The sequence below is a fragment of the Acinetobacter lwoffii genome, from assembly GCF_029024105.1.
Lineage (GTDB): Bacteria > Pseudomonadota > Gammaproteobacteria > Pseudomonadales > Moraxellaceae > Acinetobacter > Acinetobacter lwoffii.
In genome coordinates this window covers 1,665,770-1,780,762 of the sequence record NZ_CP118963.1, presented here as the reverse complement: position 1 = coordinate 1,780,762, position 114,993 = coordinate 1,665,770, and the positions used below count along the sequence as shown (strand labels likewise).

Sequence of the window (114,993 nt, the reverse complement as noted above, 5' to 3'; positions counted from 1 at the left end):
GCATTCAAATTTCAGGGATTTGGATGTAAGGAGCGACATAGATGACCTCTATTGTTATTCTATTAGATGTAAATTAAATAAAGCAAAAAATAGGCCCGAATTGACATGGAAAGGGGCGCTTGACCCCTTTTATAGCATAAATTCCTTACAGTTTGGTGAAAATATCTTCAGCGGCAAGACGTGATTTAGGGAGTTTGGCATTGAAATCATTTTCACTGCGATAGCCTAAAGTCAGCAATACAGAAGGGATCAAACCCTGTTCTGCAAGTTGTAATTCTTCACTAATCATCTCTCCGTCAAAGCCGCCAATTGGTGTGGCATCAACCCCTTCAATTCCGGCAGCCAAGAGCATTTGACCGAGTGCAATGAAGGTCTGGTTTTCAGCCCAACGCTGAATATCACCTTTTTCATTACGATAATAATGAATATAACCTGCACGGGTATTTTTCTGACCTTCTTTGGCTGATTCATCTTTAAAACGGCCACTGAGATCATCGCGGTTCAATAAGTTTTCTAGATGCAACTCATTAATGTCGGCTTTGGTGCAGAATAAAATGGTATGTGAAGAATCCAGAACTTTGGGTGCATTGTAGGCATAAGTACCAACCAAGGCTTTGGCAATGCGCTGTTTGGCGGCATCATGATCGGCAATAAAAAAATGCCAAGGCTGAATATTGATCGAAGAGGGTGCCAGACGCAAAATTTCTAACAAGCGTTCAAACTGTTCTGCTGGGATTTTCTTGCTAGGATCATAGGCTTTAGTGGTATAGCGGGTCTGTGTGATCTTGAGTAAATCCATCAATGGACTCCAATCTTTTTAAATAAACAGCGAGTAGAAGTTTTAAATATATACATTTTTCACATCCCCTGATTATTACAATAAAAAAGCATCAGGCAAAGCCTGTTTTGAGATGATCTTGAGCTGGATTCAAGCAAAACTTAGAGTTAAATCAGATTAAAATCCAGTTTTTGTCTATTGGCACTTTTAAGCGAGAAGCGTTTAATAAGAGGCATCGCCAGCAACATGCAAATAGGTTAGCGGATGCAAGTGACCAATTACTTTAAACACAAACTGAAAACCCAGCAGCAAATCGGCTTATGGATTGGCAGATGCCTATGGAACCGAGATTGCGGCAAATGCAGGTTATGACTGGCTGCTGATTGATGGTGAGCATGCACCCAGTGATTTGAGAACGACTTTGTCGCAACTGCAAAGTATTGCTGCTTATCCCTCGCAAGCAGTAGTACGACCACCCATTGGTAGCGTACAACTGATCAAGCAACTCCTTGATATCGGTGCACAAACGCTGTTGATTCCGATGGTAGAAACCGTGGAACAGGCCGAACTCATGGTCAGGGCAGTCCGTTATCCGCCTGAAGGAATTCGTGGCGTTGGTGCTGCACTGGCACGTGCCACCCGCTGGAACAGCATTCCAAATTATTATCAGACGGCACATGAAGAAATCTGTTTATTAATCCAGATTGAATCGGTCACAGGACTTGAAAATCTGGATGCTATTCTTCAGATCGACGGGATTGATGGCGTGTTTATTGGCGCCGTTGATCTATCTGCCACTATGGGTTATCAAGGTGATCCGAATCATCCTGAAGTACAAAAAGCTGTAATTGATGCAATCCAGCGGATTCGTTCTGCAGGCAAAGCTGCAGGAATTCTGTCAACCCAGCATGAAGTGACGCAAAAATATATCGAACTTGGCACTGAGTTTGTAGCAGTGGGCGTAGATACCAGTATTTTGATGAATTCCTTGCGTGATCTATTGGGGAAATATAAAAAGGATATCAATGTGATTAATCCGACTAGCGGTTATTAATCAACAAGAGATTCTGAATGAATAGCTTGCTTAGATTTTTAGTTTATTTTTAACCGGAAATTCTTTAGATGAGCTATTCATTCAGCCATAAGAAAATCATAATGAACCTTCAAGATGCAGAACAATTTTTACAAGAACAGCAGAACATCTTAGAGAACCAACGTCAGCAAAAAACTAGACGAGTGCAACAAGCCTTTTTTATGATTCACGTACTGTTTGTAGCCTTAAATGCTATTCTCTTGATCCTAAATTATCAAAAGACGGGAGAGTGGAACTTGCTGTACCTCGGGCTGAGTTTCATGTCTCTAATATTGATTTTAAGGTATTTAAAGACAGGTTTTGTTTATCAACGGAAATGAAGTAACGTTAAAATGAATTTTAGATCATAAAAATCAAAAGCCTAATAATTAACAAAGCATGAAAAAAGTTCTTAAAAATCCCATTCTATTGTCATTACAATGTAATTTTGCTTTTGCTGGATAAATAGCTTACACTGGCTGCACTTCAAGCAAGTACTGTTCTTGCTTCTATTATTATTTTAAGCTGATTGTGATGTACTTTTTAGTTCAAGTATTTGAACTCAAATAAGATCTACTAACCATAGAACTATTATGTAAACTAGGTTGTTATTAATCTCTCTCCATATAGTCACAAAAAGCTCATATCGTGTGAGTAAATATTTTGATCAAAATCAATGAATGGCATATTGCCACTGCCGCTGATGGCAATGAAATTAACGTGAAACTGGTTCCATTAAAGCGCAAGCAAAATACAATGGACGGTTTTATCTGGGTTGAGGTCGGTAAAATGATTCAATTGCCAACGGGTGAGGAATTTCAGTTCAATCTCGATGGTAAAAGTTTCTATACTGGGGTAAACCAGCTTTATCGTCTGTGTTAAGCAGATCAATATCGTAAAAAGTGGCTGATTAATATCGCCACTTTTTTAGTTTCAGGGTATCAAAACTTTGATCTTCCTGAATTTCCAGAATCTCTGCACTGTCTTCTTTCCAGTCGCCTAGTACAATTCTTCTTTTCTGGGCTAACTGATGAATGGCTGCGCGATGCGTATGACCATGGATTAGTACATCTACATCCTGTAATGCCAGCTCAACTGCATGTGGGTTGACGTCCATCACTTCATAGCTTTTAAACTGTTGTGCCTGATGGCTTTGTTGACGAAAGCGGTTGGCTAGTCTGGTTCGAAATGAGAGAGGGGTTTTTCTTAAGAAGCCAAGTAGCCAGGGATGACGAATAATCTTTTTAAAACGCTGATAGGAGACGTCATCGGTACATAGGGCATCGCCATGTTCCAGGCGAAAATGTGTTCCGGCAATGATTAGCTGATCGATTTCGGGAAGAAGCTGCCCGCCAAATCGAGCTAAAAATTTACTTCCTAAGACAAAATCCCGGTTGCCGGCCTGAAAATAGACTTGATTCCCAGCCTGAGTAAACTGTTTTAATGCAGTGACAATTTCGTCCAGCCATGGAGAGGTATAGTCATCACCAATCCAGGCATTGAACCAGTCACCCAGAATATACAATTGGGTATTTTGATTTTGATATTCAGTTAATAAATCTAAAAACCCCCGAACAAGTCGAGGGTGATCAGGTGACAAATGTAAATCTGAGATAAACAGATAGGTCACGAATCTTTTCCTTTTATTCCTCTCTAGATCCCTCATTCATATGAGGGATTTTCCATTACACTGTTTTAAAGTGTTGCTTTAAAACTCATAAAAGAACGGAGAGGACGTTTTTTATTCAGAAATGATTTTTGCAGATTCGATTACTACGTTTTCTAGAGGAACGTCAGCGTGGTAGCCACGGTTGCCAGTACGTACGTTTTTGATTTCGTTCACAACGTCCATACCTTCAACGACTTTACCAAATACGGCATAACCCCAACCTTGAGCAGTTTTGCCAGAGTGGTTAAGGAATGAGTTGTTTTTCACGTTAATGAAGAACTGAGCAGAAGCAGAGTGCGGTGCCTGAGTACGCGCCATTGCAATCGTACCTTCGTCATTGGTCAAGCCGTTGTCTGCTTCGTTTTCGATTGCATCACGTGTTGCTTTTTCTTTGAAGTTTTCATCCATGCCGCCGCCTTGGATCATGAAACCATCAATAACACGGTGGAAAATTACGCCGTCATAAAAACCGTCACGTACGTATTCTAAAAAGTTAGCTACGGTTTTAGGTGCTTTTTCAGCATTGAGTTCTAGAACAATACGACCTTTATTGGTGTTTAATTCGACTTGAGGAAAACTCATTGTGTAATCTCCTGATCATGGACGAGTGCCATGGTTTTTTCTGAATGAGTGAAGCATAAGCAAACTACATTCGACAAGGCAAGTAAAAACATTATTTTCTTTGTTAAAAGCATAAAAATAATACCTTATTTATACGTTGATTTATCAAGGCATTTCAGATATTGCCCTATCAGGTACCCTATTTTGAATTGGCGTAAATTAATGATTTTACTGCTTGTACAAGCACTGATATTTTAGTTTCAGGCAACTCGCCGTATTTTCATTTTTTAAAATGGGTGAATTGAAATCAAATACCATAGTTAGCGGTTGAGAGATTATTCACCTCTAGTTAAACTAAGGAACTTTGATAATGAATATGCGTACAACCTGTGCGATTAAATATTCGTTAATCCCTTTTTAACTTTAGAAGTGAATGATTGATCATGAAGCCAAATGATGTTGTGACATCTCTGCCCGAGAACCTGACCCAAAAGAACAATGCAGTCGATTCAGTGCAGCAGCAAGAACAACAACCGGGCTTGGACTTTGTACGTCAGGTCATTACCGATGATTTAGCCGCTGGTCGTACTCAACAGGTGGTGACGCGTTTTCCGCCTGAGCCGAATGGCTATTTACATATTGGCCATGTGAAAGCAATTTGCTTGAACTTCGGAATTGCTGAAGAATTTAAAGGTGTGTGTAACCTGCGTTTTGACGATACCAACCCGGATGCCGAAGAGCAGGAATATGTGGATGGTATTGCCAATGATGTGAAATGGCTGGGTTTCCAATGGGAAGGCGAGCCGCGTTATGCATCAAGCTATTTCGATCAACTTTATACCTGGGCAGTTCAGCTGATTGAGCAGGGCGATGCCTATGTGGATTTGCAAAGCCCTGAAGAGATCCGTTTAAACCGCGGTAATTTCGTTGAGCCAGGCAAGAACTCGCCACAACGCGATGCAACGGTTGCAGAAAACCTGGAGCGTTTTGAGAAAATGCGCAGCGGTGAATATGCAGAAGGTCAGGCTGTATTACGTGCCAAGATTGATATGACTTCACCGAACGTGCATATGCGTGATCCGATTCTGTATCGTATCCTGCATTCTGAACACCATCAGACTGGCGATAAATGGAAAATTTATCCAATGTATGACTATGCGCATCCATTGTCTGATGCGATTGAAGGCATTACGCATTCACTCTGTACCCTGGAATTCCAGGATCATCGTCCGTTCTATGATTGGGTAGTGGCAAAAGTTAAATCACCATCCGTGCCACGTCAGTATGAATCGAGCCGTTTGAATGTGGACTATACCATCACCTCGAAACGTAAATTACGTAAACTGGTGGAAGGTAGCTATGTTCAGGGCTGGGATGACCCACGTATGCCAACTGTAGTCGGTATGCGTCGTCGTGGTTTCACACCTGAAGGTCTACGTGATTTCTGTCAACGTGTCGGTGTATCGAAAGTTGATGGAAGTATTGTCGATGTAGCTATGCTGGAATACTGTATTCGCCAGTCTCTGGAAAATACTGCCGCTCGTGGTATGGCTGTGTTAAATCCATTAAAAGTGACTTTAACCAACTTGCCAGCCGATATGGACCTGACCCATTCACGTCATCCGAATGTCGATATGGGCGAGCGCGTTATTCCATTGACGACTGAGCTGTATATTGACCGTAAAGACTTTGAAGAAGAGCCACCAAAAGGCTTTAAACGTCTGATTCCAGGAGGTGAAGTTCGTTTACGTCATGCCTATGTCATCAAATGTGACGAAGTCATTAAAGATGAAAATGGTGAAGTGGTTGAGCTGAAATGTTCGATTGATCCTGAAACTTTAGGTAAAAATCCTGAAGGTCGTAAGGTGAAAGGCGTGATTCACTGGGTATCTGCGACAAAAGGCGTTCCTGCGGAAGTGCGTATTTACGACCGTCTGTTTACTGAATCTGATCCTGAGGTGGGCGATGACTTCTTGGCAAACCTGAACCCTGAATCATTGAAGGTAGTTCAGGCCGTGATTGAGCCTGCTTTGGCACAAGCACAACCGGAAGACCGTTTCCAGTTTGAGCGTGAAGGCTATTTTGTGGCTGATCAATATGATCATTCCAGCGAAAAACCGGTATTCAACCGTATTCTGGATCTTAAGGACAGCTTTAAACCAGGCAAATAAGCTGGTTTAAGTCAGAATGTAAAAAGCCCAACTCTGGTTGGGCTTTTTCAATACAGCAGGGAAAATTGCATGATTGTGCGTGATAAGAATAATAGTTTGGGCTTACTGTTTGCCTGGCAGGGAACGATTCTGCCCAAGGTGCTGCCCGCATTGGTTTTGGTGGTTTTTATTTCCGCTTTACTAGTGTATTTGAGTCAGGCGCATTTCGTGAGCCTTCCTGCTGTCCCGGCAATTGGCTTTACCATTTTTGGTGTCATTCTTTCGATCTTTCTGAGTTTTAGAAATACGGCCTGCTATGATCGCTGGTGGGAAGGGCGCAAGCTTTGGGGTGCGTTGATTGCAACCACGCGTCATTTATGCCGTGACAGCCATGTGCTAGATGATCAAATCCGTGAAGTTTTGCTATATCGCATGATGCTGTTTACCCATCTATTACGTGATCGGCTGAGACAGCAAACGCCCAGTATTCAGGCTTATGAAGCCACTGCCGGTTTTGAACCCAAGTCATTTGAGCAATTGCCCATGCAAATCAATCCATCCCAATGGGTGCTGGAACAGATGCAAAAAGAGCTGGTGCAGCAATATAAGCAGGGCAAGATCAGCGATATTATTTATAATAACCTGAATCAGCACACTGTGGCTTTGGGAGATATTCAGGCTGGTTGTGACCGGATTTTGTCCACGCCATTACCATTTTCTTATTCGGTATTGTTACATCGTGCGGTTTATTCTTTTTGCTTTATCCTGCCTTTCAGTTTGCAGGCAAATTTAGGCCTGTGGACACCAATTCTGGTTGGATTGATTGCCTATATGCTACTCGGGCTGGATGAACTCAGTGCGGAACTGGAAGAGCCCTTTGGCTTGCAGGACAACGATCTGCCGCTAGATTCAATTGTGCGACTGGTCGAGCGGGAAACCCTAAGTTCTTTAGGTAAAGCACTACCTGAGGCAATTCAAGCCAGAAAAGGCTATTTGACTTGATTCCTTATCAACATCATCAAAATGTAAAACACGAACTTAAAATTTCTTGCTCACAAAAAATCATCGGCAGGCTGAGCTTTAAATTAACGATGTTTAAGATTGGTCAGGTCTGACACTTTGGTTTTAGCCTGATCTTGCAATTCACGGTATTGTTGCAAACGCAGATTGGCTTTATCTCTGAGTTTTTTCTTGATGTACAGCGCCAATGCGAAACTGGTCGTGGTCAGGGTCAGGAACATGCTGTTCATAAAACTCATCATCGAGCTGATATAACCAATCGTGGTCAGGCGATTCATCATATAAATTACTTGCGGGCTACTTTCCACACCGGTAATCGCCCAGGTACACAAATGTTCGCAATTATTAATAATCAGATGATAGTTGTTTTCATGCATTCTGGACCGCATGCGGCGCACCACTTTACGACCTTTATATTTTGCCGAGTCATAATGTTGCATATGAATTGGTTTGCCATGACTGAATTTTTCAATAGAAGTTATTTCAATCGGGCGTTTCTTGAATAAATGCGCAAAGCCGGAATAATGAATGACACGACCACGTCCGGCGTAAATCCCATGATGGGTATAACCGAAATGTTTAACCATAAGATGTGCGCCTATGGGAAACCGTTTAGTCTGTTGCATATCAGAATTAAGCCATTTAAAAAAGCATTGTCGTTTAATAGGAAGTGTACTGTGTTTTGCTAAATTAATCGATGCCTTGCCTGAGTTTCAGATCAGAATTGAAGAGTTATTAAGCCAAGTTTTAAAGGAGCTAGAAGAGAGCAGAATTTAGAACATATTCTTCTGATAAAGGTTTTAAATAGCCTAAGCAAGTACTAAAATTTCTGCAAAATCACAAGCATGGATCAAGGAAGTCATTCAACATTTTCTGCCTGATCCCTGAAGCTTTTAAAGTTGAAGTTAATAAACTATGCTGAAATAGAGAAGACCAAACCCTTAAACTAAACTTTCAAGCATAAAAAAAGCACCTGACTACGCAAGTGCTTTCTTTATACGACTGTAACCTTGGCCGATTACTGCAATGGCAAGTGCTGAAGTTCATTCAGTTCTTTGCGGCTATAGCCGCGAGATACAAGAACCTTTTTAATTCCGATGATGATTTCTTCATCAGTAGCTTTAGAAAGTGCTTCAAGAAGCTGTTCATTTGTCTTGCAAGAGCAATCATTTTCAACACAAGCAATTTGATTCTTGTGTTCATTGTGTTGTTCATGAGAAAACAACTTTTGCCAAAAACTCATAGAGCCTTCATACAACAACCTAACATAGAGTGAAATATAGCCAATTAAATAAATAAAGCAATAGGACCTATGTGATAAAAGCAGCAGTCAGGCTAGAAAATTTCCGATTGAAGCCTAAAGGTCTAACGATATTTCTTGCTGTACAAGTCAATATTTATTAGGGTCTGTTGACATTTCAAGTATAGAATTTACCCGATAAAGGTAGCCAAATAAATATACAAGCTAATGCAACTGCCCCCTCATAGCTACACTTTAGCTTATCATATCGTGTTGCTATTCCTCTGAACTGCTTTAACCTACAAAATGCATTCTCAACTAAGTGTCTGATTTTATATAAATACCAATCCATATGATCATTATTTGACTGAGTATTTGATTTTCTTGGAATATTCGCTTTAGTTTTTTTCGCAGATATTTGTTCTCTTAATGATTCAGAGTCATATCCTTTGTCTGCACAACATACTTCCGTTTCACTCAAATCAAGTTTTTCAATCATTTTGGGAGCAATCTTGACATCATGTATCGTTCCATCGGAGATAATAATTTCGATTGGATTGCCATCCGCATCAACAGCTAAGTGTATTTTAGAACTATTTCCACCAATGCTTTTAGAAATATCCTGATCTTTTATTCCAGCAGAATGTTGGTGTGCCCGAACATGACTACCATCAATAAAAACCCATTCCATATCAGCACTTGAAGAAATTAATTTAAATATTTTCATTAACTTATCATTTTTACACCAACGATTATATTTTTTAAAGATTGAGTTATACGAACCAAATTCTTTAGGCAAATCACGCCATGGGCAGCCTGTTCTTATTCTATAAAGTATTGCTTCGACAAAATTTCTCAAATTAGATTTGAAATAGATATCAAAATTTCGGAAAATAGAAAGTAACTTAGACCAGTGTTGATCATTCAGCATTGTACGAGGCATAGCGAGAAGTAAATTTAGTTTGGCGATTAAATTTTACTTTCTCGCTATTTTTTTGAACAGTAAATGTCAACAGACCCTATTAAATACATGATTTATAGTATAAAAAATGGAGCTTCAAAAAGCTCCATTTTTGTAACAATATAATAAATTGAAACAAATTCTTTATACTTTTTCCAACAATACACCCGTTTCAACATGATGTGTATACGGGAACTGGTCAAACATGGCGAACTTGCTGATTCTATGCGTTTGAGACAACTGTTTCAGATTGTCATATAAGGTATCTGGATTACAAGAAATGTAAATAATACGCTGGAAACGCTGTAACAGTTTCAGCGTTTCATCATCAATACCAGCACGCGGTGGATCGACAAATACCGTATCAAAATCATAAGTCGAAATGTCAATTTGTGCTTCCTGCAAACGACGGAAAACACGTTCGCCATTATAGGCTTGAGTGAATTCTTCGGCAGACAGACGCGCAACCTGAATATTTTCAATCTGGTTCTGCTCAATATTCCACTCAGCTGCATAAACTGAAGATTTGGCTAATTCAGTGGCCAAAACACGGCGGAATTTGGTCGAAAGCGGCAGGGTAAAGTTCCCATTGCCACAGTAGAGTTCCAGCAAATCTTTATCTGATTGTTCCGCTGCATCACATGCCCATTCCAGCATTTTTTGACAAACTTGTGCATTGGGCTGGGTGAAGCTGCTTTCGATCTGCTTATATTTATAGTGACGATCAAAAACAGACAGTTCTTCCACCACATATTCATCAGTCAGGACGAATTTCTGGCCACGGCTTCGGCCAATCAGTTTAATATTCAGTTTTTCCGCCAGTGCTTTTGCTGCAGGTTCCCAGCTTTCATCCAGCTTGCGGTGATAAATCAGGGAAACTAGGACTTGGCCACTTAAAGTCGCCAGAAAATGGACTTCAAATAGACGATGACCCAGATTGGCATCTGCCTTGAATGCTTCAAGTAATTGTGGCATCAAGTCATTAATGCTGCGGTCTGCAATTGGAAATTCATCAATACGAATGACTTTTTTATTGTTGTTCTCGTCACGTTCGAACATGGCATAAAACAGATCATCTTCAGTATGCCAGATCCGGAATTCAGCACGCATGCGGAAATATTTTTCAGGAGACTGGAATACTTCTAAAGCAGGTGGTTGATATTCGGCAAACTGAGCGCTGATGCGTTCAATTTTGGCTTCAAGTTGTTGCTGATAAGATGAAGTCATATGCAGTAAGAAATCGCAAATATTTTAAAGCGCAAATGGTAGCAAAAAATTGCCGATCTGCCTAAGCCTATTGTAGTCAAGCCGCTTTAAAAGCTGCATAAAAAAGACCAAACCTTCTGAGGAGAGAGGTTTGGCCATAAAGAGGAAAGATTTAAGCTAAAAATGCTGAGATGATTGGACTGATTTAGAGATTATCCATCGTCATCAAGCTGGCATTGCCGCCTGCCGCCGCCGTATTGATACTGATCGCGCGTTCAATCACAAATCGCTCGACCGGAATATCATAGTTGCCCGAACTTAAATGGGTGATACCAATAATTGGACCTTGGCGTGTTGCAATGCGTTTCTGCAAGTCAATCAGTTCAGTAGTGTCACCATGATGCAGGACGGCCTCAAATACACCTGTTTCAATATCCCGGACCACTTTAAATTGCTTGCTAACCGCGGCTGGCATGGTTGGTAAATATTTCAGAATAAAAGTATTGTTTGCCAGTACCGCAGGACGACTGCCAACCGATAAAATCGCCAGAATTTGCTGAATCTGGTCTTGATCCCTATGTGCTAACGAGAGAACGCTTTCACGTGGCAAGATCATGTATTGATTTTCCTCGCCAGTTGGGCCTTGCAGGCTAAAGCTTTGACCAGTCGCAATTTGCATAGGCGCTTTTAAAGATAAAGTTGGGAAAGTTTTAGCTACCCAGGCTTTAAACTCCTGAACAAGTTTATGTTCAACAAGTGCTGGCTCAGCTTGAGCTGCATAAGGCTGAGCCAGTTTTTTCTCGGATACTTGATGCATTAAACGATAGATATACAACGGGCCACCCGCTTTCGGGCCGGTGCCGGACAGACCTTCACCACCAAAAGGCTGGACGCCCACGACCGCACCAACGATATTGCGGTTGATATACAGGTTGCCGACTTCCGCTCGTGCAATCACGGTTTGCATGGTTTCATCAATACGCGTGTGCAAGCCCATGGTCAGGCCATAACCCTTGCTGTTGATCTGATCTAACAACTGTTCCAGTTCGCCATATTTATAGCTGATCAGATGCAGTACCGGGCCAAACACTTCACGTTCCAGATCATCCAGATTTGGAAGTTCAATCAGGGTTGGTGCAATGAATGTTCCTGGAGTTAATTCAGTCTGGTCCTGATTAAACATCAACTGATGAACTGTATGACCTTTGCTGCGCATCTGCTCGATATGCTTTTGGATATTTTGCTGGGCTTCTGCATCAATCACTGGACCAATATCGGTTTTCAGCAAGACCGGATTGCCAACGCGCAACTGTTGCATCGCACCTTTGAGCATGCTGCGTACGGCCTCCAGATTATCTTCCTGAACACAGAGGACACGCAGGGCAGAACAGCGCTGACCGGCACTGTCATAGGCAGAGCTCACAACATCCAACACCACCTGTTCAGTCAATGCAGATGAATCCACAATCATGGCATTTTGACCACCAGTTTCAGCAATCAGGGTGACGCTTTCTCCAAACTGGTTTATTCGTTCTGCCACGGTTTTTTGTAGAATTTGGGCGACCTCGGTGGAACCGGTAAACATGATGCCCTGAATACGTGGATCTGCACTGAGCTGTGCACCAATGGTTTCACCACGGCCCGGCAATAGCTGTAACACATCCTGCGGAATGCCGGCTTCCCATAAAATCTGTACGGCTTGTGCTGCAATGAGCGGTGTTTGTTCAGCCGGTTTGGCAATCACGGTATTGCCAGCGACCAGCGCTGCTGAAATCTGACCGGTAAAAATCGCCAGCGGGAAGTTCCATGGACTGATACATAGTACAGTACCTAAAGGCTGGATCTGTACATTGTCACTGAGATCCAAAACTTGAGCTGCATAGTAACGCAAGAAATCTACCGCCTCACGTACTTCGGCAATCGCATTGGCATAGGTTTTACCTGCTTCGCGAGAAAGAAGAACCATGAGCGGAAGCAAACGCTGTTCCATCAGTTCTGCGGCTTTATTCAGGCAGGCAGCACGCTCATTTTTTGGCAGATTGGCCCAGAAACTTTGTGCATTAACTGCTTGAGTGAGTGCAATTTCAGCCTGTTCAGAAGTTGCTTCATAGACTGTGCCGACCACATCCTGATGGTGTGCTGGATTGATCACTGGAACTGCATGGGGCGTATCCACGCTGCTAAATGCCGTTCCCATAGCAGCTGACTGAAATTGCGTATTTGCCAGACTGGATGCGACTTCATTTAAAATACTGAGTTCAGCATCATTGGCCAAATCGAGTCCTGAAGAGTTCAATCGTTCATCGGCATAAAGATCTTGCGGATAGGGAATATGCGGATGCTTGGCACCCAATACGCTTTCCTGTTTTGACGCCTTTAAAATGGTTTGCTGTGGATTTTCAATCAAATCTTCAATTTTCAAGGTTTTGTCAGCAATACGATTGACGAAGGAGGTATTGGCACCATTTTCCAGTAAGCGGCGCACCAGATAAGCCAGCAAGGTTTCATGATTGCCGACTGGCGCATAGATCCGGCATGGTACACCGAGTTTATTTTTCGATGGATCGCCCACGACATTTTCATACAGTGGTTCGCCCATGCCATGCAGACATTGGAACTCATATTGGCCGGCATAATACTGCTCAGGTTGTGCCAGCTGATAGATCGTCGCTACCGTTTGTGCATTGTGAGTGGCAAATTGTGGGTAGATATAATCCGGTTCAGCCAACAGCTTACGCGCACAAGCAATATAAGACAGATCCGTATGCACCTTACGAGTAAATACCGGATAATCTGACATTCCATCAATTTGGGCTTTCTTGATTTCGCTGTCCCAATATGCGCCTTTGACCAGACGAATCATCAAGCGTTTCTGGCTGCGCTTCGCCAGATCAATGATGTAATCCACTACATAGAAGCAGCGTTTCTGATAGGCCTGAATCACAAAGCCAATGCCTTTCCAGTCCTGTAATTGTGGTTCAAAACACAGGCGTTCTAACAGTTCAAGTGAAATCTCAAGGCGATCACTTTCTTCAGCATCGATATTTAAACCAATATTGTATTGCTTGGCCAAGACCGCGAGTTTCAGTACTTTTGCATAGAGCTCATCATGCACGCGATCCATTTGCGAACGCTGATAACGGGGGTGCAGCGCAGAGAGTTTGATAGAAATGCCAGGCCCGTCATAAACATCCTTATCCTGCGAAGATTGACCAATGGCATGAATGGCTTGCTGATAATCCTGATAATAACGTTCAGCATCCGGATCGGTCAGTGCTGCTTCACCCAGCATGTCATAGGAATAGCGAAAGCCTTTTTCTTCCAACGGTTCGGCATTTTTCAGGGCTTCATCAATGGTTTCACCCGTGACAAACTGCTCGCCCATCATGCGCATGGCAACATCGACAGCCTTACGGATAATCCCGCGGCCACTGCGTGCCAAAAGACCGGTCAATAAGCTAGACAGGCTTTTTTGCTGTGGGGTTTCCATCAGCTTGCCGGTCAGCATCAGTCCCCAGGCTGCTGCATTCACAAACATCAATTGGCTCTGGCCCAAATGTTCTTTCCAGTTACCTTGATTGATTTTGTCACGGATCAGCAAGTCACGTGTGGCTTTGTCCGGAATCCGCAGTAAGGCTTCTGCCAGACACATCAGGGCAATGCCTTCCTGAGAAGATAAAGAAAATTCCTGCAATAAGCCTTGGACAATACCGGCTTTCCCAGTGGAACTTTTGCGTTCACGTAAGGAATGTGCGAGATCAAAGGCAAGCGCCTGAATCTTGTCACTCATCTCGGAAGAAATTTCACTATGGGCCAATAACTCTTCGACGCATTCAGTTTCTGCACGACGCCATACCGTATTAATACGTTCTTCGTATTGGTTTTTGTGTTTAAATTCAGCAATATAATTTGAGTGCTGGGCTGAATCTAAAATTGAATCTGGGCGGAGAGTGGTTGGCATAGTGACTTCCTGTACTGCGTCAATCAGTTCTTTGAGGTGAATGAGTTTTAATCTATAATCACAGAATATTTGACGAATATCTCACTATAGTTTTCGCTTTTTTTAGAGAATAATTCTAATGCCAAGTCCTTATTTGAACCTTGACCGTATAGATATTCGTATACTGGGTTTATTGCAATCCGATGCCAAGCTATCCAATATCAAACTGGCTGAACTGGTCAATTTGTCGCCTACAGCAGCCTTGGCGCGTGTACAAAAGCTGACCCGGGAAGGTTTTATTGTGGGCTATGAAGCGCGCCTCAATCCAGTCATGTTGAATAATGGTTTTGTGGTCTTTGTTGAAATTTTATTGGATAAAACCACGCCGAATGTTTTAGATGAATTTTCCCATGCTGTGCGGCAGATTCCTGAAATTATCGAGTGTCATATGATCAGTGGCGGGTTTGATTTCGTGGTAAAAATCCGCTGTGCCAATATGGATGAGTTCCGGAAAATCTCTGGTCAGATCTTGTGGCAATTGCCCGGAATTAAAGAAACGCGCAGTTATCCGGTGATGGAAGTGATTAAAGAAAGTCAGCAGATCCATCTGAAAATGCCGGGAAAAGCCAAGTAATTTTCAAGAACTTCATTTGTGAATCTAAGAAACATAAAAGGGACGATTAAGTCCCTTTTATGTGCAAGAAAAAAGGTGATTATTTTTTCATTTCTGCCATTTCTTTTTGATACTCGGCTTTAGCCATTTCAAAGCGTTTGACCACATCAGCACTCGGTGCTTTATCCAGCAGGCTGACGATGATAATGCTGAGGGTGGCCAGAATAAAGCCTGGAATGATCTCATACAGACCGGTATCACCCATATAATTTTTCCAGACAATTACAGTCATGGCACCAACCACCATACCCACAATTGCGCCGTTGAGGGTCATTCGTTTCCAGAATAGCGACAAGATAATCAGCGGGCCAAATGCAGCACCAAAGCCCGCCCAGGCATAAGCCACCAGACCCAAAACCTTACTGTTCGGATTAATCGCCAGTGAAATGGCAATTAGGGCAATCACCAAGACCATGCCGCGACCGACCCAGATCAGTTCTTTTTGTGAAGCATTTTTACGCAGGAAACTCTTATATAAATCTTCGGTCAGGGTGGTTGAGCAGACCAGAAGCTGACAGCTCAAGGTGCTCATAATTGCCGCCAAGATAGCAGCCAGAATGATTCCGGCAATCCATGGATTAAACAGGATTTTGGTCAACTCCATAAATACCGTTTCAGGGTTTTGATTCACCACCGAAGCCAATGCGGGATTGACACTGAAGTAGGCAATACCGATATAACCGGCAGCCACTGCACCGCCTAGGCATAGAATCATCCAGGTCATGCCAATACGGCGTGCAGCAGGAATGGTTTTGACCGAATCTGCTGCCATAAAACGCACCAGAATATGCGGCTGACCAAAATAACCCAAGCCCCAAGCCAGACTGGAAATAATCGCAACGGTGCTTAAACCTTCAAGCATGCTTGAAGCATGTGGGCGAGCCGATTCAAGGATGACACTCACTTGCTGGCTGTTGTCGCCCAGAGCCAAGAAGGTAATGATCGGAGTCAGCAATAAGGCAAAAATCATCAAACCGGCTTGGAATGTATCTGTCCAGCTGATCGCCAAAAAGCCACCAATACAAACATAAAGAATCGTCGCCATCGCACCAATCACAAGCGCTGTGGTGTAATCCCAGCCAAACAGGCTTTCAAACAGTCGTGCACCTGCGACCATGCCTGAGGCACAATAAATTGCAAAGAACACCAGAATCACCAAGGCAGACAAGACCCGTAAAATACGTTTACGATCGGAAAAACGGCTAGTGAAATAATCCGGCAAGGTTAGAGCATTGTTCTGATATTCAGTATGGGCGCGCAGTCGACCTGCCACGAGTAACCAGTTCAGCCATGCACCGATAATCAAACCGATCGCAATCCAGACTTCTGACAGACCAGACAAGTAAATGGCTCCTGGAAGACCCATCAACAGCCAGCCACTCATATCCGATGCGCCCGCCGAAAGTGCAGTGACGACACTGCCCAGACTCCGTCCACCTAGAATATATTCGTCAAAATTGGAGGTGGCACGATAAGCATATAAACCGATTGCAATCATGGCGATAATATAAAACATGAAAGTAATCAGGGTGGGGTTTAAAGAAGTCATGGGCAGGTCATCCTGTAAATATGGAAATCATCGTCCAAGATGATTTTTGTACTGAGATTGCAAGGAGGTGATTCAAGCATGGTTTAAAAATTACACTCTGTAACAATTACACAGCTTTTATGTATACCTATTGTAAATAGAGTAGTAATTCACTGAAATTGAATTAGGAATAACTTGAGCGGATAAAAGGCAATACGACGTCGAATTCAGGGGAAAAGTGGAAATTTTGAATAAATAATGAAAATATTTGAATCTTAGCCAATTGCTTACACAATCTTACAAAACTCACAGCTTTAGCGTATTGGTAATAAATCGTAGCAAATCTAGGTTAAAGTCTTCCTATTAGGCCTGTATTTGTTTGCTCATATTAATGTCACACCAAATACGGTGCATCGCCAAGAGTATTTTTTAGTGGACAATATGCTTCAAATCGAACCGACCCGCATTGAACGTGATTTATTGGGGGAAAAACAAATCCCGTTGCATAGCTATTATGGGATTCATACCTTACGTGCCATCGAAAATTTTAAGATTTCTGGATTGGCGGTGGGGCAACAAACGCACTTTATTCGTGCTTTGGCCCAAGTGAAAAAAGCTTCGGCACAAGCCAATCTGCACTTTCAAAAATTGTCCGAGCAGACCAGTACTGCCATTCAGAAAGCTTGTGATGAATTGATTCAGCATCCGGAAGCGTGGCAAACGGCATTTCCACTCGATCCTTATCAGGGCGGTGCCGGAACCTCCATCAATATGAATACCAATGAGGTGATTGCCAATATTGCCCTAGAAATGTCGGGCCATCAGAAAGGTGATTATCACATTCTGCATCCGAATGATCACGTCAATACCTCGCAATCGACCAATGATGTCTATCCAACGGCTTTGCGTCTGGCGACCTATAGCAGTCTGGATGAGTTATTGAGCGTGCTTAAAGCATTGATTGACTGTATCGATCATAAAGCTGCCGAATTTGAATATGTCATCAAGATGGGACGTACCCAGTTACAAGATGCCGTGCCGATGACCATGGAACAGGAATTCCGGGCATTTGCCACCTTATTAAAAGAAGACCTGAAGCTGATTGGACAGATGCGACAGTTATTGCTGGAAGTCAATTTAGGCGCCACCGCCATTGGGACCGGGGTGAATACACCGCCGGGCTATGCCAAGCGGGTGGTGGAAATCTTGGCGCACCTGACAGGTTTACCTTTAAAAGGTGCAGCAGATTATGTCGAGGCGACCAGCGATTGTGGCGTCTTTATTATCTTGTCGAGCAGTTTAAAACGTCTGGCAGTGAAATTGTCCAAAATCTGTAATGACTTGCGCTTGCTCAGCTCGGGGCCGCGTACAGGGTTAGCTGAAATTCGCTTACCTGAGTTACAGGCAGGTTCTTCGATCATGCCGGCAAAAATCAATCCGGTAATTCCAGAAGTTGTGAATCAGATTGCATTCCGGGTGATTGGTAATGACTTAACCATTACTATGGCTGCGGAAGCCGGGCAGTTACAATTGAATGTCATGGAACCTGTGATTGCCGTGGCGATGAATGAATCAATTCAATTATTGACCCAAGGCATGCAAACCCTGAATCAGAAATGTATTGCTGGTATTCAGGCCAATGAACAGATTTGCTTAAGTTCCGTCATGCGCAGTGTCGGGATTGTGACCTTGCTTGAACCGATTCTGGGACATGCCAAGTGTGATGAAATCGGCAAACAATGTATGTGGGAAAATAAAACCGTGCCACAGGTGGTATTAGAGTTAGGCTTATTGAGTGAAGCGCAATTAGAAGAGATTTTTGCATTTGAAAATCTGGTGTCTGAAATACCTGTAGCAGAGAGTCAGCTCGAACAGGTTTCTTGATAGCATAAATTGTCTTGAAACAGCTCAAATCAACTGATCGTTGTGATTTTGACAATTTGCCTCAAGTTCGATATGTGGATTTGAGGCATTTTCATCTAGACTAGGGTCTGAACTTTATTTGGCTGGGTAAATGGCGATGTTTGATAAAATCAGTGCATTATTTAAAACTAATAAACCGACTGCTGCACAGCTATATTTAGACGAGCAGAATATCCAGCATGTCGAAGGCACAGGTTATATCGTGGATGGCATTGATTTAAATCAGGAACTGACCACACGCTTAGAATATTTGTCCAATCGCCGTCTAAAACAGTTTGATGATTTAAAAGCTTTATACGACACCGCGATGCTGATCAATGAAAAGATTGATCTGGAAATTGCCCATCAGCGTTTTAATGTGACTTTGGGAAATACCGAAGAGAACCTGCTGCAATTTAAAATGATCCTCAAGAAGTTAAATGATTATTATCGTAACTTTCTGCGAGAGAAAAAATAAGTGTTAAAAGTGGCTTGAAATCGAAGCGTATGGATGTGGCAAGACTGCATAAAAATAACAAAATATCCTGAGATCATCGTGCTAGTATAAGCCTCAGGTTATTTAGACTTTAAAGCTATATCCATGTTCCAACAAGAAATTTCCCAACTCAATTTACCACAACTCAAAGCAGGCGAGAAACGCTGGTTAGGCAATCTGCAAGGTTCCTCGACGGCATTGTTGCTCAAAGAAATCGTGCAGCAGCAATCGCGTTTATTTATCGTGATTGCACGTAATAATCAGCATTTGGGTCAACTGGAAAGTGAACTGGAATTTTATGGGGTTAAACCCACGATTTTTCCAGATTGGGAAATCTTGCCTTATGACCGTCTCTCCCCCCATCAGGATATTGTCTCGGAACGTCTGGCAATCTTATCCAATATGCCAAAAACTGGCGTACTGTTGCTGTCCGCCTCAACTTTGGCACAACGTGTGGCGCCGACCTCATGGATTCTGGGTGAGCATTTCGATATTCATGTCGGTCAGAAATTTGATCTGGAACAACAAAAGAAAAAGTTGATTCAGGCCGGTTATCATCTGGTCGATACCGTCTATGATCCAGGTGAATTCGCGGTACGCGGCAGTATCATGGATATCTACGCATCGGGACAGGAAGCACCGATTCGGATTGACCTGTTTGATGATGAAATTGAAAGCCTGAAATTTTTCGATGCCGAAACTCAGCGCACCACGCAAAGTTTGCAGCAGTTTACCGTATTGCCGGCACAGGAATTTCCGCTCAAGGAAGGTCGTGCCACTTTCCGTGACCGCTATGCCGAATTTTTCCCGACCGCGAATCCAAAGAAAAACCCGATCTATCAGGATGTGATGGATGGCATAGTCTCGCCGGGAATCGAGTTTTATTTGCCCTTGTTTTTCAGCGCGGAAGCCATGCAAGGCCAAAGTTCACTGATTTCGTACCTACCGAAGAATGGCATTGTCATTACAGATAAGGCTCTGGACGAAAGTCTCAGCCAGTTTTGGCAAGATGTGGTGCGCCGTTATGAAGATCGTCGCCACAATGTCGACCAACCGATCATGCCGCCTGAAAGCCTGTTTTTTCAGACCAATCAGGTGCTGGAGCAGCTGAACCAGTTTGCACGCATCATTGCCGCACAAACATCTTTTGATCAAAAAGCTGGGGTATTGAATCTTGATACCCAGTTGCCACCGCGTCTGCCCGTAGATCCGAAACGTGAAAAACCGTTTCATGAAATCAAAAAATATATTGATCAGGCTAATCATCCGGTATTGCTAGTGGCTGAAAGTGCTGGACGCCGGGAAAGTCTTAAAGATGCCTTAAGGCCAAGTCTGGGTGATATCCCCACGGTTGAAAATTTTGATAGTTTTATTCAATCTCTGTATGCAATTGCCATTACCAATGCGCCTTTAGAGCGTGGTCTGGTATTGACCGATCGTGTCAGCGTAATTTCTGAAAATCAGCTGTATGAACATCGCGTGGTACAGCGCCGTCGCAAACGTCAACAGGAAGTTTCCGAAGAGTTTCTGATCCGAAGTCTAACTGAGCTGACCATGGGCGCGCCTGTGGTACATATCGATTATGGGGTCGGACGTTATGCCGGTCTGGTCACCCTAAGTATTGATGATCAGGATCACGAATTTTTGCAGCTGGATTATGCGGATGCCGCCAAAGTCTATGTGCCGGTGACCAATCTACACTTAATCAGCCGGTACAGTGGTGGTGATCCGGATCTGGCACCTTTGCATAAACTGGGTACGGACGCATGGAATAAAGCCAAACGTAAAGCGCTGGAACAGATTCACGATGTCGCGGCCGAATTGCTGCATATTCAGGCACGGCGTTCTTCCAAGCCCGGGATCAGTTTTGAAATCGATCAAAGCCTGTATATGCAATTTGCCAGTGGCTTTGCCTATGAAGAAACACTGGATCAGGCCAATGCGATTGAAGCGACGTTGCATGACATGCAGCAGGCCAAGCCGATGGATCGTCTGGTGTGTGGTGATGTCGGGTTTGGTAAAACAGAAGTCGCAATGCGTGCCGCATTTGTTGCAGTACAGAATAACCGGCAGGTGGCGATTCTGGTACCGACCACTTTGCTGGCACAGCAGCATTATGATTCATTCAAAGACCGCTTCGCCGACTGGCCAGTCCGGATTGAAGTGCTGTCACGTTTCGGCTCTTCCAAAGCACATACCAAGACCATTGACGACCTGATTGAAGGTAAAGTCGATATTGTGATTGGTACACATAAGATTTTGCAGGAAAATGTTCAGTTTAAGAATCTTGGCTTGATGATTGTCGATGAAGAGCATCGTTTCGGGGTGCGCGACAAGGAACGAATCAAGGCGATGCGTGCCGATGTCGACATGCTGACACTGACTGCAACTCCAATTCCACGGACACTGAATATGGCCTTTAGTGGCATGCGTGATCTGTCGATTATCGCCACACCGCCGGCACGCCGTCTTGCGGTGAAAACCTTTGTGCAGGAACATACCGATGACACCATTAAAGAAGCGATTCTGCGTGAATTGCTGCGCGGTGGTCAGGTTTATTTTCTGCATAATGAAGTTGATACAATCGATCGTGCCGCCGAGCATATCCGTAAACTGGTGCCGGAAGCGCGGGTGATTGTGGCCCACGGGCAGATGCGTGAACGTGAACTGGAGCAGGTGATGCAGCAGTTCTATCACAAGGAATACAATGTTCTGGTATGTTCGACCATTATTGAAACCGGGATTGATGTTCCGAATGCCAATACCATTCTGATTGAACGTGCTGACAAGCTGGGCCTGGCACAATTACATCAGCTACGCGGACGTGTAGGACGCTCACACCATCAGGCTTATGCCTACTTAATGGTGCCGTCTTTAAAAGCCTTAAAAGGTGATGCAGAAAAACGTCTGGATGCCATTCAGCGTGCTTCGACCTTGGGTGCCGGTTTTATGCTGGCAACCGAAGATCTGGAAATTCGCGGCGCAGGTGAGTTACTAGGTGAGCAGCAGAGTGGTTCGATGCAGGCTATTGGTTATAGCCTGTATATGGAAATGCTGGAAAAAGCCACCAAAGCCATTCAAAAAGGCAAAACGCCAAACTTCGATGCACCATTGTCATTGACTGCCGAAATTACCCTGCATATGCCAGCGTTGATTCCAGATGAATATCTGGGTGATGTGCATCAACGTCTGTTGTTCTATAAACGCATCAGTAATACTGATACCCAGGAAAAACTGGACAATATCCGGATGGAATTGATCGATCGTTTTGGTATACCGCCGCAACCGGTCAAACAGCTCTTTGCTGTACATCAGATTCGATTGAAAGCCGAGCAGCTTGGTATTACTAAAATTGATATCAGCAGTCAGGGTGGGCATATTGAATTTGCACCGGATACTCCGGTTCAAGCCATGACGATTATCCAGATGATGCAGAAACATCCGACCTATTTCCGGATGGATGGCGGTCAACGTCTAAAAGTCATGGTCATGCTGGAAGACTATCAAAAGCGGATTCAGTTTATACAGGATTTACTGGACAGTCTGCTTAAAGAATTGCACTGATTTTATTCGATTAAATCAGCCTGAAAATTCAGTTTGGATTTCATTTTCCAATGAAGTTTGCAGGAACAACAGGCTTGATTTTTTCAATGAATTGTTTACAGTAATTGTTGTGATGTGCTTCGCAACAAATCATGAGAATTTGTCTTTAAACACATTGCTTTCAATATTCAGCTTCAGTTGGATATGTTAGTATTAGCCATCATTCTAATTTTGCATCATTTATAAAGATATGTTTAGTTTGCATCCACAACTTGCTCAAGATACGTTTTTTGTAGGCGACTTTCCTTTGTCAACATGTCGTTTGATGAATGATATGCAATTTCCCTGGCTCATTCTGATTCCACGTGTGCCGGGTGTCTCTGAATTATATGAATTGAGTCAAGCTGACCAAGAGCAGTTTTTAAGAGAGTCAAGCTGGTTATCAAGCCAGCTGGCACGTGTTTTCCGTGCAGATAAAATGAATGTAGCAGCGCTGGGTAATATGGTGCCGCAATTGCATTTTCATCATGTAGTTCGTTATCAGAACGACGTTGCATGGCCGAAGCCTGTTTGGGGTACACCTGCTGTTCCTTATAGCAGTGAAGTATTGGCACATATGCGTCAAACCTTAATGCTGGCTTTACGTGGTCAGGGCGACATGCCATTTGACTGGCGCATGGACTAATCAGCCAAGGCATTCCGAGAACCATGAACAGTTGCGGACTTCAGGGAGGGAGTGAGTGCAATTAGACGACTGGATTCAAAAAGAACCCCATCAGTTTGAGTATTTCCATCGCATGATGGGATACATCATGCTGTCTGTGGTTCTGGTCGTCTTTCATTACACTGAACCAGATACCCAGTATCAGCTTTTTGTTCCATTTTTTTTGTTTCTGGTTTTGCTAATTACACCGAAACTATCTCGCTGGCTGATCTATCGTCATGATTATCACATCCGGCGTAATATTCTTTTCCTGATTGATGTCATTGTCATTTCGGTGGTTTTGGCGGCCGTGCATCTGGACTTGGTCTTGTCCTTGCTGGGTCTGGTCGCAGTGCTCTATACCGCGATCAGCAATAAAATTTCATTTATGATGGCATCTCTAGCCAGCCTGATCGGGATTACGCTTTTTTATCTGGCCAATATTCTGGTCTTTGGGTTTAATAATTATTTCGAACCGACCAGCAGTGAGTTGACCGTTTTAGGCTTTATCTGTCTGATTACCTATTTTGGTGTCGGAAGTTTTTATCAAAGTGGTCGTGTGCAATACATGACCCAGAAAAAAGACCATTATTTCGAACAGATGAACCGTTATATGGAATTTGCCAATCAGCTGAGTCGCTATGCGCCCGTGCAGTTATGGCAATCCATTATGAAAGGTGAATCTGAAGCCAAAATTGAATATAAACGTAAAAAGTTGACGATCTTTTTCTCTGATATTCAAGGCTTTACAGAGCTATCTGAAACTCTGATTCCAGATGATTTAGCATTCCTGTTGAATGACTATCTTCGGCATATGACCGAAATCGCTAAAAATTATGAAGCGACTGTCGATAAATTCATGGGTGATGCCATCCTGATTTTCTTTGGTGATCCGAACTCCGAAGGTGTGGAACAGGATGCTAAGAACTGTATGGAAATGGCATTGGCGATGCGTCAGCAAATGAAATTGCTGCGGGAACGCTGGATTAAAATGGGTTATCCGCCACTGCATATCCGCATGGGGATTTCAACCGGTTATTGCCACGTAGGGAATTATGGGGCTACGCATCGTATGGCTTATACCATTGTAGGACGTGATGCCAATCTGGCAGCGCGTTTGCAAAGTGCAGCGGAAGTCGATGAAATCCTGATTTCGGAAGATACTCATAATCTGATCAAAGATGATTATCTTTGTGCACCGAAAAAGCCGATATTCTTGAAAGGCATTAAAGCACATGTAAGAACCTGGCAGGTCATGGAAAAATATGCGTCTCAGAAAGTCGAGTATCAGCGCTGGTTCGATTATGAATATAAGGGCTTTCATTTATTGCTGAATCTGGATGAAGTGCAAAACTTTGAATATCCTGAGCTGATTCATGTACTAGAAAAAATGATTAAACGCATTGAAACTCAGCAGAAAATGACCAATTCACAAGGTATTGTCAAATTGAAGCTTGAGGATGAAGTAATTGAACACATTTAAAGTTCATGTAAATTTACTTTAATTGTTTCTTATAAAGAGAAAAAACCACGCATGAGCGTGGTTTTTTATTTTAGCCTGCAACGAAAATCTTAGTGATTTTCTGACGCATGGTTAATGGTGTATTTTGGAATTTCAATTTCCAGATCTTCATCGTCCAGTTTAACCTGACAAGAAAGACGTGAATCAGGTTCTAAACCCCAGGCACGATCGAGTAAGTCAGCTTCAACATCATCCATTTCTTCCAGGCTGTCAAAACCTTTGCGTACCACTACATGGCAGGTGGTACACGCTGCTGACATATCGCAAGCATGTTCGATTTTAATGCCATTTTTTAGCAGGCTTTCGCAAAGATTGGCATTTTGTTCGACTTCAAACTCAGCACCTTCGGGGCAAATCTGCGCATGTGGAAGAACTTTAATACGTGGCATAGTCGTTACCTTAAATTAGTTTGAGTTTGACCAGTCGTCGAGTTTAGTGCCCTTAAGAGCTGCATCAATATGTTGATTCATACGTGCTGCTGCAAAAGCATCACTATGTATTTTAAGCTGTTCAACGGCAGATTCAATCGCTTTGATATCTGAACCCTGAAGCTGAGTTTCAAGTTGTGCTTGCGCAGTTTGCAGTGCTGCAAGTTGATCTTCAGTCAACAGACCGGCATCCGCTTGGAGTGCCTGAACCAGTGCTTCCAGCTCACGCTGTGCTTCCACTTTGGTTTCATTCAAATGACGAAGATTCTTATCTTCTTCAGCGAACTTATAACCGTCTAGCAACAGACGTTCAGTATCTTCACCCGATAAACCATAAGATGGTTTGATATCGATTTGAGCCGTCACGCCAGAGGTGGTTTCTTTGGCAGATACAGTCAGCAAGCCATCTGCATCGACCTGGAACGTCACTTCAATACGTGCCTGACCGGCAGTCATTGGTGGAATGCCATGCAGGACAAAACGCCCTAAACTACGGCAATGCTCAACCAGATCACGTTCACCTTGAACCACATGAATCAACATGGCAGTCTGGCCATCTTGATAAGTCGTAAATTCCTGACGACGAGCGACTGGAATCGCAGTATTACGCGAAATTAATCGTTCAACCAGTCCGCCCATGGTTTCAAGACCAAGAGACAGAGGCGTCACGTCTAATAGTAATGAGCCATCAGTTGAGTTGCCAATCAATTGGTTCGCAGTAATTGATGCGCCAATCGCAACCACTTCATCCGGATTAATAGTGCATAGTGGTTCTTGATTGAATACTTCACGCACGGCTTTTTGTACTGCATAAGAACGGGTTGAGCCACCGACCAAAACGACATTTTGAATGTCATCCAGTTCAAGCTTGGCATCACGCATCACACGCTTACATACGCTGATGGTCTTATCCAAAGCAACTTTAATGATCTCTTCAAATGTCGGACGGTCAAGCGTCAATACCTGATCAAGCAATTTGAGTTGAACTGAATCTGCATCAGACAAAGCTTCTTTGGCTTTACGTGCTGCAACCACAAAATGTGCATATTCTGCATCATTCAAGGTGTCAATATTCAGTTGTTTCTTGGCCCATTTCAGGATCAAACGATCTAGGTCATCACCACCGAGGGCAGTGTGGCCACCGGTTGCCAGAACTTCAAACACACCTTGACTAAAACGCAGAATCGAAACGTCAAAGGTACCACCACCCAAGTCGTAGATCACATAGTTGCGATCTGTACTTAGATTGCTTTCCTGATCGAGACCATAAGCAACAGCAGCAGCGGTTGGCTCATTCAACAAACGTAAAACATTCAAGCCAGCAAGTTGAGCAGCATCACGGGTTGCCTGACGCTGTGCTTCATCAAAGTAGGCCGGAACAGTAATAACGGCACCATTGACCGGATTTTGCAGACTGGCTTCAGCGCGGTCTTTCAACTGCTTTAAAATTTCTGCAGAAATCTCAACCGGCGTCTTACGGCCTTGTGCGGTTTCAAAAGCCGGCATTTCATTCGCTTCACCAACCAACGCATAAGGATGCTGGAATTTGATGTCAGCTTTCGAGCGACCCATAAAACGTTTTACAGAAACGATGGTGTTTTTAGGGTCAGTAGTAATGAAAGGCGCAGCTTCATTGCCGTATTGAGTCTGTTGTTCTGCATAATGCACGATAGAAGGAAGTAGCACACGACCTTGTTCGTCATTAAGTACTTTGGCTTTACCTGAAAGAACCGTGGCAACCAAAGAGTGGGTGGTGCCTAAATCGATACCAATCGCAATGCGGTGTTCATGTGGTGCACTTGATTGACCTGGTTCTGCAATTTGCAAGAGAGCCATAGTGTTACATCCTTTGCACGTTAAATATTAAATACTAAAAATTAGAAATCATCATCAAGATCAAAGCTGTCATCGTCCAGGAAGCGGTCTTCCGCTTTGTCGATATCGGCCATGACTTTAACGAAGAAGCGTAGTTTGCGCACTGTATCGCGTGCTTCGGCCCAGTCTTCATCCGCATAATCAATTTTGAACTCGCGAACCAAGCCCTCAATCCATTGCTGGACTTCGACTTTCAGTGAAGTTAAATCTTCAGCAGAAGTTGCATCGTCAAGTTGTTCACGAATTTCCAGAGCGTCCTGCAAGAATTCAAAATCACTGATCGACTGATCTAAGTGATAATCCTGTTTCTTGAGAGACAGTAAATACGCTGCACGGCTATCGACCGCTGACAAGGTTTTAAATGCCTGATTGATATCACTTGATTTAATCAGAGCCTGATCTTTGTCTTCAGCTTTATCTGGGTGATATTGTTGCTGCAACTTTAAAAATTCAGTCTTTAAAGCCGCTAAATCAATATCGAGTGCTACAGGAAGGTTGAACAACTCAAAATGATTCATGGGAGATGGGATCCGCGATTAATGTGCAAAAGTAACTGTATAAATGCAATTAAAACAGTGTGAAACACACTGTTTTAATGTCAAAAAGAGAATAACTGCCGGGTTTATACAGTGAAGGATTCACCACAACCGCATTCGCCTTTTTTGTTGGGGTTGTTAAATTCGAAGCCTTCGTTCAAGCCGTTTTTAACATAGTCCATCTCCATACCTTCAAGATAAACCAGGCTTTTCGGGTCAACGAATACTTTAACCCCAAACTGCTCAAAGGCTTGGTCATGTGTATCGACTTCATCGACGAACTCGAGCACATAGGCCAGACCAGAACAGCCTGAAGTTTTCACACCAACGCGAATGCCTTCACCCTTACCGCGATTTTTTAAATAATTGCTGATATGAGTTGCAGCATTTTCAGTTAAATGGATCATGAAAACTCCGTTAAAATTTCAAAACGTGGAACAATTAAGCTTTAACTTTCTTGCTACGGTAGTCTTCTACAGCTGCTTTGATTGCATCTTCAGCAAGAACAGAGCAGTGTACTTTTACTGGTGGAAGTGCAAGTTCAGTTGCAATATCAATGTTCTTGATCGCTTGAGCTTGATCCAAAGTTTTACCTTTGAGCCATTCGGTCACAAGTGAACTTGATGCAATGGCAGAACCACAACCATAAGTTTTGAAACGTGCTTCTTCAATCACGCCTTCATCGTTTACCTGAATCTGTAAACGCATCACGTCACCACATGCTGGCGCACCAACCATACCAGTACCAACGTTTTCAGCATTTTTATCTAAAACGCCAACATTACGAGGGTTTTCGTAATGATCAATTACTTTTTCGCTATAAGCCATGTTGCTTCTCCAAACCTCGGGGTCAGCCTCAGTATTAAATATGGGGGTAAAAAAACTTTTCTCAATGAGATAGCAACGGATTTGTCACTATCTCAGAATGAAAATTAGTGCTCAGCCCACTCAACTTTAGAAAGGTCAATACCTTCCTTATACATATCCCAAAGCGGAGAAAGTTCACGTAACTTCTCAACAGCAGCTTTAGTGATAGTCAATACGTGATCGATATCTTCTTCAGTGGTGTATTTACCGAAGCTGAAGCGGATCGAACTGTGTGCAAGTTCGTCTGAAAGACCCAATGCACGAAGTACATAAGATGGTTCAAGTGTTGCAGATGTACATGCCGAACCTGAAGATACCGCAGCATCTTTCAATGCCATCATCAATGATTCGCCTTCAACGAAGTTGAAGCTAATATTCAGGTAGTTCGCTACGTTTTGTGTTGGATGGCCGTTCAGGAACACTTGTTCAAGACCTTGTAAACCATTCCACAGCTTGTCGCGAAGTACACGTAAACGAGTCTGTTCAGCTTCCAAGTTTTTGCCTGCAAGTTCAAACGCTTCACCCATACCTACAATCTGGTGAGTCGCAAGGGTACCTGAACGCATACCACGTTCATGGCCGCCACCATGCATTTCAGCTTTAAGGCGTACACGCGGGCTACGACGTACAAACAGTGCGCCAATACCTTTAGGGCCATAGATCTTATGCGCAGAGAAGCTCATCAAATCTACTTTTAAAGTTGAAAGATCAATTTCAACTTTACCCGCTGCCTGAGCTGCATCGACATGGAAGAAAATCTTGTTGGCGCGAGTGATTTCACCAATCGCTGCAACATCAGTCACAGTACCGATTTCATTGTTTACCATCATCAGGGAAACAAGAATTGTGTCTGGACGGATCGCTGCCTGTACCATTTCAGGCGTAATTAAACCGGTTTGAGGTTGAGGCTCAATATAGGTAATTTCAAAACCTTCAGACTCAAGCTCACGACAGGTATCTAAAACTGCCTTATGTTCGATTTTAGAGGTAACGATATGTTTACCTTTAGATGCATAGAAATGAGCCACACCTTTAAGCGCAAGGTTGTCTGACTCGGTTGCACCTGAAGTCCATACGATTTCACGTGGATCAGCTTTAATTAAATTCGCAACTTGTTCACGTGCATATTCAACTTTTTCTTCTGCTTGCCAACCATACGCGTGTGAACGAGATGCCGCATTACCAAAGGTACCATCGAATGTTAAGCATTCCATCATACGTTCAGCAACCTGAGGATCTACAGGAGTTGTAGCTGCATAATCAAGATAAATCGGACGTTTCATGTCAAATACCTGTAACCGATAAAAGGGCTGAATCTAAAGGTGCTGATTTTTGGCGTAATGACACAGTCTGGACGTTGTCACGTGCAACCAGATCAGCAAGCGAGATTTTTTCTAAATAATCGGCGATGTGATGGGAGAGTTCCTGCCATAAATCATGAGTCAAGCACATCGCGCCATTCTGGCAATTGCCTTTATGGTCACAGCGAGTCGCATCAACTGTTTCGTTTACAGCTTCAATAATTGCTAACACAGTAATTTCATCTGCATTACGTGCTAAATGGTAACCACCATTTGCGCCACGAACACTAGAAACTAAACCATGACGCTTGAGCTTCGCAAATAACTGCTCAAGATAAGCAACAGAAATAGTTTGACGTGCTGCAATTTCAGCGAGCGTTATCGTTTTTTCAGAAGGCTGCAAAGCTAGATCAAGTAGAGCAGTCACAGCGTAGCGACCGCGAGTGGTTAGGCGCATGATTCGATACACATGGTTAGACTAGATGTGTAGATTTTATGAATCCCGACTAAATTAGTCAAGTTATTTTTAGTAGACCTTAGTGGGATTTAATTTTTGGAGAATGAAAGATTTACATGCTCAGCCAATTATACACTAATAACATAATCAAAAGTACGCTGCTCAGGCCAAAAATGATATTAATACGCTTTTGACGGCGTTCGATCCGTTTCAGGCGGTTTTTATACTGTTTGACTTCCACTTGCAGGGTATTGATCTTGGAGCGCTGTTCTTCAATTTTCTTTAAAAGCGGTGCAATACGCTTTTTAGAAGCAATAATTTCCGCTTCATCCGTCGGCGCATCAGACAGCCAGTGTTTCCAGTCGGCTAGTACTTTTGGCAAGCTGAATACGGTTAACAGATCACGAAACTCATCTTTTAAAACCTGATTGCCATCAATGCGCATGCTGCGAATGCTACGACGATTGCCAAAAATGAAAATTTTAATCAGATCGGGAAGTGTAGTGCGCACATCCAGGTCGACAATGCGGCCCGGTGCTTTGTGGTCAAATAATAGTCCATTGGGGGTGAATTGCACATAAAAGTCGAAATATGGAATATAGCTATTGATTTTAATCGAGATGTTTTTATCTACAAACTTTTTGGCCTGTAATGCAACGACACGATCATGCTTGAGAATGAAAGTAAATATTGTCTCTAAAACAATTAACGTCATCGTAAGCAACAAATGCGGTTGATTTTGACTTTGTTGCGATTCGCTCATATACAACCAATCCTTACCTGAAATATAAAGTGAAAAAGCTTCCTGCTTGTGAAGAGATTTCAGGGTTAAATCAAATTAGACTTGAAATAAATTGCTTTGTAGAACAGTTTATCAAATCTATCAAGTACTAAATTTGCTATTATGCAGTGGTTTTGTAGAATAATTTATAATAATTGCGCAGAAAACAAACAGGAGCCGTGCACATGGACAAGTCAAAAACAGCACAAGACTCAGCTGAAGCTTCGAATGAGAAAATGCTGAAACCCAAGTCTAAATCTGCCTCGGAGCGCAAATCGGTTCTTGATTTTCGTAAATACACCAAACAGATCTGGTTGGCTGGACTTGGGGCATTTTCACGTGCAGAAGAGGAAGGCAATAAACTGTTTGACTCGCTGGTCAAGGTCGGGGAAGAACTTGAATCTAAAACTGCAGATATTGCCGATCAAACTGTAGAGAAGGTTTCAGAAAAAGCCAAAGAGTCGGTCACAGACACCAAAGACAAAGTGGAAAAATTAATCGACAACTCTGTTCATCACTCATTGAATCGTATAGGATTAGTCACACTGAAGGATGTACAGTATTTGGAACGTTTAATTCTCCAGTTGCATGCCAAGGTTGATCAGTTGACTGCGGAACAAGAAAAAATGAAAGAAGAATTGCCGAAAAAACTTAAATAAAATGACTTTATTTATTATTCAATGTTTTTTTCGCATATTTTTTGAAAAAAAAGAGGTTCTTAAGTATTGCGTTTATACCTAAAGCATTGCTATAAAGGCGTTATGGCATGTTAAACCAATTCTTGAACCTTAAATAAACGATATTAAGAGGACGTAATCTTCATGAATAAATCAGAATTAATTGATGCAATTGCAGAAAAAGGGGGATTATCTAAGGCTGACGCAGGTAAAGCTTTAGATGCTACAATTGCTTCTGTTACTGAAGCTTTAAAATCGGGTGATACAGTAACTTTAGTGGGTTTTGGTACTTTCGGTGTGAAAGAACGCGCTGCACGTACTGGCCGTAACCCACAAACTGGTGCTACTCTTGAGATCAAAGCAAGCAAAGTACCTAGCTTCAAAGCAGGTAAAGGCTTAAAAGACGCTGTAGCTTAAGCTTACCCAGCGACGAAACGCGCCTTCTTTGGCGCGTTTTTTATTGATAAATTTAATTGTGATGATTAACACATTCATTCAATGGGTATTTTCGGTTAAAATCCTTTGCAAATAAAATATTGGAATACTTATGGAAGCTTTTCGTAAAGTTATTAAGGGTTGGTTGGGCAAAGTCTTGCTCGTTCTGTTTTTGACCCCGTTAGCACTTGTAGGTATTGAAGGATATTTTAGCAGCGGAAACTCTGATGCGGCAAAATCAGTGAACGGGACTGAAATATCTCAAAAAGAATTAGAGTCACTGACCAAATCATTTAAAGAACAATATCTCAGTTATGCCAATGGGGATGAAACTTTACTGAATCAAAGCTTCATTGACCAGAAAGCCATGGATACTCTGGTTGCACGTACTTTATTGCTGCAACAGGCTGAAGAATTAGGGATCAGTCTGAGTGACCAGCAAATTGAACAGATGATTGCTCAGCAGCCTACTTTCCAGCAAGATGGCAAGTTCTCGAATGCTTTATATGAAAATTATCTAAAATCAATTGGCATGACCAATCGCGCTTTGATTGAAAGTTTACGTAAAGATCATGCGCTGAAGATGCTGTCATCGACTTTCCTGGATTATCCACTGGTAAGCCCAGTCGAAATGCAGCAGATTGCCGATTTACAAACTGAACAACGTCATATTCATATTTCCAGCATTAATCTGGACAGCTATAAAAAAGATGTCAAAGTGACGGATGCAGATATTGCTGCTTATTATGAAAAACACAAAACGCTATTTAAACAGCCGACCAGTGTAGATGTCGACTATGTGGTGTTAAAGCCAAGCGATATTCAGGTGGAGAGTTTAGCGGTTACAGAGGCTGAGCTTCAGGAAGCCTATACCGCCTTTGTTGCAACACAAAAACAGACAGTTAAACCAGATGTGAAGCATATTTTAATTACGGCGGACAGTCGTAGTGATGCTGAAGCAAAAAAACTGGCGACCGATATTGCAGCCAAAATTAAAGCCGGTACTACTTTTGCTCAGGCAGCAGCACAATATTCTGAAGACCCTGAATCTAAGTCTAAAGGTGGCGCGCTTGCCGTTTATGAAGAAGGTGTATTTGGTACTGCATTTGATCAGACGGTTAGTTCTTTAAAATCGGGTCAGGTGTCTGCACCAGTGAAAACAGATTATGGTTACCACATCATTTCTGTGCAAACGCCAGATGTTGCAGTTCCTTCTTTTGAATCACAAAAAGCACGTTTGTCTGAAGAAGCCTTGGCTGCTAAAAAATCCAATGCATTCTCTGATACGGTCAATACGCTAAATGATATGGTGGTAGGAAGTGATTCTCTGGATGTCGTTACACAGGAAGTTAAAGGTGTACAAGTCCAGAAAGCCCAAGGTGTAACACTTTCGACCCGTGATCCTGTGCTGAGCGATGCTAACCTCAAAGTCAAATTGTTTAATGACGATGTTAAAAATGGTGATCGTAATGCTTCATCAAGCATTCAGTTAGCCAATGGTGATGTAGCCTGGATAAAGGTGCGTAATTATCATGCAGCCGGCGAACAAACATTGGCAGAAGCAAAACCCCGTGTTAAGGCTCAGTTGATTGAAGACAAGGCAGCTGCTTTGGCAAAAGCAAAAATTCAGAAAGCTTTGGATGAGTTCAAAACCAAACCGGCTGCAGCAGTGGCGAAAGGTGATTTGATCTTTGAAGATGCTGGCGTTTACACACGTGCTGAAGGTTTACTAAAACGTGATGTACAGCGTGCGGCCTTTAGTCTGCCGACACCAAAAGCAGGCCATTGGTCAGTGACCACAGCGAAAATGCCGAATGAACTGGTTGTGGTTGCGGTATCAGAAGTGAAGAAAAATCCGGTGGATGTATTAAGTGCAGAACAGCGTAGTGAGTTGGTGAAGTTATATCAGCAACTTCGTGGTCAGCAGGAATTTGATGACTATACGCGTTACCTGAAATCTCAGGCAAAAATCAAATAAAATTGTTGTATAAAAAAACCAGCCTGCGGGCTGGTTTTTTGTTTTCTAGGCAAATAATGGTTTAAGCACGAATAATCAGTTGATAACCGGTATATTTGCGCATATTAATCACGCCAGTATCCAGAATTAAATACTGGCCCTTGATGCCTTGTAATTTGCCACGAATCACAGGAGTTTTATCCAGATTATGCGATTTAATCTTTTCCGGATATTGTTCTACCGGATAAATAAACTCTCGTGCGAATTCATCTTCCAATACTTCAATATTTTCATTAAATTCTAGATTCTGATTAAATTCTTCGCGAATGCTTTGAATTTTAGGCGCAAATTCTTCCAGCAGTTGTTCACGCACTTCAATCAGGTTCAATGGTTCTGCTTCACCTTTCAGTAGCTTGCGCCAGTCAGTTTTATCAGCAACCTGCGTACCAAACATGACCTCAAGCTTTCCGGAAAGACGACGTGAGCCCACTTTCATAATCGGCAGGGCTTGGGAGGCACCCTGATCAAGCCAGCGAGTCGGCATTTGGCTGGTACGGGTAATGCCGACCTTTAATGCACTGGAATTGGCCAGATAGACAATATGTGGTTGGAAGCAGACATTCTGTGCAAATTCATCTTCGCGGCAAGTGCCCAAATGATAATGGCACGTCTCTGGCTTCATGATGCACATATCACATGAAGCATTGGTTTTAAAACATTTAAAACAGTGACCTTGCGAAAATGATTTGGAAGTTTTGTTGCCACAAGACACGCAGTAAATATTACCGGTCCATTCAATCTCGATTTCTTGGCCTAAATTAAACGGAAGATCAATTTCTGCACGATCTAAAATTAATTTATATTCAACATTTGCCCGCTGTATCTGTTGATCAGTTACACTAAGGTCCTTGAGGCCGACGTGCATTTTATGACAAATGCCCTGAAGTTCCATAAAAATTACTCACTTAAATCATAAGGATGCAGTTATGGCTGAGCAGAATGTCATTACTTCAATGCTAGACGATTTCGCACAGGAACAGCCAATTCATACTGCTATTTGTATTGGGCAGGACTTGAGCCAAGTCCAGTTTCAGCCAGCTATTCAATGGTCCTATTTTAGCGTATCTGACTTTTTAAATCTGCCTTTTCAGCAACGTTATGACTTGGCTGTGGTGATGCTGGATACTGCAGAAACAGAACATTTGTCTGAACAGATCATGAGTCAAATTCTGGTGAAATTACGTGATTTGTTTGCCAAACGGCTAGTGGTGATCAGCCGGCTGCAAAATGAAAAGTTATTGAGAGCTTTAGGATTTACCCAGCTGATTGACAAGACCACACATGAGGCCGATTTTGCGCTGTGGCAGTTTAATATTTTAACCTATAAGCACGTGCCAGACTGGTTTAACTCCAAATTTTGGGCTAAGCCGGAAAACTGGGATAAATTTCGCTGGTAAACCGAAAACCTGCTTAACCAAGATTGCAAATATTAACACAATCTTGCCTAGACAATATGAGGGCAGGCCGTATTCTGTAATTAAGATGCACATAGGATATAGGACATGACAAACCTGAGTAGTATTGTGGAAATATTAGCAAAGCAGGCATTGGGTGGTGGGCAGTCGCAGCAAAAGTCCTCACAACAAGGTGGCTTGGCAGATATCCTGGGGTCTGTGCTAGGGCATTTAAACCAGTCAAATTCTCAGCAAAATCAAAATACTCAAAACCAGCAAAATCAAACCGGCCAGCAGACTCGACAAAATGGTCTGGGGGCAATTTTAGGTTCAGTAATAAGTCAGTTCGGTGGTAGTGGTACTCAAGGTACTGCTCAGCCTCGTTCAGGATTGGGTGGTTCTACTGGTAAAACCTTATTGATTGCAGTACTGCCTTTAGTGCTGGCCTGGATTCAAAAACAGGGCGGTTTACAGGGTGCATTAGACAAGCTAAAAGGACAGGGGCTCAATAGCCAGGTCGATGATTGGGTGTCGACCGGCCCCGGTGAAAATGCCAATGTCGATCCGCAGCAGGTGCAAAACCTGTTTGATGATCAGGAAGTTGAAGCAGTTGCACAACAAACCCATGCACCGAAGCAGGATGTGTATAGTGCGATTTCACAGGTCTTGCCGCAGATTATTGATTCGCTTACTCCACAAGGTGAGCAAACCAGCAAGCAGGAAGCCAATAATGATATTCAAAATGTATTGAATATGGTTTCAGGACTTCTTAAAAAATAAATATAGACATTAAAAAATCCCGATATCTGTCGGGATTTTTTAATAACTATCAAATGATTTAGAATTTAATCTAGATTCATGCTGAACAGCTGATTAGATTTACAAATTTTCTTGGCAACATAATGAGATTTTCTCATGCGAATCAGGATAATCTGCGACTGAAAACCGAGTTCACCAAACTCAGGTTCTACCTGTACATAATGCAGTTGCCCATACTCATCTCGCACCCGCGCTTGAGCAGAAAAACCGGGTCGGGCATTGCCACTGGAAATTGTCGCCAAACGGCCAAGTAAATTGACATTGTTCTTTTTATATTTAGGTGGAATGACCTGATCCAGACAGTGAATCATAAAAATAGTAAAAAAAGTCGCAATGATTAAAGCCGGAATAATCAGGTAATAAGCAGGCAGAAATTTAAATTCCTGAGAATAGATCAGGAACTGTAAAACATAGCCGGCAAAACTAAAATTCATCAGGAAGAAAAACACAATCAAGGTTTTGGAGAATTTGACGTTTAGTAGATCCATCTGCTGAAAGTCATAAGGTGAAATTTTTTGCAGAAACTTGCTGGGTCTGAGTCCAAAATAGAAACCAATGGTTTTCACCACACCGAACAGAATAATCGCCAATAAACTCAGATGAAAAGGCATCAGGTTATAGTCTAGAAAAAATGCAGGCATGGTGAAGTCCGTTTTAGTCTTATTCTGAGAGGTAAATTCCACCATCAGAATGCACGGTAATCTCTACTTTTTCAAGTGCTTGACCTTGGCAAGGCCCAGAAATGCATTCACCGCTTTCTACCAGAAACAAGGCGCCATGCGTGGAGCATTCAATAAATTCCTGATCGCGATCCAGAAACTGGTTTTCCAGAAATTCCAGTTCGACCTGCAAATGCGGACACAGGTTTTGATAGGCATAGAAGGCACCGTCACGCTGTGTGATAAAGATATTATCTCCATCGGGAAGCTCAAAAGAGCGTGCTTCGCGTTCTGGAACGTCTTCGGTCATGCAAATTTTAAACATTAAGCACATTCCTTTTGAAAGTCTTGTAATAATGCCGCATAGTCTTCAACTGCCAGGCGTGGACCAAATTGTGAAACCACCTGGCTCGAAATGAGAATCGCCAGTTCAGCCGCAGCTTGAAGACCCAAATTAGCATTCAATCCGTACAGGAAAGCCCCGGCAAAAGCATCACCGGCACCGTTGGCATCTACTGCAGGCACTTTACGGCCAGGAACAGTAAATGTATTTTGATAATCCGAAATCAGTGCGCCTTCAGCTGACAATGTAATGACAACGTGCTGACTGATTGTTTTTAATTTAAGCAGGGCTGCCTCAAGATTATCTGTTTCTGTATACATCAGCGCTTCTTGCTGGTTACATAACAGCAAGTCTACACCATCTGCAATCATTTCATCCAAACCGGCACGCGCGTATTGCACCATGGCAGGATCAGATAAAGTTAGGGCAATTTTAACGCCATTGGCACGGGCAATATCACGTGCTTGTTGTACCGCATGACGTGCTGTGTCAGAAGTTGATAAATAACCTTCGAGATATAGCCATTTCGCGCTATTTAGTGCGCTGAAATCAATTTGTTGATCAGTCAGTTCGGCCGTAATACCCAGATAGGTATGCATGGTACGTTCAGAATCAGGGCTGACCAGAACCATACATGTCCCTGTTACGCCTTCACTGATCGATTGGGTGGTGGTCTTAATACCTGCATCATTCAAACCCTTCAGGTAGATGTGCCCCAGTTCGTCATTTCCGACACGACAGCCATAAAATGCAGAACCACCGAGCGCAGAAAATGCCACGGTAGTGTTGGCTGCTGAACCGCCTGAAGCCTGACCCTTATACACTTGAGTCGCTTGAAGATTTTGATAAAGAGTGGCCTGAGTCTCACCATCTGCAAGTTGCATGGTGCCTTTTTGCAAGTGATGTGCAGTTAAAAAGTCATCAGAAACTTTAAATTCTTGGTCAATCAGCGCATTACCAATCGCAAAAAGATCAACAGTTGCCATGTTCAAATATCACATTAAAAATGAAAGTCCTAAGTTTACACGATTGCTTGGGATTGCTGTAGTTTGCTGAATCATTTTCAAATATTTTTCAAAAATGCTGTATTTTGTTCAGCAGCTATCTTTGGTCTAAAAACTGACTTATTTTTGTGCACTGGTGTGCTGCAGCATTGATTTAAGGATCACATTTTATTTATAAAGAGATATCGCTCCTGGCATGATACTTTAAGTCGCTTGGCAACAGTGATTCTTCACAACAATTTCAAATAGTGTGCGTATATGAATATTAAAATTGTAACAGCCGAACAACTCCCGGATCAGATCGAAACACTGGCAACTCTGGCACGTAAAGAAGGCTATAATTTGGTAGATAAGTTAATAGAAGAATATCGCACCGGGAAAAACTGCTTTAGCCACGCCAATGAATATTTGGTGGTGGCGCATGATGGCAAGAAACTGGTTGGCTGTGGTGGCTTAAACCAGCAATGGGGAGATAACGGCATTGAAGACCGCATTGGTCGTGTACGCCGTTTTTATGTGCATCCGAAATATCGTCAGCATGGCGTAGGCAAACAGCTTTTGGCTTACCTAGAGCAATTGGCACGTCCGCATTATTCGGCTTTATGCTTACAAACAGATACCCGACTGGCCGCCAGTTTTTATCAAAAGCAGAATTATGTATTTGTAGAAAATAATCCAAGCTATAACTATTTTAAATATCTGATTTCTTAAGCTTGTAAATACTCATCTAGATGCAGGAAGTAAATTTGATGATTTAATTTTCAAATGATCAAGTTTACTTAATTCGATCAAAATCCTCGGTTTTCAACGTGAATAATTCAAACAACTAAAGCTATAATGCGCTTAGTTATTTTAATTAAAGCATTAGGAGATCGCATGACTGTAGATGTCACTGAAACCATTTCTCAAACTGTACATCCTGCGTTTCAGTTGGTACGTCAACAACATGTTGAAGCTTTAGACATTTTCGTGTCTGAATATAAACATAAAGTGACTGGCGCCACGCATTATCATCTGGCGACCAATCACGACGAAAATGTCTTTCTGGTGGCGTTTCGTACCCAGCCGATGGATTCTAAAGGCGAAGCCCATATTCTGGAACATACTGCGCTGTGTGGTTCAGAAAAATTCCCGGTGCGTGATCCATTCTTCCTGATGATTCGCCGTTCATTGAATACTTTCATGAATGCCTTTACTGCGGCTGACTGGACTGCGTATCCATTTGCGACCCAAAATAGTAAAGATTTCCAGAACCTGCTCGAAGTGTATATGGATGCAGCATTTGCTGCGAACCTGAATCCATTGGATTTTGCCCAGGAAGGCATTCGCATTGAGCTGGAAAATGGCGAGCCTGTCTATAAAGGCGTAGTTTTTAATGAAATGAAAGGTGCGATGAGTTCGCCTTCAGACCAGCTGTATCACACGCTGGCGCATCATTTATATCCGCATACCACCTATCATTATAATTCTGGTGGTGATCCTAAAGATATTCCTGACCTGACTTACCAAGAGTTAGTAGATTTCTATAAGTCACATTACCATCCAAGTAATGCAGTCTTCATGACCTTTGGCAATAAAACAGCATTTGAATTGCAAGAGCAGTTTGAACATCTGGCATTATCCAAATTTGAAAAAGGTCAGACGCTGTATCCAACACCTGAAACCCGTTTGACTGCACCATTGACGGTTACCGACAGCTATGCGGTCGATGCCGAAGATCTACAGGACAAGACCTATCATGTGCTGTCATGGTTATTGCCGGAAGCTAGTGACATTAAACTGCGTTTGGGCATGCGTTTAGTTGAAGGGATTCTGCTTGAAGATTCAGCATCACCACTGCGTCATTATCTGGAAACGTGTGGTTATGCAGATGCAACAGGTCCATTCATGGGCGTGGATGATTCTAATTTTGAAATGACTTTCTACTGTGCGGTGCAGGGTTCAAATCCTGAACATGCAGAAGAATTTAAAAATGGTGTGTTTAAGGTTCTAGAAGATGTTGCCTCTAAACCGGTTGATCAGAACATGGTCGATGCGATCCTGCATCAAATTGAATTGCATCAGCGTGAAATCAATGGTGATGGTACGCCGTATGGTTTGAGCCTGATTCTGAGCGGTCTGGGCAGCGCGATTCATCACCGTGATCCGGTTGAAGTTTGGGATGTGGATTCTGCGATTGCCGCAGTTAAGGAAGAGCTGCAAGATCCGATGTGGCTTTCCAATCTGATCAAAGAGCATCTGCTGGATAACCCACATCGTGTCCAACTGACACTGGTTCCCGATGCGACCAAATCTGCCAAAGAAGCGGCTGATGAAAAAGCGCGTCTAGCCGAAATTGGAAAGAATCTGACTGAAGAACAAAAAGCTGAAATTATTGCCCAGACTGAAGCATTGAATGTTCGTCAGGACACGCCGGATGACTTGAACTTATTGCCGAAAGTCGGTCTGGAAGATGTCCCTGCGGAATTGCAAATTGTTCAAGGCCAGTTGCGTGAGATTATCTGTAACCGTGTTGATACGCCGTTGAACCTGTATCATGCCGGCACCAATGGGATTTATTATCAACAGGTTCTGGTCAATATTCCGGATGAAGTGGTGCAGTCGCCTTACTTTAACCTGCTGTCGATCCTGATGGGTGAAGTTGGTGCGGGTGAGTATGATTATCTTGAGTTCCAGCAACTGCAAACAGCGGTAAGTGGCGGTCTGGGCATGGGCGCATCTTTGCGTTCTAAAGTCGATGACAAAAACAAAATTACTGCCTGGTTGACGTTGACCACCAAATCTTTGGTGAATCATCTGGATGCAATTCGTCTGTTAAAGATCGGTTTTGAACAGCTTCGTTTTGATGAGAAAGACCGTATTGTTGAACTGTTACAACAGCGTAAAACGCGCTGGCAGTCACGTATTTCTGGTTCTGGACATAGCTATGCAATGCAAACGGCTTCACGTCAGCATAGTGCATTGGCTTTGCGTGATTATCACAATACCGGTTTGGGTGCATTGAACTGGCTGATCGAGCTGGTGTCTAAGATCGAAAAAGATCCGGCTGAATATGATCTGCTGATTGATGAATTAAAACGGATTCATCGGGTCTTGTTGCAAGCACCAAAGCAATTCCTGTTAGTCTGTGAAGAGCCGCAGTCTGAGCATCTGATCGAAGAAATTCAGAATGTCTGGGACAAACTTGCTGTTGATCCAGCACCGGTTGCATTGACTCAAGTCGAAAAAGTAACCCATGATCAGCACGAAGCCTGGTTGATTCAAGCCAATGTCCAATTCTGTGCGGCTGCTTATCCGGCAGTTGAAGTCTCACACCCTGATGCTGCTGCCTTGATGGTACTAGCGGGTTATTTGCGTAATGGCTTCCTGCACAGCGCCATTCGTGAAAAAGGCGGTGCCTATGGTGGTGGTGCGAGCTATGACGGCAATGCCTGTTCGTTCCGTTTCTACAGCTACCGTGACCCACGTCTGGCAGAAACCTTCCAGGATTTTGATGCGAGTATTCAGTGGTTACTCAATGCACCACAACAGCCGCATCAACTGGAAGAAGCCATTCTGGGGCTGATTGCCAGTATGGATAAACCAGGCTCACCGGCAGGCGAAGCCATTACTGCATGTTATTCCTACTTGCATCAACGTACGCCAGCGTTCCGTAAAAAATTACGTGAACGTTTATTGAATGTCACACTGGATGATTTGCAGCGTGTTGCACAGACCTATCTGGTCGAGCAGCAGGCGACGAAAGCCGTTGTGGCACCAGTGGCAAAACGTGAAATGCTGGAGCAGCTTGGTTTTGTAATTCAACAAGTTCTATAAATAAAAAAAAGAGGATAAGGGATGGCGCTTAATTCGTTTAAGCGCTCAACTCTACAGCTGAGCGTGTTGCTGGGCTGTGCAGTTGGGACGCAAGTGAATGCGGAAGAAACAGTAGTCAACAGTCCCACGCCGGCAACGGCTGAAGCCTGTGCTGCACTGGAAATTAGTGCAGAGCGTCTGGCCTGTTATGATACTTTATTTAAAATTCCGGTTACTGATAAGCCTGCAATCGTTTCTGAACGTCGTGCAGCAGCAGAAATTGCGCCTGAACCCGACAATTTAAAAGCGAAAATTGGTCAGACTGTTTCCAATATTTACGCTTCTGAAGGATCAAAGCTGACGCCGAATCTGTCTTTGCTGGATAGCCGCTGGGAACTCTCTCCGGAAAGTAAATTAGGCACCTGGAACATTCGTTCTTATCAGCCGGTGTATTTGATGCCAGGTTTCTGGACATCAAACAAGAATGAATTACCCGAGAGTGAAAATCCCAACAATATAGAGACAGAGAAACAGAATCTCACCTCAACTGAAGCTAAGTTTCAACTGTCTTTAAAGACCAAGGCGGTTGAAAATATCTTGGGAGATAATGGCGATCTCTGGCTTGGTTATACTCAGTCTTCGCGTTGGCAGGTGTATAACTCGGAAGAATCACGTCCGTTTCGTGAGACCAACTATGAACCCGAAGCCAGTTTGATTTTCCGTACCAATTATGATCTTTTGGGTCTGAATTGGCGTATGTTGGGATTGACCATCAATCATCAGTCCAATGGTCGTTCTGATCCGTTATCACGTAGCTGGAATCGGGTGATGCTGAATCTTGGTTTTGAAAAAGACAATTTTGCCTTGATGGTTCGTCCTTGGTATCGCTTTGAAGAGAAGCGAGAAGACGATAACAATCCAGAGATCAAGAACTATATTGGCCGTGGAGACATGACCGCATTTTATCGTTATAAGGAGCATGATTTTTCATTGATGCTACGACATACCTTAAAAGGTGGAGATGAAAACCGTGGAGCGGTACAGTTCGACTGGTCATTCCCGATCAGTGGGCGTTTGCGTGGCCAATTCCAGCTTTTTGATGGTTACGGAGAAAGCCTGATTGATTATAACCATCGTGCCACGTATGTCGGTTTAGGTGTTTCCTTGATGAACTGGTTCTAGGATTCCAACTTTAAACATCTTGGAATGAAAATAAAAAACCATGCCGCTGCATGGTTTTTTTATAGATAGATTAGCCAATCTGGATTTCTGAAGGCGGATGTTTGAGACGACTCTTTTTCGGAGTCGCAATAAAATAAGCAAGCGTCAGTGGCCCTAGACGCCCTGCGAACATTAACAGCATTAGAATAATCAAACTGGCAGGTTGTAGTTCCTCTGTTACCCCTCGGGACAAACCGACGGTACAGGCCGCAGACACGGCTTCAAACAACAGATCCAGAAAATCCTGCTCAGGTTCCAGGATTAATAAGCTCATAAAACCCATCATGATCAATGCTGCAGTAATACACACGACGGCCAATGCTTTAAACGTAGTTTTTTCAGGAATAGAGTGATTAAACAGCCGGATCTCATCTTCGCGTCTTAAAAAACTGATTACGCTGATGACCACAATAATAAACGTACCGACCTTAATGCCGCCCGCCGTACTTAAGGAGCCGCCCCCGATAAACATGAGCAGCATGGTAACGAGACTGGATGCATCGCTCATTTGTTCCATTGGCAAGCTATTAAAACCTGAAGAGCGGGGAACGGTGGCATGGAACCAGGCATTCACGGCCTGATCGCCCAAACTCATGAGACCCAAGGTGTGTGGATTGGAAGCCTCTAGTAGCCAAAGTACGATAAAAGCACTTAGGTTCAGACCCAGAATCGTTGAGAGGATTAGCTTGCTGTTGGTACTCAACTTACGCCAGCGCTTATGTTCTTTGACGTCCATCAGCACCAGAAAACCGATACCGCCAATGATATACAACATACTGATGGTAAAGGTAATCAGATATTGCCCTGAAAAACTCATCAAGCTATTTGGAAATAGTGAAAATCCACCATTATTAAAAGCGGAGACACTATAAAAGGCTGCATAAAATAATGCATCAGTGAATTGATATTCTTTAAGCCAGGACAAGGTCAGAATCAGCGTGCCGATCGCTTCAAAGAATAGAGAATATAAAAACACGGCTTTAATGGTAAAACTGACTTTTTTCAGACTAGTTTGTCCAATGGACTCCTGTGCCATGACTTGTTGTTTTAGCCCCAGTTGCGGTGCCAGACTCATCACTGCCAGAATGGCAAAGGTCATAAAACCCAAGCCGCCGCATTGCAACAAAAACATAATCACGATTTGACCAAATACGGTATAGGCTTCACCGACATTCACCACCGATAGCCCGGTAATGGTCACAGCAGAAGTTGCTGTAAAAATCGCCTCCAGCCAGCTGATTTCTCCATGATGTGCAATAGGCAGCATCAATAGCAGTGAGCCGATCAGAATTAATCCGAGAAAACCCAAAGCCAGTAAGCTCGGAGGACTGAGGTTAATCGTCCTGTGTTGCTTTAAATCAGAACTTTTCATAAATGTTTAAAATATTTAGCAAGACGGCGCAAAGGTTCCAGCAATCCTTCAACCAGTAAAATGTCGCCTTCTTGAAGAATCTGATTGGCATCTACGTGGTATTGCAGCGTAGATCCGCGTTTATGTAATAAGGTGGTAATTTCAGGTATATGCTTCATCAACTGATTCAACGGTGTACCATGATGATCTGCATGAATCTCGATCTTGACAATATAGTGATCATCTTCAAGTGACATATAACGGCTAACCATCGGGTAGCTGAGTGATTGTGCCACACGGACGCCCATATCTTCTTCTGGGTGAATAATTTTTTCGACGTTCAGATGGGTCAAAATCATATGGTGGGCTTTGGATTTGGCTTTGGCCCAAATTTTCTTTACACCCATATTTTTCAGATGCAGTACACACAGAATGCTGGCTTCAATATCTTCACCAATTGCGACTACGACCGCTTCACAGCGCTGGATATCCAGTTCATCCAGGACATGCTCATCGGTTGCATCGGCAATGACCGCATGGGTGAGCTGATCGGAAATATTTTCCACATATTTTTTATCGAGATCGATTCCAATCACATCATGTTTCAGGCTGATCAGTTGAGTCGCCACTGTTGCACCGAAGCTGCCCAGCCCAATGACTGCAAATAATGCCATGCATATTTCCTTAAATCTTTTTATTTCAAATCAGTTCATGTCTAAGTATGTATCTTAAAGATTTTTATAGTTTTCAGCTATCTGGCCTTACATAAATACTTCATACATTTTCATTCAGCCGGACATAAAAAAACCGCCTCGAAAGGCGGTTTATGTTTGAAAGAATTACTTCAAGAAACGTTGATAACCCAGATTATTGGTAATTTCCTGATATGGATAGGTAATGGTTTCGAGAGTTTCGATCAAGCCATCCGGATTCTGTTGTGCATCGGTTGCTTCAAGACCCACCAGAACACGTCCTTCAGCAGCGCCGTGGTTCCGGTAGTGGAACAGGGTGATATTATGGGTTGGGCCAAGACGTTCCAGGAACATCAGTAAAGCGCCAGGACGCTCCGGGAATTCCACGCGGAACAGGCGCTCATTTTCAATATCGGCATGACCACCGATCAGGTAACGGATATGCAGTTTGGCCACTTCGTCATCAGACAGATCGTCAACGTCATACTGGAACTTTAAGGTTTCATAAATTTCCTGACGTTCTTTCTCGCCATTTTTCAGACTGATGCCGACAAAGACTTGCGCAGCAGAAGCATCGCTGGCACGGTAGTTAAATTCAGTAATATTACGGCCTTGTAATGCACGGCAGAAACTCAGGAATGAACCTTTCTGTTCCGGAATGGTCACGGCAAAAATCGCTTCTTTGCGTTCACCCAGTTCGGTACGTTCAGCGATATAACGTAAACGGTCGAAGTTCATGTTGGCGCCGCAGACAATCGACACCATGTTCTTCCCTTCGATGCCATGTTCAGCCACGTATTTTTTAATACCTGCCAGAGCCATTGCACCAGATGGTTCTACAATGCTACGGCATTCGTCATAAGTGTCTTTAATCGCTGCACAGACTTCATCCGTATTCACCAGCACCACATTCGGTTCCACGATTGGGCCAGAATTGTCCGATTTTTGCAGACGAATCACATCAAATGGTTTTTCACCAATTTGGGCTACCGCTGTACCATCAGCAAACAAGCCCACAGATGGGAGAATCACACGTTCATTTGCTTCTAAAGCAGCTTTTAAACAGGCAGATTCGTCGTATTCCACTGGAATGACTTTAACGTGGGGTGCGACATCACCTAAATACGCTGCAACACCTGCGATCAGGCCACCACCGCCAACTGCGACAAACACGTAATCCACATCGCGCCATTGACGCAGGATTTCATTAGCAATCGTACCTTGGCCAGCAATCACCAGTTCATCATCATAAGGCGGAATGAAGGTCATGCCATCTTCCTGGGCACGTTGAATCGCATACTTGTTGGCGACATCAAATGAATCACCATGCAAAACCACTTCGCCACCAAGACGCTTAACCGCCTGTACCTTGATATCAGGTGTGGTTTTAGGCATCACAATAATCGCGCGAATACCCAGCTTTTTCCCTGAGAGTGCCACGCCCTGTGCATGGTTACCCGCTGAAGCAGTAATAACGCCACGTTCCATTTGTGATTTCGGTAATTGACTAATACGGTTATAGGCACCGCGTAGCTTGAATGAAAAAACCGGTTGTAAATCTTCACGTTTAAAGCGGATATTATTATTGAGTCGTTCGCTAATTCGTGGCGCTGCTTCGAGTGGAGTTTCGATTGCAACATCGTAGACCGTTGCTTGTAAAATTTGTCGAACCAAACGAGACAGCATGTTAATTTTCCATCTAACAGTTTAAAATAGGGGCTTATTGTAACAAACCACACGGCTTTGCGGTTTAAAAAAGCTGCAAAAGTCCAAAATAGTTGAGTGAAGCCATGAGTCTATATGCAACCCAAGATGAGAAAAAACAAGCAGCAGCCAAAGCCGCTTTAAAACACTTGCCAAAAGGGGGCATTTTAGGCGTAGGTACAGGCAGTACTGTAAACTTTTTAATTGACTTATTGCCTGAGCTGCAATTGGAAGCTGCGGTAGCCAGTTCAGAAGCAACTGCACAACGCTTGAAAAAACTCGGCATTGAAGTGGTAGATATGAACTCTGTCAGTGGTCTGGATGCTTATGTTGATGGTGCAGATGAAATTGATCGTCATATGCATATGATCAAAGGTGGCGGTGCAGCGCTGACACGTGAAAAGATTGTTGCCTCTATTGCGAAAAAATTTGTGTGTATCGTGGATGATTCTAAATGGGTTGGACAATTAGGGCGTGAGTTCCCGCTTCCTGTAGAAGTGATTCCAATGGCGCGTTCTGCAGTCGCGCGTAAAATCGTATCTTTAGGTGGCGATCCTGCGTACCGTGAAGGTGTGGTCACTGACAACGGTAATGTGATTTTAGATGTGTACAACCTGAATATTCTAAATGCACTTGAACTGGAAAAAACCTTAAACGATATTCCGGGCGTGGTATGTAACGGTATCTTTGCGATCAACAAAGCAGATATCGCCATTGTCGCGACTGATAACGGAATTGAAGAGCGTACAGCGGTTTAATTAAACTTTCTAGAAAAAATCCCTCTAAATCTCCCTGAGCGAAGTTTTGAAGCACTGCTTTAAAACAAGTGCAAGAAGGGAGACTTTTAAAAGCCCCTCTTTGAAAAAGAGGGGGTTAGGGAGATTAAAAAAACTATAATGACCTTATCCGATCTACCCGAAATCCAAATCACCCGAAATGTCCGTTCAACCCGGTTACGTTTGCGTGTCGATGCGACCCAGATTCGCCTCACAGCCCCGGTTTTTTGCAGCAAAAAACAGATACGGCATTTTATTGAACAATCTGAAAGCTGGCTGATTAAAACCTGGCAATCCCAGCAAGAAAAAATCGAAAATATTGACCGGACGTTACCGATTGAGCTGCGGTTATTTAATCTAAAAGAACCTGTACAAATTTCTTATCAAAGCCAGAAGAGCAACTTCATTTTTGATCATAAAAATTTACAGCTTTGCATCAGTGACCGACATCCTGAAGAATATTTAAAAACTTTCGTGATTGCCTACGCAAAAGAACAGCTTCCTTCATATTTAAATCTTGTCTCACAGCAATGTCATTTGCCTTTTAAAAACTGCAGTATTCGACAACCTAAAACCCGGTGGGGCAGTTGTTCGGCCAAACATGACATTATGCTGAATAGTGCGCTAGTATTATTTCCTGAAGAGGTCACGCATTATGTCGCTGTCCATGAACTGGTACACACAAAGCATTTTGATCATAGTCCACGCTTTTGGGCAGAAGTTGCTAAGCATGATCAGCATTTCCAGCAGCATCGTATAACGCTGAAAAATACGCCGTTGCCATATTGGTGGGGTGCCTAAAACCATAATTAATAAGTCCATATAACTCTATTGAAATAGCCTAAGCAAATTAAAAGTTTCATGATCAAAATCGGACTTATCCTACTGATCAATTAAAAAACCAGCAAACCCCAGTGAAATGGTTTAGAAAACCTCAACTTCCTGTCATACTAGGCTGTATAAAGGAAACATTTATTTGAGGTAATCATCGTGATTTCAGTGGGTATTGTGGGTGGTACGGGTTATACAGGCGTTGAACTTTTGCGTCTTTTGCTACGACATCCAGATGTAAATGTAACAGCACTGACATCACGTACTGAAGCAGGTCGTCGTGTAGATGACATGTTCCCAAGCTTGCGCGGGCATACCAATCTTAAATTTTCTGATTTGAGTCTGGGTTTATTAAAATCATGCGATGTGGTGTTCTTTGCAACGCCGCATGGTGTCGCAATGAAACATGCCGAAGAGCTGGTTGCTGCAAATACCAAAGTGATCGACTTGGCGGCAGATTTTCGTTTACAAGATCTTGAACAGTTTGAAAAATGGTATGGCATGCAACATGCATGTCCAGAACTGTTAAAAGATTCTGTTTATGGTTTATCTGAGCTAAATCGTGAAGAAATTAAAAAGGCCAGTGTGATCGGGAATCCGGGGTGTTATCCAACTACAGTTCAGTTGGGTCTGGCGCCGGTCTTAAAAGCGGCTGAAGCATTGGTGAAACCTGAAAGCATTATTATCGATGCCAAATCTGGTGTATCAGGTGCAGGTCGTAAAGCCAGTCTGGGCATGATTTATTCTGAAAATTCCGATAATTTTAAGGCCTATGGTGTAGCGGGTCATCGTCATCACCCTGAAATTGTCGAAGCATTGGAAAAAATTTCAGGTCAAAAAAATGTGTTTGATCATATTTTATTTGTACCGCATTTGGTGCCGATGATTCGTGGTATGTTGTCGACCATCTATATCGATTTAACTGAAGCAGGCCAATCAGCAGATTTACAAGCGCTATATGAGCAGTTCTATGCCAATGAAGCATTTGTCGATGTTATGCCGGCGGGTAGCTCACCCGAAACCCGTTCAGTGCGTGGAGCGAATCAGTTGCGTATTGCCTTGTATAAGCCACAACCAACGAAACTGGTTGTACTGGTTGCACAAGACAATCTGGTAAAAGGGGCAGCAGGTCAGGCTGTACAAAACATGAACCTGATGTTTGGTTTTGCTGAAGACGCTGGCTTAAATAATATTGGTTTATTACCATAAAAAACGTATTAGAACTTCACACACATTTAGATTTGCATTTAAATGTGTGTCTTGATTAAAGCAAACAAGAGATCAAAATGCCGAATAACGAGTCAAATACGACGCTTCCTCAGGAACCCGGGACTAAGAAACCATTCATGAAAGGTAATACGCCCTTGGCCATTGGTGCGGCTGTATTGATCTTAAGCAGTGGCGTACTCGGATATACCGTAGGACATCGTCAGGGTTTGACTGCGGCGGGTTATGATGCAGATGCAGAGCAACTGGTCGATGTGGTACAGACTCAGAAAGCCAGTCTTGAAACACTGAACAAGACGCTGAATACTGCGGTTCAGGAGCGTGATCTAGCTGTCAGCAACGCCAATGATCTGTATCTGGCCATGACCAAGGCACGTGATGAACAGGTGCAGGCTGAAAGTGTAGGAACCATTTATCGCGAAATTTTGCGTCAACGTGGTGGTTTGGCATTGGCGGTTCAAAACCTGTCGATTAAACCATTACCCGAAAATGCCTTTGAATACCAGATTGATCTGGTTCAGGTCAGTCCAGGCAAAAGTCGTGCTTCAGGTAGTGTGGAACTGCGCCTGATTAAAGGGACTGAAATTCTGGTGGTACCACTGGAAGATAAAAACTTTAATTTTGAAAATTATGAGCGACTCACTGGCCGCTGGACCATGCCGAAAGGCTTTAAACCAGAATTTATTGAAGTGCGTCTTACTGGTGCCAAGCCTGTGATTCGTCGTTTTAGTTGGGAACAGGGCAAAGCAGTCGAAAATCAGTCTGCCACCTTGTCAGAAATTCCGAAAACCGAAGCAAATGCAAATTAAGTGTGAAATATAAATCTTATGCCAAGCAATAAACGTCAAATGTGTTTAAGTGATATTAAAAATTCTTTTAATGAGTCTGGAATCGTTGATTGGCATATCAGCCCACGTTTAGCAAATGAACCCTCTGAAGACGGTGATTCTGACTTAGCTGTACAGACTGCACCGCCAGAACTGAAACGTCCACCGTTGTATGCGGTTGTTTTATTAAATGACGACTATACGCCGATGGAGTTTGTAATTGAAATTTTACAACAATACTTTGCAATGAATCTTGACCAAGCTACACAAGTAATGCTAACTGTACATTATGAAGGAAAGGGTGTAGCTGGGGTTTATCCTCGAGACATTGCGGAGACCAAAGCGAACCAAGTCAATAATTATGCTCGATCACAAGGTCATCCGTTAATTTGCCAAATAGAGCCTAAAGATTAAGGGGGTTACATGCTCAGTCGTCAATTAGAAGTATCACTACGTTTGGCTGTCAGCATGGCTCGTCAAAAGAGACATGAGTTCCTGACCGTAGAACATTTATTGTTAGCCTTGCTCGACAATGATTCAGCCGTGAATGCTCTCAAAGCATGTGGTGCGGACATCATCGTGTTGCGTAAGGAATTAGAAGAGTACGTAGAACAACATACCCCTAAACTTGGTGAAAATAGTGATCAGGCACCACACCCGACAGAAAGCTTCGACCGGATCTTGCAACGCGCGATTTTTCACGTGCAGTCAAGCGGCGGCGATCGTACTGTAGAAGGTGCTGATATTCTGGTTGCCATGTATTCTGAGCGTGACTCATTTGCAGTCTATCTGCTGAAACGTCATCAAATTAACCGTCTGACCCTGACTCAGTACCTGTCTCATGGTACCCGTAAAGAAGATGTACAGTCTGAAGAAGAAATCGAAGATCTAGATGGCGAATCAGCATCTTCAGCAAGTTCAGGTCCACTTGAACTTTATACCACTAACCTGAATGTTGAAGCACAAAAAGGTAAGACCGATCCACTGATTGGTCGTGAAAAAGAAATCGAGCGTGCCGCGCAAATTCTTTGCCGCCGTCGTAAAAATAACCCACTCCTTGTCGGTGATCCAGGTGTCGGTAAAACCTCGATTGCTGAAGGGCTGGCTTGGTTAATTGTCAATGGTAAAGCGCCAAAACCACTGGAAAATGCTGAAATTTTCAGTCTGGACATTGGTGCTTTGGTGGCAGGAACCAAATACCGTGGCGACTTTGAAAAACGCTTGAAACAGCTTTTAAATGCGTTGAAAAAGAAACCTGAAGCAGTGCTGTTTATTGATGAAATTCACATGATTATTGGTGCAGGCTCGAGTATGGGCAGTACCATGGATGCATCGAATCTGATCAAACCGGCGCTGGCAAATGGTTCTTTACGCTGCATCGGGTCAACCACATTCCAGGAATACCGTCAGGTCTTTGAGAAAGATCATGCTTTATCGCGTCGTTTCCAGAAAATTGATGTGAATGAGCCATCTATTTCTGAAACTATTGATATCCTACGTGGTCTGAAATCGAAGTTTGAAGATTTCCATCATGTGGAATATGAAGATCAAGCCTTAGTGTCTGCGGTAGAACTTTCTGCGAAATTTATCAACGACCGTTTCTTGCCAGATAAGGCGATTGATGTCATTGATGAAGCCGGTGCTCAGCGCCGTCTCAAAGCAGAACAAGATGACAGTTTAATCACCGTAGAAAATATTGAAGACATCGTTTCTAAAATTGCGCGTATTCCTCCGAAAACTGTCTCTAAAGATGACAAGAGTGTGCTGGAAAATCTTGAGCGTGATTTAAAACGTGTGGTCTTTGGTCAGGATGAAGCGATTGAGGCCTTGGCTTCTGCAATTAAACTGTCACGTGCCGGTTTGAAGTCTCCAGATAAGCCTGTAGGTAGTTTTGTCTTTGCGGGTCCTACAGGTGTTGGTAAAACCGAAGTGACCAAGCAGCTCGCGAAACAGATGGGTGTGGAACTGGTTCGTTTTGATATGTCGGAATACATGGAACGTCATGCAGTGTCACGTTTGATCGGTGCACCTCCGGGCTATGTCGGTTTTGATCAGGGTGGCTTGCTCACCGATGCGATTCACAAAAATCCGCATTGTGTGCTGTTGCTAGACGAGATCGAAAAAGCGCATCCAGATGTGTTTAACCTCTTATTGCAGATTATGGATCATGGTTCATTGACTGATAATAACGGGCGTAAATCTGATTTCCGTAACGTGGTCTTGGTACTCACCACCAATATTGGTGCTGAAAGTATTTCACGTGTCAGCATTGGTTTTATGGAACAGGACAATAGTAACGATAATCAGGAAGCGATGAAGAAAGTTTTCTCGCCAGAATTCCGTAACCGTCTCGATGGCGTGATTCAGTTCAAGGCATTACCAAGCAGCATTATTGAAAATGTTGTAGATAAATTCCTGACTGAACTTCAAGCACAACTAGATGACAAAAAAGTCATGTTGGAAGTGGATCAGAGTGCACGTGAATGGATGTCAGAACATGGCTATGACCGTTTAATGGGCGCACGTCCAATGCAACGTTTGATTCAGGAACACCTGAAAAAACCGCTGGCTGAGATGATCCTGTTTGGTGAGCTGGCTGAAAATGGCGGCAATGTTGCAGTATCTGTGAAAAAAGAAAATGGTAAAGCGGTTGGCTTAAAACTTGAAGTTTTTGAAGACCAGACTGCTGAACCAGCTTAATTAATAAGAAGGATCAAACCCGTGCTTGCACGGGTTTTTTCATGGACTCATATTTTAAATTATCAAATTCATATCATTTAAAAGATAAATTATGGATATTCAAGTTACCAAGCTGTTCACGACATTTTTACTGTTTTTAGTCACGGCATTGATGGAAATTTTAGGTTGTTATTTTCCCTATCTGATTTTAAATCAGGGGAGAAGCCACTGGTTATGGATTCCGACAGCTCTGGCTTTGGCGGCTTTTGTCTGGCTGTTAACCTTGCATCCAGCTGCTTCAGGACGGATCTATGCCGCTTATGGCGGTATCTATATTTTTTCAGCACTGATGTGGTTGCGCTTCGTTGATCAAGTGACTCTATCGCGTTGGGATCTACTTGGTGGCATGGTGGTAATACTGGGCGCGTTGATTATTATTTTGCAGCCGCAAGGCTTGGTGCGTTAGCAAGATATAACAGTAAACCTTATTAAAAAAGGTAGCCACGGCTACCTTTTGTTTTCAGGATTCTTGAATCCTGAATCGAAATAAATGTCTTATGTGTTTAGATTATTTTAATTTGCAATCTTTCTGGGAAATATCCGTTTTATATGTTTGTGTCTGCGAGTTCAGGCTGAGTTCAACCTTGTAAGGGTTCTCAATCTGATAGCGATGCTCAAAGAAAATTTCACAATTATTGAGCAGATTATTGCGAATGACTTTCATCACTTCTTTGCGCCCCAAGTCTTTTTCAAACTGGCTAAAATCGGGCGTGATGATCATGCCTTTCAGTGTGGTTTTATTGGCACTTAACTGTAATTGTTCAATAATCGTATTTTGATCAATCTGCAATGGTAAAGTTCTGGAATCCTCTGCACTGAGCACTGCGAGCAATTCATTCAGCTCAGCTTTTTTCTGAATTTTAAATTTGCTGTCAATAATATTTTTTTCTTGAAGATATTGGTCAAATTCAGAAGCATGCACCGGTAAGGCGACACTGCTAAAACCAGTCAAGAGTGCCAAAGCCCAATATTTTTTTTGCATTGTATAAAATCACTTTTTATTCCATTTCAACAATGATTATAAGAGCTGAGACAAAAAAAGCACCAGAGATTGGTGCTTAATTTGTGAAGATTCATCTTAAAAAATTAGTCTTTTTTCAGATTTTCATTAATCAGGAATTCAACCAAAGCTTTTTGCGCGTGCAAGCGGTTTTCAGCTTCATCCCAAACTACGGCATTTTTATGGTCAAGCAGATTTTCTGAAATCTCTTCGCCACGATGCGCAGGCAAGCAGTGCATAAACAAGCAATCCGGATGTGCAAGATCCATCAGGCGTTCATTCACCTGATAATCTGCAAAGGCTTTTTCACGGATCTTCTGCTCTTCTTCCTGACCCATGCTTGCCCAAACATCAGTCACGATCAGGTCAGCATTCACCGCTGCATCTTCAGCAGAAGGAACCAGTTCCACACAATGCGCGAATTCAGACAGGAATTTTTCTTGTGGCTCATAGCCTTTTGGCGCTGCAATTTTCAGATTAAAGCCCCACATATGTGCAGCTTCAATATAAGAGTTACACATATTGTTGCCATCACCAATCCAGGCAACAGTTTTACCTTCAATTGAGCCACGTTGCTCTACATAAGTCTGCATGTCAGCAAGTAGCTGGCAAGGATGGTGGTCATCTGTCAACGCATTAATCACTGGAACTTTTGAATAAGATGCAAAACGCTCCACGATATCATGGCCGAAAGTACGGATCATCACGATATCCAGCATGCTTGAAATCACACGTGCAGAATCTTCAATCGGTTCACCACGACCTAACTGGGTATCGCGTGAAGACAGGAAAATCGCGCTACCACCAAATTGGCTCATGCCAGCTTCAAACGAAACACGCGTACGGGTACTCGATTTCTCAAAAATCATGCCCATCACTTTACCAACAAATGGTTGGAACACTTCATTGTTATGCTGTTTGCGCTTAAGCTCAATTGCGCGTTGCAAAATCTGGTTAAGTTCTAAAGTTGATAAATCGCGTAAGGTGAGAAAGTGACGGAGAGCCATTCGTTACTCCACAATAATTGCCGAAAAACTCGATCAACAATCAGTTGTTGGTTAGTTTAAGAAAAAAATACGGAATCGGCTAATATACTATAAGCAATGAAAAATGCAAAAAAACTAGACTTTTTGATGACCGTCTAAAAAGCGATCCACACAATAACTGATGTATTTGTCGATTTCCTGATCATCTTCCTGTACCGGAATTCCCATCAGAATACGCCATTCCAGATTGCGCAAAATACCAAAATACAACTGTGCCGAATATTGCGGATTCTCGCAATGCAATAAACCTTGCGCATCTGCCTGTTCTAAAGCCGTAGCAATGGCACTTTGTACATGCACCGGGCCTCGCTCATGAATATGCTGGGCAAGTTCTGGATTGCGCTGACTCTGTTCCAGCACCAGACGCATAAAGGCCGAGTTTTCAGGTTGCATGATCTGGTGATAAAAATTGAGTAGCGTGTGTACTAAATAACTACGAAAATCCAGTGCCATCAATTCGATCGGAATACTGATATCTTCAAAAAACTTGATACGACGATAATCGCAGATGGCTTTAAACAAGCCTTCTTTATTGCCAAAGTATTTATAGATCGAAGCTTTGGAGCCTCCGGCATGCTGGACGATATCATCCAGAGAGACAGCGTCATAACCCCGTTCCAGAAATAGCTCGGTTGCACTGATCAGCAGCGCAATACAACGCTCATGACCACGTTTGGTCTGTGGCAGATCTTTGGCGAGCGGTTCTAGGGCAAGGTCTTGCATAGGAGATCGTACATCAACATGACAATAAAGATTGAAACGCCATCATAGCAAATATATGCACATATTTCATAATTGCGCCAGATAAGTGCGCTATTTGCTAATTAGGTAAAGCAAAACTTAAAAATTTGACTAAAGTTTTAGAGTATTTGTTCTATCGGGTTATGGAATGAGCAAGCCAAATGAGTATACTCGAATTTCAATAATTATAGCCAAGACTGTGGAAAAGGAAGATGACAGAACAAATGTCTGCAGGTTTAAGATTTAGACAAGCGCTTGAAGTCGAGAAACCATTGCAAATTATGGGCACGGTAAATGCCTATGCTGCCATGATGGCCAAACAGGTCGGTTATAAAGCCATTTATTTATCAGGTGCGGGTGTCGCGAATTATTCTTATGGTTTGCCTGACCTGGGCATGACCAGCCTGGATAATGTTCTTGAAGATGTACGCCGGATCACTGAACGTGTGGATACACCTTTACTGGTTGATATTGATACCGGTTGGGGCGGCGCATTAAATATTGCCCGAACGATCAAACAGATGATTGCAGCAGGAGCCGCTGCGGTTCATATTGAAGATCAGGTTGCACAGAAGCGTTGTGGTCATCGTCCAAATAAAGAAATCGTATCGCAACAGGAAATGGTCGATCGTATCAAAGCTGCTGTAGATGCGAAAACCGATTCAAACTTCGTGGTGATGGCGCGTACCGATGCGCTACAAAAAGAAGGCCTGCAAGCCGTGATTGACCGTGCTTCTGCCTGTGTTGAAGCGGGCGCAGATGCGATTTTTGCTGAAGCGATGACTGATATCACCATGTACCGTACAGTATGTGATGCGGTCGGTGTGCCAGTCCTGGCGAATATTACCGAATTTGGTGATACGCCGTATTATACGGTAGATGAATTGGCTGAGCAGGGCATTGGCATGGTGCTGTATCCATTGTCAGCGACACGTGCAATGCAAAAAGCCGCACTTGAAGTGATGCGTTCGGTGCGCGAACATGGTACTCAGGTAAATGTGCTGGATATCATGCAACAACGAAAAGAACTCTACGAATTTTTAGATTATCACAGCTTCGAAGACACATTAGATAAACTGTTTAAACAGGAGAATTAAAAAAATGGCTGAAGGAAAAGTACTCACTGGCGCAGGATTGCGCGGACAAGTGGCAGGTAAAACCTCACTTTCAACAGTAGGCAAAAGTGGCGCAGGCCTGACCTATCGCGGTTATGACGTACAGGATCTGGCTGAACATTGCCAGTTTGAAGAAGTCGCTTACCTGATTTTCTTCGGAGAATTGCCGACATCAGAGCAATTGGCAGCCTACAAAGCCAAACTGAAATCCTTACGCACTTTACCTCAGGCATTAAAAGAAGTCCTTGAGCGTATTCCTGCCGACTCACATCCAATGGATGTGATGCGTACTGGCGTTTCCATGCTGGGCAATCTTGAAACTGAGCAATCTTTTGAGCAGCAACAGGATATCGCAGACCGTATTTTGGCAACTTTGCCGGCAATGATCTGTTACTGGTATCGTTATAGCCATGACGGCGTGCGTATTGAAGAAAATACCGATGATGATTCAATCGGTGCGCAGTTCCTGAATCTACTGCATGGCGAAAAGCCAAATGAATTACATGAACAGGTGATGAATGTTTCCTTGATTCTGTATGCAGAGCATGAATTCAACGCTTCAACTTTTACCGCTCGTGTGTGTGCATCAACGCTGTCCGATATGCACTCTTGTATTACCGGTGCAATCGGTTCCTTGCGTGGCCCTCTACATGGCGGTGCCAACGAAGCTGCGATGGACATGATTGAAAACTGGAAGTCGCCTGAAGAAGCTGAACGTGAAATGCTGGGCATGCTGGAACGTAAAGAAAAAATCATGGGCTTCGGTCATGCGATCTATAAGGACAATGATCCGCGTAATGGCATTATTAAAGTCTGGTCTGAGCGTTTGGCCAAAGATGTCGGTGATACGGTACTTTATCCAGTCTCGGTACGCTGTGAAGAAGTCATGTGGCGTGAGAAGAAATTATTCTGTAATGCGGATTTCTTCCATGCATCTGCCTATCATTTTATGGGCATTCCAACCAAGCTGTTTACCCCGATCTTTGTTATGTCGCGTGTGACAGGCTGGGCCGCACATGTGATGGAACAACGTGCAGACAATCGTATTATCCGTCCAAGCGCGGATTACACTGGGCCAGAGTTGCGTAAAGTAGTGCCAATCGCTGAGCGTTCTACTGCGGCTTAATCTGTTTCTGTAGTAAAAATAAAAAAAATAAGGTCTCAATTGAGACCTTATTTTTTATCGGTTTCGTTATCGGCTTAACAGTGCCGGATCTTCAATGCTATAACCTGTTTCAAAAGGAATACCCAGATACTTTACTATTACCAGAGTTTTATTTTGTCTCGGAACTTTATAGGCCTGGCTAATTTTCAAGCCTTGCTGATAACTAACCGCTTGCTGAACCGCGCTTTTTTGTAAGCCAGATTTCACTTGATATTGATAGGTCCATTTTGGCACTTTTTCCTGAGGGTCATGCCAGGCAGGCGCGCTACCTTTTTTTGTCTTTAACACCTTAAGCTGTGGTTTTGATTTTTGAATTGGATTTAATGGAACTAAACGTTTTTTGATTTTGGCAATGTCCTGATCAAACTTGCGACTGTCTTGATCATAATCGATGCGCTTGGTTTTAGGATTGATATATAAGGAATTGACCTGAACCAGTTGATTTGGTTTTTGGGATTTAAAATTATAATAATATAGTTGAGGCAAGCGTCCACGACCATCAAGATAGTGACGCATGATATAAAGCTTCTGTTCTTTGACTTCATAGCCTAGAACTTCAATATTTTGTGGACCGCCTACGGTAGCGAAAGCCAGAGTGGGCAAGCTCAGAGGGAGCAGGAGCAGTGCAGTTTTAATATTCATGGTCATTCCACCCTCAAAAAAATAGATTGGCATCTGATCATGCCAATCTATCTTAAAATACGGTAGAAATAATGAAGCTTATTCAGGCTATACAGTAACTTTGAAAGCTTAGCTGTTATTCAACAGATTGATCATGTCATGTGCAACCACAGCGGACAGTTTGTTGAGGCGTTCAAGTGGCGAGCCTTTGAGATAATACTGGAACTGATGGATTTGCGTGCCATCATTAATGGCCACAAAAAAAGTCCCTTCCGGTTTCTCTGGTGTCGCGCTACCACCTGGTTTAAGCAATCCTGTACAGGCAATAATCCAGTCAGCATCACGGAACATTTTTTTACCTGCTTCCGCCAGAGCAACCGTTACCGGCATAGATTCCGCAGTATGACTATTGATCAGATTCTTGGAAATGCCCAATACTGAAGTCTTGACACTTACATCGTAGCAGATCAAACCACCAATCAGAATTTCGGCACCTTCTCCTTTACAAATGGAGAACTGGCTACTGAGATATCCAGAACTTGCGCTTTCGATAAAGGCAATTTTTATGTTTTTCTCTTCGAGTAAGCCGCAACAGGTTTTTATCATAGTCTCTATATTTTCTTTGTGGGAGTGATTTTAGATCAATCTAGGCAGATTTTTTCCTGTCGATCAACTCCAAGTATATTTATATTTTTATGAAAGTTAAAATTTTTTTCATAGATCAGTGTAATTTCATGTTGACCTGATCGCAAATCTGAGTGGTTAAAGTTTGGGCTATTTTCAAAAATAGAGGTTTCTTCTCAGGCGGAACAGTGGTAAAAATAAAAATAAAGTGCTTAGTGAAAGTAGGGTGTTGGAATGAAAACCACAGTAAAATATGTAGTCTTAAAAAGTCTTGACTATCAATTGGGTACACCATTATTTCAGGAAGAAATTGACGCTGATGGTCAATATTTTGATCAGATACCAAGCACAATTTCTTATCAGAATTTGCAGTTCAAAGTGAAAAGCAAAGAGCTTAAACGTTTGTATCTGGCCGAAGAGCAGGAAGATACTCAAACGATTATCGTCAAAGTAGTCAATATCTAATAAAAACTGAATAGAATAAGCCTCTTTTAAAGGGGCTTATTTATTATAAATAGATTAATAAATATAATTACAAACAATGATTTGATCTAAGTTTATACCAAAATAATAAGTAAAAATATTTGAATTAAAGTCAAGGTAAATTCGAAACAGCTTAAGTTTTATTGGTGAGGTCATGTTAAGTATCGTATTTCTTCACAGTTAATAATATTCAAAAAGAATTGTATTTTTAATGTTTTATTTAATTTTTTAAAAATATAGAAGATTTAGATTTATTTGTATATATTTATAAATATCAATAGTATAGTTATTAAGTGGTTCTGTTTAATAACGCTTTTTAAATTTTATTAAAAATTTTCCTATATATGAAATAGGACTTAAGTTATTCCTTTTATTGGATAATAAATTTTTGACCTATAAAGTCTTTCATTATGTTTCTGTTGCATTATATCAGGTAATTTATGTTGCGCATTAATCTCCACTTCAAGTACTTATCTTACTATTTTTTACATTGAATTAATCTGTAACAGGTTAAAGGTTGGCGAAATCTGAAAAATGCGTAGAGTAGATATTAAGTCGAAACCTATCGGCTTTTAATTTAAAGCAAATAGTAAGGAATACCACCATGGCTAATAATCAACAGCAAGACCAACAGAAACAGCAGCAACAACAGCAACAGCAAAATCAACAACGCAATCAAGATCAGCAGCGTCAACAAAACAACCAGCAAAACCCAAATCAGCAACAAAATAACCAGCAACAACAGCAGCCGCAGCGCAATCAGCAACAAAACCAGCAAGGCCAACAGCAACAACAGCCACAGCAAAACAGTAACCAACAGCAACAAGATCAGTGAAAACCGCAGTGTTAATTCTGTTTAAGACTTACGCTCTTCATAAAAAAACCGCCTGAATCAGGCGGTTTTTTATATTTCATTGCACGATTAGACTAAGTATTTATTAACACTGAATATTGGCTTTTAGCTTGTAGAAATTCAAGGCATTGTCTAGGTCGGTGAGCAACTCTTTTTCTGTATATTCCTTGGGTGCAAGTTTTAGCAAGGCAGGCATATAGTTATTTTTATATTCTTTAGGATATTGTTCACACAGGATACGTGTTCTTTCTTCCAGACTAATTGTTGAAGAGTCAAGTTTGTCCAGATAAGCACTCAGTTGATTATCTGATTGTTCAAACTGCACTTTAATGTTTGCATCAGCTTCTGCTGCACTCTCTGCTTGCTGTTTTTGGCAGCCGCTTATTGCCAGACTCATCAATAAAGTAATTAGTATGCGATTTTTCATGCTGCCAAAATATTGTTATTGCTCATATGAAAAATTATAGAGAGAAATGACTAAAAAGAAAGCAGGGATCTATAAACTTTATGAGACATTGAACATTCATAACATCCGATATTGACTGAAATAAGGAATTTTCTCCTACAAATCTGAATTAACCTATTCTCATTTATAGGTTTAGCAATTCTTTTTGGGTTTTGGTTATTTAATCGTCTTATTTGCCCATTAAAAAGATTTTTGGATAAATTACAGTCATTTAATTAACAAAAGTAATGGTTTTTTCATATTTTGAAACATTGCATCTATATATCCTACACAGATTGGCTGCATGGCTAGTGATATCTTGGCGTCATTCTAAGAACTTAATGAAAATAATTAAAAATCAGCACATTATAGGGCCTGTTTAATTTAGGAGAGTTAAACAGGCTTTTTCTTTTCCGTCTTAAATCTGGTTTTTTCTTTGCTGATTGTATTTTTTGCTCATTCTCTTTCACATAAGTTTTCATACACAACATAAAGCCTGAAAATTCCCTCAGGAGAGATACATGAATAGATGTTATTTATATATCTCTTTTCACGAAAAGACAGGACAAAGCTATGATGAGATGTATATGCGCATTTGGCATGGGCGTAATGGTTGGCTGTTGTTTTAAATCTTGCAAAGAGAAAATGTGTCAGATGATGAGCAGCAAGCATTGTAAAAGTGATCATTGTAAAAAAGATCAGGCGACTCAAGCTGAAGAGCCTGTACAAACTTAGCCCAAAAGCTTCAATTTTACTGAAAGGCTAAACAACAGAGCTGAGTACTGAAGTTGTTCTAGATCGCTGATCCAATCATTTTATATTGAATCATTCTATATTTAAAGCAATAAAGCTTGATCCTAGATTGAGCTTTTTACACTTAGGAGAAAAACATGATGCAATTTATATTTTGTTTATTTGGTCTTCATGGTGCGACTGAAATTAACTACACGTGTGACCATGATGAGGTCAAACAGTGTCGTGATTGCTTGAAAAATATTGAATAATGTGCCAAATCATCAGACATCTTAATGAAGATCAATCCCCGTTCAATCATCAGTTGGCGGGGTTTTTCTTTACTGATGAAATTTTTGGATCTAAACATAATTTCTCACAAGGAATACTTTATAAAAGAATCATTTCAATAGGATTACGTTTTGATAAATTCTTAGCTGCTTAGAACTGGAATACAATAAAATTTATGCGTGTGATCACCCATGCTCGAATTCTTGAAGCAATTCAAAAGAGGCCACAGGCTGAAACTGCATTAGCTGGTTGGCATCGAATGATTAAGGCCAATCATCCTAAAGATTTTACTGAAATGAAAAGACTTTTTCCGGCAGTGGATAAGCTTAGAAAATTTCATGTATTCGATATCGGCTCGCACGCGAATTCATATTCTTTGCTGTACCATCTACGATCAGGCTGAACAGCTTATTTGCTCAGATGGACTTTAGGGTTTGTGAAATGTAAAAGAATACTTCAAGGAAAATTTGTCTTTTTAGAAAACTGAATGTGCAACATAAATAACATTGATGTTTAGCAGTAGATGTCATATTTATCTCTTAATAGATATATGAAGGAGATGCATATGACAAATAAGCCAGAGCAAGAGCAAGAATCAAATCCGCATAAAGAATCGAATGACGACAAGGGTAATCAGGCATCTTATAAGCATGTCAAACCAGAGAAAAAACCCAATGCAGAACCCGAAAATCCATTGAGAGAGCAAAAATAGCTTTTTCACATGGACGAAGCCCTAACTTGGTTTAGGGCTTTTTAATTTCCCGATAAACCTTGATCTCTAGGCTTTGCAATAAACTCATCTTTCATTTCAAAGAAAAATTCATGGGCTTGTTCATGATCGCAGTGCAACCAGTCATGTCGTGATTCTTCCGGAATCACAATAATCGAGCGTTTTTCGTCATTCGGGTCATGAAACTGTTTCATAAAGGGATGTTGATCTGAATTTATGGTCAGCATCGAAAATGATCTGATTTTCTCACCATCAATGTGTGCGTCATCATAAATCGCCGCCACGGTAAAAGGATTGCCATCTTCACGTGAAATGCCAAACCAGTGCGATTTACCGTCTATATATTTAGGTTCATAGAATGTATCGACGGGTACCAAAGCAAACTGGTTGTTTTTCCAGGCATGTCGGAAACTCGGTTTGGATGCCACTGTTTCAGTCCGTGCATTATAGGTATGCCGGCCATATTTCAATTCTTTCGCCCAGGCTGGAATCAGTCCGAAACGTGCGATATCCAGCTCAAAATCATCAGCACCGCGCATAATGATTGGGGCTGGCGCTAAAGGATAAACATGTGTTTTCATGCCCAGTTCGAGTTGCTCTTCATGAATATCTAATAAGGAAAGACGTTTTTTTGAGGGAAATTCATAGTTCGAGCACATAAATAACCTCTTTCATTCTAATTATTATTTGCTAAAGAATTAAAGTATAAAAATGATGGGCTCAAAACAATTCGAAATCGTAAGTATAGTTATAACAGAAAGTAAGAATACGGATTAATATTAGTTTATCCTCTTTATAGAATAGTGCTCCTTTAAAGGACTATTCTATAAATATGAAGATTAAAATATTTGAGTTTTTAATGATTAAATACAAAAGCTCACCGGGTTATTTTGTAGGGCAGGTGTTCAAAGCTTTCCCTTGTTCAACTGAATGGATAAAGTTTCCAATTAGAAATTCACTCTGTCTTAAGGAATCACGATGATCTCCATTTTTGACTAGATGGAAGGCGATAGATTTCTGCTTCGTACATACCTGCTGATAGTAAGCATAAGTACCACGATCATCGACCAGTTGATCTTTCTCACCTTGTACCAGCAGAACCGGCACAGTCGGTGTCATATTCTCAATAGACTGTTCTTTTAAATAATGTGTCAAAGGTGCCAGATTTACATTTGATTTAAAGACAGTCTTAGGTGCTTGTTTTAGGTCAGATTGTAATTCTGACAAACAGCGACTGCGTGCATGATTAAGAATTTCTCCCATTTCTGGGCTCACTAAATTTGCTGGAGCAAGCAGCGGATCTGCAGCCTCTGCTCCTAAAAGCACAATTGGAAAAAATGCGGCGACATTAGTCGTGATTTGCGAATTGCTGGCAACATATTCAGCGATTCCTTCATATTGATAACCGCCTGGCGCCAGTGCAATTGCCCCGCGAAGATCAAATTCAGGCGCATCTTTTTGACCGGACGCTGCAACTTTAAGAGATGCTGCACCTCCTTGACTATGACCCATAACATACCAATTTTTACTAAAGTTATAAGGCTTTAAATGGTGGATCGCTCGTAGAGCATCAACGACAGTATGCAACTGGCTTCGCGCATTCATATAAGGATGACCGCCCGGAGTGCCTAAACCTTGATAATCAGGTGCAACAACTGCATAGCCGCGAGCGAGCCAGGCATTCAATGCCTTAGCAGCGATTTGCTGATAGACATGGACTGGCCCACCCACATAATCGCCAGAGGGTGCACATGTATCAGCAACGCCAGTTGTACCATGCGCCCAAGCCAGAACAGGCCATCCATCTTTAGGGACTTTGCCTTTAGGTAACAAGATATAGCCTGAAGTGACGATGGGCTCGGATTTTGTGCCACGACTGCGATAATTGATTAAGAAACGTTGTGAGGCATTCGTAAACAGATCAGTATTTTGTTCTTGTATAGATAATATTGTACCCGGTATTTTTTCCGAAATATGAGATGCTTGGATTTTGCTGCTATCGGGAAGTGGAGGAGATGCTATTGCATATGTTGAACCTAAACATAAACAACTCATGATCAATTTAATAATAGGAGATTTAATTTTCATCGCTGAAACCATTTTCCTTTTTATAATGTCATTTTTAATGTAGCAGCTTTATTTATGTTTCTAAATTAACTCTGCACAAAGTTTGTAAACTAAAGCTTTTAAGTTAAGGCGAATGAGCAGTACAACAGGTTATTTTAGGTTAGCTGATAACTTCAAATAAGCACTTATATTTTAATGTGGTTCTGATCTGTTAATAGAATTCATATCATGTCTAACCTCACTAATACGATCATAAATCACCTTTCGCATTCGGTTTATTACTCCCAGAGGTTTGTGTTCCGGTAGGGTATGCCATGGTGTAAAGGAAAGGTTTTCACAAAACTTGTTTTGGTCAGGCGTATCAAAAACTTGTGGAGGAATGCGGATAGTTGCGACCTTGTAGAAAGGTGCCTCACTTTCTTGCCATTCAGTCATGGAATCTTCGACCGACATGGTGTTTGATGTTCTAGGCTGTACCAAAAACTCCATACATGCTTCACTTTTTTGCAAATATTGGCGCAGTTTTTCTCTTAGAAAATTATGATGCGGAGCATGTGGAAGAGGATCTGTCACTGTCGAACATGCTTGAGCTGAATACTTTATAGCTTGACGATCAGTGCCTATTCCTAATTGATAGGGCACCATAGACCAATATCTAGTTTGCAAAGGATTAGAAATTTTATTTCTCGTATTTAAGGCAATCCAGGTTCCTTTAGCTCCTAATGCAAAAGGAATATGCAACTTATTGAAAAATCTATCGCTATTTATATCTTGCATAAATGACATATATCGGACTGGATCATTCACAAAAAAGACAGGATGATTGATCATAATGAAATCTTGAGTAGAGGTTTCATCATCTAAAAGCTTTTCTCCCGGTACAGCCAGAAGTTTTATCGCCATGCCACGGGCATCTTTTTTAATATCTGCTTGTTGGGCATCTTTAGAACCATTAGAGAAACGAATCCAGGCTTGATATGTTTTTCCCGGAATAAAAACACCTTGAACCAAGTTTTTAGGAAGAACTTCATCTACTTTGAATTCTGCACGTACACAACCATGTGCTTTGGGATGGGCATCACGTAGCGCGATACCTGTGGAATATTCTTTCCGAATCAATATCTCAATTATATCTGCGATTTTTTCAGTTATGTTTGCTTCATCAGGATAAAGACTTTCACTTAAATGATGATCTATATTGGGATGAATATTATCTTTTGGAGAGTTAGATGCTATAGGGGAAGTGTTAGCATATGCAGCACTACAAATACTTATTGCCATTAGAGGGAGGAAGACTAGACCCGAGCATATAGGTTTTATAAAGTTAGGCATTGATTTTCTCCTTGCTATAAAGCTAGAGTTAGTTTTAATTTTTTAGCCTATGATCTGAAAATTCTTTGGACATACTTTAGCCATAAAATAATGAGAATGTCTGTGTAATTATTGATCTTCAGATTTAAAGTCCACCCATACTCCTTTCTAAAATATTTCCACTCTTTATCGTGTGCTCAATATAGAAGCCGATTTATGTTCTTACTTTAATTTAACTCCACACAGAGTTTTTTACTTTAGCAAAATTTATCCATAAACTTATGAAAATTTATTTTTAGACTAATGCGAGATGCTCGTAGCAAAATCAAGAGTCGTCGAATACAGTGCTATAGAAATCTATTTAGTTTAACATTCTGAAAATATTAGGATATATAAATCAATGCCAGTTCTAGCAATCCAGCATAGACTCAGTGGATTTTACTTTTTTTACTATGCGATTGTTGGGGCGTTCATGCCTTTTTGGAGTCTGTATCTAGAAGATCAGGGCTTCAATTATCAGGAAATTGGCATTTTATCTTCTATTGCAATCGTCACCCGCTTTTTTGCTCCCTTAATTTGGGGCTGGATTGCAGACAAGTCTGGTAAACGCATGCTGCTGGTACGTATTGCCACCTGGATGGAAGCCTGTATCTGGTTCATGATTTTTATCATTCCCAATAGCTTTCAGTCCGTAGCTTTACTGATGCTGATTTTCAGTTTCTTTCAGAATGCTATTTTGGCACAGTTTGAAGGCGTGACTTTGTTTTGGCTCGGGGAAAAAAGAGCAGAACTCTATGGCAAAGTACGAAAATGGGGATCTGTCGGTTTTATAATTGGTGTATTCGGCTTGGGCGCCGTCTTTGAAATTATGAGCATCAGTATGTTGCCAGTGTTGTTGCTGTGTATTTCATTTCTGGCCTTTCTCTGGTCATTTACCATTAAAGAGCCCACGATGGCGCCTATCGCCCAGAAACAGCTCGAACCCTTATGGCCGATATTTAAACGCCCAGTGGTGTATAGTTTTTTCCTGATTGAATTGATTCTGCTATTTTCACACGCGCCGTTTTATAGTTTTTATAGCAATTATCTCAGTCAGGCGGGATTTAGCACCAGCCAGATTGGGCTGCTCTGGTCAGTCGGGGTCATTGCGGAAATCATCATGTTTGCCTATGCGACGTTCTTTCTGACACGCTGGTCATGGCGCCATCTGGTCACGTTATGCTTATTGATGACCGGATTAAGATGGTTCATCGTCGGGGTCTTTCCTGCTTCATTCATGGCACAGTTTTTTGCTCAAACGATTCACGCTTTAAGTTTTGGTTTATTTCATATGATTGCGATGCGAGTGATTTTCCAGAATTTTTCTGCAGGGCAGCAAGGACGTGGACAAGCGCTATATAGCACGATGTGGGGCGTTGGCGTGGCGAGTGGCAGTATTCTGGCTGGGCATTATTGGGATCAAGTCGGCGGCACATCTATTTTTATCGCTGCTGCAGTATCGACTTTGCTTGGCTTGTTACTGATTTTCGGATTGCCAAATAAAGTCGAACTGCAAAAACAGGCTTGAAAATATCATCTCAGTATTAAATACGGATTTTGGCGTATTGCCCAAACCACGGTTGTGCCTGTTCCAATTGGGCTGCCAGTTGTAATAGCAGATCCTCACGGGCAAACGGCGCAATAAACTGTGAACCGAGCGGCAGGTTTTGTTCATTCCAGTACAGTGGTACAGACATCGCTGGGAGTCCGGTAATATTGGCCAACTGGGTAAAAGGCACCCATTTTAGATTTTCTTTCACAATCTGGTCGACCAGTTTACCTTGCGCCAGCAAATGTGCTTTATTTAGTTTCAATAAAGCTTTAAGAATCGGTTTCTGCCAGTTTGGTGTTTTGACCTCACCATTTTTTGGCGCCACTGTCGCCGTTGCAGGCGTCAGGTACAGATCATAATTATCAAAGAAATGATTCATCTGGGTCACGTACTGGCCCCAGTTATTCAGGTTCTGGATATAATCAATCGCGCTGGTTTTGGCCCCAAAAGCCGCCAGCGCTAAAGAGTCCAGTTCAAAATCATTCGATTTGGACGGATAGCCTTTCTGGATTTCATCCAGCATAAATGAAAACTGGCTAAACCAGGTGGTAATAAAATCCTTGGCCAGTTGCATTCCATCAATGGCTGGACGGTCTTCGACCACCTCATGGCCCAAAGATTCTAGCAATTTGGCTGTTTTTTCAATGGCTTTAATGGCATCCTGGGAAACAGGTGTGCCAATCGTAGAATAAGTGCTAAACGCAATTTTCAGTTTTTTTGGCGGTTGCTGAATCACATCCAGATAATGATGCTGTGGACGCTGAATCTTAAACAGTGAACTATGATCTTCACCATGGGTGGCATCCAGCATTGCAGCACTATCCCGTACCGTTTTGGTCAGTACATGCTGAATCGCGGCGCCATGCATGGCTTCACTCATTTGTGGTCCCCAAGGCGTGCGGCCACGACTCGGTTTCAGGCCAAACAGGCCGCAATAGGAAGCGGGGATACGTATCGAGCCGCCACCATCACCAGCACCCGCAATTGGTACAATTCCGGCAGCCACGGCAGAAGCGGAACCACCGGACGAGCCGCCGCTATTATGCTGTAAATTCCACGGATTTTTACAGCTGCCCCAAGCATCTGGTTCAGTAATACCTTTAATCCCAAATTCAGGAGTATTGGTACGTCCAAAAGTCACAATCCCGGCTTTTTCCCAGCGATTGACAATCTCGGCATTGGTCTCGGCGATATAACCAATCCGTTTTAAGCCCTGACAACCATAAGAAGTTGGATAACCGGCATATTCCTGAAACAGGTCTTTAACCAGAAAAGGCACACCGGCAAAAGGTCCGGACAGATTTTGCTGGCTCCGTTTCAATGCATGCTCATGCATCGGAATAATAATTGCATTTAGCTCGGGATTGGCAATTGAACTACGCTCTAGTGCAGCAGATAAAAGTTCACTTGAATGTACTTGTTTATTGGCGACCAGATCAGCCAGTCCTAAACCGTCATATTGCAGATATTCTTCAAATTTCATTGCCATTCCCTAGTGTTGCTGCTTCAAGGTTGTAGATCATTTAGGCTCAAGATGCAAGCACCACCTGATTTCGCCCACGATGTTTGGCCTGATACAAGGCTTGATCTGCAATATTGATCAGGTTTTGCAGGTCTTGGGCCTGCGGTTCATTTTGATGAGTGATGCCCACACTCACGGTAATATACAGGGCGAGCCATCTGATTGATAAATCGGGGTTTTTTCCACCAGATCACGAATCCGTTCTGCAATAAGACGTGCTTCTGATGGTTCGGTATTCCAGAGTAACAGCACAAATTCTTCCCCACCAATTCGTGCAAACAGATCTTCAGCACGTAAATTGCAGCGAATGATTTCCGCAAAATGTTGCAGCACCTTGTCACCGACATGATGGCCAAAATCATCGTTCAGACGTTTGAAATGATCAATATCCAGCATGATGACCGAAAATTCCATTCTGTTGGCATATTGCAGTAAATATTCACCTTTCTGAAAGAAAAAATGACGGTTCATGGTGCGGGTCAGACTGTCATGATTGGCCAGATAGAGAACCCGTTTAAACAGCTCATTGCGGTTTTGACTAATAATACAAAGAATAAGCGGCGATAAGGCCAGCATAAACAGCCCGATCCGGAGCGAAATATAAATCGTAGAATCTGCCAAGGTGTCATGCGTTGTGGCATAAAACCGCGTCAGGCTGTAATAGGTTAAAATAGTCACAAACGCATTAATCAGTGTCATGCTAAACAGGCGATAGGTTAATGCGGCCCAGATCAGCGCAGCCAAAGGATAGAGCAGGGTGCCCGGACCTGAAAAAATATTGGTGATGATGACACAGAGTACGACTGTAGCTGCGGGCAGAAAATAACTGAAATGATGACGCTTTTGACGGCGGTTTTTAAACAGATACTGCATATCCTTGATTCTGGGAAAGGCCAGAAGCAAAGGTAATACCACGATATAATTGACCATCTCGCCCGTCCACCATAGACCAAAATCAATCCATAAGTTTTCTTTGGTCATGAATGTATTGGGTAAGTTTGGCAGGGTGGCAACTGCAAAAGCAGCGCTGGCCAGACAGCCGGCAAAAGCGAAGATGCCAAATAAATGAACGAATGTATAACCAGTATTATAGTATTTGTAATTAATCTTGAAATATCGAATAAAAAATATCGAGACAATAGTGCTGATCAGATTAGACAGGGTAAGAAACAGGCTTTGTAATAGGCTGTTTCCGGTGACGAGATCTGCAAACATAAAAGCACTGAATGCACCAAGCCAACCTCCCACATTATTTAAATGTGGAAAGCGTAAGAACAGGGCTAACAAGGCAGCATTGGCCGGCCACAATAAGGCCAGGTACTCAATCGGTCTGGTTGCGATCCCAATAAAACAACAGACTAAAACAGCGAAAACAATGACAAAATAAGCATATGTTTCATGATTTAATTGTTGTTCTGTTATTCGAGCTAATTGCAAATTTAAAATCCTATTCAAATTTCTAAGTGTGAATGATCACTTTGTTCAGCAACTAAGTTTGACCTAAAATATAATTTTATTGTTTGATTAAGCTGTTATTAATACGAACTATTAAGATTCTTATATACGAAATATATACAAAAACAGTCAGAAAGGAAATCCATGTTTTTAAACAATGTGATAAATAATTTCTGACTCTGTATTGAAATTGCGTTAGAGCGGGACACGATCCCAAAAAATATGATAATTTAGAATCAATTGTTAACAAGATGCCGGTAAATATGAAAAAAATATGTCTTAGCCTTATCTTACTCATGAGCTCACCTTGGCTAATGGCGACAGAAAATAAAAAACCAGCGAATGCTCCTGCTAAAGCTGCTGAAATCCCAAATACATTTACTGTGAAAACCCGTCCGGAAATTGTCGGATTGTGGGGAATGGAAATCCCGAATAATAAAAAATGTATCGAATATTATAATTTTAAAGGCAATAATAATGTGGTGATTAAAAGTGGCGATGAGTGGACGTCGGGGCTATATGACTATCAGCCGGCACAGGATCCTTCGAAGCAGATTCCAGCGCTGATTCTGCAAGTAAAATATGACAATAATGAAAAAGACTGTTCAGGCAATCAGGTGGATCAGTCTGGTGAAATTTCGCAATATTTTGTGAAATGGCAAAACCCTTATACCATTAACTTCTGCGCCAATGAAAAAGCCGAACAATGTTTTGCTGTGCTCAGACGCGTATTGCCTTAAATTGCAAACCATAAAAAAACCGCTGAATGACAGCGGTTTTTTTATGAGCTTTGATTTAAGCTTTGTCTTCAGCACCTTCAAGCTGCTTTAACAAATGCTTCTCTAGGTAATGAATATCCATTGCCTGTTTGCAGAAGTTTTTATCCTGAAGGATTAAATCTTTATGCAAAGGAATATTGGTTTTAACGCCAGTCAAAATCATTTCTTCCAAAGCATTTCTCATTCGAGAAATAGATGTCTCACGATCCTTACCATGCGAAATCAGTTTGGCAATCATCGAATCATAATACGGTGGAATGCTGTAGCCTGGATAAACATGCGAATCTAAACGGATACCTGCGCCGCCTGGTGCATAGAAGTTGTCAATCTTGCCTGGTGAAGGCAGGAAGGTCGATGGATCTTCTGCGTTAATACGGCATTCAATCGCATGTCCTAAAACTTTGACGTCTTCTTGCTGAATATCGAGACCTAAGCCGCCAGCAATACGCAATTGCTGTTCGATAATATCGATACCCGTTACCATTTCAGTTACCGGATGTTCAACCTGAACACGCGTATTCATTTCAATGAAGAAGAACTCATCATCTTCAAACAGGAATTCGAATGTACCTGCACCACGATATTGCATCAATTTACAGGCATTGACACAGGCTTCTAGAATATCAGCACGTGCTTGCTCTGGTAAGTTCGGTGCTGGCGCTTCTTCCAGTACTTTTTGATGGCGACGCTGTAGTGAACAATCACGATCATACAGATGAATCGCATGGCCATTACCATCAGCCAGTACTTGCACTTCGACATGACGTGGCTTTTGCAGGAAACGTTCCATATACACCGTATCATCACCAAACCACATTTCCGCATCACGCTGTGCAGCCTGAACAGATTCAAGCAGGGTATCGACATTTTCTACGATACGCATACCACGACCACCACCACCAGAAGCAGCTTTTACAATCAGTGGAAAACCGATCTCTTTCGCTTCAGCCATGGCATTGTGAATCGTTACGGCATGGTCGCAGCCTGGTACTGTTGGTACACCAGCTTTTTTCATGGCAATAATGGCAGAAACCTTGTTCCCCATTAAACGAATATGTTCCGGACGTGGACCAATAAAGATAAAACCAGAATTTTCCACGATTTCTGCAAATTCTGCATTTTCAGCGAGGAATCCATAACCAGGATGGATTGCATCTGCGCCGGTAATTTCAGCAGCTGTAATAATCGCAGGAATATTCAGGTAGCTGTCACTGCTCGCACCAGGGCCGATACACACTGCTTCATCACAGAAACGTAAATGCATCAGGTCCTTGTCTGCGTCAGAATAGACACCTACAGTTTTGATCCCTAAAGTTCTGCAAGCACGGGTGATGCGTAACGCAATTTCACCACGGTTTGCAATTAAAACTTTTTGCAACATTATAAATCCCCGGGGTGATTAAGCGCGGTAGCGGAAAAGTGGTTGACCGAATTGAATCACTTCACCATTTTTCACCAGAATTTCTTCAATCACACCGCTTTGAGTAGCTTCAATCGGGTTCATGATTTTCATTGCCTCGATAATACCCAGCGTATCGCCTGCAGAAACGGTCTGGCCAACTTTAACAAATGTCGGTTCACCTGGGCTTGGTGCTGCATAGAACACGCCGACCATTGGTGAAGTTTCAACTGCGCCACGAGGAGATTTTACTGCTGGCGCTTCGGCTGCTGGTGCAGGCATAGCAGGAACAGCTGCTGCAACCACTGGATTACGACGAGTTAATGCAATCGACTGATCGCCTTCTTTAACTTCGATCGCCTGTAAGTCAGATTCAATCATCAAGTCGATGAGTTTCTTGATTTTACGGATATCCATGAGACAGTATTCCTAATTAAGATTGTGTAGAAGGTTGTATTTTTTCAATGATATAGTCGAGGGCAGCAGCATAGCCTTTTGCACCTAGACCACAAATCACGCCGATGGCTTTATCGGACAAGTACGAATGATGTCGGAATGCCTCACGTGCATGCACATTAGACAGATGGACTTCAATGAAAGGAATGGCAACGCCAAGAAGGGCATCGCGAACCGCAACAGAGGTATGAGTCAATGCTGCCGGATTAATAATTATATATTGAACGCCGTCTTGCTGAGCTTGATGAATTCGGTCAACAATGGCACCTTCCCAGTTGCTTTGGAACGTTTCGAGTTGTAATGTGGCCTTTTGAGCCTGAGTAATCAGTTGCTGGTTAATATCGTCAAGACTAAGGTGACCATAAACTTCCGGTTCGCGCTTCCCAAGCAAGTTTAAATTCGGTCCATGAATAACCAAAATGGTCGAACTCATCCAGCATGCTCCAATTAAAAAGTATCGGGGTTTGTTTGCAAGATGTCTGCAAACTCTGCTTATTATTGCATGATTTTCTACATTACTATTTATAATTTCTTTGAATTAACGTAGAAAGCATATAGCAAACAGTGGCGCTATAATGAAAACTTTGCAGAGATTTGGCAATGTTAAAAAATTACAATTCGCTGGGTATTCAGATTATTTTCATTGTAAACCCAATTGGCAAAAACAGTTAATATCCTTTATGTAACTGTATCTTCATGTTAACGCTAAATTCTTCCTTTTAGTGATATTTTTAGTTTTGAGCAAGAGTTGTCTGGCTGATTTTACCGCAATGTTCGACTTCTAGAGCATAGAAAACTCTTTACATTCTGACTTTAGAGTTGTGCTGATTATCCTCTTTATATATAAGCTATCGACCGCTTCTTAAAACGTGATGAAAATTTAAAAATATAAGATAAGACAATATGTTAATGATATTTTCTCTTATTGTCCTTGGATTTTCCTAGGTCTATTCTTCCAATAGATTGGAATTAATTACATTACTTTAACTTCAAGCATCCATGATAAGTGCTGTGCAAAAATGTACTTCATCTTCTAGATATAAGGGTTGAATCTCAGCAGGTTTAAGATAAAACGCTCGACTTATATGCTTCGTGTGTATAGATCTGTGAGGTGACGAATGTGTTCATCTTCAAGTCTTCTACGCAGTAAAGATATGATTCACCTAACGCATAGACAGTGGCAAAAACACATACATTTGTTGATATTTTGCTCGTCATCATCTTTGCAGAAGAGTTTAAAAGTATTGAAGAGCGTAAAGATTGAACCAAATAGGTCTGATTGAAGCGGAATACGGACTTAAAGCAAAATTTGCTCTGTAGTTGCCTCATCTACATTAACTTCTTGAGCTAATCTTTATATAATCATGCGATACCTCTCAAACAAGACTTTCTATGACACCTGCATGCAAACTATTAAAAGCCAATAAAATCGAATACAGCATTCATGAATATGAACATGATGCCAATGCCAAAAGTTTCGGGTTAGAAGCTGCTGAGAAATTGGGGCTTTCGGTGGAAGAAGTCTTTAAAACTTTATTAGTCACGGATGAAAAGCAATATTTTGTGGCAGTATTACCTGTTCATCATCAGCTTAATCTTAAAAAAGTAGCTGCTGCATTCGGTTGTAAAAAATTGCAGATGGCAGATCCTAAACAGGCAGAACGATTAACCGGATATCTGGTGGGTGGAATCAGCCCATTGGGACAAAAGAAACGTTTAAAAACAGTTATTTGTAGTAGTGCAAGCCAGCTTGAAAAGATGTATGTAAGTGGTGGAAAAAGGGGTCTGGATATCGGGTTAAATCCGCAAGATTTAGCGCGAATTTTAGGTGCAGAATTTGCCGATATTGTGGATGAATAATTAAGTTTTAAAACTTGATATTTTGCTCTTAGTTCTAAGAGTTACTCACAATGATACTCACAAAATGAAACGCCTAAAAAAGATAAAGTCGCTCTAGGCGACTTTATCTTTTAACTCTATATCAAGAATGACAGATTGAACATAGGAACTTAACCAGAAACTCTTTCTTCCATCCTTATGCGGTTTCATGTAGCGACCGTCTCGAATTCTGGAATCCAGTGTTTCAGGTTCGATATTAAGCAATTTAGCAAACTCAATTCGACCAATCCGGCGTTCACTACTCGCCTTAAGTGCTTTTCTAAGTTCCTGCATCTCGCTATGTATTGCCTGGAGCAACTCATATTCAGTATTAGTTTTCATAACACCTCACTTGAATCCACAAATTGAACAAAACACGTCACAATGAACCGTGAACTTTTTACAGATGAAACAGTATTCAGTCACTGTTGTCCTCCTTGAGTCTTTAGATATTCCGCTTTAGCAGCTGCCCAATGATCCGCATCATATGGATTTAAACCTTTTTTCTCACACCAGGTAGTACACCACAGAAATTGGGCATCATCGTATGGTGTAGGTTGAACAATTTGAATGCTCACTCAGTCACCTCAATACTTTTAAATAACGACTTCATCAGATCGTAAGTTTTAGGGGCAAAACGCTGTTTAACTTCTTCATTCAATAGAGTCTCAATTTCATCCCAGTGATCAACCAGAACAGCCCAATGTTTAGAGACTGTTTTCATTTGGCCAAGACGTTCACGAAATTCCGGTACTGCATTAAGTAATCCTACGCAGCGCTCAAAGTCGGCCGGATCATGTGGGTGGAAATTGGTTTCCCATGCTTTGCCCGCCACTGGACCATTATTAAGCAGTGTTGCCATCAGACACTTACTCGACATGCCTGTATTCGCATTAAGTAGCCAGTGCATAGATTTTTGAACTTCAGTCATTGGCTGGCTCCTTATGCTCAGTGTGAATATCAACACCACAGAAAGGGCAGTGATTCAAAACCACACGGTTCTTCTTAAACCGACCTGCAACAATTTGAAGTCTGGCTGAATTTATTTCACGGTGGCTCATGCGCTGTGCTTGGATATCACCATATTCATTGCGAGTGACTTCGCTTAAGACATCACACATCTGGATCCAGTTGCCAGTATTTACACACCGCTCTCTCTTAATTTCCATCACGCTACCTGTTTTAATTTTTGATACCGAGCACGGGCATAAGCGCGGCATGCTGATATACATTGAGGGCACCGGCAGCCAGTGTTATACATGCTCATCGTGCCGTGTTTACGTTGTCTTCTTTCAACCAGTCCGCATTCATACAACTTCTTCCAGTTAGTGTTCGCTGCACGACATTCATCGCAGCGACACCCGTGGTTTGTATATGTAGAGATTGTCCCGTGCTTCAACGAACCACCTCCATTTTGAGTTCCACCACATATGGATCTGGCAGTGGAGTCAGGAAGGTGACATTGTCCATTTTGAATACATGCTTCAGCACTTGTTCCAGCTGGTTTTCGGTAAGCTTTACGGTTTTAGTTTCAACCACACGATGCTCGACCCAGTTATCGAATGGAGACTTGGCATTTTTTTCCTTTTTAGAAGTAGAGACTTTACTCATGCGGGGTTCAGCACGTACACGAGGGATATCTTTTACATAGAAAAATGTACGTTCATCACCTGAATTTTCTGAGCGTAAGCAGCCAAGGTTTTCAAGTGAATAACAAGAATTACGCACCTGACGGGCAGTAAGACCTAAGGCAGTAGCGACTGTTGCAGGCTTGGCACCGTGACTTGCTGATTTAATACACTCAATAATCCGTGCACGAATAGGTTTGCTTTCATCTTGAGGAGTTTCAGGTAGAGGTTGTTCTATCTTGAAAGGTGTTCCTGGAATAATGTTAAGCAAATTGGTAGGTGTGATTTTGGCATCGAAGCCTTCTACACCAACGACCTGAGGTGCTGGAGGAGTAGGGTCATTAATTTTGGTCTGGTCTTTAACTACTTCCTGAACAGCACCAGTCTTTGCACTCACCACCAATAGATTTTCTTTTTGAACTACTGGCTCAGCATGTACTTGATCGGTTGTCTGTGTGGTGTGATAGACACCTAACTCATCCAGGTGAATTTTTTCCTCTTGCAACAACACAGCAAGGCAGTTTTTAACTGTTTTCAGCGACATCTTAGAATTGTTCGCAATTTGCGCAGCTGATAAACCAAACGGATCATTGGCCAATGTGTCGACCACCTTGCCTAGGTTTTTATCCATTTTTAAGCTGTTAAGATCTTTAATATTTGTCATGAGCAAAGTCCCGAATAGTAAAATTAGTGCATCATGCCGTGATGTTTTAATTTTTTACGCAGTGTTCCCCGGTTCAAACCTAGAGTCTCTGCTGTAAGCGTTTGATTCCCCCGGCACTTAACAATTGCTATTTGCAGCAAATGTACTTCCAGTTGTTCAACTGCAGCGCGGAATGCATCCCCTTTACTGATTTCAACGATGTGCTCAAGTTCTTCCTTGCTGATCGTCAATAAATTTTTCTCAACCATGCTGTATTTCCCCTTAAGACGTTTGAATGACGCGAATCTGTGAATTCAATTTTTTGATAAAGGCCGAGCCTTGTTTGAAATAAACTTTAAAAAATACCTGGTAACGCTTTTTCCCTTCCGCATTGAGGTGCTCTGAAGAAGTGATCGTGACTTGGCCACGGGTAGGGTGTACCAGAGTCACCATATTTTTCTTTTTACAGACGCTTAAAATGCGGTACTGATCATTGAGTAAGAATGCAAAGAATGCCTTTCTCATGGTCAGGTCAATCGACCCCACCGGCTTGGTGGGATCTGGTAAATGATTGAAGTAGGTCATACCTTTTTGTTCAATTTGTACGTCTTGCATTGTTTGTTCTCAGCCAGTGAATTCGTAGCCCAGTTGATCCGCACGTGCTTTACATGTTTTTAGGATCGTTGGATAAAATTCAGAGTTTCGGAAAGTTTCTAGAGCACCACTTAAAACATGAATGTCTTCAACCTGAGGTAATGTTTTCAGTGCCTCATTGAAACGACTTTTCAAGTCATCTATAGGTGTGCCTTGTGTGCTTTGCTGTTGTGCAGCGGCTTGACTAGACTTCTGGGCAATGATTCCCCGGATACCTTCACAGGTTTCTTCAAATTTTTGTTGCTGAACGTCATGCAGACTGTTCAATCCACGTTTGGCGCAGTACTTCTCAATATCAATGCCTGCCTGTTGCATGAGATATTGAAGTTCTAAAAACTGATTACCGTCGATACATGCATCAGCAGAACCAGAATTCAGCCACCGTTTTAGTGCGATACCATCCGCCTCAGTCAGGGGTCTTGGTTCAATGAATAAACGTGTCCGGTCTTTAGTGGCAATGGCTAAGTTTTCATGGGTAAGATCCAGAACTGTGGTGAACTCGTATTCGATACCTTCACGCTGTTCGGCCTTCATGCCCACTTTTTCAACTTTCTTCTTGCCGCCATTGTTGGTTTGAACTGTTTCCATTTTTGAGCGCAGGGTCACAATGATATTGATGCTGGACTGCAACATTGCATCGATAAATTTACGGTGACGTGGAGTTACTTCGCTCCAGGCACCCCAGCTGTTACCGCGGAATGTTGTGCTACCCAACTTATCTACAATTTCCAGACAGCCACCGACACCCGACCACTCATGTGTAATGCTGTCCAGGATTAAAGTGTCAAAACCTGCTGCCTCAGCTGCCTTGATTGCATCAATGAATTTTTCAGGTGTATAAGGCGGCTGTAAATTTGCATGTTCAAATGCAACAATATCTTCATACAGTTCAGCACTACTGTTTTCAGTGTCTGCAACTGCAATACGACCACCGATACCTTTGGCCAGCATTAAAGCGCCATAGGTTTTACCTGCACCAGTAGGACCAGAAACAGCTAAGCGTAACTTTGCATTTTTACGTTGAGCCGGTTTAAAAAATACGTTTGTCATGATTTTTCCCTCAAAAAACCAAAAATTAATGAGCGCGTGAACGACGTGACCAGTCACGGTATTCATCCGAGCTATAAAAACCTGAGTTCACACGCACTTGATGTGCATGGCTGCGTATCTCACGTTTTTTACGTGACTGCGCATTTACGATTGGTTGTCTAGCCTGGTTCAATGCCTTGATCAGCCATTCTTTTTGATCAACCAGTTCTATCAGCATCATGCTGCCGTCAATTGCCTGTTTATGAACTTCAAAACCTGCGATGTTTCCCGCTTTATGGGCATTTACACTGCTTTTGCGCTTAAGCACATAAGTCACTGGGTGATCTGTACCTACACGGTAGCGTTCACAGTGGTAGGTTAGAAAATTCGGATCTTCCTGCTGGAAGCTGTCGATGTGTTCTGCAAATTTCATTTCGCTTCTCCAACAGCTTTGGCGATTGCTTCGGCTTGATACGCAGCTTCTTTGTCTGCCGCATGAAGGACCATAATTGCCAGACCAAGAAAGACCGAAAACACAACCATCCAAGCAGCCACATTTGAAGCGACTTCTTTCATCATGGATTGCTTTGGTTTTGGAGCAGGGTGTTGCAACAAACGTTCAGAAGTCATGCTTGACTGGCCGAACTCTGGTAACTTGCTTTGGATCGGGTTTTTATTCATAATAATTTCACTCACAGGTAGTATGTGGGTCACGCTCCAGGTAGTTGCCATCTACGCTGGGGCTTTTTGTTTGCTGTGTGGTGTATGTTCAATTAATTGAACTAAAATGTCAATAATATGTTCAATAAATAATGTAAAAAATATTCAATTATTTGAACTTTGTATTCTGAAGGCAAAAGAAAACCCACCGCTAAGGGTGGGTTGGTTGTTATTGTATCTTTATATTTTGGCTATCTAACGTGGTTTAATCTATGTTTTAAAGCCATTTCCTGTAGTGTAGCAATAAGGGTCTTGCCATTCATCTTTGCTATATGTGCAGCTTTAACATGGTGTGAAGCTATACCTTCAGGTTGAATATGAGCGCTATCCACAACGCCAACTCCTTTTATAATTTCAAGAGCAAATCCAACCCGTTCACCATTCCTTTTTTTACCCATACATACTAGAACAGTAGCTCCTGTATGTTTTGATAAACGAGGATCATTGTAAGCGCTAAAAGTTACAGACGAAGAATTAATACCTTCCTTAGCAAACCAATTTTCTGCTTCATCCAATGCATTAAATGCTTCGTGAGATTTTGCTTTTGACCTCATGGAGATAAAGGCCCATAGAGCAAGTACAACTATGGCACCAATAATAAATCCACCCACTTTATTCTCCCCCCGATCCAAAATGGCCATGTCGGGTTCATGGCTTCTCAATGATATTTATTTGTACTATCTATTTGGTTTTCTGATCTTTGCTAAATTGAGCCATTTCCTCCATGCTTAGGACAGGTATATATACACTGTCACCAAGCTCTTCACGCAATTCAATAACTTCTTCTTTTGAAAGAGTAAGCTCTTGATTGAGATCAGCCGCTCTATTCAACTTTTCAATGATTTGATTCATTAATTGGACTGTAGACATATTTAATCCTTGGTATTAACTATTTTCTGCCCCAGTTTCCCTTCTTTTACCAACTGAACAATTTGTTCATTGGTGTATACAGGGATAAAGAATTTGTCACCAATCCCTTTTGAAAGAATTTTTACTTCTTCAGAAGTAAGAGCCATTGCCTCATCATTGGCAGCAGCATCATTTATTCTGGTAATAATCTGATTGATGGGTAGTTTTGTATTGTCCATTTTATTTCCTTATTGGCTGAATTAACCTGCACGCCAAATTTGACGTCCCATTACTTTGAAATTTTTGCCATTTTCTTCTGTGACTACTTTATCTCGATACTTTTCATTAAGACTATGGAGAATCAAAGAACCATCAGCTTCTTTAAATATCTGTTTAATCATTCCTTCTCCAGCAAGATAAACAGCATAAATTTCACCATCAATAATATTTGTTTGAGATAGATTGATACCCACCAAATCACCATCTTTAATAAAGTCGGCCATGCTGTCACCTTTGGCTTTTATAATTTTCATGGTTTGTTCTGTGACATTTTTATCTTTTAAAAAAGAAGGTGGGAAGGGAATTTTTCCGTTTATAGCATCAAAGTGAAATTCAATAGATTCGCCCTCACCACATGAAAAATTCGCCTCAACTACCTCTATCCAAACAAAGTGATCACGAATCTCGTCATTAGCAACCACTGTCTCCAATATTTGATCTGTGTGAAAAGAACCAGAAATTTCACCGGTTAAAAGCCAGTGAGATGTTGTCTTCAAGGCTTTAGATAAGGCCTCAATATGTTTTGCACTAGGGTTGTTACTACCATTGACCCAGCCGGAAACCGTTCCTCGGGCAGCACCAGTTGACCGCATTAAATCTGCTTGTGAAAGGTCAAGCTCCGCCATGCGTTGTTGAATTCGGTCTGATACAGATTGGTACATGGGAAAAATCTCACTTATTTGTGTTCAAAATTATGAACAAATAAATTGACAATTACCTGAACGTATAGTTCAATTAATGAAACTAAATAGTTCAGGTTTTTGAATATGACTGTTGATCAGCTAATCGCTTTTTATGAAGTGAAAAATAAGTCACAACTAGCCCAAAAAATTTCTGCTGCTCGTTCAACCATTACAGAGTGGGAAAAAAACGGTATTCCACCACGCACTCAAGCATCATTTGAGGTTTTGACAAATGGTGCACTAAAGGCTGACCGAAAAGTTCTTCTAGTTTAGGAAAAACAATGACCAGGCAACGACGACCTAAAAAAGATGCATCCATCACTATGCATATGCCACAAGCCATTAAAGACCAGTTAGCTGGTTTAGCTGAAGTGCAACGCGCTGGGCAGGGTGCTAGTGAATATATTTTTGAAACTTTAATCATGCCTCATCTCGATCAGTTAAGAGCTGAGACCAAGATTAAACAAAGGATATTTGGTTTGACAGGGAACGATAAGAACTATGAGCACCGCTCAGATTTATCAGATCGGAATGACCAAATAGGCAAAGAAAAAGCCTGATTTACGAGATCAGGCTTTTAAGTGTTTCAATCTTAGGGGATTTAAACAATGAATACTTTACCACAAACAATTCGAGTTGCCGACAAGAACACGTCGGTTATTCAATACAAGTCAGTGCCAGTGATGACTACTGCACAACTTGCTGAGTTTTACGGAACCGATCAAAACAACGTGCAAGTAAACTTCAATCGAAATGCTGATCGTTTTGTCGAAGGAAAACACTATTTCAAACTAGAAGGTGACGATCTCAAAGCTTTTAAGAACATACCTACTGTAAGTAAGTATGTTCCAAAGCAGTCAGCACGTCTAATTTTATGGACCGAAAAAGGTGCGGCCCGCCATGCCAAGATTCTGGATACAGATCAAGCGTGGGATATTTTCGAGCAACTCGAAGAAGTCTATTTTTCAGTAAAGGAAAAATCACACCCTCCAACGCTTCCAGACTTTGCAGATCCAGCTGCTGCTGCACGTGCCTGGGCAGAACAATTTGAAGCCAAGCAATTGGCACAACAACAAGTTGCTGAACTGGCACCCAAGGCTGAAGCACTCGACACCATTGCGGATACTGCCAATACCTACTGTTTACGGGACTGTGCGAAAACCATCGGTATCCGTGAGTCCGATCTAATCAAACTTCTGATAGATAAAAAATGGATCTATCGGGATGCAGATCGCAAGCTGCAGCCGCATGCTCAATACGTTTTGAACAAGGTATTTACCAATCGTACGTCACCAGTGATCGTGAATCGCAATGATGGGAAAGAACGCGTTTTCTTACATATGCGCGTTACGGCATTCGGCCTGACCCGCATTACTGGGTTGGTCAACAAAAATAGAAAGGTAGCTGCATGAGTTTAGACGCAACCACCTGGGCATGGAAAGTGCGCCAGAAACAAAAGGCCGGTGGAAGTACTAAGCCTCTTAAGCGGTTAGTCCTTCTGTCACTGGCTGACCGAGCAGGTGAAGATCACTGTGCTTACCCGAGTATTGCACGTCTGGTGGAAGACACCGAGATGGATCGCAAGACTGTACTCAAAATTATTGATGAGCTAATTCAGGATGGATTGATCGAAGATACTGGTGAAAGAAAGGGCAGAACCAAGCAGGTCAAAGTCTATCGTTTGGTCGGTGTAAATGGTCGTGAAACAGTCCCAACAATGGAATCCTTTGACGCTGAAGACGAGGATTTAAAGGGTCCCAATATTGGAACAGTCCCAACAACGGAACAGTTCCAACGTTCCGCGGAAAGAGTCCCAACGTTCCGTGGAAAGAGTCCCAACGTTGGGACACGGAATCTTTCAAAGAATCTATCAATAGAATCTAAAAATAAAAAATCATGGTTTTGTTTTAACAAACTTCGTGAAGAAATGTTTTTGACCGATGACAGTATCGATTTTGAAATCATCGTGGATTCGAAATGGATTGAACGTGAAAAACGTGCCTTTGAAATTTACAACGCTGAAAAACCAATGAGCGATGAGTTGATGATTTATCACTTCGCTGACTGGGTGATCAACGCATACCGAAATAAATATTCAAAAGAAACTTCTGCAAAACCTGCAGGTACGAAATACCAAAGCCAGCACCTGTCTGAAAAACAGATTTTTACATTCGCTGAAAAACTTTCACAACATCCCGAGTTCACAAGCAAGTTCAGTGAACCAGGTGAGTCTTACGAAAAACTTGCTGCCCGTATCGCCGTGAAACTCAAAGATCCGGCCCAGGCCAAGAAGTGGGAAGGTTATTTAAAACAGGTTGGATTTAATGGGGATTTACCTGATATCGCTGCATAACACAGGCAGGTTCAGGATCTCAATCAAAAATTAATTAAGCATCTTCGAGGGGAATTGAGATGACTTTACAGCACATAGAAGCACAAAAAGCGGCACGTTACGTAGGGAATTATTCAGAGAAGCAGGCGCAACGTCGTGCACTGGATGAAATGCTAAAGGGGTACAAGGGGAAGATCACTGAATTACCAGGGCCAAACTTTAAACCACGTCCTGTTCACCATCACTGTGAAGATCCAAATGAGTTTTGCGGTCTGATCAAACTAAGCCGAATCAAGAACTGGTTCAATGCCGGCACTAAAAACCTGTCACGTCGCAAGATGATTTTAAAGTTTGTTGATATGACTGAAGACCAGGTGCTGTATATCACCCTGCCATCCAATGAGCAGAGCCTAAGTAACCGTGAGTACCGCAATATTATGAATGCTATGCCACTGGTTGAAGCAGAAGAACAGCGTTTGTTGTCTGATATGACCAGACCTTTGCTGGATCGTCAGCCTGCTGTTCACCAGTCAGCTTTTGATTTTGGGGATGTGTCGTGAAAGACCTAAACAAAACATTGATGTTTATTTTTATGTTGATCGGTGCTGCTTTGGTGAGATTAGGGGGTGGAGTGTGAAATTAGATCTTACTGATCGTCAATACCAAGTACTGCAATGCGTTAAGGATGCAAAAGCACAAGGCAAAAGACCTTACACCAAAGGCGTGGTAAATCGAATGAAAGCCAAAGGCTATGACATAACTGAGCGCCAATGCTCTTATGACTTAAGTGTGATTATTCGTACCAAAGGCACTGGCGTGATTAGCATGCGCCTAGGAAGTAAGCCAACTCTTTGGATTTATGACGAACGTTGTATCAAGGATGATGCCGCATGAACAGTGATTCCAATATTGCCCGAGCTATGTGCCTGGTACCACATCACTTGATGCTGGCTTTCATGCAAGGTAATCACAACAAAATTATCGATGATAATGCCTACTGGAACATGCTGGGTACTGCATGGAAAGCTGGTGGTTGTTTTAAAGATCAAAACGACTGGATGGTGATGTTTCGTAGTAAACGCAGAAACCGTCAGAAGATTATGAAAACCAGGGAACGTCGTGAGTTTGCACGCTTGCCTAAAAAGTTGAAGGCATACCGGGCCTATGCGGATCCAATTGAAATTGAGCAGTCAATTTGCTGGAGCTTGGATAAAAAGTTTGTTGAGCGATATGCCAAGGCGAAAGACCTGCAGATTGCAGAATGCACGTTTAACCGTGATGACGTATTTGCTTATTTCAACCGTCGTCAGGAGTCTGAAATTCTGGTGTGGAGGAATGAACCTTGAACCATCGTGAATTGTGCGAAGTGGGAGCTCGATTTTTAAAGCGTCCTGAATCTGCAAATGGTCATGGCTGTCACTTCACTATCGTTGAGGCAGCATGTTATGGGGAAAACCCGGATGTATTTGGTGTGCGTCATGGTTTAAATCGAAATGGTATGGGGACATTTTTACTTGAAGCGAAGACAAGTCGCTCTGACTTTCTGGTAGATAAAAACAAACCTCATCGCCTTAATCCAGCACAGGGTATGGGTAAATATCGCTATTACATCTGCCCAACCGGATTAATTAAACCTGAAGAACTCCCGGAAAAATGGGGCCTGATCTATGTCAGTCCTAAGGGGATTTGTAAGGTAGTTGCTGGTGTCCTGGCTGTGCCAAGAATTAAGAGACTCAACCCATATAGCAAAAAAAATGAGAGCTGGCCGGACCATCGAAAAATTGAAGAGAATCTTGAATTACTGGCCTTTGAAGAAAGAAATATTCAAAACGAAATGAATCTTCTGACTATGGCATTGGCCAGATTGAAGGATCCAGAGCAGGTTCTTTATATGCAAAGAAATTATTCAAAACTTGAGATGCATAACCAAACCTTAGAACGAAAAGTACGAAGCCTGGAAAGAGAGATCAGCCTTTCAAACGCTTCAAATGTTTTATCAAAATTTCAATCAAGTATTACAGGGTGATTACCGCATGAGTTTAGGCCAAGACACATTTATGCCACGTGTTGAGCTAGTCGTTCACAAATTTACAAATCCTGAGTTGAAGCAGACACAGCGCGAGTATTGGGAAAAGGAAGTCGCAAAGTTTAAGAAACAGGGCAACCAGATTACCCAGATTCCAAGAGGGCAAAGCGGTTATCAATCAACTGAAATGGAATATGCCAGCAAGGGCAGACAAAACAAAGGTGGAGCACGGCAGTCTACTACGGTTTACAGAACACATGAGGCGGATACCTATGAAGGTAAGCCATGTAAAAAATGTGGCTTAAAACTGCGTTACGTTTCAAATAGTGCTTGTGTGGATTGTGCGAAATCGAGAAAGAAGAATGTCCAAGCTAAAAGTTCGTAAGAAGAAATTCAATCCAAACAAGGTATCGCCGGCAGCGACCAGACAGTACCAGCACGACGCATCATTGCGTCGTGACATGACCCAAAAGTTCCCAATGGAAATGGAATATGTTGGCCATCATGTGCATGAGTACATTGAACGCAAGAAATTAGATGAAAAAGAATTATTTGATCTTTTTTCAGACAGCAAGACGTTACCGTTCCATATAGCGTTAGGGGCATACGATTGGCAGAACATGGGTGTCGTTCTGGCGCTCGATCATATCAAGCCGTGTGAGTGGTTTATTCATACCAATATTCATTTGATGAATGTGGAAGATGAGGAAACCAACATGATTACCGTGCCGTATGAGCAGAAGGTTCCAGAAATGCATCACTGTGAACTCTGGCAGGGTAAAGCGGATGCCCGGGTAGATCTGGGCATGGGTTTAAAGAAAGTGGGTTGGAAGGGCTTAAAGCAAGAACTGTCTGATGCCATTGATGCCCGGAAGGATATACCAGAAGGCCATGCTATTGAGTATATGCAGATATATATCAGTGCTGATGTCGAGTTTAAGAGCCTTGCGGCTTACAAGGAATATCTGGCTGTGAACTCATGGCTAAAACAGGGCATTGAAGTTGCTGAACTAAACCTGCGGCAATTATGGGTTTATGAACAAATTGCGCAGCAACAAGCATAAATTTTTGGAGAGAAGAATGCAGTGTGAATCTAAGAAACATAAGGATGAGGCTGCATTTGATCTACATGTGGATTATCAGGCTTGGGTAAAGACACAGGATTTTTACCCAACCTTATTGGCCAACCGTGGTACGGCGTTGTTTTTACGTGACGGTGATGAATATCGTTATATGCCGGTTCGAGTTGGCTTTAAGGCTTATCAAATGATTCAGAACAAACGGGGAACAATATGATGTTGAAACCAAATACTTTACACCTGGCATTGGCCAGCGCGGGGATGTACTTCAATTTTGAACGTCGCATTATGGCAGCGTTTAATTCGAATACTGATAAAGCAGTCACTGGCTTACCAGAGGTTAAATCTTTGGATGAACTCATGTCAGAAAATACCGGGCTGGTGTGTGCCTGGGATCTGGCTGCTGAATAAATAGCCTATGCCAGCGGTATTGACTGATCGGGAACTTCGGAAAGCAGGCTTGGGGCACTTATGCGCTAAGCCTGTACCTGATCCAAAAAAGAAAACCCCAAAATACAACAATATTAAGACCGAAAAGGACGGGCTTAAGTTTGATTCAAAAAAAGAGCAGCGTCGGTATGAGCAGCTGAAGACCATGCAGCGTATGGGATTGATTGCTGATTTACAGCATCACGTACGCTTTGAAATTATTGATTCGGTGCAGTATCCATCGAAAAAGAGCCGAACTGCAGCACGATATTATGAAGCAGACTTTGTATATACCGATCTCAAGACCGGTCAGACCATTGTTGAAGATGTGAAGTGTAAATCAACTGCGACAAATCCGGTGTATACGCTGAAAAAGCAACTCATGATGTTGAAACATGGCATAGAAATTCAAGAGGTCTAAATGGCACTATTCAAAAAATTGGAAAAGCAGATTGAAGGAAAGCTCTATGCCGTTGGTGATCTACACGGCTGTTATAACCTTTTGATGCAGAAACTACATGATATTGGCTTTGATTTTGAGAAAGATCATCTGGTTTCTGTAGGGGATCTGGTCGATCGTGGACCACAAAACCTGCAGTGTATCGAATTACTTTCTCAGCCGTGGTTTAGCGCTGTACGTGGTAACCATGAAGATTTATGCATTCAAGGCCTACATAACGAATCTGCTAAACGCTGTCATATCGCCAATGGTGGTGAATGGTTTTATATGCTCGATGGCCAGGCGATGTACAACATTGCACACACCTTTGCCGAGTTGCCTATAGCGATTGAAGTTGACTATAAGGGCAAGCGTTTTGGGTTTGTGCATGGCCATATTGAACACAACAACTGGGATACCTTCAAAAACGACTTAAATTCAGTAATCGAAGGTCGTCATGTAGCAGATCACGTAATGTGGGGACGTGATCGTTTCGGGGATTGGGAAGGAACTCAGTATTCAGCGGTTGAAAATGTGCATGCAGTAATACTGGGGCATAGCGTTTCACTGCAACTGGTTAAACGCCATAACTGTTATTTCATTGATACAGGCGCAGTGCACTACGGCACGCTCACTGTGCTTGATCTTGATCTGATTTAAGGGGAATACCATGGGTGAGCGTAAGAGACATACAGACGCAGAGCAGAACGATGAAAAGAAGTCATCGACTATCATGATTTTTGAAGCATGTGTGGATCTGCATAACCAGGGGCAGATTATTACACGTGAAACTTTGCAGATTGCATTGCCACATCTTACCCGGGGACAGATTGATGATCGCTTAAGTTATCTGGTGGATACCAACCAGGTGAATCGCGTTGAACGTGGTGTTTATATGCCGGTGCAACAACATCGTCCTGCACGCATGATTAGTAAAACAGTGCTGAATGACGGTACGGTAAAGATTGAAATCGGTGATGATATTGTACTGACATTAACACCTAAGGAAGCCCGGGATTTTGGGTGTTTAATGATGAGCGATGCCATGCAACACAGCAATATTGAGATGGGTCGGAGCATGAATTACCTCACAAATAATATTGCTACCCAAGTCAGTAAGCTTACACGCAGTATTGAACGGATCCATGAGGAGAAAATCCAAGGAGGCCTGTTTGATGAAAGTAGTACATAAATTTCCTGTCACCCAGGCATGGGAGCAAACTTTTGAAGTATCAGAAGGTGCTCAGGTATTAGATATTGAGCTGAGTGATGGTCAGCCATGTGTTTGGATGCTGATAGATCTAAATGCACCTAAGGTGCCCTTAACCATCTTTGCTACTCACACTGGCCAGCTACTTCAACATGAGCATGGAATATATATAAAGACTCTGCATGTATTTAATAACCTTGGTCAAAACATCGTGACACATTTCTTCAGGAAGCCATAGTTAGGATGAATAATAAGAAATAGTCATATCAAAATGTATTGATATGACTAATTAGATAAAAGCTATTCAGCAGAGAGTAAGTATATGTCACTGGCAGATAGGCCATCTTTTACATACAGCACGGGCGTTTCTACTTCATCAATCCCTTCAAGCATTAAAGCTGCTATAGCTTGATCAAATGACTTTTGAACTGAGTGGCCGAAGCTAATAGATGAATAAAATTGTGCAGAAAAATATTGTGCAGCTGTATCAGTAATACTCTCAGTCATCCCGATTGCGCATTCGATATGTTGAGTGACTAATGATGCTTGATTAAATGAAGAGCAGGTATTAAAGAAAACTAATCGTAAGCTATCATTTGCTACGCTCATAGCATGAACGATTGCTTCCAGTGATACCAATTTTGTTTCATCATTATTGTTCATTAACACCAATTCATCATTCGCGCTGCCATGACCGCTGAAATGCACAATAGTTGGCTCACAATTGTTTAAATGACCCAAAATGTCACCAGGCCTAACAGCCCATCTGGACTCTAATTTGACAGAGTCTCTATGACGAGCCTTACTAATTTGCTCTTCTATAGATCGCACTTCAATATCTAACCCTAATTGCCCTTGATCACGTGGATTAGACGCTAGAAATAAAACAGTAATTTTTTTCGGTAATTCTTTTAGTTTTTTGATTTCCTGTGAATGATCTTTCACAGTAGAAGATAAGTTGGCCATTAACTTTGCCTGTTCCTTGTTAGCACGATCGACTTTAACTTGATTTTGTTTAGCTAATTTTGTTTCTTCAGCGAAGACCTTTTTTTCATATTCACCTTTACGTTTCTCTAAACTTGCAATTTCTTTCTCATGTTTAGCTATATTGTCATAATGTTTTATTTTTGCCGCCTCACATCTTTCAATCTCTTTACTCTTACTTTTAATTGTAGTTAGTGAACTAGTACTATTAATTTGTCTTTTTAAGTTTGCAATTTTTGTATTTTCTTTTGAAATGCTTTCAGTTTCTTTCCCTTTTTTTGCTAGAGCCTGGGAAATCTTTTTAGCTGTATCTTGAACAGTTCTTCTGTATGAGTCTAATAAAGACATTTTGGTATCCTGTAATCGAAATGTGATAAGTGTATTTATAGTTAGAGTCACTATAAATTAGAAAAAAGAATAAATCATCCTTCCGTGGAACATCTATCCACTGTACGCACTGCGTAAAACTGTAGGGTTCGACAGTACGCACCGCGCACTCCCATCATCACCTTGTAAGCAAAGGTGGTGTGATGTCAGAGAAGAAAACAGCTCCTGATTGGGAGCGTATTGAAATCGAATATCGTGCAGGCGTGCAGTCTATAAGACAGATAGCACAAGCCTTTGGCGTATCTGATGGTGCTATTCGCAAGCGTGCAAAGACACAGGAATGGACCCGCGATTTAAACGGAAAAATCAAGGCAAAAGCAGAGGCAATAGTGCGCACTGAAGTGGTACGCACTGAGGTACGCAACTCACCAGAATATAAGGCCACAGAAAAAGAAACCATTGATGCCAATGCCAATTTGATCGCCAGCATCCAGATCAATCAGCGTAAAGATATCCAACGTGCCCGAAATTTATGTATGGGCCTGTTCGATGAACTTGAACACATGATCGGACTGGACAACATTGCACTACTCGATGACTTCGGCGATGTCATGCGCAAGGAAGATGATAAAGGCCAGGACAAATTAAACGATCTGTACATGAAGATTATCCAGCTGCCGAATCGTGTGAAGTCAATGAAGGATCTGGGCGACACGCTCAAGACTTTGGTTGGTCTGGAAGTACAAGCCTATGGCCTGGATAAAAAACAAGAAGAAAAAGCCGATGACCTGACCGCATTGATCAATCGAATTGCACAAAGCAACTCATCCACATTCCAGCCTGTAGCACATGACCCTGAGTTCGATAATGAAAATGGGGACGCTACGTGAATAAGACGGCCAACGACCCACATCAAAATCATTTCATGCACGTACGTGCAATAAAACTGCACCATGATTGTGCAAAAGTGGTGATTATATGATGTATAACACCCACTTAGCCGAACTACCCACGAATAAGGAAGAACTGGAAAGATGCCTGGCTGACCCCCAGTGGCGTATTTTTTCAGGCTGTCTGTACAAGATCAAAATTAAGGGTGATGACTTCAAGGATGACTTGGGAAATGTCATTGAAGCCGACACCTTTGAGCTGCCATTTAAACCGAACGCTGCACAGATCAAATTTTTAAACCGGTTGTGGCACCGCAATATTATTTTAAAAGCACGTCAGCTCGGTTTTACTACGCTGATCTGTATCTTGTGGCTGGATCATGCACTGTTCAATGCTAACCAGAACTGCGCCATTATCGCTCAGGACTTGCCGACGGTTTTCAGTATCTTCAAGGATAAGATCAAGTTTGCTTATGACAACCTCCCAGATGAAATCAGAGCACGCTTTCCTTTAAAAGCTTATAACAAGTCAGAAATTGAGTTTGGCCACAATGGATCGAGCATCCGCGTAGCGACCTCATTCCGTTCCGGTACCATCCATCGCATGCTGATTTCCGAGTTCGGTAAGATCTGTGCGAGTGATCCGGCCAAAGATGATGAGGTTATTACCGGTTCGATCCCAACGGTACCGACCAATGGTGTGCTGGTGATTGAATCCACGGCGGAAGGGCGTAACGGTTCATTCTATGCAATGGTGCAGGCAGCACAGACCAACTACTTACTGCGCAAAGTCCTTACTTCCAAAGACTATCGATTCCATTTCTATGCCTGGTGGCAAGAGCCCAAGTACCGGATTGATTCTACACAAGTCACTATTTCAGCCAGAGATCATGAAGAACTGGATGAAGTTGAGCTGATCGTACGCCAGAAAATGGGGATCAAGATGCGCCTCGATCCTGATCAGCGTGCCTGGTATGTGCTGACACGGGACAATGACCTTCGTGGTGATAGTGCCAAGATGTGGCAGGAATACCCATCATTCCCGGATGAAGCATTCCAGGTGGCCAAAGATGGTAACTACTATGCCAAGGATATGCTGGCACTGCGTAAGCGTGGTGGTATTGGTCAGATCGAAGTATTGGATGTACCGACTTATACCTATTGGGATATTGGGAATCATGACGGCTGTGCAATCTGGTACCAGCAGGTCATGAATGGCCAAGACCGTTTTATTCGCTACTACGAGAAGCATGGCCAAGATCTAAGACACTATGTAGCAGAGATCAAATCACACGATTACATCTACCACACCCACTTCCTGCCACACGATGCCGCACACCAGCGCCTAGGTGACTTTAACAAGTCTGTTATGGAGCAGCTGGAAGAACTATTACCAGGACATAACTTTGTGATTGTGCCGCGTATTACTCAACTGATCCACGGTATTCAGTCCACACGTAAGCATCTAAAGAATGCTTGGTTCGATAAAGATGGCTGCAAATTGGGTATTGAGCGTATCGAAGGCTATCAGAAGAAATTCTCCAAAGCAGATAAATGCTTTATTGATCAGCCTAACAAGGCCAATGGTTGCTCGGAAGGTGCCGACGCATTACGTCAATGGGCACAGGCCAAAGATGCAGGAATGATTGAAGACATAGCAGACATGACGAGCCGTGTAGGGTTCGCAGAAGATGAGCCAAAACGCCAAGATAACTATAACGATGAGCCAGTCGATTGGCGACTAATGTAGAACAGGTAGCAGCATGCAGAATGATGAAAACTCAGTGACTGATACGCCAGAAGTAGATGAAATGGCATTGAACCTTCAGGAGCTCAATGAGATCCATGACGAGATAGAACAACAACCACACTGGCGTACGACTGCAGATAAAGAAATGGACTATGCCGACGGCAACCAGCTGGACAGTGAATTACTGACCCGGATGAAGCTGATCGGCATTCCTCCTGCCATTGAGAATATGATTGGTCCTGCATTGCGTGCCATTGAAGGTCATGAGCTGGAAACACGGACAGACTGGCGTGTGACACCCAATGGTGAGCCTGGTGGACAAGATGTCGCAGATGCACTGAACTATAAATTGAATCAGGCTGAGCGACTATCTAAGGCTGATAAGGCATGTAGTGATGCATTCCGGCCGATGATTGGTTGTGGTATCGGTTGGGTCGAAGTCAAACGTGAAGCAGATCCTCTGAAGTATCCATATCGCTGTGTCGCCGTAAACCGTAATGAAATCCATTGGGATATGAAAGCCCAGGAAGATGATCTAAGTGATGCACGATGGTTGCGCCGTAATCGATGGGTACATCCGCAGCGCCTTAAGATTGCATTCCCTCAGCATAAAGAACTGATAGAGACAATTGGCCGACATGGTGCTTTGTGGTGGCAGCATGACAGCATGATCGATGGTGGAAACTCTACCGGTCTACGGAATGCCTGGGGAGATGCTCAAGCTTGGTCTAAGACTGAGCGTTTCTGGTTCGATCAGACCTCTAAAGAGATTAATGTCTCAGAAGTGTGGTATCGCCGTTGGGTAGAACTGACCATGTTGCGCTTTGATGATGGCCGGATCGTTGAGTTTGATGAAAACAATCCAGCACATATTTATGCTGCAGCAAATGGTTATGCCATTCCAGAGCGTGCACCAGTGGCTAAAATGCGTCGTAGCTATTGGATGGGTCCACATTGCCTATACGATGGGCCTACACCATATCCGCATGAGAGTTTCCCCTATGTGCCGTTTATAGGATTCCGTGAGGACAATACCGGCATTCCATACGGCTTTGTACGAGATATGAAGTACAGCCAAGACTTGATCAATTCGACCCAAGCTAAACTGCGCTGGGGTTTAAGTTCGGTACGTGTGACCACAACACGTGGTGCATCTCAGATGACACGCGGCCAGATTATGCAGCAGATTGCACGACCTGATGCTTATATTGAACTGAATCAGCAGCACATGGCCAAGACTGGGGCAAAGTTTGAGGTTGAACGTGACTTTGAATTGAATCAGCATCAATTTAAGTTGCTGGAAGATAGCCGGATCTCGATTGAACGTACCAGTAGTATTACTTCAGGCTTTCAAGGTCGGCAGGGTACAGCAACCAGTGGACGACAAGAGCAGCTGCAGATTGACCAGTCGAATCAGGCATTGCGTAAAATCATGGATCACTTTAAGGAATCTCGAACCCTGGTCGGTGAGTTGTTGCTTTCTATGATTGTAGAAGACTTAGGCAGCAAGGAAGAAGTAGTGGTGATCGAAGGTGATGCGATTACTGCAGAGCGTCGTGTGCATATCAATAAGCCTGAGACAGATCCAATGGGTTATACCTATCTGTCCAATGATGTACAGCGTACTCGGATTAAAGTTATTCTTGAGGATGTGCCAAGCACCAGTGGTTTCCGTGCCCAGCAGCTTGCAGCATTGTCCGAAGTTACCAAATCCTTGCCACCGAATATCCAGCAGACGATTCTGCCGTACCTTATTGCGCTTACAGACACACCATTCAAGCGTGACATTATCCAAAGCATTCGTGATGCGGTGGATGCACCGACACCTGAGGAAGTGGAACAACGTATTAAGGATGCAGTGGCTCAGGCATTGAAAGAATCTGGCAATGAGATCAAGTTACAAGAATTGCGTTTGAAAGAGCGTAAGACAGAAAGTGATATCAAGTTGGTGGATGCGAAAGCAGTGCAGACTGGCGTTCAGTCACAGTACAGCGCAGTTCAAGGTGCGGTACAAGTGGCTCAGGTACCACAAGCAGCACCGATTGCCGATATTATTATGCAAGGTGCTGGGTATCAGCGACCTAATCCAATGGGTGATGATCCGAACTTGCCTATACCAAGTGATGTAGCAGCACGTGATATCCGTTCACCATACCTAGAAGGGGAAGGTGCACAGATCGGCAGTGAAGGTATTGCCGATATGCAGGTACAGCAGAATACCAGTCCGATGAATCCACCTGTGCCACAACAGCCTTCTACTGGGTTACAGGGAATTGAGACGGCGCGGACCAGTGATAATCTTGGTTGAATATTGAGCTTATAGACGTAAACCAGCACCAAACAATAGCCTCATTACCAGATGAGGCTATTTTTATGGCAGAAATAATACATATCTAAATGCTTGAATTTTATACAGCATGACGTAAACCATAACAGCATCATCATCTACATAGTCTTTGAGATGATGATGCATATGAAAAAAATAATACTTCTGATCCTTCTCAGCTTGCTGATCTTTTCATTAATCCTCTATCACACGGAACGCCTTGGTCTTGCTGCGATCGTTATTTCCTTGACGGTCTGCGTACTGATCATCATGGCTGCTTCGTACCTGATGGAGCATGCATATATCAAAGACATCAATTCCAAAGATCACCACAAATAATCCACCAGGAGACATTCATGTCACATACAGATGAACAGATGGAACAAGAGATTCAAGACAAAGGTTTGGAAGCTCCACGAGTCACACTTGATCAGATCAAAGAAATGATGACGCATGTGCAATACGTCTTTGAGCAGCCAGAAGGTACGACCTCTACATTCGCTCATGCATTTCTAAATGGTGATTTCTATTTAGCAACTGGCCATACCGCTTGTGTGTCAAAAGAAAATTTTGATGTGTTGCTTGGTATTAAGTATGCACAAGAAGAAGCGGCTCAGAAGGCTCAGGATAAATTATGGGAGCTGGAAGGTTACAACCTGTACCGCAATCCGATGATCGAATGTGGTACATGTGAAAGCCCTAAGGCTGAATTGGGAGAGGTTTTGCCAGAAGACCCTAAAGAGCCGTCAGAGTCAGAGGAAGGATCGAAACTTTGCTCAGGATCAGCGGTTGGTTATAGCTCAACCTTCACCGATCCAAATCTCATTGCACAATTGCGGGAATGTCTCGGTAATCGCCATATTAAGTCTTATGGCTTGCATGAATTGGTTGTAACGCGATTAGCAAAAGAACTCGGTGGATCTACTGATGATATCAAAGTCAATTCAGGCGTTCAGAAATGTGCAAACAGTTGTGATACAGCATCTTCAGATACTTTAGCAGAAGCGTCGAATCGTGGTTTAGGTGAGCTACTACCTGAGCACCCATGGGAAAGTATTCCAACACAGCAGGTTCTTAAGTATGTAGGCCCTGTGGCATTTGCATATGTCTGGGCTGTTACCAGTGATCAGCAGGATTATTGGACGTGCACGATTTCTTTACATGCTGCACCTGAGCCTGTGCCAGAAATCACAGCGAATGGCATTACTGAGGAAGTGGCATTTGCAGCAGCGATCCGCACACTTAAAGAAATAGTTTATAAAAATGAATGGGTGCTGGGTTGAGTTATAACAACGTTGGTGTCATTGGCACACCATTCAAACTTTCTGCATTGACCATGGCGATAGCTGTGGCCACTGCGACCCAGCCAAGGCAGGAAGATGAACCGCACTGGCTGGATGCTGAAGAAGGACCATTGGTACAGCGCTTCGATAACTTCCTGAATAGCTGGACTGATGACACCGAGTTCACTATTGAGCATGAGTCATCTGATGCACTGGATCTGTACTGCATGACAGCAGACAGTATTCCTTTCTCATTCCGCCGTATTGATGATCGTTATAGCCTGCTATTTGATAATGAGTCAGAGACCATTCAACAAAGCACCTTCGAGTTTTTTGTTGAGCAATTAAAATTTTTACCACTTTGAACTGTTTGTATTTTTTTTATACACGTCGTCGTAAGCCGGCGACTTACTATAAATATATCGGGTGGTGCTGAGCATCATTCGGTGAACAAGCCAAGGTTTGTTTAATCTCCATTGACAGCTCGGAAAGACGAGTAGAGCGTTGCTATCTCTTAAAACTACTGCCGGTTCCCCTCGATGTTATTCGTAGCATCTTGTGGGAACGAATCCTTGGCCACAGGCGGTGTGTGTGCTTTCGCTTCTTCCCTCAAGTTGCAGTGCACAGTAGGTTCGACTCCTACGCTCAGGGCCAGATATTTTGGAGTGCCATTAGAACGGTGGCGTTTGCACAGTCCAGACAGGCTTCGGCAGGAATGGATAATCCACGTTGTGGAGATGGGAAGCGCGATCCTGGCGCATTTATAAAAATACCGTGCATTCAACAGTTCTGGAATTAAGTATCGGGAGACGCTTAATTGAAGAAATAACCGTTTAGGCGGGTTTTTGTTGTTACCTTGAATCAGATCACCCTTATCTGAGCCGATCAAAGGGAATTTATGCATGTATGGGTGAGGTGGATTAGCCAGCGGACTGCAACTCCGTTTATACAGGTTCGAGTCCTGTTACATGCTCCAAATAGCGCTGTGGGTTCTTACCCTTTTTGCCCACCTTTCCCCAAGGGTGGGCTTTTTTTTGAGAATGTACTTAAGCCACTTAATTAGTGGCTTTTTTATTGCCTACCTATTGCCCCTGTGTAGGGTTCGACCATTTATTGCCATATCCCAAATACTCAAGCCTACGTTGAGCAATCGACAGCAAGCGACTCTTAAAAGTCAGCACTTCACCTATATGCGGCTACAGCGATAAGTGGCAGGAAAGGCATGAGTAATACAGAGCATTTAACGACAGACATTAACGCGGATGCTGATCAACAAAATCTGGGCGCGAGCTTATTAGAAGCTGCGCTATTTGGCGAGACTGCAGAACCAGCTGCAGAAACAGGTAGTGTGCCAGCCACTACACCAGAAGACGTAAAAGCAGATGCAGGGATAGCTTCACCTGATCCGGTACCGTCAGAACCTGTGGTAACACCGCCGGCCACTGAACCAACGCCACCAGTTGAAGAAAATGCGGAAAATTCTGTGGTCTTGGCAAAGGATGGTAAACACACCATTCCTTTTGAACGACTGCAAGAAACCCGTGAACAAGTACAGCAGTATAAGCAGCAAGTGGAACAACTCACTGCACAGTTAGCAGCACAGCAGACACCTGGTAACACCCAGGTCGCACAGCAGAATGCAGCTGTAGCAGAGGCAGTCATTGAGGCAAGCGGAAACAATGCTGATGTGATGGCCATGTTTGGTGATTTCTCAGAAGAAGCGATTGCCAAGGGAGTTGAAGCATTGGTGAGCCAGCGTGTATCTGCACAAGTGCAGAGCATGATGGATGCAGCCCTTGCACCATTCAAGCAGCAGCAACAGCTGAGTGCGGAACAGCAACACTTTGCTTATATCGAATCTGCACATCCTGACTATGAATCGATTCCAGAATCGCAAGAGTTTCAGGCATGGAAAGATGCGCAACCCAGCTTTATACGCAGTGCCTATGACGATGTATTGAATAAAGGCAATGCAGAGCAGGTGGTTGAACTCTTAAGTTTGTACAAGTCCCAAAACAATGTCAGTCCAAAGGCTGAAGCACCAGCGCCAACACAGGCCATGGTGGAAAAAGCCAAGCAAGCTGTACAGAACGCTCCATCCAAAGTACCGCACAGCGTGACGGATCTACCTGCAGGTTCACCTGCAGCATTATCCGCTGATGAACGTTTATCGAATTTGAGTGGACCTGAACTTCTCGCAGAAATGGAGAACTGGTCCCCTGATCAAGTCGAAGCGTACATGAGCCGTCGTGCATAAATTTGTTAGTGGAGAATACCATGACTGATAAAACCCATGCCGCATACGGCGATAAAACTAATATGATGCAACAGTCCGTTGGACTCTTTGCAAAAAGCTTACGTCGTAAAAGCACCCTGAATAACCTGGTTGGCCCAATGCCAAAAGGTGAAGGCAGTGCAGAAGCGACCATTAAAAAACAAACTTCCAAACACATGCCGATTGTACGTGTTCAAGACTTGGGTAAAGGCCTGGGTGATGAAGTTACCTACAACCTGATCCAGCCAGTAAACGCTTATCCAATCATGGGTAGCGAATATGCTGAAGGTCGCGGTGTCGGCATGTCGATCGTTGAAGATCGTCTGCGTGTAGACCAGGCACGTTTCCCTGTAGATCTGGGTAACGTCATGACGCAGATCCGCTCACCAGTAGATTTTCGTCGTATGGGTCGTCCAATCGCACAGGATCTGATGGATCGCTATAGCGATATGTCTCTTTTAGTTCATCTGTGTGGTGCACGTGGTTTCGTTAAAAATGTGGAATGGCCAATTCCAACTGAGGAAGATCCGAAGTTTGCCAAAATTATGGTGAACAAGGTTTTGGCACCAACCAAAAACCGTCACTTTATGGTCGATGGCCAAGGTGTTAAATCATTTACCACCAATGCTGGTGAAGCATCTCTGGCAACTACAGACCTGTTCACACTGGACACAGTGGATTCAATGAAGCAGGTGCTGGATGACATGATCCTACCGCCACCGTGTATTAAGGTTGAAGGTGATGATGGGTCGGAAGATTCGCCATTACGTGTATGGCTGGTATCTCCAGCACAGTACAACTGGTTTGCAAAACAGCCAAACTTCCGTCAGTTCGTAGCTGATGCGGTAGCGCGCGCATCGAATGCCAAGTTGCATCCGTTGTTCCGTGGTGATGTGGGTATCTGGAATGGTTTCCTGATCCGCAAAATGTCACATGCCATCCGCTTCTTTGCAGGTAATGCAATCAAGTATGCAACGAGCTATACATCTGAAGCAGAAGCGTCAGCGCTTGTACCTGCAAGCTTTGGTAAAACGCATGCGGTGGATCGTTCAATCATCTTGGGTGGCCAAGCGTTGGCAGAAGCATTTGCTGCACATAAAACCTCAGGTGTGCCTTACTTCTGGTCTGAAAAGGGTGATCTGGATCATGGCGATAAGGCTGAGCTTTTGATCGGAACAATTCGTGGCGTGAAGAAAATCCGCTTTGATGTCGATGTGGATGGTGATGGTAGCAACATGCAGTACACCGATCATGGTGTGATTGCAGTCGATACCGTAGTGAAGATCCAAGGCTAAGGCTGAAATAGGGCTGAGTGATCGGCCCTCCGTCAAATTTTAGGAGTATTTAACTCATGGCGACAATTAAACGTAAAAGCGGATTTGCGAATCGCTTCGGTGGTGCAGTGCCATACGGCAACGTGACAGCCTTTGTTTTCTCATTGGCTACCAATGCGGCAGGTGCAGTACTGGATTCCAATTCCGATGTGGCAGTGGCTTCAGGTGATGTAATCGAGTTGGGTTTATTGCCAGTAGGCTTCCGACTGGATGATGCACAGGTGCTGATCAATACAGCGATGACCGAAGCTGTGACTGGTTCACTGGGCTTTAAATATGCTGATGGTGTGGACTCAAGCGAAGTACCGCAGGATGCATCGTACTTTATTAGTGGTGGTGCACTGGCGACCGCAGCACGTTTACGTGCAACCGGTACCAAGTTGGTGACTTTGCCAAAGCCTGCGATTTTAACACTCACCACGGGTGGTGCGGCCAATGCCAAAGCATCGGACATCAAGGTTGTGGTGTCTGGTGAATTGACTGGCCCGCGTTAAGTAAAAGTATAAAAACATGAAGTTTATGGGATGGATGATTTTCAGCGAGTCACCATCCCTTTTTTATATTTCACATGAGGAATCATTATGAAAATCGCTTTATTGGCAGCAATTGCACATGGAATGAATCTGGCATATTCCGCATCACTGGGTGATCAGTCTCATTTACCCTGGGAAGAAACCTCAGATGAGCTGAAAAAAAGTATTGAGTATGGTGTAAAACTGCATTTGGAAAACCCGGATACCACACCTGAGCAGTCACATGAATCATGGCTGGCGCAGAAAGAAGCCGATGGTTGGGTTTATGGTGAAGTTAAAGACCTTGAAAATAAGACCCATCCTTGCATCCTGCCATATGACCAGTTACCTGCAGAGCAGAAAACCAAAGACTATCTGTTTAAAGCAGTGGTGACTTTGCTTAAAGACTTACCAGATCCAGATGATGTATCTGCATTGAATGGTGAACTGGTCAAATTACAGTTACAGGTTGCAGCTCAAAAGACTCAGCCAATTGGTGCAGCGGCAGCAGCGCAATTTAAAACAGCAGGCGTGACCATTGTCTATGACGGCCCGAAAGACCAGTTCACAGATAACTTGTACGGCACCAAACTGGTATTTAACTGTGGCCAGCCACGCACGGTACCAAGCAACTTTGCCAAGCAATTCCTGAGTCATCCTGAATTCAAAGAAGTAGAAGCAGGTGATGCACCTGTAGCACAAGATCTGGATGATACCGATGCAATTCTGGCACAGCAAAAGGCTGAACAGGACAAGCTGAAGCAGGAACAGGATCGAATTTTCAATGAGGTTGAATCGATCAAGCAGTTCGGTACCAAAAAGGCTGTGACGGATTACATCGAAGCGAACTACGGTGAAAAGGTAAATCCGAACTCATTCAAGCTCGATGAGCTGAAAGACAAAGCGATTGAGAAAGTACGTCAGTTTGGAGCGATCTAAATATGGACTTAAAAGAACTGCGTCGTCGATTTCGTGTTGAAGCCGGGGATTCGGTACAGCCATACTTCACCAGTGATGAAGATGTGGATGCATGGCTAAATGACGCAGTTCATGAGGCCTGTATCCGTGGTCGTCTTTTGCATGAATCAGAAGATGTCACGATCTGCCATATTGAAATTACAGCAGGGCAGGCACAGTACTCGCTTGATCCGCGTATCTATGAATTGACACATTTACGCTTTGATCCTGGACATGGCCAATGTGAACGTGAAGTGAAGCTGGCTTCTGAAGAAGTACTCAGTCATCGCTATCACAGCAACTGGCGTACCAGAATCGGTGATCCAGTACATGCCATTCAATCTGACACAGGTTTACGTCTGGTACCACGTCCTGAGCAGAACGGTACCTTGATCATTGAAGGCTATCGTTTACCGCTTGTTGATATGGTAGAAGATACAGATCAGCCAGAAATCAATCAGGCACATCATGCCCACCTGGTGCAATGGGCACTGCATAAAGCATTTAGCGTTCCTGATACCGAGTTCATGGATCCTAACCGAGCAGCAATTGCTGAAGCCAAGTTTATTGATTACTTCGGGGATCGACCTGACAGCAATTTACGTCGTGAAGTACGTGAAGATTTTGAACATCATGTCACACCATTCTGGCCATAAGTTCCTAAGACCCGTGTAGGGTTGGTCGAATCTGACCCTACTTTCACATCATAAAGCCATGTTTTTATTATTTGGAAATAATCATGGCAAACACACTCTATGACTTTGCACGTCAGCGTTTTTTAGAAGCACAGATCAATTGGCTTAACGACACAATCAAAGTTGTGCTTGTTGATAGTGGTGCTTACACGGTACAGCCAAGCATTCACCAATATCTTTCAGACATTCCTACTTCGGCACGTATCGCAGGTCCAGTTACTTTAACAGGAAAATCTACAGCGAACGGTGCAGCAGATGCTAATGACTGTACGTTTACAGCCGTTTCGGGTAACTCAATTGAAGCGATTGTAATTTATAAAGATACTGGTTCCGAAGCAACTTCACCTCTCCTTGCTTATATCGATACTGCCACAGGTCTGCCGATCACCCCAAACGGTGGTGACATTATTGTGACTTGGGATAATGGTACAAATAAAATCTTTAAAGTTTAATAGTTAAAGCCGACAGTGGCGATCTTAACCACTGTCTAAAATTCGGATGGTAAATTGTCGGGTGCTTTAGCAATCATACCTCTGATGCTTAATCAAAGTAGGCAAAGGATAAAAAAGATGAAAGAACAGCAAGAAAAACCACCAACTCAAGGCGTGGGTGTTCAAGGTTTTGCTGCCGATATGTATGCTGCTGATATCAAAAAGATTGATTGGATGAGCCTTATTAAGTCACCCAAGTTTCAGTGGTTTGCTGCTGAACAAAGTGAAAATAGTAGTGCTAACCCGATGACATGGATCACAGAATACGTGCGTCAACAGATTGCTGAGAAAAGTGAGCAGGTGTTTTTTAACGACTATTCTGCTTGGCACAGCAATAAAGGTTATTGGCAGAATGAGGATGTTTACGGTAATTTGTTGGGAGAAGATTAATGCCACATAAACCAGGTACAGGTGCGATTCGTGGGATCGTGTCAGAAGATGGCTTCCCTGCACGAAAACGAGTAACGCTCTTGGATCGTACCAATTTCCGACAGCTTGCAACTCTTGTTTCGGGCGTGGATGGGGATTACGTGTTTTCAGGTTTAGACCCTAATACTGATGACTATATGTTGTTTTCAGTAGATGATGATCGCGAACCTGAAACAAATTTTAAGGACCCAATCATTTATGATCGGGTGCAGCCGATCAATACTGCAATGTCCGTTCGTCAAGTCAATGACTGGTTTTATAACGCACAAAAAAATGATATGCGAGCGGCATTTGTCCCTATTTTGGCAACATCTAGTGGTAACCCAAATAATGTGGATTCAGGTTCGGGTTATGGGGCTACTCGATGGCAAACGATAGGTTCCGCTCAGTTGGATGGTACATATCTTGGTAGTTCACCTGTATTACCTCAGTTGGGTAAGCTGTTAAATAATAATTCAATGCTTCTCATGTACCCTCTTGTTTCGCATAGTGAGGGTAATTATTACGGATCGCCTTCTAACCAACTTAGTTTGGAGTGGGTGATCGACTTAGACAATGTGACAGGTAATCCTGCACTCTATTTTGCACCGCTCTATAAATACGTGGGTGCTGATGTACCTATGGAAGCGAATCTCACGCCATCATCGACAAGCGCTAGCGATCCAGGGGTACAAGGGTATATTGGCTATATCTCCAACCGACGGACGATACAAGTTGGTTACAATGGTAGTGCTGGTAGTAGTGGTATGCTGTCTAACCCATTTTCTGAAAATTTAGGTGGTATTGGTTCGGCAACAAATATGCTCGAATATCTACTTCCTGCAGAATTGGTAGGAACAACTGTTCACCTCATAGCGACCATTGCTGTCGGTTCTAGCACAGTAGCGACAAAACTCTTTGTTAATGGGGTGAAAGTCGCAGAGAAGTTTTTAAACCATCAACGATATGTTTATACGGGTACCCAAGTTGCAAACACCCTTATTTTAGCGGGGTCAAAGAATGCGGACATAGAGGGTAGTTATACTAATCGACAACTCAGTAAACATACAACAGGTAAGATAAAGACAAGTCTTGCAGCCTTGTATTATAAATATTTGAGTGAAGCTGAAGTACAGGCGCAGTTTAACGCATTGTTCAACACTGAGCGAAATCCGATTGTACCGACTGAAAGCGGCTATCCATATCTTGTAAAAATGATGCGTCCTTTTTTATACATCCCGATGAGCGTAGCACCCGCTGAGGACAATAGTATAACGGTCCCGCAAGATATTGGTTATTTTGGCAGTTTTACGAAAAACAGCACATCGAATAACGTAAAGCTTGCGGATACGTCTATTGTTGTTGGGCGTAGCCTTTTAAGTTTTGAAGGCGGGAGCTTGCTCAATATCCGGAGAAACTTGCAAAATGTACCTGCTAGAAATGCAGTTAGTTTTGCCTGGGTAGCAGCCCCTACAACTGGAACTCCAAGCGCAACTGAAGTGTTGTTTAGGCATGAATTCTTTGTGCACAACGCCACTTATGCTTCAGCATTCGCTTACCATTCATGGGGTTTAGATAGAAGTGTTGCGGGCCTATGGCAGATACGTTACGGATCAACCATTACGTTTGATACCCCTCCCGAGGTAGGTGTACAGCACCACTATGCGGTAACGATCGATTTTGTTGTTGGTGAAGCAAAGCTGTATGTAGATGGCGTATTAGTGGAGGTAAAAAAAGGCAATTATAGCCCTATTTCCCCTAGCGCCAATCAAGTATACGCATACGTATCTAGTCAGCAAATGAATTACTATGCGAACCTTTCTATCGGTTCAAGTACAAACTTGCAAACAGGCGTTGCCCAAAATTTCTACAATGGGGTTTTTGGTCAATTCTCAGCACACCCGTATTTGATGACAGATCGGGAAGTTGAGGATATGTACGACTTCTTAGACGTGCTGTAAGAGGTGATGCATGGCTGATTTACCGATTACGCAGGTTGGTCGGATCTTTTCCTCTGAGTTTGGCCGACCTGCATTAGCCTTGGCCGCTAAGGGGGCGGTTGCGCAAAGCGTGGGGGATTTAGGCCGTGTCGGTGTGGCCGTTATACATCGTGGCGGCTCACTTGCTTTCCAGTGCCATTTCGATTTTGAGCAAGAGTTAGAGCCGTATCCGCAACGCATGTTGTTTGATGGTGCAATTGTCCAAACCCTAATCAGTTTGGGTAATCAAAGCCTTCTTGGTGTAACTGTTGTTAAAATGGGTGCGCAATCGGCACGACCAACCGGAGTGATGAATGAGCGTGTTGGTATTGCTCAAGTTTCACATCTAGCAGAACCGCATGATTTCAATTTTGATAGTGCGACACAAAACACAAGCCAACCTTATTTTCACTTCGGCACAGCGGCAATACCCACATTACTCATTACACAAGCAGGTCGAATCACCCCTCCAACATTCAGTGCTGTTAAAGATATTAATATTGCTTGGACACTAGCACCAAAATCAATTGATCAAGAACGTATCGGTTATCCACGTATTAATAGCGTAGGTGTTGGGACGTTTGATTTTGAGTTCACACCTTCTACACCGCTAGATTTTAGTGACGGTTATCGACATTTCGTTTTTGGTGGAGATCATGTTGTATCGCAAGTAACGCTTGGTGATACTCATGGCATGGGTGTAAATTTTGCGATCAAAAACACTGCAGACACTATACGTTATGCAGGTAGGATCGCGTCACGTGCGAAGTTTGGCTACCCTGCACTTTATCCTGTTCGGGAAAAACCGTCACACAATATACCTTTGAACATTGAGTTCAACCAAGATATTCGTAAAGCGAACCCTTTAAACACTCCATTTTATTTTTTCTATGACTACGAAGTACCTGTACAGGGCTTTGATCTGTCCTTATATGGCACACCATCAATAGAAAATGCCGAAGATATTCTGCTCCCTACAGGGATCGGTGGCTTACAAGTCGGTTTAGCTTTGGTGGAGTTAGGTGCAAATAAAGCGCAGAATATTGACTTATCGGGTGAAGATTGCAGTTTATTCGGTGTCAATGAACTATATCTTTCGAGCCATTTCATTGTCGCAGGGGCGATGCGCACTGACCGTTATGGTGTGGCTAAGGTTTCACATCGAGTCTTGATTGCAAAACCTTTCGGGATAGCATCTCAGCAGTTCGGTTTACAGTTTGTAAGCCATGAAGTGCGTGATATTCAAATGGGGGAAGGGCTATATAGTTCTATTGTCGGTTCACCCTGGGTTTCTTTTTATCGTCGTGAATTGTTGGCTAAGGCGATTACAGCACCTCAATTACCTCAACCAACGGTAAGTCCTAAAATCATCATTGATGTGGAGGGTTTTGATGCAACGCTATTTGGTGAACGTATCATCCCTGAATCACAGCAACTATATCCGCAAGGTTTTGCGGAGGAATACGGCCTACCTGACGTTTATTTATCAACCCAATATATCAAGCTCGAAGGTTTTGAAAGTTTAGGTTTAACCCCTGTTGACCAGGTTTACAATCTAACCCAATACATTGAAATGTATTACTTCGCTGAAAGTGAATTAAATCCACCAACCTGGTCAAAATGGATTCATGTGGTGCATGGGAAAAGGACTGTGACCACACACGGCACATTCTTCCAAAAAATAGGGCGACCTGTATTAGATCTAGGCGCGCGTGTGATCCATTTAAAAGGGATCGATACCTCTGACATTTCAGCGCAGAATATGATTTCTCACTATTTGCGATGGATTGAAACAACAGGGATTGAACCTGACGCTTTAAGCCAGTGGTCAGCGATCCATAATGCTGCCAGTAAACTAACGCTTGCAGGAGTGGAAAGCAACTTAGTGTTTGGTCAACCTGGGCTTATCAACACGCGACGCTACTTTCCATATATCGGTGCATTCGATTCGCTTGAAATGGGCGAACCGATGATTGCTGATCGGATTCGATCTATCGATATTGAAAGTCGATATAGCATCGAACCGTTGACTATCCCATTGCCGACTGTAGAACTGTACACACGTTACATTGATGTGATTGGGCAAGAGTATGGTGCGATTGGTGCGATTAACTTTGCTGTGTATAAAAACATTATTACCCCACGATGGTCGCCACGCGAGTATTACGGTTATCCAGTAGTTCATAATGTCACACCCGAGATTTCAATTCATGGGCATGACAGTGCCGAATTAGGTGAGCCTGTTATACGTTTACAGTGGCGAGAACTAAATACGATTGGTGATGGCGCGACGCTGTTCGGTCAGACACGGATTAGAGATCGAAAACAAAAAATAGAGGTTCACGCTTTTGCGCCTTGGGCAGTGGGTCATCAAGTACACGTTGAGAAAACAGAATCCCCGCCATTCACACCTCAATATATCTATCTAAACAACGTCGAAATAGATGGTGAGTGGCGAGATGGTCACGGCATATCTGCACCTGACAATCAGGTGGGTAAACCGTATGTGTGGCAAAACGTACTGTATGTCAGCAGTATGCAATCGATGACGATATTTGGTCAAACAACTATCCATTGTAATAATATCAATGTAAGCCCTGGTATTGGTTTAACACCAATAACAGGGCCGACAATCTATTTAAAGCGGGTGCGTGTTTATCCTGAGTCGATAAAAAGCTTATTCAGTTTTGGTAAACCTCAAATATCACCACATACAATTTGGGCAACATTTGATGCACCGGGTCAGGCCAATTTCAATCACCAAAGCGGTTGGGATCTAGTGGATAGTGAAGCTGTTTTCGGTTTTGCCAAAGTTGCGAACGTCATTTTAGAACCGTTGCATGTTGCAGGTTTTACCGCGTATTCGATGGGTAAACCTCAAGTTGAGTCCTCGATCAATTACATTCGACCTAACGGGATTCGGGCATCGCGTATGGGGTGGCACGAAATCCCGTCCATGTTACGAGAAGTTGTGCAGTTTGAAAGCAACGATTCGATGGCGTTTGGTCAGCTTACGCTCAAAATTCTATATACAGGACCATACTATCCAAGACCACATTCGTTATATGCAACGTCGTTTGGTCAGACGCATATAGAACTTTTACATCGTGAACTCAAAATGAAGGGCTTGGATAGCTTGGTAATGGGGCGTTCGCATGATGGAACATTATACAAACCTCAATCATTGCATGTGGGTTTTCCGATGCCAACGATACCTCGCGGATCAAACATGGCGATATTCGGCACATTGTTTATCTCTAATTTCATTCGTCAGTTGGATGTTAAAGGTTTTGATGCTTTTGTTTCGCAGCTTGACTCAGCTAATTTTGGACGACGAATGAAAGTTGAGTTGGTGGACAAGCCTAAACACATATTCCAGACAAAAGAAGTTTTTGCTCAAGCGAACGATCATGCGTTTTATGGTGTACCAGATATACGTTTGGCAGTGCATTACATTAGACCTGATGGCAACAGCGACCAATACCGCAAAGGCGACCTAGAAAATACAGAGCAACGTATTGTGGCGCGCTACATCCATGCGCCAGGTATTGATTCAAGTCGTTTTGGATATGATTTTGTAGGTCGTCAGATTATGGCGATAAATATAGAGATGAATCGAGAACTAAAACCGTTCAATGATTTTAATTTTTGAGGTGGTACAGAATGAAAAATTTAATGCCGTTGCGCGGTATGGACAACATATCACCCGATGAAAAACTATCAAGTTTTGGTCGTGAACCGTTTGTTAAGCTGCGTGATGCTGTAAACGTCAATATTAGTTCAAGCGGTCGGGTACAGCTGCGAGAAACTGGTATCGTCGCTACAGAAATACCATACAAAAATTTATGGAACAGTCCATTACACGGCGATACCTTTGGCACCTTAAATGGTGAATTGGTCAAAATCAATCCGGTGGACTGGTCACACGAAAGTCTTGATGTTCAATTAAAAGGAAGTGTGAATTACCTGGTGGTGAATAACTTTATTATTATCTCCGATGCGCTTGGACTATATAAATATGACGGCGCAAGTGTGATTAAACTGACGATTGAAACTCCACCTGAACCGATGGCGCGTTTATCAGTTGGATCACTACTGGATGGAACATACACTGTTGCAATTGCCTGGTCTAAAGATGGCCGCGAATCAGGCTTATCTTCAAGTGTAAGTCTAAATGTTGCAGGCGGTATTGAACTGATCTTACCGTATAACTACAGCGGTAATGCTGACCAGGCCGTGATTTACATGACTGAGCGTAATGGATCAGAGCTTTTAAAGGTGGCGACTGTAGCCATTAATACGGCTACATTTACCATTAGCAGCGATAAGGACCTGACACGTGCTGCTCAGTTTCAGCACCTTTCACCTATGCGTACAGGTAAATTTTTAAAGTTATGGCGTGGTCGCTTGGTGACTGCGGCTAAAAACATGCTGTACTTTTCCCAGGCTTTAAACTTCCACCTATGTGATGAGCGTTATGATTTTATTGCTTTACCGCAACGTGTGACCTTTGTGGAGCCGGTTGAATCCGGTATTTGGGTAGGGCAAAGCAATAGCGTCGTGTTTTTAAGTGGTGCCGATGTACGCGACTTAAACCTGTTGCAGACTGGTGCAAAGGCACCTGTACCCGGATCGACCTTGCGTGTGCATAGTGATCTGCTTGGTGAAGCGGCTGCAGGTCGGGAAGCGGTGATCTGGTTGGCTGAAAATGGCTATTGTATTGGTACACCATCGGGAACCCTGCTTGAACCGCAAGCTAATACCTTAAAGGGTATTACCGCGAAAAGTGGACAGTCTGTAAGGTTTGATGATCGAATTGTCACTGTTCTACAGTAAAGACTGGTTTAACTATCCGGTCATGACAATGGAAAAAATTAACAAAGATGCACTGTTAGGTGCATTAGAACGTGGTGAATACACCGAAACTGAAAACAGTATCACTTTTGGCAAGCTCGGTGGCATCAGCTTTAAGGGTGAATACTTTGATCGTATCAATGGTGGTGAATGGCAGCGCAATGAAAACCTGGTAGTCAATGAAGGGATTGCACATATCCTGAATGTGGCATTAGGTACTAAGGCAAAAACCGCGAAATACTACCTAGCTTTATTTAGTGGTAGCACTGCACCTGCACCGACATGGACAGCAGCAAACTTTGCAGCAGTAGCCAGTGAAATTGTTAGCGGTACCGAAGGCTATACCAATGCAACACGTCCTGAATGGGTGCCTGTAGACACCAATGGTAATTCAATTGATAACATGGCAGCAGCGGCACAACTGACGATTGCAACATCAGGGACCTTAACCGTGACTGGTGCCGCACTACTCACCAACTCAACCAAAGGCGGTACCACAGGTACGCTCGTTTCTGCAAGCAAGTATGCGGTAGCGCGTACCTTCCAGAATGGTGACGTTTATGAAATTGGTTATCGCCTAAGTGCAACGGTGTAAAACATGACTGGCCCTAAACCCTATGGGCTGCATGTAATTAGCGGTGAACTCACAGACAAAGACTTAGATCGTATTGCGTCAGTGACTCACCGCTTTTTGACATTTAAAGACGCAGCCGAATTACAAAACCTCAAACAAGTTTATGACCTACCCGATGGTGGATACTTCATCATTCAAGACATGGGGGGTATTTTTCGGGTTATTGCGGACAAGCAGGTTAAGCACGAAGTAGAATTGGTTCGTGACGGTCTTGTTAAAATGTTTATCCCTATGTTTTTCAGTGGCGTGATTACTCGGTCTATGTTACGAGGTGGGCAAAAGGTTGCGCTGAAACTGACTGAACAATGCCGTTCTCGATTAAGCAAAACTTTAGGTTTTGAAGTAGCAAAAACACAAGTGTTGGAGCGTTTCACAATTGAAGCGCATCACAGCTTTATTGAATTTTCCAACATGCTTTCCAATTCTTCTGCATTGAAAACACAATATGCAGGTCAGAATCCCGGTTGGTATAGCGGTTCAATGGCGAAGTTGATGCAGTTTGTAGGTGGGTATGGTCGTCAGGATTTTGAAAACTTGCCTGACACACCAGTGGAACGTGTGCGTTTCGATTTACCTGAGTTTTTAAGTAAAACCTTATGGTCAAAATACAAATCTGTTCGACTACCTGCGTATAGCGGTTTACCGCATAGTGATGGTGCGTTTCGTTTCGATTACAAATGGAAGAAAACCCATGCTGTTGCTTTTGACAACCAAAATAAACCTTGGTTGATTGAAGTGAGTGATAAAGTTTGGGCAATGCCATTACCCATAATCCCACTCACAGCTAACCCAATGTTTCACGAATATGTGGCAGACAAGTTGGGTGACGAAGAAATCCTTGAGGTGTTGGAAACCTTTGGTGCCATGCCATCGGGGGAATGTTTCCCTGAGAACCGTGAAGATTTCAATGCTTGGGTTCGCGCAGGTGTGATTATCCCTGTCTGTGATGTCGCTGACTTTCATCAGAAAAGTTCGTTTTACGATGCGTGTGGGTGGTCTTTTAACACACGTGGGAACAACGCATATAACACAGCATATCACTACGATGAAACTACAGGTCTTATTTACAGTTCAACCTATAAGCTGAATCTTGCACTATCCTCGTCAGAAAAATATTACGGATTGGATGAGGTGGTGTTAGGGCGTGACTTACCCAAACAGGACCGCGAAACCCTGACTCGCTATTTAAGCAGCTTTATCGGCAGTATCGATAATACTTCTGTACGTGGACAAGCCTTATTGTTTAAATTGCGACACGTTGCGCACAGTGAAATTTTAAATCGTGCAGACCAATCTTCCACTCGGGCAGAAACCGAAATCAACTATTGGGATATGTACGAGGCCCCTGCAATCGCTACACATTCAGGTAACGTGAATCAGGTGTATGGAGGGTATTTGTTTCACCCTGCACCGTACAAAGCTCAACCACAGATCAAATTTCCAAATTACATACTTGATTTTTGTCAGTCTTTTGATTTCACCCCACTGCAACCTGACTGGTCAGTTCGTTGTGACACGATCATGTTTGCTTATTATGAGGGCGACAACATCAAGGTTGTGAAATATTTTTACGATGGTGCGCAGTTTTACAAGAATGTGGATAGCAATTATGAAAATCCGATGATTGTAGGGCGTTGGTATCGCAATAGCACTGAGGGTATGAGTACATTAGCGGGGCATTTTTATATTACCGATATGGACGAACGTGCAGAACTCGCACCCACGGTAACGCAGACCACAATTGAAGGTCGGGATGCAGGGTACGATTCTCAACCATTTTTCAGCTTTGATAACTTTTTTTGGCGACCAGGGACCTTGTGGCGCAATCGTTATTACACTCATCTCACAAAAACAACAGTGACAAGTGGTACATATAAGGATGTTGCTGTTGTGATACCTATGTATCAGCGTAATTCGTCATTGTATGCAGTACGTGAAGGATACCGTTCTAAAAGCTATTCAGAAAGCTTGCAACTATACAGCGTACAAGACCCATACATTTATCGTTACTGGACACATGATCCAATATTCGCATGGCGGGGTGGTTTAGAAGTTATGAAAGGTTCCCCTTCACCAAAAGAGGGTGATCCTGTTTGGGTGGAAATTGAGATTTACGGCCCTTCTGAAACAAACGACTTTGCAGATGATGGTCCCTGGATTCAGGGTCTACCTGCCGACTACACATGGCTTGTCCATCCAAAAAGCAATGAGTGGCTTCATAGTGGTGGTGGCGGTGCACCAAAGGTGAATACCTATGCGACAGGTTATAGCATCCCACCTAAAGAAGATGGTGGACGATTGTATTGGGATACCACTGAACTTGTAACAGTTCGATTAACACGTCCTGACGACAAATATTTTTTACCATCACCTGATGAGTATGGGTTCACCATGTATCGGGATGGATGTAAGGTTTTTATGGGGCAAACAATCTATGCCAATATTAGTGAACAGGACGAACAAAAGGCCCCAGGTGTTCGTAAAATTTTCGGACATACAAGCCTAGTTGATCATCAAGCGGCTTATCATTTTATTGGGGTGATCCATGAGTAATTATCGTGATGATACTCAAGAAACAATTGTATTAAGTTCCGATGCCTTTGGAAAAATAACATCGGGTGATGTTGAGAAATTTTCCTTCACCGAAACCATACTTAGCAAGGTTCGACATAATGTAGAGGAAATCATCCGGCTTGGGGATGAGGATTTATCACGCCGTAAAGGACGGTTAGACAGTGAACTTGGTTTCGCTGATCAGGTGATCCACTCTGTACGAAAATTTCAGCTGATTGAAGAAGCCTTTATCCTGGCTGACCACAGTTTTGTAAAACAATCCGAACTAATCACTGAGGATCTTGGCCTGGGCGAAGTTGAACAGGTTGGTTATAAGATGGTACACATCGAGCCATTTAAAGTGGCCGATGCACATTTCACCTATAAAACTGCATTCCAAAGTATCAGTGATCGCCTGAAATTAAGCGATAGCCTACATGCCCTATCACGTTCCAGTGATCTGATTGAAGAAAGCCTGGTCCTATCAGATAGCACACGTGACAAGTTAAAAACCCTAATTGTTGAAACTTTAGGGCTTGGCCAAGAGCTTGAGCAATATAACCTTGTGCATAGCCAGGTATCAGAAAGTTTTAAACTGCATGATCTAGCTGTACGAATTTTCAGTGACACGATTGAAGATACGATCCGGTTTGGTGATGAGTTTCAAAAATTATCCGATACGGTTGAACTGGTGGTTGAAAGCCTGGTGTTTTCAGA

At 42.7% G+C, this 114,993-nt stretch carries 119 protein-coding genes, 1 tRNA gene and 3 pseudogenes (2 of these 123 only partly in view); 69 read left to right on the top strand and 54 right to left on the bottom strand.

Annotation, left to right across the window (positions count from 1 at the left end):
• Both PYW33_RS08590 and nfsB read right to left on the bottom strand, forming a co-directional pair.
• On the bottom strand, positions 1-39 hold the beginning of the coding sequence (locus PYW33_RS08590; protein ID WP_004646744.1) for a hypothetical protein. It extends 189 nt beyond the left edge of the window; the window shows 39 of its 228 coding nt (coding positions 1-39); it begins with the start codon at positions 37-39; its stop codon lies beyond the left edge, outside the window.
• A gap of 106 nt (positions 40-145) precedes the next feature.
• Complete coding sequence (nfsB, locus tag PYW33_RS08585; protein WP_004646745.1) at positions 146-799, bottom strand: oxygen-insensitive NAD(P)H nitroreductase; 654 nt, start codon at positions 797-799, stop codon at positions 146-148.
• A 243-nt stretch (positions 800-1,042) separates the two neighbouring features.
• On the opposite strand from nfsB, the pseudogene hpaI reads away from it, so the two are divergent.
• Positions 1,043-1,832, top strand: a pseudogene (hpaI, locus tag PYW33_RS08580) (4-hydroxy-2-oxoheptanedioate aldolase).
• A gap of 681 nt (positions 1,833-2,513) precedes the next feature.
• Positions 2,514-2,732 (top strand): hypothetical protein, encoded by a 219-nt coding sequence (locus PYW33_RS08575; RefSeq protein ID WP_004279847.1) that lies wholly within the window; start codon positions 2,514-2,516, stop codon positions 2,730-2,732.
• Positions 2,733-2,760: 28 nt separating this feature from the next.
• On the opposite strand, the gene PYW33_RS08570 is transcribed toward PYW33_RS08575, so the two are convergent.
• Both PYW33_RS08570 and PYW33_RS08565 read right to left on the bottom strand, forming a co-directional pair.
• On the bottom strand, positions 2,761-3,480 hold the full coding sequence (locus PYW33_RS08570; RefSeq protein ID WP_004646748.1) for a UDP-2,3-diacylglucosamine diphosphatase: 720 nt from the start codon (positions 3,478-3,480) through the stop codon (positions 2,761-2,763).
• 111 nt (positions 3,481-3,591) lie between these two features.
• Entirely contained in the window at positions 3,592-4,101 is a 510-nt protein-coding gene (locus PYW33_RS08565; protein WP_004279844.1) for a peptidylprolyl isomerase, read from the bottom strand.
• Between the two features lie 422 nt (positions 4,102-4,523).
• Between PYW33_RS08565 and PYW33_RS08560 the strand changes: the two genes are divergently transcribed.
• Positions 4,524-6,251, top strand: coding sequence for a glutamine--tRNA ligase/YqeY domain fusion protein (locus tag PYW33_RS08560; RefSeq protein ID WP_004646750.1), 1,728 nt, complete (start codon positions 4,524-4,526; stop codon positions 6,249-6,251).
• Between the two features lie 69 nt (positions 6,252-6,320).
• Positions 6,321-7,232 (top strand): bestrophin family protein, encoded by a 912-nt coding sequence (locus PYW33_RS08555; protein ID WP_004646751.1) that lies wholly within the window; start codon positions 6,321-6,323, stop codon positions 7,230-7,232.
• 83 nt (positions 7,233-7,315) lie between these two features.
• Here PYW33_RS08555 and PYW33_RS08550 read toward each other — a convergent pair whose 3' ends face one another.
• The 5 genes from PYW33_RS08550 to putA all read right to left on the bottom strand — a co-directional run bounded on the left by PYW33_RS08550 (position 7,316) and on the right by putA (position 14,618).
• The gene (locus tag PYW33_RS08550) at positions 7,316-7,876 is read right to left on the bottom strand and encodes a lecithin retinol acyltransferase family protein (protein WP_026055785.1); all 561 of its coding nucleotides are present in this window, start codon (positions 7,874-7,876) and stop codon (positions 7,316-7,318) included.
• Between the two features lie 392 nt (positions 7,877-8,268).
• A complete protein-coding gene (locus PYW33_RS08545; protein WP_004279838.1) occupies positions 8,269-8,493 on the bottom strand; it encodes a hypothetical protein in 225 nt (74 codons plus the stop codon).
• 175 nt (positions 8,494-8,668) lie between these two features.
• Positions 8,669-9,433, bottom strand: a complete 765-nt coding sequence (locus tag PYW33_RS08540; RefSeq protein WP_004645258.1) for an IS5 family transposase — start codon at positions 9,431-9,433, stop codon at positions 8,669-8,671.
• Positions 9,434-9,595: 162 nt separating this feature from the next.
• Positions 9,596-10,678, bottom strand: a complete 1,083-nt coding sequence (gene trmA, locus PYW33_RS08535; protein ID WP_004646753.1) for a tRNA (uridine(54)-C5)-methyltransferase TrmA — start codon at positions 10,676-10,678, stop codon at positions 9,596-9,598.
• A 184-nt stretch (positions 10,679-10,862) separates the two neighbouring features.
• Positions 10,863-14,618 carry a trifunctional transcriptional regulator/proline dehydrogenase/L-glutamate gamma-semialdehyde dehydrogenase gene (putA, locus tag PYW33_RS08530; protein WP_004646755.1) on the bottom strand — a complete coding sequence of 1,252 codons (3,756 nt, stop codon included), beginning with the start codon at positions 14,616-14,618 and terminating at the stop codon, positions 10,863-10,865.
• 118 nt (positions 14,619-14,736) lie between these two features.
• Here putA and PYW33_RS08525 point away from each other — a divergent pair, with 118 nt between their 5' ends.
• A complete protein-coding gene (locus PYW33_RS08525) occupies positions 14,737-15,231 on the top strand; it encodes an Lrp/AsnC ligand binding domain-containing protein (protein ID WP_004279833.1) in 495 nt (164 codons plus the stop codon).
• Positions 15,232-15,310: 79 nt separating this feature from the next.
• On the opposite strand, the gene putP is transcribed toward PYW33_RS08525, so the two are convergent.
• Entirely contained in the window at positions 15,311-16,819 is a 1,509-nt protein-coding gene (putP, locus tag PYW33_RS08520) for a sodium/proline symporter PutP (RefSeq protein WP_004646756.1), read from the bottom strand.
• A 420-nt stretch (positions 16,820-17,239) separates the two neighbouring features.
• On the opposite strand from putP, the gene aspA reads away from it, so the two are divergent.
• The 5 genes from aspA (at position 17,240) to PYW33_RS08495 (ending at position 24,925) form a co-directional block, all read left to right on the top strand.
• Complete coding sequence (gene aspA, locus PYW33_RS08515) at positions 17,240-18,682, top strand: aspartate ammonia-lyase (RefSeq protein WP_034439543.1); 1,443 nt, start codon at positions 17,240-17,242, stop codon at positions 18,680-18,682.
• A gap of 130 nt (positions 18,683-18,812) precedes the next feature.
• Positions 18,813-19,178 carry a hypothetical protein gene (locus PYW33_RS08510; protein WP_004646758.1) on the top strand — a complete coding sequence of 122 codons (366 nt, stop codon included), beginning with the start codon at positions 18,813-18,815 and terminating at the stop codon, positions 19,176-19,178.
• A gap of 123 nt (positions 19,179-19,301) precedes the next feature.
• On the top strand, positions 19,302-22,760 hold the full coding sequence (gene mfd, locus PYW33_RS08505; protein WP_004646759.1) for a transcription-repair coupling factor: 3,459 nt from the start codon (positions 19,302-19,304) through the stop codon (positions 22,758-22,760).
• A gap of 229 nt (positions 22,761-22,989) precedes the next feature.
• Complete coding sequence (locus PYW33_RS08500; protein WP_004646760.1) at positions 22,990-23,424, top strand: HIT domain-containing protein; 435 nt, start codon at positions 22,990-22,992, stop codon at positions 23,422-23,424.
• Between the two features lie 55 nt (positions 23,425-23,479).
• Entirely contained in the window at positions 23,480-24,925 is a 1,446-nt protein-coding gene (locus PYW33_RS08495; RefSeq protein WP_004729820.1) for an adenylate/guanylate cyclase domain-containing protein, read from the top strand.
• Positions 24,926-25,014: 89 nt separating this feature from the next.
• On the opposite strand, the gene fdx is transcribed toward PYW33_RS08495, so the two are convergent.
• From fdx to PYW33_RS08455, 8 genes are all read right to left on the bottom strand, one after another.
• Positions 25,015-25,353: an ISC system 2Fe-2S type ferredoxin gene (fdx, locus tag PYW33_RS08490; RefSeq protein WP_004279821.1), complete on the bottom strand. Its 339-nt coding sequence runs from the start codon at positions 25,351-25,353 to the stop codon at positions 25,015-25,017.
• A gap of 15 nt (positions 25,354-25,368) precedes the next feature.
• Positions 25,369-27,228: a Fe-S protein assembly chaperone HscA gene (gene hscA, locus PYW33_RS08485; protein ID WP_004646762.1), complete on the bottom strand. Its 1,860-nt coding sequence runs from the start codon at positions 27,226-27,228 to the stop codon at positions 25,369-25,371.
• A 41-nt stretch (positions 27,229-27,269) separates the two neighbouring features.
• A complete protein-coding gene (gene hscB, locus PYW33_RS08480) occupies positions 27,270-27,785 on the bottom strand; it encodes a Fe-S protein assembly co-chaperone HscB (RefSeq protein WP_004646764.1) in 516 nt (171 codons plus the stop codon).
• Between the two features lie 104 nt (positions 27,786-27,889).
• Complete coding sequence (gene iscA / locus PYW33_RS08475) at positions 27,890-28,210, bottom strand: iron-sulfur cluster assembly protein IscA (protein ID WP_004279817.1); 321 nt, start codon at positions 28,208-28,210, stop codon at positions 27,890-27,892.
• A 34-nt stretch (positions 28,211-28,244) separates the two neighbouring features.
• Positions 28,245-28,631: a Fe-S cluster assembly scaffold IscU gene (iscU, locus tag PYW33_RS08470; protein ID WP_004279815.1), complete on the bottom strand. Its 387-nt coding sequence runs from the start codon at positions 28,629-28,631 to the stop codon at positions 28,245-28,247.
• A 104-nt stretch (positions 28,632-28,735) separates the two neighbouring features.
• A complete protein-coding gene (locus PYW33_RS08465) occupies positions 28,736-29,953 on the bottom strand; it encodes an IscS subfamily cysteine desulfurase (RefSeq protein WP_004279813.1) in 1,218 nt (405 codons plus the stop codon).
• A 1-nt stretch (position 29,954) separates the two neighbouring features.
• Positions 29,955-30,428, bottom strand: coding sequence for an Rrf2 family transcriptional regulator (locus PYW33_RS08460; RefSeq protein WP_004279811.1), 474 nt, complete (start codon positions 30,426-30,428; stop codon positions 29,955-29,957).
• A gap of 112 nt (positions 30,429-30,540) precedes the next feature.
• Complete coding sequence (locus tag PYW33_RS08455; RefSeq protein WP_004646765.1) at positions 30,541-31,191, bottom strand: hypothetical protein; 651 nt, start codon at positions 31,189-31,191, stop codon at positions 30,541-30,543.
• A 203-nt stretch (positions 31,192-31,394) separates the two neighbouring features.
• On the opposite strand from PYW33_RS08455, the gene PYW33_RS08450 reads away from it, so the two are divergent.
• From PYW33_RS08450 to PYW33_RS08440, 3 genes are all read left to right on the top strand, one after another.
• Positions 31,395-31,868: a phasin family protein gene (locus PYW33_RS08450; RefSeq protein WP_004646766.1), complete on the top strand. Its 474-nt coding sequence runs from the start codon at positions 31,395-31,397 to the stop codon at positions 31,866-31,868.
• Between the two features lie 162 nt (positions 31,869-32,030).
• Positions 32,031-32,303 carry an HU family DNA-binding protein gene (locus PYW33_RS08445; RefSeq protein WP_004279807.1) on the top strand — a complete coding sequence of 91 codons (273 nt, stop codon included), beginning with the start codon at positions 32,031-32,033 and terminating at the stop codon, positions 32,301-32,303.
• Positions 32,304-32,433: 130 nt separating this feature from the next.
• Complete coding sequence (locus PYW33_RS08440; protein WP_004646769.1) at positions 32,434-34,299, top strand: SurA N-terminal domain-containing protein; 1,866 nt, start codon at positions 32,434-32,436, stop codon at positions 34,297-34,299.
• 61 nt (positions 34,300-34,360) lie between these two features.
• Here the strand turns inward: PYW33_RS08440 and PYW33_RS08435 are convergent, their stop codons facing one another.
• Positions 34,361-35,230, bottom strand: a complete 870-nt coding sequence (locus PYW33_RS08435) for a DUF2797 domain-containing protein (RefSeq protein WP_004646770.1) — start codon at positions 35,228-35,230, stop codon at positions 34,361-34,363.
• A gap of 34 nt (positions 35,231-35,264) precedes the next feature.
• Between PYW33_RS08435 and PYW33_RS08430 the strand changes: the two genes are divergently transcribed.
• Positions 35,265-35,735 (top strand): DUF6231 family protein, encoded by a 471-nt coding sequence (locus PYW33_RS08430; RefSeq protein ID WP_004646771.1) that lies wholly within the window; start codon positions 35,265-35,267, stop codon positions 35,733-35,735.
• A gap of 105 nt (positions 35,736-35,840) precedes the next feature.
• Positions 35,841-36,512, top strand: a complete 672-nt coding sequence (locus tag PYW33_RS08425; RefSeq protein ID WP_004646772.1) for a YidB family protein — start codon at positions 35,841-35,843, stop codon at positions 36,510-36,512.
• Positions 36,513-36,577: 65 nt separating this feature from the next.
• Here PYW33_RS08425 and PYW33_RS08420 read toward each other — a convergent pair whose 3' ends face one another.
• Genes PYW33_RS08420 through PYW33_RS08410 form a run of 3 tightly spaced genes read right to left on the bottom strand, consistent with a single transcriptional unit; the run spans position 36,578 to position 38,539 of the window.
• Positions 36,578-37,192, bottom strand: a complete 615-nt coding sequence (locus PYW33_RS08420; RefSeq protein WP_004279798.1) for an OB-fold-containig protein — start codon at positions 37,190-37,192, stop codon at positions 36,578-36,580.
• 19 nt (positions 37,193-37,211) lie between these two features.
• Positions 37,212-37,520 carry a Rieske (2Fe-2S) protein gene (locus PYW33_RS08415; RefSeq protein ID WP_004279797.1) on the bottom strand — a complete coding sequence of 103 codons (309 nt, stop codon included), beginning with the start codon at positions 37,518-37,520 and terminating at the stop codon, positions 37,212-37,214.
• Positions 37,521-37,534: 14 nt separating this feature from the next.
• A complete protein-coding gene (locus PYW33_RS08410) occupies positions 37,535-38,539 on the bottom strand; it encodes an adenosine kinase (protein WP_004646774.1) in 1,005 nt (334 codons plus the stop codon).
• A gap of 276 nt (positions 38,540-38,815) precedes the next feature.
• On the opposite strand from PYW33_RS08410, the gene PYW33_RS08405 reads away from it, so the two are divergent.
• The 3 genes from PYW33_RS08405 (at position 38,816) to PYW33_RS08395 (ending at position 43,534) form a co-directional block, all read left to right on the top strand.
• Positions 38,816-39,268: a GNAT family N-acetyltransferase gene (locus tag PYW33_RS08405; protein ID WP_004646775.1), complete on the top strand. Its 453-nt coding sequence runs from the start codon at positions 38,816-38,818 to the stop codon at positions 39,266-39,268.
• 165 nt (positions 39,269-39,433) lie between these two features.
• On the top strand, positions 39,434-42,373 hold the full coding sequence (locus PYW33_RS08400; protein ID WP_004646776.1) for an insulinase family protein: 2,940 nt from the start codon (positions 39,434-39,436) through the stop codon (positions 42,371-42,373).
• A 21-nt stretch (positions 42,374-42,394) separates the two neighbouring features.
• Complete coding sequence (locus PYW33_RS08395; RefSeq protein WP_004646777.1) at positions 42,395-43,534, top strand: phospholipase A; 1,140 nt, start codon at positions 42,395-42,397, stop codon at positions 43,532-43,534.
• Between the two features lie 70 nt (positions 43,535-43,604).
• Here the strand turns inward: PYW33_RS08395 and PYW33_RS08390 are convergent, their stop codons facing one another.
• The 3 genes from PYW33_RS08390 to ilvA all read right to left on the bottom strand — a co-directional run bounded on the left by PYW33_RS08390 (position 43,605) and on the right by ilvA (position 47,302).
• Positions 43,605-44,945, bottom strand: coding sequence for a TrkH family potassium uptake protein (locus PYW33_RS08390; RefSeq protein WP_004646778.1), 1,341 nt, complete (start codon positions 44,943-44,945; stop codon positions 43,605-43,607).
• The gene (locus tag PYW33_RS08385) at positions 44,942-45,598 is read right to left on the bottom strand and encodes a potassium channel family protein (RefSeq protein WP_004646780.1); all 657 of its coding nucleotides are present in this window, start codon (positions 45,596-45,598) and stop codon (positions 44,942-44,944) included. Before PYW33_RS08385 ends, PYW33_RS08390 begins: the two co-directional genes overlap by 4 nt.
• A gap of 165 nt (positions 45,599-45,763) precedes the next feature.
• On the bottom strand, positions 45,764-47,302 hold the full coding sequence (gene ilvA / locus PYW33_RS08380; RefSeq protein ID WP_004646781.1) for a threonine ammonia-lyase, biosynthetic: 1,539 nt from the start codon (positions 47,300-47,302) through the stop codon (positions 45,764-45,766).
• 104 nt (positions 47,303-47,406) lie between these two features.
• On the opposite strand from ilvA, the gene rpiA reads away from it, so the two are divergent.
• From rpiA to PYW33_RS08345, 7 genes are all read left to right on the top strand, one after another.
• Positions 47,407-48,078, top strand: coding sequence for a ribose-5-phosphate isomerase RpiA (gene rpiA, locus PYW33_RS08375; RefSeq protein WP_004279784.1), 672 nt, complete (start codon positions 47,407-47,409; stop codon positions 48,076-48,078).
• Positions 48,079-48,216: 138 nt separating this feature from the next.
• A complete protein-coding gene (locus PYW33_RS08370) occupies positions 48,217-48,897 on the top strand; it encodes a M48 family metallopeptidase (RefSeq protein ID WP_004646782.1) in 681 nt (226 codons plus the stop codon).
• A gap of 183 nt (positions 48,898-49,080) precedes the next feature.
• Entirely contained in the window at positions 49,081-50,136 is a 1,056-nt protein-coding gene (argC, locus tag PYW33_RS08365; protein ID WP_171057010.1) for an N-acetyl-gamma-glutamyl-phosphate reductase, read from the top strand.
• Positions 50,137-50,213: 77 nt separating this feature from the next.
• Positions 50,214-50,963, top strand: coding sequence for a DUF6776 family protein (locus PYW33_RS08360; protein WP_004279781.1), 750 nt, complete (start codon positions 50,214-50,216; stop codon positions 50,961-50,963).
• 18 nt (positions 50,964-50,981) lie between these two features.
• A complete protein-coding gene (clpS, locus tag PYW33_RS08355) occupies positions 50,982-51,395 on the top strand; it encodes an ATP-dependent Clp protease adapter ClpS (protein ID WP_004646784.1) in 414 nt (137 codons plus the stop codon).
• A 9-nt stretch (positions 51,396-51,404) separates the two neighbouring features.
• Positions 51,405-53,681, top strand: coding sequence for an ATP-dependent Clp protease ATP-binding subunit ClpA (gene clpA / locus PYW33_RS08350; protein ID WP_004646785.1), 2,277 nt, complete (start codon positions 51,405-51,407; stop codon positions 53,679-53,681).
• Between the two features lie 91 nt (positions 53,682-53,772).
• On the top strand, positions 53,773-54,126 hold the full coding sequence (locus tag PYW33_RS08345; protein WP_004646786.1) for a YnfA family protein: 354 nt from the start codon (positions 53,773-53,775) through the stop codon (positions 54,124-54,126).
• 102 nt (positions 54,127-54,228) lie between these two features.
• Here the strand turns inward: PYW33_RS08345 and PYW33_RS08340 are convergent, their stop codons facing one another.
• The 3 genes from PYW33_RS08340 to PYW33_RS08330 all read right to left on the bottom strand — a co-directional run bounded on the left by PYW33_RS08340 (position 54,229) and on the right by PYW33_RS08330 (position 56,489).
• A complete protein-coding gene (locus tag PYW33_RS08340) occupies positions 54,229-54,702 on the bottom strand; it encodes a hypothetical protein (RefSeq protein WP_004646787.1) in 474 nt (157 codons plus the stop codon).
• A gap of 104 nt (positions 54,703-54,806) precedes the next feature.
• A complete protein-coding gene (argF, locus tag PYW33_RS08335) occupies positions 54,807-55,727 on the bottom strand; it encodes an ornithine carbamoyltransferase (protein ID WP_004280178.1) in 921 nt (306 codons plus the stop codon).
• Between the two features lie 114 nt (positions 55,728-55,841).
• A complete protein-coding gene (locus tag PYW33_RS08330) occupies positions 55,842-56,489 on the bottom strand; it encodes a TetR/AcrR family transcriptional regulator (protein ID WP_004646788.1) in 648 nt (215 codons plus the stop codon).
• A 230-nt stretch (positions 56,490-56,719) separates the two neighbouring features.
• Here PYW33_RS08330 and prpB point away from each other — a divergent pair, with 230 nt between their 5' ends.
• On the top strand, positions 56,720-57,604 hold the full coding sequence (prpB, locus tag PYW33_RS08325; protein ID WP_004280180.1) for a methylisocitrate lyase: 885 nt from the start codon (positions 56,720-56,722) through the stop codon (positions 57,602-57,604).
• Positions 57,605-57,608: 4 nt separating this feature from the next.
• Positions 57,609-58,748 carry a bifunctional 2-methylcitrate synthase/citrate synthase gene (gene prpC / locus PYW33_RS08320; RefSeq protein WP_004646790.1) on the top strand — a complete coding sequence of 380 codons (1,140 nt, stop codon included), beginning with the start codon at positions 57,609-57,611 and terminating at the stop codon, positions 58,746-58,748.
• Between the two features lie 66 nt (positions 58,749-58,814).
• Here the strand turns inward: prpC and PYW33_RS08315 are convergent, their stop codons facing one another.
• Together PYW33_RS08315 and PYW33_RS08310 are read right to left on the bottom strand one after the other, a co-directional pair.
• Positions 58,815-59,435, bottom strand: coding sequence for a hypothetical protein (locus PYW33_RS08315; RefSeq protein ID WP_004646791.1), 621 nt, complete (start codon positions 59,433-59,435; stop codon positions 58,815-58,817).
• A 102-nt stretch (positions 59,436-59,537) separates the two neighbouring features.
• Complete coding sequence (locus PYW33_RS08310; protein ID WP_004280184.1) at positions 59,538-60,014, bottom strand: CinA family protein; 477 nt, start codon at positions 60,012-60,014, stop codon at positions 59,538-59,540.
• Positions 60,015-60,266: 252 nt separating this feature from the next.
• On the opposite strand from PYW33_RS08310, the gene PYW33_RS08305 reads away from it, so the two are divergent.
• Both PYW33_RS08305 and PYW33_RS08300 read left to right on the top strand, forming a co-directional pair.
• On the top strand, positions 60,267-60,497 hold the full coding sequence (locus PYW33_RS08305; RefSeq protein ID WP_004646792.1) for a hypothetical protein: 231 nt from the start codon (positions 60,267-60,269) through the stop codon (positions 60,495-60,497).
• Between the two features lie 622 nt (positions 60,498-61,119).
• Entirely contained in the window at positions 61,120-61,350 is a 231-nt protein-coding gene (locus tag PYW33_RS08300) for a hypothetical protein (RefSeq protein ID WP_004646793.1), read from the top strand.
• 103 nt (positions 61,351-61,453) lie between these two features.
• Here PYW33_RS08300 and PYW33_RS08295 read toward each other — a convergent pair whose 3' ends face one another.
• Positions 61,454-61,795, bottom strand: coding sequence for a hypothetical protein (locus tag PYW33_RS08295; protein ID WP_004646794.1), 342 nt, complete (start codon positions 61,793-61,795; stop codon positions 61,454-61,456).
• Between the two features lie 1,216 nt (positions 61,796-63,011).
• Here PYW33_RS08295 and PYW33_RS16890 point away from each other — a divergent pair.
• Positions 63,012-63,239, top strand: coding sequence for a type II toxin-antitoxin system HigB family toxin (locus PYW33_RS16890; protein ID WP_016806847.1), 228 nt, complete (start codon positions 63,012-63,014; stop codon positions 63,237-63,239).
• Between the two features lie 162 nt (positions 63,240-63,401).
• Positions 63,402-63,548, top strand: coding sequence for a hypothetical protein (locus PYW33_RS08285; protein ID WP_004646799.1), 147 nt, complete (start codon positions 63,402-63,404; stop codon positions 63,546-63,548).
• Between the two features lie 41 nt (positions 63,549-63,589).
• Here PYW33_RS08285 and PYW33_RS08280 read toward each other — a convergent pair whose 3' ends face one another.
• From PYW33_RS08280 to PYW33_RS08270, 3 genes are all read right to left on the bottom strand, one after another.
• Entirely contained in the window at positions 63,590-64,225 is a 636-nt protein-coding gene (locus PYW33_RS08280) for an SOS response-associated peptidase (protein ID WP_004646800.1), read from the bottom strand.
• Between the two features lie 226 nt (positions 64,226-64,451).
• The gene (locus PYW33_RS08275; protein ID WP_016806849.1) at positions 64,452-65,666 is read right to left on the bottom strand and encodes an alpha/beta fold hydrolase; all 1,215 of its coding nucleotides are present in this window, start codon (positions 65,664-65,666) and stop codon (positions 64,452-64,454) included.
• 159 nt (positions 65,667-65,825) lie between these two features.
• Positions 65,826-66,965: a catalase family protein gene (locus PYW33_RS08270; protein ID WP_004646802.1), complete on the bottom strand. Its 1,140-nt coding sequence runs from the start codon at positions 66,963-66,965 to the stop codon at positions 65,826-65,828.
• Positions 66,966-67,344: 379 nt separating this feature from the next.
• Between PYW33_RS08270 and PYW33_RS08265 the strand changes: the two genes are divergently transcribed.
• Positions 67,345-68,511: an MFS transporter gene (locus PYW33_RS08265; protein ID WP_004646803.1), complete on the top strand. Its 1,167-nt coding sequence runs from the start codon at positions 67,345-67,347 to the stop codon at positions 68,509-68,511.
• A gap of 16 nt (positions 68,512-68,527) precedes the next feature.
• Here the strand turns inward: PYW33_RS08265 and PYW33_RS08260 are convergent, their stop codons facing one another.
• Together PYW33_RS08260 and PYW33_RS08255 are read right to left on the bottom strand one after the other, a co-directional pair.
• Positions 68,528-70,018, bottom strand: a complete 1,491-nt coding sequence (locus PYW33_RS08260) for an amidase (RefSeq protein ID WP_004646804.1) — start codon at positions 70,016-70,018, stop codon at positions 68,528-68,530.
• 46 nt (positions 70,019-70,064) lie between these two features.
• A pseudogene (locus tag PYW33_RS08255) lies at positions 70,065-71,494 on the bottom strand (sensor domain-containing diguanylate cyclase).
• 314 nt (positions 71,495-71,808) lie between these two features.
• Between PYW33_RS08255 and PYW33_RS08250 the strand changes: the two are divergent.
• Positions 71,809-72,252, top strand: a complete 444-nt coding sequence (locus PYW33_RS08250) for a hypothetical protein (RefSeq protein ID WP_004646807.1) — start codon at positions 71,809-71,811, stop codon at positions 72,250-72,252.
• Positions 72,253-72,307: 55 nt separating this feature from the next.
• Here the strand turns inward: PYW33_RS08250 and accC are convergent, their stop codons facing one another.
• The 3 genes from accC to aroQ are packed head-to-tail and all read right to left on the bottom strand — an operon-like array spanning position 72,308 to position 74,579.
• On the bottom strand, positions 72,308-73,672 hold the full coding sequence (gene accC / locus PYW33_RS08245; RefSeq protein WP_004646808.1) for an acetyl-CoA carboxylase biotin carboxylase subunit: 1,365 nt from the start codon (positions 73,670-73,672) through the stop codon (positions 72,308-72,310).
• Positions 73,673-73,690: 18 nt separating this feature from the next.
• Positions 73,691-74,107 (bottom strand): acetyl-CoA carboxylase biotin carboxyl carrier protein, encoded by a 417-nt coding sequence (accB, locus tag PYW33_RS08240; RefSeq protein WP_004280199.1) that lies wholly within the window; start codon positions 74,105-74,107, stop codon positions 73,691-73,693.
• Between the two features lie 16 nt (positions 74,108-74,123).
• On the bottom strand, positions 74,124-74,579 hold the full coding sequence (aroQ, locus tag PYW33_RS08235; protein ID WP_004280201.1) for a type II 3-dehydroquinate dehydratase: 456 nt from the start codon (positions 74,577-74,579) through the stop codon (positions 74,124-74,126).
• A gap of 959 nt (positions 74,580-75,538) precedes the next feature.
• Between aroQ and ybaK the strand changes: the two genes are divergently transcribed.
• Positions 75,539-76,006: a Cys-tRNA(Pro) deacylase gene (gene ybaK / locus PYW33_RS08230; protein ID WP_004646809.1), complete on the top strand. Its 468-nt coding sequence runs from the start codon at positions 75,539-75,541 to the stop codon at positions 76,004-76,006.
• 93 nt (positions 76,007-76,099) lie between these two features.
• On the opposite strand, the gene PYW33_RS08225 is transcribed toward ybaK, so the two are convergent.
• The 14 genes from PYW33_RS08225 to PYW33_RS08160 all read right to left on the bottom strand — a co-directional run bounded on the left by PYW33_RS08225 (position 76,100) and on the right by PYW33_RS08160 (position 82,488).
• Positions 76,100-76,318, bottom strand: a complete 219-nt coding sequence (locus PYW33_RS08225) for a hypothetical protein (protein WP_227499332.1) — start codon at positions 76,316-76,318, stop codon at positions 76,100-76,102.
• 128 nt (positions 76,319-76,446) lie between these two features.
• A complete protein-coding gene (locus PYW33_RS08220) occupies positions 76,447-76,602 on the bottom strand; it encodes a hypothetical protein (RefSeq protein WP_004646812.1) in 156 nt (51 codons plus the stop codon).
• The gene (locus PYW33_RS08215) at positions 76,599-76,955 is read right to left on the bottom strand and encodes a hypothetical protein (protein WP_004646813.1); all 357 of its coding nucleotides are present in this window, start codon (positions 76,953-76,955) and stop codon (positions 76,599-76,601) included. Before PYW33_RS08215 ends, PYW33_RS08220 begins: the two co-directional genes overlap by 4 nt.
• Entirely contained in the window at positions 76,948-77,193 is a 246-nt protein-coding gene (locus tag PYW33_RS08210; RefSeq protein ID WP_004646814.1) for a hypothetical protein, read from the bottom strand. Before PYW33_RS08210 ends, PYW33_RS08215 begins: the two co-directional genes overlap by 8 nt.
• Before the next feature lie 226 nt (positions 77,194-77,419).
• Positions 77,420-78,316, bottom strand: a complete 897-nt coding sequence (locus PYW33_RS08205) for a hypothetical protein (RefSeq protein ID WP_004646815.1) — start codon at positions 78,314-78,316, stop codon at positions 77,420-77,422.
• A 23-nt stretch (positions 78,317-78,339) separates the two neighbouring features.
• Complete coding sequence (locus PYW33_RS08200; protein WP_004646816.1) at positions 78,340-78,564, bottom strand: helix-turn-helix domain-containing protein; 225 nt, start codon at positions 78,562-78,564, stop codon at positions 78,340-78,342.
• Positions 78,565-78,577: 13 nt separating this feature from the next.
• Positions 78,578-78,910 (bottom strand): hypothetical protein, encoded by a 333-nt coding sequence (locus PYW33_RS08195; RefSeq protein ID WP_004646818.1) that lies wholly within the window; start codon positions 78,908-78,910, stop codon positions 78,578-78,580.
• Positions 78,911-78,919: 9 nt separating this feature from the next.
• Positions 78,920-79,999: an ATP-binding protein gene (locus tag PYW33_RS08190; protein ID WP_004646819.1), complete on the bottom strand. Its 1,080-nt coding sequence runs from the start codon at positions 79,997-79,999 to the stop codon at positions 78,920-78,922.
• Between the two features lie 25 nt (positions 80,000-80,024).
• Entirely contained in the window at positions 80,025-80,411 is a 387-nt protein-coding gene (locus PYW33_RS08185; RefSeq protein ID WP_004646820.1) for a hypothetical protein, read from the bottom strand.
• Entirely contained in the window at positions 80,408-80,659 is a 252-nt protein-coding gene (locus tag PYW33_RS08180; RefSeq protein WP_026055787.1) for a hypothetical protein, read from the bottom strand. The genes PYW33_RS08185 and PYW33_RS08180 overlap by 4 nt, the downstream gene beginning before the upstream one ends.
• A gap of 230 nt (positions 80,660-80,889) precedes the next feature.
• Positions 80,890-81,339: a hypothetical protein gene (locus tag PYW33_RS08175; protein ID WP_004646822.1), complete on the bottom strand. Its 450-nt coding sequence runs from the start codon at positions 81,337-81,339 to the stop codon at positions 80,890-80,892.
• A 40-nt stretch (positions 81,340-81,379) separates the two neighbouring features.
• The gene (locus PYW33_RS08170; RefSeq protein ID WP_004646823.1) at positions 81,380-81,568 is read right to left on the bottom strand and encodes a hypothetical protein; all 189 of its coding nucleotides are present in this window, start codon (positions 81,566-81,568) and stop codon (positions 81,380-81,382) included.
• A 2-nt stretch (positions 81,569-81,570) separates the two neighbouring features.
• Complete coding sequence (locus PYW33_RS08165) at positions 81,571-81,786, bottom strand: hypothetical protein (protein WP_004646824.1); 216 nt, start codon at positions 81,784-81,786, stop codon at positions 81,571-81,573.
• Between the two features lie 21 nt (positions 81,787-81,807).
• Positions 81,808-82,488: an XRE family transcriptional regulator gene (locus tag PYW33_RS08160; RefSeq protein WP_004646826.1), complete on the bottom strand. Its 681-nt coding sequence runs from the start codon at positions 82,486-82,488 to the stop codon at positions 81,808-81,810.
• Between the two features lie 105 nt (positions 82,489-82,593).
• Here PYW33_RS08160 and PYW33_RS08155 point away from each other — a divergent pair, with 105 nt between their 5' ends.
• From PYW33_RS08155 to PYW33_RS08080, 16 genes are all read left to right on the top strand, one after another.
• Complete coding sequence (locus PYW33_RS08155) at positions 82,594-82,782, top strand: helix-turn-helix domain-containing protein (protein WP_004646827.1); 189 nt, start codon at positions 82,594-82,596, stop codon at positions 82,780-82,782.
• A 50-nt stretch (positions 82,783-82,832) separates the two neighbouring features.
• Positions 82,833-83,069, top strand: a complete 237-nt coding sequence (locus PYW33_RS08150) for a hypothetical protein (protein ID WP_228127479.1) — start codon at positions 82,833-82,835, stop codon at positions 83,067-83,069.
• Between the two features lie 48 nt (positions 83,070-83,117).
• Entirely contained in the window at positions 83,118-83,921 is an 804-nt protein-coding gene (locus PYW33_RS08145; RefSeq protein ID WP_004646829.1) for a phage antirepressor KilAC domain-containing protein, read from the top strand.
• Positions 83,918-84,862, top strand: coding sequence for a helix-turn-helix domain-containing protein (locus tag PYW33_RS08140; protein ID WP_004646830.1), 945 nt, complete (start codon positions 83,918-83,920; stop codon positions 84,860-84,862). The genes PYW33_RS08145 and PYW33_RS08140 overlap by 4 nt, the downstream gene beginning before the upstream one ends.
• A 59-nt stretch (positions 84,863-84,921) precedes the next feature.
• Positions 84,922-85,401: a hypothetical protein gene (locus PYW33_RS08135; RefSeq protein ID WP_004646831.1), complete on the top strand. Its 480-nt coding sequence runs from the start codon at positions 84,922-84,924 to the stop codon at positions 85,399-85,401.
• A gap of 73 nt (positions 85,402-85,474) precedes the next feature.
• Positions 85,475-85,735, top strand: coding sequence for a hypothetical protein (locus PYW33_RS08130; protein ID WP_004646832.1), 261 nt, complete (start codon positions 85,475-85,477; stop codon positions 85,733-85,735).
• Positions 85,732-86,187: a hypothetical protein gene (locus PYW33_RS08125; RefSeq protein ID WP_004646833.1), complete on the top strand. Its 456-nt coding sequence runs from the start codon at positions 85,732-85,734 to the stop codon at positions 86,185-86,187. Before PYW33_RS08130 ends, PYW33_RS08125 begins: the two co-directional genes overlap by 4 nt.
• Entirely contained in the window at positions 86,184-86,867 is a 684-nt protein-coding gene (locus PYW33_RS08120) for a hypothetical protein (RefSeq protein WP_004646834.1), read from the top strand. The genes PYW33_RS08125 and PYW33_RS08120 overlap by 4 nt, the downstream gene beginning before the upstream one ends.
• 7 nt (positions 86,868-86,874) lie before the next feature.
• Positions 86,875-87,252: a hypothetical protein gene (locus PYW33_RS08115; RefSeq protein WP_004646836.1), complete on the top strand. Its 378-nt coding sequence runs from the start codon at positions 86,875-86,877 to the stop codon at positions 87,250-87,252.
• Positions 87,230-87,931, top strand: coding sequence for a hypothetical protein (locus PYW33_RS08110; protein ID WP_004646837.1), 702 nt, complete (start codon positions 87,230-87,232; stop codon positions 87,929-87,931). Before PYW33_RS08115 ends, PYW33_RS08110 begins: the two co-directional genes overlap by 23 nt.
• Before the next feature lie 16 nt (positions 87,932-87,947).
• Complete coding sequence (locus PYW33_RS08105) at positions 87,948-88,163, top strand: hypothetical protein (RefSeq protein WP_004646838.1); 216 nt, start codon at positions 87,948-87,950, stop codon at positions 88,161-88,163.
• On the top strand, positions 88,160-88,357 hold the full coding sequence (locus tag PYW33_RS08100) for a hypothetical protein (protein ID WP_016806835.1): 198 nt from the start codon (positions 88,160-88,162) through the stop codon (positions 88,355-88,357). The genes PYW33_RS08105 and PYW33_RS08100 overlap by 4 nt, the downstream gene beginning before the upstream one ends.
• A gap of 7 nt (positions 88,358-88,364) precedes the next feature.
• A complete protein-coding gene (locus PYW33_RS08095) occupies positions 88,365-88,796 on the top strand; it encodes a DUF1064 domain-containing protein (RefSeq protein ID WP_004646840.1) in 432 nt (143 codons plus the stop codon).
• A complete protein-coding gene (locus PYW33_RS08090; protein WP_004646841.1) occupies positions 88,797-89,474 on the top strand; it encodes a metallophosphoesterase in 678 nt (225 codons plus the stop codon).
• Positions 89,475-89,484: 10 nt separating this feature from the next.
• Positions 89,485-90,006, top strand: a complete 522-nt coding sequence (locus PYW33_RS08085; RefSeq protein WP_004646843.1) for a hypothetical protein — start codon at positions 89,485-89,487, stop codon at positions 90,004-90,006.
• Positions 89,990-90,262: a DUF7352 domain-containing protein gene (locus PYW33_RS08080; RefSeq protein WP_004646844.1), complete on the top strand. Its 273-nt coding sequence runs from the start codon at positions 89,990-89,992 to the stop codon at positions 90,260-90,262. The genes PYW33_RS08085 and PYW33_RS08080 overlap by 17 nt, the downstream gene beginning before the upstream one ends.
• Before the next feature lie 62 nt (positions 90,263-90,324).
• Here PYW33_RS08080 and PYW33_RS08075 read toward each other — a convergent pair whose 3' ends face one another.
• Positions 90,325-91,356, bottom strand: a complete 1,032-nt coding sequence (locus PYW33_RS08075; protein ID WP_004646845.1) for a CHAT domain-containing protein — start codon at positions 91,354-91,356, stop codon at positions 90,325-90,327.
• 182 nt (positions 91,357-91,538) lie between these two features.
• Between PYW33_RS08075 and PYW33_RS08070 the strand changes: the two genes are divergently transcribed.
• From PYW33_RS08070 to PYW33_RS07980, 19 genes and pseudogenes are all read left to right on the top strand, one after another.
• Entirely contained in the window at positions 91,539-92,225 is a 687-nt protein-coding gene (locus PYW33_RS08070) for a hypothetical protein (protein WP_004646846.1), read from the top strand.
• An 88-nt stretch (positions 92,226-92,313) separates the two neighbouring features.
• Positions 92,314-93,975 (top strand): terminase large subunit, encoded by a 1,662-nt coding sequence (locus tag PYW33_RS08065; protein ID WP_026055753.1) that lies wholly within the window; start codon positions 92,314-92,316, stop codon positions 93,973-93,975.
• Between the two features lie 13 nt (positions 93,976-93,988).
• Positions 93,989-96,283 (top strand): portal protein, encoded by a 2,295-nt coding sequence (locus PYW33_RS08060; RefSeq protein WP_004646848.1) that lies wholly within the window; start codon positions 93,989-93,991, stop codon positions 96,281-96,283.
• A 374-nt stretch (positions 96,284-96,657) separates the two neighbouring features.
• A pseudogene (locus tag PYW33_RS16885) lies at positions 96,658-96,963 on the top strand (Gp49 family protein); the annotation flags it as partial.
• 617 nt (positions 96,964-97,580) lie between these two features.
• Positions 97,581-97,949 (top strand): hypothetical protein, encoded by a 369-nt coding sequence (locus PYW33_RS08050; protein WP_228127480.1) that lies wholly within the window; start codon positions 97,581-97,583, stop codon positions 97,947-97,949.
• 535 nt (positions 97,950-98,484) lie between these two features.
• Positions 98,485-98,560: transfer RNA gene (locus tag PYW33_RS08045), tRNA-Cys, on the top strand.
• Positions 98,561-98,806: 246 nt separating this feature from the next.
• The gene (locus tag PYW33_RS08040; protein WP_004646853.1) at positions 98,807-99,841 is read left to right on the top strand and encodes a hypothetical protein; all 1,035 of its coding nucleotides are present in this window, start codon (positions 98,807-98,809) and stop codon (positions 99,839-99,841) included.
• A gap of 20 nt (positions 99,842-99,861) precedes the next feature.
• Complete coding sequence (locus PYW33_RS08035) at positions 99,862-101,154, top strand: phage capsid family protein (RefSeq protein ID WP_004646854.1); 1,293 nt, start codon at positions 99,862-99,864, stop codon at positions 101,152-101,154.
• A gap of 56 nt (positions 101,155-101,210) precedes the next feature.
• Positions 101,211-101,687 carry a hypothetical protein gene (locus PYW33_RS08030; RefSeq protein WP_004646855.1) on the top strand — a complete coding sequence of 159 codons (477 nt, stop codon included), beginning with the start codon at positions 101,211-101,213 and terminating at the stop codon, positions 101,685-101,687.
• An 87-nt stretch (positions 101,688-101,774) separates the two neighbouring features.
• Positions 101,775-102,644, top strand: a complete 870-nt coding sequence (locus tag PYW33_RS08025; protein ID WP_004646857.1) for a RyR domain-containing protein — start codon at positions 101,775-101,777, stop codon at positions 102,642-102,644.
• Between the two features lie 2 nt (positions 102,645-102,646).
• The gene (locus PYW33_RS08020) at positions 102,647-103,318 is read left to right on the top strand and encodes a phage adaptor protein (RefSeq protein ID WP_004646858.1); all 672 of its coding nucleotides are present in this window, start codon (positions 102,647-102,649) and stop codon (positions 103,316-103,318) included.
• A gap of 83 nt (positions 103,319-103,401) precedes the next feature.
• Positions 103,402-103,809: a hypothetical protein gene (locus PYW33_RS08015; protein WP_004646859.1), complete on the top strand. Its 408-nt coding sequence runs from the start codon at positions 103,402-103,404 to the stop codon at positions 103,807-103,809.
• 117 nt (positions 103,810-103,926) lie between these two features.
• Positions 103,927-104,238, top strand: a complete 312-nt coding sequence (locus tag PYW33_RS08010) for a hypothetical protein (protein WP_004646860.1) — start codon at positions 103,927-103,929, stop codon at positions 104,236-104,238.
• Positions 104,238-106,217, top strand: coding sequence for a hypothetical protein (locus PYW33_RS08005; RefSeq protein ID WP_004646861.1), 1,980 nt, complete (start codon positions 104,238-104,240; stop codon positions 106,215-106,217). Before PYW33_RS08010 ends, PYW33_RS08005 begins: the two co-directional genes overlap by 1 nt.
• Positions 106,218-106,227: 10 nt before the next feature.
• Entirely contained in the window at positions 106,228-109,887 is a 3,660-nt protein-coding gene (locus PYW33_RS08000) for a hypothetical protein (protein ID WP_004646862.1), read from the top strand.
• An 11-nt stretch (positions 109,888-109,898) separates the two neighbouring features.
• Entirely contained in the window at positions 109,899-111,071 is a 1,173-nt protein-coding gene (locus PYW33_RS07995; protein ID WP_004646863.1) for a hypothetical protein, read from the top strand.
• The gene (locus PYW33_RS07990; protein ID WP_004646864.1) at positions 111,043-111,684 is read left to right on the top strand and encodes a hypothetical protein; all 642 of its coding nucleotides are present in this window, start codon (positions 111,043-111,045) and stop codon (positions 111,682-111,684) included. Before PYW33_RS07995 ends, PYW33_RS07990 begins: the two co-directional genes overlap by 29 nt.
• Positions 111,685-111,687: 3 nt before the next feature.
• Positions 111,688-114,276 (top strand): hypothetical protein, encoded by a 2,589-nt coding sequence (locus tag PYW33_RS07985; protein WP_004646866.1) that lies wholly within the window; start codon positions 111,688-111,690, stop codon positions 114,274-114,276.
• On the top strand, positions 114,269-114,993 hold the 5' portion of the coding sequence (locus PYW33_RS07980; RefSeq protein WP_004646867.1) for a hypothetical protein. Its footprint extends 601 nt past the window's final position; 725 of the gene's 1,326 nt are visible here — the first part of the coding sequence; its start codon is at positions 114,269-114,271; its stop codon lies beyond the right edge, outside the window. The genes PYW33_RS07985 and PYW33_RS07980 overlap by 8 nt, the downstream gene beginning before the upstream one ends.

Bases quoted from the DNA above. Each gene is read 5' to 3' on its own strand.
- nfsB (WP_004646745.1), bottom strand. From the start codon at position 799: ATGGATTTACTCAAGATCACACAGACCCGCTATACCACTAAAGCCTAT.
- PYW33_RS08565 (WP_004279844.1), bottom strand. From the start codon at position 4,101: ATGAGTTTTCCTCAAGTCGAATTAAACACCAATAAAGGTCGTATTGTT.
- PYW33_RS08560 (WP_004646750.1), top strand. From the start codon at position 4,524: ATGAAGCCAAATGATGTTGTGACATCTCTGCCCGAGAACCTGACCCAA.
- PYW33_RS08555 (WP_004646751.1), top strand. From the start codon at position 6,321: ATGATTGTGCGTGATAAGAATAATAGTTTGGGCTTACTGTTTGCCTGG.
- PYW33_RS08550 (WP_026055785.1), bottom strand. From the start codon at position 7,876: ATGCAACAGACTAAACGGTTTCCCATAGGCGCACATCTTATGGTTAAA.
- PYW33_RS08545 (WP_004279838.1), bottom strand. From the start codon at position 8,493: ATGAGTTTTTGGCAAAAGTTGTTTTCTCATGAACAACACAATGAACAC.
- PYW33_RS08540 (WP_004645258.1), bottom strand. From the start codon at position 9,433: ATGCCTCGTACAATGCTGAATGATCAACACTGGTCTAAGTTACTTTCT.
- trmA (WP_004646753.1), bottom strand. From the start codon at position 10,678: ATGACTTCATCTTATCAGCAACAACTTGAAGCCAAAATTGAACGCATC.
- putA (WP_004646755.1), bottom strand. From the start codon at position 14,618: ATGCCAACCACTCTCCGCCCAGATTCAATTTTAGATTCAGCCCAGCAC.
- PYW33_RS08525 (WP_004279833.1), top strand. From the start codon at position 14,737: ATGCCAAGTCCTTATTTGAACCTTGACCGTATAGATATTCGTATACTG.
- putP (WP_004646756.1), bottom strand. From the start codon at position 16,819: ATGACTTCTTTAAACCCCACCCTGATTACTTTCATGTTTTATATTATC.
- aspA (WP_034439543.1), top strand. From the start codon at position 17,240: ATGCTTCAAATCGAACCGACCCGCATTGAACGTGATTTATTGGGGGAA.
- PYW33_RS08510 (WP_004646758.1), top strand. From the start codon at position 18,813: ATGGCGATGTTTGATAAAATCAGTGCATTATTTAAAACTAATAAACCG.
- mfd (WP_004646759.1), top strand. From the start codon at position 19,302: ATGTTCCAACAAGAAATTTCCCAACTCAATTTACCACAACTCAAAGCA.
- PYW33_RS08500 (WP_004646760.1), top strand. From the start codon at position 22,990: ATGTTTAGTTTGCATCCACAACTTGCTCAAGATACGTTTTTTGTAGGC.
- fdx (WP_004279821.1), bottom strand. From the start codon at position 25,353: ATGCCACGTATTAAAGTTCTTCCACATGCGCAGATTTGCCCCGAAGGT.
- hscA (WP_004646762.1), bottom strand. From the start codon at position 27,228: ATGGCTCTCTTGCAAATTGCAGAACCAGGTCAATCAAGTGCACCACAT.
- hscB (WP_004646764.1), bottom strand. From the start codon at position 27,785: ATGAATCATTTTGAGTTGTTCAACCTTCCTGTAGCACTCGATATTGAT.
- iscA (WP_004279817.1), bottom strand. From the start codon at position 28,210: ATGATCCATTTAACTGAAAATGCTGCAACTCATATCAGCAATTATTTA.
- iscU (WP_004279815.1), bottom strand. From the start codon at position 28,631: ATGGCTTATAGCGAAAAAGTAATTGATCATTACGAAAACCCTCGTAAT.
- PYW33_RS08465 (WP_004279813.1), bottom strand. From the start codon at position 29,953: ATGAAACGTCCGATTTATCTTGATTATGCAGCTACAACTCCTGTAGAT.
- PYW33_RS08460 (WP_004279811.1), bottom strand. From the start codon at position 30,428: ATGCGCCTAACCACTCGCGGTCGCTACGCTGTGACTGCTCTACTTGAT.
- PYW33_RS08455 (WP_004646765.1), bottom strand. From the start codon at position 31,191: ATGAGCGAATCGCAACAAAGTCAAAATCAACCGCATTTGTTGCTTACG.
- PYW33_RS08450 (WP_004646766.1), top strand. From the start codon at position 31,395: ATGGACAAGTCAAAAACAGCACAAGACTCAGCTGAAGCTTCGAATGAG.
- PYW33_RS08445 (WP_004279807.1), top strand. From the start codon at position 32,031: ATGAATAAATCAGAATTAATTGATGCAATTGCAGAAAAAGGGGGATTA.
- PYW33_RS08440 (WP_004646769.1), top strand. From the start codon at position 32,434: ATGGAAGCTTTTCGTAAAGTTATTAAGGGTTGGTTGGGCAAAGTCTTG.
- PYW33_RS08435 (WP_004646770.1), bottom strand. From the start codon at position 35,230: ATGGAACTTCAGGGCATTTGTCATAAAATGCACGTCGGCCTCAAGGAC.
- PYW33_RS08430 (WP_004646771.1), top strand. From the start codon at position 35,265: ATGGCTGAGCAGAATGTCATTACTTCAATGCTAGACGATTTCGCACAG.
- PYW33_RS08425 (WP_004646772.1), top strand. From the start codon at position 35,841: ATGACAAACCTGAGTAGTATTGTGGAAATATTAGCAAAGCAGGCATTG.
- PYW33_RS08420 (WP_004279798.1), bottom strand. From the start codon at position 37,192: ATGCCTGCATTTTTTCTAGACTATAACCTGATGCCTTTTCATCTGAGT.
- PYW33_RS08415 (WP_004279797.1), bottom strand. From the start codon at position 37,520: ATGACCGAAGACGTTCCAGAACGCGAAGCACGCTCTTTTGAGCTTCCC.
- PYW33_RS08410 (WP_004646774.1), bottom strand. From the start codon at position 38,539: ATGGCAACTGTTGATCTTTTTGCGATTGGTAATGCGCTGATTGACCAA.
- PYW33_RS08405 (WP_004646775.1), top strand. From the start codon at position 38,816: ATGAATATTAAAATTGTAACAGCCGAACAACTCCCGGATCAGATCGAA.
- PYW33_RS08400 (WP_004646776.1), top strand. From the start codon at position 39,434: ATGACTGTAGATGTCACTGAAACCATTTCTCAAACTGTACATCCTGCG.
- PYW33_RS08395 (WP_004646777.1), top strand. From the start codon at position 42,395: ATGGCGCTTAATTCGTTTAAGCGCTCAACTCTACAGCTGAGCGTGTTG.
- PYW33_RS08390 (WP_004646778.1), bottom strand. From the start codon at position 44,945: ATGAAAAGTTCTGATTTAAAGCAACACAGGACGATTAACCTCAGTCCT.
- PYW33_RS08385 (WP_004646780.1), bottom strand. From the start codon at position 45,598: ATGGCATTATTTGCAGTCATTGGGCTGGGCAGCTTCGGTGCAACAGTG.
- ilvA (WP_004646781.1), bottom strand. From the start codon at position 47,302: ATGCTGTCTCGTTTGGTTCGACAAATTTTACAAGCAACGGTCTACGAT.
- rpiA (WP_004279784.1), top strand. From the start codon at position 47,407: ATGAGTCTATATGCAACCCAAGATGAGAAAAAACAAGCAGCAGCCAAA.
- PYW33_RS08370 (WP_004646782.1), top strand. From the start codon at position 48,217: ATGACCTTATCCGATCTACCCGAAATCCAAATCACCCGAAATGTCCGT.
- PYW33_RS08360 (WP_004279781.1), top strand. From the start codon at position 50,214: ATGCCGAATAACGAGTCAAATACGACGCTTCCTCAGGAACCCGGGACT.
- clpS (WP_004646784.1), top strand. From the start codon at position 50,982: ATGCCAAGCAATAAACGTCAAATGTGTTTAAGTGATATTAAAAATTCT.
- clpA (WP_004646785.1), top strand. From the start codon at position 51,405: ATGCTCAGTCGTCAATTAGAAGTATCACTACGTTTGGCTGTCAGCATG.
- PYW33_RS08345 (WP_004646786.1), top strand. From the start codon at position 53,773: ATGGATATTCAAGTTACCAAGCTGTTCACGACATTTTTACTGTTTTTA.
- PYW33_RS08340 (WP_004646787.1), bottom strand. From the start codon at position 54,702: ATGCAAAAAAAATATTGGGCTTTGGCACTCTTGACTGGTTTTAGCAGT.
- argF (WP_004280178.1), bottom strand. From the start codon at position 55,727: ATGGCTCTCCGTCACTTTCTCACCTTACGCGATTTATCAACTTTAGAA.
- PYW33_RS08330 (WP_004646788.1), bottom strand. From the start codon at position 56,489: ATGCAAGACCTTGCCCTAGAACCGCTCGCCAAAGATCTGCCACAGACC.
- prpB (WP_004280180.1), top strand. From the start codon at position 56,720: ATGACAGAACAAATGTCTGCAGGTTTAAGATTTAGACAAGCGCTTGAA.
- prpC (WP_004646790.1), top strand. From the start codon at position 57,609: ATGGCTGAAGGAAAAGTACTCACTGGCGCAGGATTGCGCGGACAAGTG.
- PYW33_RS08315 (WP_004646791.1), bottom strand. From the start codon at position 59,435: ATGACCATGAATATTAAAACTGCACTGCTCCTGCTCCCTCTGAGCTTG.
- PYW33_RS08310 (WP_004280184.1), bottom strand. From the start codon at position 60,014: ATGATAAAAACCTGTTGCGGCTTACTCGAAGAGAAAAACATAAAAATT.
- PYW33_RS08305 (WP_004646792.1), top strand. From the start codon at position 60,267: ATGAAAACCACAGTAAAATATGTAGTCTTAAAAAGTCTTGACTATCAA.
- PYW33_RS08300 (WP_004646793.1), top strand. From the start codon at position 61,120: ATGGCTAATAATCAACAGCAAGACCAACAGAAACAGCAGCAACAACAG.
- PYW33_RS08295 (WP_004646794.1), bottom strand. From the start codon at position 61,795: ATGAAAAATCGCATACTAATTACTTTATTGATGAGTCTGGCAATAAGC.
- PYW33_RS16890 (WP_016806847.1), top strand. From the start codon at position 63,012: ATGCGTGTGATCACCCATGCTCGAATTCTTGAAGCAATTCAAAAGAGG.
- PYW33_RS08285 (WP_004646799.1), top strand. From the start codon at position 63,402: ATGACAAATAAGCCAGAGCAAGAGCAAGAATCAAATCCGCATAAAGAA.
- PYW33_RS08280 (WP_004646800.1), bottom strand. From the start codon at position 64,225: ATGTGCTCGAACTATGAATTTCCCTCAAAAAAACGTCTTTCCTTATTA.
- PYW33_RS08275 (WP_016806849.1), bottom strand. From the start codon at position 65,666: ATGGTTTCAGCGATGAAAATTAAATCTCCTATTATTAAATTGATCATG.
- PYW33_RS08270 (WP_004646802.1), bottom strand. From the start codon at position 66,965: ATGCCTAACTTTATAAAACCTATATGCTCGGGTCTAGTCTTCCTCCCT.
- PYW33_RS08265 (WP_004646803.1), top strand. From the start codon at position 67,345: ATGCCAGTTCTAGCAATCCAGCATAGACTCAGTGGATTTTACTTTTTT.
- PYW33_RS08260 (WP_004646804.1), bottom strand. From the start codon at position 70,018: ATGAAATTTGAAGAATATCTGCAATATGACGGTTTAGGACTGGCTGAT.
- PYW33_RS08250 (WP_004646807.1), top strand. From the start codon at position 71,809: ATGAGCTCACCTTGGCTAATGGCGACAGAAAATAAAAAACCAGCGAAT.
- accC (WP_004646808.1), bottom strand. From the start codon at position 73,672: ATGTTGCAAAAAGTTTTAATTGCAAACCGTGGTGAAATTGCGTTACGC.
- accB (WP_004280199.1), bottom strand. From the start codon at position 74,107: ATGGATATCCGTAAAATCAAGAAACTCATCGACTTGATGATTGAATCT.
- aroQ (WP_004280201.1), bottom strand. From the start codon at position 74,579: ATGAGTTCGACCATTTTGGTTATTCATGGACCGAATTTAAACTTGCTT.
- ybaK (WP_004646809.1), top strand. From the start codon at position 75,539: ATGACACCTGCATGCAAACTATTAAAAGCCAATAAAATCGAATACAGC.
- PYW33_RS08225 (WP_227499332.1), bottom strand. From the start codon at position 76,318: ATGCAGGAACTTAGAAAAGCACTTAAGGCGAGTAGTGAACGCCGGATT.
- PYW33_RS08215 (WP_004646813.1), bottom strand. From the start codon at position 76,955: ATGACTGAAGTTCAAAAATCTATGCACTGGCTACTTAATGCGAATACA.
- PYW33_RS08210 (WP_004646814.1), bottom strand. From the start codon at position 77,193: ATGGAAATTAAGAGAGAGCGGTGTGTAAATACTGGCAACTGGATCCAG.
- PYW33_RS08205 (WP_004646815.1), bottom strand. From the start codon at position 78,316: ATGACAAATATTAAAGATCTTAACAGCTTAAAAATGGATAAAAACCTA.
- PYW33_RS08200 (WP_004646816.1), bottom strand. From the start codon at position 78,564: ATGGTTGAGAAAAATTTATTGACGATCAGCAAGGAAGAACTTGAGCAC.
- PYW33_RS08195 (WP_004646818.1), bottom strand. From the start codon at position 78,910: ATGCAAGACGTACAAATTGAACAAAAAGGTATGACCTACTTCAATCAT.
- PYW33_RS08190 (WP_004646819.1), bottom strand. From the start codon at position 79,999: ATGACAAACGTATTTTTTAAACCGGCTCAACGTAAAAATGCAAAGTTA.
- PYW33_RS08185 (WP_004646820.1), bottom strand. From the start codon at position 80,411: ATGAAATTTGCAGAACACATCGACAGCTTCCAGCAGGAAGATCCGAAT.
- PYW33_RS08180 (WP_026055787.1), bottom strand. From the start codon at position 80,659: ATGAATAAAAACCCGATCCAAAGCAAGTTACCAGAGTTCGGCCAGTCA.
- PYW33_RS08175 (WP_004646822.1), bottom strand. From the start codon at position 81,339: ATGGCCATTTTGGATCGGGGGGAGAATAAAGTGGGTGGATTTATTATT.
- PYW33_RS08170 (WP_004646823.1), bottom strand. From the start codon at position 81,568: ATGTCTACAGTCCAATTAATGAATCAAATCATTGAAAAGTTGAATAGA.
- PYW33_RS08165 (WP_004646824.1), bottom strand. From the start codon at position 81,786: ATGGACAATACAAAACTACCCATCAATCAGATTATTACCAGAATAAAT.
- PYW33_RS08160 (WP_004646826.1), bottom strand. From the start codon at position 82,488: ATGTACCAATCTGTATCAGACCGAATTCAACAACGCATGGCGGAGCTT.
- PYW33_RS08155 (WP_004646827.1), top strand. From the start codon at position 82,594: ATGACTGTTGATCAGCTAATCGCTTTTTATGAAGTGAAAAATAAGTCA.
- PYW33_RS08150 (WP_228127479.1), top strand. From the start codon at position 82,833: ATGCATATGCCACAAGCCATTAAAGACCAGTTAGCTGGTTTAGCTGAA.
- PYW33_RS08145 (WP_004646829.1), top strand. From the start codon at position 83,118: ATGAATACTTTACCACAAACAATTCGAGTTGCCGACAAGAACACGTCG.
- PYW33_RS08140 (WP_004646830.1), top strand. From the start codon at position 83,918: ATGAGTTTAGACGCAACCACCTGGGCATGGAAAGTGCGCCAGAAACAA.
- PYW33_RS08135 (WP_004646831.1), top strand. From the start codon at position 84,922: ATGACTTTACAGCACATAGAAGCACAAAAAGCGGCACGTTACGTAGGG.
- PYW33_RS08125 (WP_004646833.1), top strand. From the start codon at position 85,732: ATGAACAGTGATTCCAATATTGCCCGAGCTATGTGCCTGGTACCACAT.
- PYW33_RS08115 (WP_004646836.1), top strand. From the start codon at position 86,875: ATGAGTTTAGGCCAAGACACATTTATGCCACGTGTTGAGCTAGTCGTT.
- PYW33_RS08110 (WP_004646837.1), top strand. From the start codon at position 87,230: ATGTCCAAGCTAAAAGTTCGTAAGAAGAAATTCAATCCAAACAAGGTA.
- PYW33_RS08105 (WP_004646838.1), top strand. From the start codon at position 87,948: ATGCAGTGTGAATCTAAGAAACATAAGGATGAGGCTGCATTTGATCTA.
- PYW33_RS08100 (WP_016806835.1), top strand. From the start codon at position 88,160: ATGATGTTGAAACCAAATACTTTACACCTGGCATTGGCCAGCGCGGGG.
- PYW33_RS08095 (WP_004646840.1), top strand. From the start codon at position 88,365: ATGCCAGCGGTATTGACTGATCGGGAACTTCGGAAAGCAGGCTTGGGG.
- PYW33_RS08090 (WP_004646841.1), top strand. From the start codon at position 88,797: ATGGCACTATTCAAAAAATTGGAAAAGCAGATTGAAGGAAAGCTCTAT.
- PYW33_RS08085 (WP_004646843.1), top strand. From the start codon at position 89,485: ATGGGTGAGCGTAAGAGACATACAGACGCAGAGCAGAACGATGAAAAG.
- PYW33_RS08080 (WP_004646844.1), top strand. From the start codon at position 89,990: ATGAAAGTAGTACATAAATTTCCTGTCACCCAGGCATGGGAGCAAACT.
- PYW33_RS08075 (WP_004646845.1), bottom strand. From the start codon at position 91,356: ATGTCTTTATTAGACTCATACAGAAGAACTGTTCAAGATACAGCTAAA.
- PYW33_RS08070 (WP_004646846.1), top strand. From the start codon at position 91,539: ATGTCAGAGAAGAAAACAGCTCCTGATTGGGAGCGTATTGAAATCGAA.
- PYW33_RS08065 (WP_026055753.1), top strand. From the start codon at position 92,314: ATGATGTATAACACCCACTTAGCCGAACTACCCACGAATAAGGAAGAA.
- PYW33_RS08060 (WP_004646848.1), top strand. From the start codon at position 93,989: ATGCAGAATGATGAAAACTCAGTGACTGATACGCCAGAAGTAGATGAA.
- PYW33_RS08040 (WP_004646853.1), top strand. From the start codon at position 98,807: ATGAGTAATACAGAGCATTTAACGACAGACATTAACGCGGATGCTGAT.
- PYW33_RS08035 (WP_004646854.1), top strand. From the start codon at position 99,862: ATGACTGATAAAACCCATGCCGCATACGGCGATAAAACTAATATGATG.
- PYW33_RS08030 (WP_004646855.1), top strand. From the start codon at position 101,211: ATGGCGACAATTAAACGTAAAAGCGGATTTGCGAATCGCTTCGGTGGT.
- PYW33_RS08025 (WP_004646857.1), top strand. From the start codon at position 101,775: ATGAAAATCGCTTTATTGGCAGCAATTGCACATGGAATGAATCTGGCA.
- PYW33_RS08020 (WP_004646858.1), top strand. From the start codon at position 102,647: ATGGACTTAAAAGAACTGCGTCGTCGATTTCGTGTTGAAGCCGGGGAT.
- PYW33_RS08015 (WP_004646859.1), top strand. From the start codon at position 103,402: ATGGCAAACACACTCTATGACTTTGCACGTCAGCGTTTTTTAGAAGCA.
- PYW33_RS08010 (WP_004646860.1), top strand. From the start codon at position 103,927: ATGAAAGAACAGCAAGAAAAACCACCAACTCAAGGCGTGGGTGTTCAA.
- PYW33_RS08005 (WP_004646861.1), top strand. From the start codon at position 104,238: ATGCCACATAAACCAGGTACAGGTGCGATTCGTGGGATCGTGTCAGAA.
- PYW33_RS08000 (WP_004646862.1), top strand. From the start codon at position 106,228: ATGGCTGATTTACCGATTACGCAGGTTGGTCGGATCTTTTCCTCTGAG.
- PYW33_RS07995 (WP_004646863.1), top strand. From the start codon at position 109,899: ATGAAAAATTTAATGCCGTTGCGCGGTATGGACAACATATCACCCGAT.
- PYW33_RS07990 (WP_004646864.1), top strand. From the start codon at position 111,043: ATGATCGAATTGTCACTGTTCTACAGTAAAGACTGGTTTAACTATCCG.
- PYW33_RS07985 (WP_004646866.1), top strand. From the start codon at position 111,688: ATGACTGGCCCTAAACCCTATGGGCTGCATGTAATTAGCGGTGAACTC.